Raw genomic sequence first — 112,127 nt, forward strand, 5'->3', positions numbered from 1 at the left:
ACAGGGCTGGGCGCGGGCTCACATCGCCTTATGATTTGTCCGGACTAATGGCGTCAACTCAGGCGGCGCCATTTAAGCCCCAACTCTGACCCGAGGACGCGTGCAATGAAACTGATCAAATGGCGCATGCCGGTGCTGGCCCGACACGCCGGCGAGTGGCGCGGCGTGTATTCCCATGTCGACGCCGACGGCGCGCTGATCGACGCGCATCGCTCCCACCTGATCTGCCAGTTCCCCGACGAGGGTCCGTGGGATTACCATCAGACCAATCGCTACACCTGGGATGACGGGCGCGAGGAAACCCATGTATTTCCGGCCACCTACGCCGAAGGGCGCATCTGGTGGGATACCGAGCGCATTGAGGGCTGCGCCTGGGAGATCGATGCGCGCACGGTGTGCCTGACGTGGAGCCGCAAGGACATGCCGGGCGAATATCTCTACGAGATGATTCAGCTCAGCGCCTGCTCCAACAAGCGCGGTCGCACCTGGCACTGGTTCCGCGAGGACGAGCTGTATCAGCGCACGCTGATCAAGGAAGAGCGGGTGGGCTGAACGCTCTTTCCGCTACGGCAAAAGACTGCATCCGCTTGTCGTCTCAATGGCCCGGGCCTCCACCCCTATCTGTGTCTCAGACAGGCGCGCCCCCGCGCGCCAAGACACATGGAGGCCGTCATGATTGACGTGAGACCGTTTGACAGCCTGGGCAAGGCTGACCATGGCTGGCTGAAAGCCAGCCATCACTTCTCCTTCGGGTCCCATTACGACCCGGCCCGCATGAGCTGGGGCGCATTGCGGGTCTGGAATGACGACGCCATCGCGCCGCGTTCAGGCTTCCCGCCCCACCCCCATGCGGACATGGAGATCATCACCTATGTGCGCGACGGTGCCATCAGCCATGAGGATTCGCTCGGCAATAAAGGCCGCACCGTCGCGGGCGATGTGCAGGTGATGAGCGCCGGGTCGGGCATCCGCCATTCGGAGTTCAATCTGGAAAACGAGCCCACCCGCATCTTCCAGATCTGGATCTTGCCCGACCGCACCGGCGGCGAGCCCTACTGGAATGCGCGCGAGTTTCCCAAGGACACGCGCGACGGCCAGTTCGCGATCCTCGCCTCGGGCCGCAAGGGTGATGACGCCCTGCCCATCCGCGCAGATGCGCGGGTGCTGGGTGCCACGCTGCAGCCCGGCGCACGCGCTGTCTATGAGCTGGAGCCGGGCCGTCACGCCTATCTGGCGCCGGCCAAGGGCCGGGTGCGCGTCAATGGCGTGGACGTGAACCCGCGCGATGGTGCCGCCATCAAGGATGTGGACCGCATCGAGGTGGAAGCCCTTGATGCAGCTGAAGTCGTACTGGTCGACAGCCGGTAAGTCCGCCTTCACTCTGTTGGGTTAAGCATAACGGGCGGCGCAAACATTGCGCCGCCCGTTTTCATTCAAGCTGCAAGGGCCGCCTCATGCCGCGCATCATACTCCTCGCCGCCGTGCTCGCCGCGCCCTGCCTGACATCGGGCTGTATCGCCGTCGCTGCGGCTGATCTCGCCGTAGGCGCTGCGGTGGGCACAGTGCGCGTCGCAGGCGATGTGGCCGAAGGCACGGTCAATCTGGTGACGCCGGGCGGTGATGACGAGGACGAACAAGACAACGAACGCGAGCGCGAACGCCGCCGACCCTAGCCGGTCTCGCCTGCGCGCCAGATCAGGCTGGAATCCCCGTAGGAAAAGAAGCGGTAGCCTTGGGCAATCGCATGGGCGTAAGCCGCCTGCATGACGTCCAGGCCCGCCAGCGCGCTCACCAGCATGAACAGCGTTGATTTGGGCAGGTGGAAATTGGTCATCAGGCCATCTACCAGCCTGAACCGGTAGCCGGGCGTGATAAAGATGTCGGTTTCACGCGATCCTGCGCTGATACGGCCATCCTGATCGGCCGCGCTTTCAAGCGTGCGCAGGGCGGTGGTGCCCACCGCGATAATGCGCGCGCCTTCAGCCTTCGCGGTATTGATGGCGGAGGCGGCCGCCTGGCTCACCTCAAACCATTCGCCATGCATGCGATGCTCGCGCACGTCTTCAGTCTTCACCGGCAGGAACGTGCCCGCACCCACATGCAGCGTGACCTGCGTCCGGCGCACACCGCGCGCATCCAGCGCCGCGAACAGGCGGTCGGTGAAATGCAGCCCCGCGGTAGGCGCGGCCACCGAGCCGGTCTTGTCGCGCGCCGCGTAGAGCGTCTGGTAATCGCTGCGGTCGGCTTCATCGGCGGCGCGCTTTGAGGCGATGTAAGGCGGCAGAGGCGGCGCGCCGGCGGCGTCTATGGCGGCGTCGAGCGCGGCACCCGACCGGTCAAAGCGCAGCGTCACCTCCCCGGCTTCGCCTTTCGCATTCACCTGCGCGCTTAGCCCGCTGTCAAAATCAAGCCTGTCACCAGCCTGCAAGCGCTTGGCGGGGCGCACAAAGGCGCGCCAGACATCCGGCGCGTCACGGTGATGCAGATTGATCTCGATGCTCGCCGGACCACCCCCGCCATGGGCGCGGGCCGGACGGATGCCCGTGAGAGCGGCGGGCAGCACGCGGGTGTCGTTGAACACCATCAGATCGCCCGGCTGCAGGAGCTCCGCCAGATCCAGCACGCCTCGGTCCTCCAGCGCGCCGCCTACGCGCACATGCAGCAGGCGCGCGCTGTCACGCGGCCGCGCCGGACGCAGGGCGATGAGGTCTTCAGGCAGATGAAAATCGAAATCGGAGAGTTTCATGGAGCGCCAGTTTGTGCCCTCCCCAGATTGCAAATCAGGAGAGAAATGATGTCCCGCGCCCCCTCACCTTACCTCTCCCCCATGGCCATGGGGGAGAGGAGGCTTCAGGAGTAGCGCTCTATCTTGTGAGCCTGGCTACTAGCAGTTCCGAACAGGCCTCAGCGTCAATGCCCCCTCTCCCTTCCTCGAGGGGAGAGGATAAAGGTGAGGGGTGCGGTGCCAGCATAACCGCCGAGCAAAGCCCCCTACTGTACCACCGCCTTCACGATTTTGCCCGGCGACCGCGGCGGCTCGCCCTTGGGCAGGGCGTCCACATGTTCCATGCCGGAGGTCACTTCGCCCCAGACCGTGTACTGGCGGTCGAGGAAGCGCGCATCGTCCAGGCAGATGAAGAACTGGCAATCGCCCGAGTTCGGGTCCTGTGTGCGCGCCATGGAGGCCGCGCCGCGCACATGGGGGGCGTCATTGAATTCCGCCGGGATTTTCTCGCCCGTGCCGCCGGTGCCATTGCCACGCGGGCAGCCGCCCTGGGCCATGAAGCCGTCGATTACCCGGTGAAAGGTGAGGCCGTCATAGAACCCCTCCTCCACCAGCGCGGAGATGCGTGCCACATGCTTGGGTGCCAGATCATCGCGCAGGCGGATGACCACATCCCCGCTATCGAGGGTCAGAACCAGAGTGCGTGCGTCAGCCAAGTCAGTCTCCAATGCTCATTCGAGGATGTTTTGCTGGCGGGGAGATAGCCTGCATGGACCGGGGTGTCCATGTTCACAGGTGCGAGGTGCGCCGTGTCAGCACTGTGTGCTCATGCGCACCGCGTGATCGGCCATGGGCGCAAGGCCCAGGCTCGCCCGGCGCGCGTCCACGCCCTCCGGGTCTGCCAGCGGCGAAGAGGTCCAAACACCAGCCCTGCAGCGGCCTTGGGTGCCAAATCGCTTGGGGCGGCCCTGACGCACCGCCACGCGGTCTTCGAGAAAGGCCCCCGGCGCGCCAAACTCCTCCAGCGAGCCCGCACGGGACATGGCCTCCAGAACCGCTTCCTGAAACGCCAGCGGCGCGTGCTGGACCAGCAGCCACCCGGTATCGGACTCGCGATAGATCGCGGTCAGGAACGCCTCGGAGTCCCCGCGCCACAGGTCTTCAAGCAGAGTGAGATTGTCTTCATCCTCATAGCAGGCAGCGGCCAGGCCCATGTCGCGGACAAACTGCCGGGCAAAGGGCGGCGCATTTGCAGAAGCCGCAAACCCGCGCCGCCAGAACTGGTCGCGATGGACCCTGTCCGCAATCAAGCTGCTGCGATCGGCGCTGGAAGCCGAAACCGGCTCGCCGAGCTCCGCCTGCGCGTCGGCGTAGTGGCGCACCCACACCGTATGCGCCTGAGCGTATGTATCGCGATCCGGCGCCTGCCGCGCCAGCGCGGCGCCGGCATGGACGGCGCGCATGCCGCAGCTGATCGCGTCGTCAGGAATGCGCAAGCCGTCCACGCGGTATCGCTCGGGAATGGAGGATGACGCCTCGCGCTCGAGCGCGGTGAGCGCCTCCCAGCCGTCGGCTTCATTGGCCGCGTCAAAGCGCACAGCGCCATAGTCGCGCAGCAACAGGGCGTCGCGCGGCGCAACATTTCGCGCCGCCACAGGGTCCACAAGCATGGCGAGGATCAGCACGAGCCAGATCATACGCCTATCTTAAATTGATCAGGTGCCCGGTCAATTCCCGCGAAAAGGCCGGCAAAGATACAGCGCCGAACGCCTACTCGATCACCCGCACCGGCACATTAATCTCGCAGATGTCCGGCAGGCGGCTATTGCCGTTCGAAGCGGCCAGCGCTTCGAGATAGCGAGCAAAATCAGGTGTGTCGGTGTCGAACACCTGCACTGTGGGGCGTTCGTCCTCGGGCAAATCGCTGGCGATATGGAAGCCCATGATGAAGTCGGGCGAGAAGCCCGGCGTCTCGCCCACAGTCCCGACGCGGATGGCGCGCACCGCGTCCATGCCGGCGCGCACCGTGCCCCAGACCGTATAGGTGGCGTTCAGATGCTCGGCCTGGCCGCGGACGATATAGAACTGGGCGTTGGCCGAATTGGGATCGGCCGTGCGGGCCATGGCGGCGGCACCGTCACAGTGCAAAAGCCAGCTATCTACTTGACCGTCCTCACGAATAAAGGCCTGGGCGGCGGGCAGGGTGCCGGCGGGGAAGCCGCTCCAGAAACCGGCCTGGGCGCGCGAACGGTCCTCGCGCGGATTGATGATGCGCTCCTGCAGCTCGGAGATGTTCAGTTCATCCGGCGCGCGCTGGATGGTGAATTCGGCCTGCAGCGGAGGCAGCGGAGAGGTGATGCCCGGATTGTCCGGCGCGCCGCCGCCCTGGGCCATGAAGCCGTCAATGACGCGGTGGAACACCTTGAAATCAAAGTAGCTTGAGCGCGCGAGCTCGCGAATGCGCGCCACATGGGCGGGCGCAAATTCCGGCGCCAGCTCGACCCAGACCATGCCGGTGCGGGTGCGGATACGCAGGAGGTTTTCCGGGTCCACCGTACGCCAGGCGGCGTCCGGCGCGGCGTCGATGACCGCCTGCGGCGAGCCGGCTTCGGCCACCGACGGACCGTCGGCGTCCGGCTGGACGTCCGTCCCGCCGGTGACATCCGAGCTCTCGCTGGAGCCATCAGCGCCCTGCGTGGTGACGTCAGAGCCTTCCGAGGAGACGTCAGCGCCGTTGTCCGCGCTCTCGGCGCAGGCAGTGGTGGCGAACAGAACGGCGCAGAGCGCCGCGGACGCAAACAAACGGGTCATCGGGCGAATTTCTCCATCAGGCGCTGTTTGACCAGCTCGGGCACGAACGGGTCGATATTACCCCCCAGCCGGGCGATTTCCTTGACCAGGCGCGAGGCGATGGCCTGGTGGCGCGGGTCGGCCATCAGGAACACCGTTTCGATGTCCGCATTGAGGCGCTGGTTCATGCCGACCATCTGGAACTCATACTCGAAATCAGACACCGCGCGCAGCCCGCGAATGATGGCGCTGGCGCCGACTTCCTCGGCGAAATGCATCAGGAGGCCCTGAAACGGGCGCACCTCGATCACCGTGTCGCCGGCCACCGACAGGGCCAGCTCGCGCGCCATCTCGACGCGTTCATCAAGGCCGAAGAGCGGGTTCTTGTCCGAATTGCGCGCCACGCCGATGACCAGCTTGTCATAGAGCTTCACAGCCCGCCCGATAATGTCGAGATGGCCGTTGGTCAGCGGATCAAACGTGCCGGGATAGAGCGCGGTGCGCGATTTCATCAGCTTACCTCACTCAGCGCGGCGCAGGGCCAGCCAGCCCGCCGCAAACAGCATGAGCACGCCAGAGCCGCGCCGGGCAAGCGTCTGGATGTCAAAGCGCGACAGTGCGGTCTTCATCCATCCCGCCAGCAGGGCGTACAGGCTGTCCAGCGTCAGCGCGATCACGAGGTAGATGGCGCCCAGCACAATCAGCTGCGGTCCGGCCGGCTGGCCCGGCTCAACAAAGAGAGGCAGAAACGCCGCGTGGAAGATCAGGGTCTTGGGATTGGCGAGCGCGGTGGCCGCACCGGTGGCGAACAGGCGCCCCGATGAGATCGGCTTGACCTCTCCTGTGTGGGGCGCCGACAGAAGCGCTGACAGACCCAGCCACGCCAGATACGCCACCCCGGCCCATTTTATCAGAAGGAGCGTCCAGCCGAACGCCGCCAGCAAGGCCGCCAGACCGGCCGTCACCAGAGCGATCTGCGCCGCTTGCGCCAGCGTGGACCCGGCAACGACGGTCAAGGCGGCGCCGCGCCCGTGCGCCACGCCCGTCGCCGTAATCACAGCCACATTCGGTCCCGGCATGGCGATCAGCGCCGCGGATGCGATTGCGAACGCCAGCAAGGTCCCTGGTTCGACCAGCATGGTCCGTCCTCAGCCTCCCCCGGGCGCCGGGACGTCTGGCGCATCGCCATCGGCCTCGCCGTCACCCTCGCCCGTCTCGGCGACGCGGACGATGGACACCAGCTTCTCGCCCTCGCCCAGACGGATCAGGCGCACGCCCTTGGTGGCCCGCGCAGCGATGCGCACCGAATCCACCGGGAAGCGGATCAGCTGGCCGCCATCGGTGACGGCCATGACCGTATCGCCCTCGGTGACCGGGAAGCAGCCGGCCAGCGGTTCGGGGAAGCGCTTGTCCTTGGTCCAGACGCCCTGCCCGCCGCGCCCTTGCGTGAAGTATTCGTACGCGATGACGCGCTTGCCCATGCCCGAGGCCGCCACGGTCAGCAGCATCTCCTCATTGGCGTAGAGCTCCATATAGCGCACGTCCGACAGGGTGATGTCCTCGCCCGCATCGTCCACGCCCTCTTCGGCGGCGTCATCCACGATCTCTTCGACGTCCAGAACTTCGTCGCCCTCGGCGCGCATCTCGGCACGGCGGCGCTTGATATAGGCGCGGGTCTCGGCGCGGCTGATCTCGATGCCGTTGAGGATCGCCATGGAGATGAGGCTGTCGCCCTTGCCCATGCGGATGCCGCGCACGCCGGTGGAATTGCGGCTGGCGAACACGCGCACATCGCCCACAGGGAAGCGGATCGCCTTGCCGGACGCGGTAACCAGCAGCACGTCCTGGCCCTCGCGGCACAGCCGCACGTCCAGAATGCGCGAGCCCTCTTCCTCCAGCTTCATGGCGATCTTGCCATTGCGGTTGACTTGCACGAAGTCCGACAGCTTGTTGCGCCGCACCGTGCCTTCAGTGGTGGCGAACATCACGTCGTACTGATCCCAGCTCTCCTCGTCCTCGGGCAGCGCCATCACCGAGGTGATCCACGCGCCCTCATTGAGCGAGGGCAGGAGATTGGTCAGGTATTTGCCCCGGCTGTTGGGCGCGCCCAGCGGCAGGCGCCAGGTCTTGGTCTTGTAGACCATGCCGTCGGAGCTGAAGAACAGCAGCGGCGCATGGGTGGACGCCACGAACAGCGTGGCCACGAAATCCTCGTCCTTCATGGCCATGCCGGCCCGGCCGCGCCCGCCCCGGTTCTGGGCGCGATAGGTGGACAGCGCGGTGCGCTTCACATAGCCGCCATGGGTCAGCGTCACGACCATCTCGTCGCGCGGGATCAGGTCTTCGTCCTCGATCTCCAGATCGCCCTCGGCAAAGACGGTCCGGCGCGGCACGCCAAACGCCTCACGCACCTCGATCAGCTCATCGCGGATGATCTCGCGGATGCGCACCGGGCTTTTGAGGATTTCCAGAAGGTCGGCGATCTGCACGGCCAGCTTTTCAGCCTCCTCGCTGATCTCGTCGCGGCCCAGCGCCGTCAGGCGGTTCAGGCGCAGATCCAGGATCGCCTTGGCCTGCTCTTCGGTCAGACGGATCGTCTCGTCTGCCAGAATGATCGAGCGCGGATCGGCCACCAGCGCCACCAGCGAGGCGACATCAGCCGCCGGCCAGGCGCGGTCGCGCAATTGCTCGCGGGCCGTGGCCGGGTCCGGCGCGGACCGGATCAGGCGGATGATCTCGTCGATATTGGCCACCGCCACGGCGAGACCAATCAGGATGTGGGCCCGGTCGCGGGCCTTGCGCAGCTCGAACTTGGCGCGCCGCGCGGCGACCTCCTTGCGGAACGCAATGAAGGTTTCCAGGAAGGTGCGAAGCCCCGCCTGCTGCGGGCGCCCGCCGATCAGCGCCAGCATGTTCACCCCGAAGCTCGACTGAAGCGGGCTCCAGCGGAACATCTGGTTCAGGATCACGTCGGCATTGGCGTCTTTCTTCAGCTCGACGACCACGCGCATGCCCAGCCGGTCGGACTCGTCACGCAGATCGGAGATGCCCTCAATGCGCTTCTCGCGCACCAGCTCGGCGATCTTCTCGATCATGGTGGCCTTGTTCACCTGATAGGGAATCTCGTGAATGATGATCGCCTCGCGATCCTTGCGCACGGTCTCTATCGAGGTCTTGCCGCGCACCAGAACCGAACCGCGTCCCTCCATCAGGGCCTTGCGTGACCCCGACCGGCCCAGAATCTCGCCGCCCGTGGGGAAATCCGGTCCCGGCACGATGTCGAGCAATTCGGTGTCACTCAGCTGCGCATTCTCGAGCAAAGCCAGCGTGGCGTTGACGATTTCGGTGAGATTGTGCGGCGGGATATTGGTGGCCATCCCCACCGCGATGCCGCCTGCGCCATTGACCAGAAGATTGGGATAGCGCGCCGGAAGGACAATGGGCTCTTTCTCGCTGCCGTCATAGTTCGGGCGGTAATCGACCGTGTCCTTGTCGATATCGGCCAGCAGCGCCTCGGCCGGCTTGTCCATGCGGATTTCGGTATAGCGCATCGCCGCGGGCGGATCGCCGTCCACCGAGCCGAAATTGCCCTGACCATCCAGCAGCACCAGCCCCATGGAAAAATCCTGGGCCATGCGTGCCAGCGCGTCATACACCGCCGAGTCGCCGTGGGGGTGGTATTTACCGATCACGTCACCGACCACGCGGGCCGATTTGCGATAGGCCTTGTCGTTCGTATAGCCCTGCTCGTGCATGGACCACAAAATGCGCCGGTGCACCGGCTTCAGCCCGTCGCGCGCATCGGGAATGGCGCGGCTGACGATGACGCTCATGGCGTAATCGAGATAGCTGCGCTTCATCTCGGCTTCGATAGCGATGGTCAGGCCGGCGGGGCCGGACCCTTCGTGCATCGGATCGTCGGACGGGGTATCGCTCAAGGTGACACTATCCTGGCTGGCGGCGGCGGGCGCGGCCGCGGCTGTCGCGGCTGCTTGGCCTGTCCATAGACGGGCGGCGCCGGCGCGGAATCACGCCGGGCACCTGGATGTCATCTGTGTAGCAAGCCCTGCGCGGCGCAGCAAACCTGTGCGGCGGTTGGGGCGGTCACCCCACGCTGTTTATTGATCCCCCCGCGCGCCGCCGCTAGCCTCGCTCCGTCCCCCGGTCACAAGGAGCCTGCCCCATGATCCGCACCGCCCTCACCGCCCTGGCCAGCACGGCCCTGCTTGCTGCCGGCGCCGCAGCGGACCGTCAGCCGCGCGAAGTCAGCGAAACCGAAGCGCGGGCCTTGCATGAACGCGTGCTGACGCTGGACACCCATATCGACATCCCGCGCGGCTACGCCACCCACGAGATTGATCCGGGCGGCTTTACCCGGTTGCAGAATGACCTGCCCAAGATGCGCGCCGGCGGGCTCGATGCGGCGATCCTCATCGTTTATGCCGGCCAGGGGCCGCTGGACGAAGAGGACTACGCGACCGCGCGTGAGACGGCCGAGGGTACGTATCAGGCAATCATGCGCATGCTGCGCGCCTATCCCGGCCAGATCGCGCTGGCGCGCACCGCCGATGAGGTCGAAGCCATCCACGCCGAGGGGCGCCTGGTGGCCCTGATCGGGATCGAGAACGGCTATCCTCTGGGCCCCTCTCTGGATGATGTGCCGATGTGGGCCGAGCGCGGCGTGCGCTATGTGGGCCTCACCCATTTTGGCCACAACCAGTTTGCCGGCAGCTCCAATCCGCTGGAGCGCCTGGGCGATGCGCAAGAGGATCCCGGCCTCACCGATCTGGGCCGCGCGCTGATCGCGGCGCTGAATGATCACGCCATCCTGGTGGACGTGTCCCATGTGGGCAAAAACTCGATGATGGAGGCGGTCGCGCTGTCGCGCGCCCCGGTGATCGCATCGCATTCGGGCGCCTATGGCGTTTACGCCAATGCGCGCAATCTCGATGACGAACAGCTCGACGCCATCCGCGACAATGGCGGCGTGGCGCAGATGGTGGCGTTCCGCGGCTATGTGGCCGATGTCGATCCGCGCATCGTGGAGGGCATGGCAGAGCTGCGCGCCCGCCACCTGGCCGACGGCTGGGCCGGCGCATCGCGCGAGGACGTGATCGCCTATCAGGACGGTGTGGCAGCGCTGCGCGCCCGCTATGACGATGTCACGCTGGCGCAGTTCGTGGACCATATCGACCATGCCGTCGCACGCATCGGGATCGCCCATGTAGGCATTTCAGCCGACTTTGACGGCGGCGGCGGGGTGCAGGGGTGGGACAATTCATCCGAGACGCTGAACGTCACCCGGGAGCTGATGCGCCGGGGCTATAGCGAGGATGAGATCCGCGCCCTGTGGGGCGGCAATGTCCTGCGCATCCTGCGCGCGGCGGAGGCTGCGGCGGCGGGGTAAGGGGGCGTTCTCGCCTGAAGGAGAGGACCAGCTAACCCCGTGTTTTCCCGGAAGCCGCAAAGCGGCTATCAGGGACCCAGCCACCAATATTGTCCGCGGCCCAGGTGGCTCAGATGGATCGTGATGGGTCCCGGATCGCCCCGGCCCAAGGCCGGGACGTCCGGGAAGGCAAGTTCGACGGGAGCGGTCGCTGTAAGGCGGCCTCCCGCCCCGCCTACAGCCGCACCTCGCGCCGTATCCGTTCACCGCGGCGATCAATCTCCACCGGCCAGCGGGCCGAACCGTCATTCTGGCGCAGGATGCGGGCGAGGGTGGGCAGATCGTCCACCGGCTCGCCCATCAGGGCGATGATGCGGTCACCGGGCTGGAAACCGATGAAGCCGGCATTGGTGCGCGGCGTCACGGCAAACACCAGCACACCGCGGGCGAAGGGATCGATGCCGTTCTCCTCGTTGAAGGCGGGCGAAAGCTGGACCAGCTCGGCGCCGGCGAGCGGGTTGGTCCCCTCAATGGCCAGACGCTGGCCTTCCAGCACACCGGGAGCGGCCTCGGCCGGCACGGTCAGGGTCAGCTCCTCGCCATCGCGCAGCACCGTCAGGCGGGCGTCCTGGCCGATGGTGCGGGTGGCGAAGCGGAAGCGGGCGCCATTCTCGTCATTGACCGGCTGACCATCCACGGCCAGCACCACATCGCCGCGCTGCAGACCGCCGCGCTCGGCCGCGCCGCCGGGCCACAGCTCGGCCACCACCGCGCCCTGCGGACGGTCGAGGCCGAAAGACTGGGCCAGATCACTGGTCACCGCCTGCAGACGCGCGCCCAGCCAGGGGCGCACCACCCGCCCGCCCTCGCGGGCGGCGGCGACCACCGTGCGCACCATCTCCGCAGGGATGGCAAAACCAATGCCCTGGGATCCGCCGCTGCGCGAGAAAATGGCTGTATTCACGCCGATCAGCTCGCCGGACATGTTCACCAGGGCCCCGCCGGAATTGCCAGGGTTCACCGCTGCATCGGTCTGGATGAAGAAGGCGTAGTCGGTGATGCCCACATCGGTGCGCGCCAGCGCCGAGACAATGCCCGAGGTGACCGTCTGGCCGACTCCGAACGGATTGCCGATGGCCAGCACCAGATCACCGACCTCGGCCGTGCCGCTGGCATCCAGGGTCATGACGGGCAGCGGCGCGTCCGCATCGATCTTCAGCACGGCCAGATCCGTGCGCTCGTCGGCCAGCAGCAGCTCGGCGGCGAACTCGCGCCGGTCCGACAACACCACGCGCAAATCCTGCGCGCCGGCCACGACATGGTTATTGGTGACGATGACGCCGGACGCGTCCACGATCACGCCCGAACCCAGCGAATTGACCTCGCGCTGGCGCGTCTGGGGTCCGCCGAAAAAGCGCTCGAAGAACGGATCGCCCGCAAAGGGCGAGCGCTGGGCGATCACCCGGCGCGAATACACATTGACCACAGCCGGCGCAGCTTCGCGCACCACCGGGGCGAACGACAGCTGGATCTGCTCGCGGCTGCCCGGCGCCGCGCGCCGCGGCGCGGCGCTGCGCTCGGGCGCGAAAACGGGCGCGGGCCGCGTGGACGGGTCAGGCTCCTGACCGGTCTCCAGACCGGGCTGTTCAGCCGGCTCCTGAACAGACTGCGGTGCCGGATCCTCAGCGCGCTCCGTGCGGTCTTCGGCACACGCCCCGCCCAGTCCGGTGCCCAGCACCATGATCGCAGATATCAGCAGTCGCAGCATAAGCTCATCCCTCGTCTATCCAATCCCTCGCGCCGCATGCGGCACCGCCCCGATGTAGGCAATAGAAGTGCGCCTGAACAGGGTGTGAAAGATGACAGATCCGGTCAGGGGTCGCGCGCGCCCTGCCCGCTGCGGATGGCGCGAAACGAAAAGGCCGCCCGGGCTGCCCGGACGGCCTTTTCTAACACGGTATCAGAGGCGTCCTAGTTGTCGGACAGGGCCTCTTCGAGGCGGGCGCGGTCAATGGCGCCTTTCGCCTCGGGATCACGGTCGACCAGCTCGATCACGGCCAGCGGGGCGTTGTCCCCGTGGCGGAAGCCAGCTTTCAGCACGCGGGTGTATCCGCCCTGGCGCTCCTGGTAGCGCGGCCCCAGGGTCGCGAACAGCTTGGCCACCTGATCCTTGTTGCGGATCTTGGCAATCGCCTGACGGCGCGCGTGCAGATCGCCGCGCTTGGCCAGGGTGATGAGCTTGTCCATGATGGGCTTCAGCTCTTTGGCCTTGGGCAGCGTGGTGACGATCTGCTCATGCTCGATGAGCGAAGACGCCATATTGGCGAACATGGCGCGGCGGTGGCTCGCGGTCCGGTTCAGTTTGCGATGGGCGACGCCGTGGCGCATGATATTTCTCCTTAAGTCCAGTCAAGGGACGCCTCGCGGCGCTTCTGACTAGATCTGATCCTCGTATTTTTTGGCGAGATCGTCGATGTTTTCCGGCGGCCAGTTGGGCGCTTCCATGCCGAGGTGAAGTCCCATCTGGGCCAGGACTTCCTTGATCTCGTTGAGCGACTTGCGGCCGAAGTTCGGGGTGCGGAGCATTTCCGCCTCGGACTTCTGGATCAGATCGCCGATATAGACGATGTTGTCGTTCTTCAGGCAGTTGGCCGAACGCACCGACAATTCCAGTTCGTCGACCTTCTTGAGCAGGGCCGGGTTGAAATCGAGGTCCGGCTTGTCGCTCCCTTCGGTGCGGCCCTGATTGGGCTCTTCGAAGTTCACGAATGCCTGCAGCTGGTCCTGAAGGATGCGCGCGGCATACGCGACGGCATCTTCGGGACGCAGGGAGCCATTGGTTTCGACTTCCAGGATCAGCTTGTCATAGTCCAGCACCTGGCCTTCGCGCGTGTTCTCAACGCGGTAGGCGACGCGCTTGACCGGGCTGTAGAGCGCATCCACGCCGATCAGGCCGATGGGGGCGTCTTCGGCACGGTGGTTCTCGGCCGGCACATACCCCTTGCCGGTATTGACCGTCAGCACCATGCGCACATCGGCGTCATCATCGAGGGTGCAGATCACCAGGTCCTTGTTGATCACGACGATATCGCCGGTCTCTTCAATATCGCCGGCCTTGACCTCGCCTGGACCCTTCTTTTTCAGGGTCAGGCGCTTGGGCCCCTCACCCTGCATGCGCAGAGCGACTTGTTTCAGGTTCAGCACGATGTCGGTGACATCCTCGCGCACGCCCTTGATGGAGGAGAACTCGTGCAGGACATTGTCGATCTGCACCGCCGTCACCGCCGCGCCCTGCAGCGAGGACAGCAGCACCCGGCGCAGCGCATTACCCAGAGTCGTGCCGAAGCCGCGCTCGAGCGGTTCAGCCACCAGCTTGGCGTGACGCGACGGGTCGAAGCCGGACTGAATTTCCGGCTTCATCGGGCGGATCAGTTCCTGCCAGTTTTTCTCAATCACGGACAACACCCCTTTAAGGTGGAGGGCGCGCCAGCTTCGAAAGGAAGCCGCGCGCCCGAAAACAGCGGTCTGGCCGGCGCGCGGGGATCGCGCGCCAACCCCGGCATTAGACCCGGCGGCGCTTGGGCGGACGGCAGCCATTGTGCGGGATCGGGGTCACGTCGTGGATCGTCGTGATCACCAGGCCCACAGACTGCAGCGCGCGCAGTGCGGATTCACGGCCCGAACCGGGACCGGAGACCTTCACTTCCAGCGTCTTCACGCCGTGCTCCTGCGCCTTGCGGCCCGCATCTTCAGCGGCAACCTGCGCGGCGTAGGGGGTCGATTTGCGCGAACCCTTGAAGCCCATGGTCCCGGCCGATGACCAGGAGATCGTATTTCCCTGGGCGTCGGTGATCGTGATCATGGTGTTGTTAAAGCTGGCGTTCACATGCGCCACGCCAGCGGTAATATTCTTGCGCTCGCGGCGGCGTACGCGGGACGGTTCCTTGGCCATGGCCCTCGTTCCTTATTTCTTCTTGCCAGCGATCGGCTTGGCGGGACCTTTACGCGTGCGCGCATTGGTATGGGTGCGCTGACCGCGAACAGGCAGGCCGCGCCGGTGGCGCAGGCCGCGATAGCAGCCGAGATCCATCAGGCGCTTGACGTTGACTGCCACCTCACGGCGCAGATCGCCTTCCACCATGTGATCCGCGTCGATCGTTTCGCGAATCTGGAGCACTTCAGCGTCGGTGAGCTGATTGACCCGCTTCTCGGGGGCGATGCCCACCTTGTCGCAGATCTCGGCAGCTTTCGTTGCGCCGATACCATGGATATAGCGCAGCGCGATGGTCACGCGCTTGTTGGTCGGAATGTTGACGCCGGCGATCCGTGCCACGACGCTCTCCTTGTCTCATCAGCCCACGCCCGCGAAGGAGACCGGACCGCGCAGCCAACAAAGGCGGCGGCGGATACGGCGTCTGCCCCTGCGAGCGAAGGGCGGTTCTTATAGGCACCGCACCGGTTTCGTCAACCGGGATAAGCGGCACCGCCTCAGTTTCCACCACGCCGGGGCGGTTCCCCGGCGCAGCCCTTATTCCTGGTCCAGCACGCTTGCGATGCGCGCCGAGACGGCGTCCATCGTGCCTGCGCCGTCCACATCGACCAGCTTGCCCTGAGCCTGATAGTACGGGATCAGAGCAGCCGTCTGGTCGTTATAATTCATCAGCCGGACGCGGAACGCCTCGACTGTATCGTCAGCGCGGCCCTCTTCTTCGGCGCGCTTCTGCATGCGGGCCACCAGCTCGTCCTGGTCGACGACGAGGCGCACGACCTTTTCGATCGGCGCATTGCGCCCTGCCAGCAAACCGTCCAGCGCTTCGGCCTGGGCCACGGTGCGCGGGAAGCCGTCAAAGATGGCCCCGCCAGCCGCTGCCGCCTCGTCGAGGCGCTCCTCGATCAGGGCAATCACGATCTCGTCCGAGACCAGATCACCGCGATCCATGATGCCGGCCACGCGCTTGCCCAGTTCGGTACCGGCCGCGCGTGCGGCGCGCAGCATGTCGCCGGTGGCCAGCTGAACCCAGCCGCGTTCGGCGACCAGGCGCTTGGACTGCGTGCCTTTGCCAGCGCCCGGCGGACCGAACAGGACAATGTTCATCGCTTGCGCCCCCGCAGCTTCGTCTTCTTGATCAGCCCTTCATACTGATGGGCCAGAAGGTGGGACTGGATCTGCCCGACCGTATCCAGTGTCACCGACACCACGATCAGCAGGGCCGTGCCACCGATATAAAACGGAATGGACGGGTTCTGCATGCGCAGGATTTCCGGCAGCAGACAGACAGCCGCGAGATAGGCCGCGCCGATCACCGTCAGGCGGGTCAGCACGTAGTCCAGATATTCCGCGGTGCGCTTGCCCGGCCGGATACCCGGCAGGAAGCCGCCATACTTCTTCAGGTTATCGGCCACATCGTCCGGATTGAAGGTGATGGACGTGTAGAAGAAGGTGAAGAACACGATCATCGCACCATAGAAGGCGATGAAGGCAGGTTGGCCAGGGCCGAGCAGTGCCACGATATCGCGCAGCCATGCCGGACCGGCTTGGTCGGAGAAGCCCGCAGCCGTCGCCGGCAGCAACAGAAGCGATGAGGCGAAGATCGCCGGGATCACGCCCGCCGTGTTCAGCTTGAGCGGCAGGAAGGAGGATTCGCCCCCCATCATCCGGTTACCGACCTGGCGCTTGGGATACTGGGTCAGCAGGCGGCGCTGGGAGCGCTCGATGAACACCACGAAGGCCAGAACGGCGATCAGCATGGCAATCAGAGCGACCACAAGGCCGGCATTCAACTCGCCGGTACGCCCTTGCTCCAGCGTCTGGAACAGCGCGCGCGGCATTTCCGCGATAATGCCGGCGAAAATGATCAGCGACACGCCATTGCCCACACCGCGCGCGGTGATCTGCTCACCCAGCCACAGCAGCAGCATGGTGCCACCCACCAGTGTGCTGACGGTGACCACCAGGAAGAATATCCCGGGGTTCTGCGCGATCGTGTTGCCGGTCGTCACGTCGGGCTGCTGCATCGCGATCGCGATGGCGAAACCCTGCGCGGCGGCAAGCACCACGGTGAGATAGCGCGAATACTGATTGATCTGCTTGCGGCCCTGTTCGCCGCCTTCCTTCTTCATGCGCTCGAGCGCCGGCACGGTTGCCGCCATCAGCTGCATGATGATCGAAGCGGAGATGTAAGGCATCACGTTCAGCGCGAAGATCGCCATACGCTCCACGGCACCGCCGGAGAACATGTTGAACATGCCCAGCACGCCCTGGCTTTGCTGTTCGAACAGCATCGTGAACTGAGCCATGTCCACGCCAGGCAGCGGCACATAGGTGCCAATGCGGTAAATGATCAGAACGCCGAGCGTGAACAGGAGCCGCTTTTGCAGCTCCTTGGCCCGGGCGAATGCCCCGAAATTCATGTTCGCGGCGAGTTGTTCGGCGGCTGACGCCATGGTGATCGATCACTCCCTCGCGCGAGACGCGCCGGCCCGGACGGTATCCGGGCCGGCGCCAGTCCGGCTTTACTCGGTTTCGGCTTCAGCTTTGGCGGCTTTGACCACGGTCACGGTCACAGACCCGCCCGCTTTCTCGACCGCCGCGATGGCCGGGGCAGAGCCACCAGCCACAGTCAGGGTGATCTTGGTCGTCAGATCACCGCCGCCGATCAGACGCACGCCGTCCTTGGCGCGGCGGATCACGCCGGCAGCCTTGAGCGCGGCCGCGTCGACAGGCTGGCTCGCATCGAGCCGGCCCGCGTCGATGGCGGTCTGGATGCGGCGCAGGGTGACCTCTGCATAGCGTGCCCGGTTCGGCTTGGTGAAGCCGCGCTTGGGAAGACGCTGGTGCAGCGGCATCTGGCCGCCTTCGAAACCCTTGATCGCCACGCCCGAACGGGATTTCTGGCCCTTGACGCCGCGCCCGCCGGTCTTGCCGGTGCCAGAGCCAATGCCGCGCCCGACGCGCGTGCGCTCTTTGGTAGCGCCGGGATTGTCGCGCAATTCATTCAAGCGCATAGCAATTCTCCTTCAGAAGCAGCCGGTCGGCTACTCCACGATCTCAATCAGATGGGCGACCTTGCGGATCATGCCGCGCACAGACGGCGTGTCTTCAAGCTCGCGCTCGCGCCCGATCCGGCCCAGGCCAAGGCCCTTGAGGGTCGCGGCCTGCTCAGGCGGACGCCGGGTCGAGGACCCGGTCTGGCGCACGCGAACGGTTTTGGTAGCAGCCATAACGCCCTCCTCTTAGGACTCGATCGCTTCGGGCGAACTCGCCCCGTCCTGGCGGCGCTCCACCAGATCAGCAACCTTCAGACCGCGCTTGGCGGCGATTGAACGCGGGCTGTTCTGGGCCTTCAGGGCCTGGAACGTGGCGCGCACCATGTTGTAGGGGTTCGACGAACCGGTGGATTTGGCCACCACGTCCTGAACGCCGAGCGATTCCAGCACAGCGCGCATCGGACCGCCAGCAATCACGCCGGTACCCGGAGGGGCCGAGCGCAGGATCACCTTGCCCGCTCCCCAACGCCCGTGGGCGTCATGGTGCAGGGTACGGCCTTCACGCAGCGGCACGCGGACCATCATCTTCTTGGCTTCTTCCGTCGCCTTGCGGATGGCTTCGGGAACCTCGCGGGCCTTGCCCTGGCCGAAGCCGACGCGGCCCTTCTGGTCGCCCACGATGGCGAGCGCGGCGAACTGGAAGTTCCGGCCACCCTTCACCGTCTTGGCGACGCGGTTGATCTGGACGAGCTTGTCGACCAGTTCCGGTTCCGCGTTGTCCTCGTCCCTGCGGCGGCGGTCGCGGCCGCCGCGATTGTCTTCACGAGCCATGGCGTTCGCTCCCTTAGAAGTTCAGGCCGCCCTCGCGGGCAGCGTCAGCGAGCGCTTTGACGCGCCCGTGGTACATGTAGCCGCCGCGGTCGAACACCACGTCGGTCAAGCCTTTTTCCTTCGCACGCTCGGCGACGAGCTTGCCGACGGTTTCGGCTGCGCTGACCGTGGCGCCGTTGGCTTCCTTGCCCTGTTCGAGCGAGGACGCCGCGGCGACCGTAAGGCCATTCGCATCGTCGATGATCTGCGCGTAGATATGCTTGGACGACCGGAACACGGACAAGCGCGGCCGGCCATTGGCCAGTTTGCGGATCCGGGCGCGGGTGCGCTGCGTGCGGCGGCGCATTTTCTCGGCTGAGGTTTTCATCACCAGGACCCTATTTCTTCTTGCCTTCTTTGCGGCGCACTTGCTCGGTCGCGTACTTCACGCCCTTGCCCTTGTAAGGCTCAGGCGAACGGAACCGGCGAATTTCCGCCGCAGTCTGACCAACCGCCTGAGCGTCCGGCCCTTCAATCTTGATCTCGGTCGGCTTGGGGACCGTGATCGTGATCCCCTTGCGCGGGGTGTAGATCACGTCGTGGGAAAAGCCCAAAGCCAGCTTCAGATCCGTGCCCTGCATTTGGGCACGATACCCGACGCCCACAAGCTCCAGGCTCTTCTCGAACCCGTTCGTGACGCCCAGGACCATGTTCTTCAGGCGCGCGCGGGCGGTGCCGTACATCGCCTTGGCGGTCTTGGAGTTCTCGACCGGCGCGACCTTCAGGGCACCGTCTTCATGACGGATGCTCACACTGGACGGCGCCGAAAAGCTCAGCTCGCCCTTGGGGCCCTTCACCATCACCACGCCCGAATTCACCGAGGCGGTGACGCCAGAGGGAATTTCAACAGGCAGCTTGCCTAATCTCGACATGTTAGCCTCCTGTTCCTAGCTGACGTGGCAAAGGATCTCGCCGCCGACATTCTTCGCGCGCGCAGACGTATCGCTCATCACACCCTGGGGGGTCGAGATGATGGCGATGCCCAGCCCGTTCTGAACCAGCGGCAGGTCGCGAACCTTGCGGTACTCGCGCCGACCCGGCTTCGACACGCGCTGGATCTGGGAGATCACAGGCGCGCCTTCGTAATACTTCAGCTCAATGTCGAACTGCTTGAAGCCGCGCGCGTCCACACTTTCGGTGTAGCCGCGGATATAGCCTTCATCGAGCAGAACGTCGAGCACGCGGCCGCGCAGTGCGGACGCCGGCGTGGAAACGCTGGTGCGCTTGCGCATCAGAGCGTTGCGGATGCGGGTCAGCATATCGCCGAGCGGATCGTTCACAGACATGTCCTGACCTCCTACCAGCTCGACTTGACCATGCCCGGGATCATCCCGTGGCTGGCCAGTTGACGCAGCGCGATACGCGACATCTTCAGCTTGCGGTAATACGCGCGCGGACGGCCGCTGATCTGGCAGCGGTTGCGAATGCGCGACGGCGCGGAATTACGCGGCAGGTCGGCCAGCTTCAGCTGGGCGGCGAACCGTTCTTCCACCGGTTTGGACTGGTCCCGGGCGACTGCCTTCAACGCGGCGCGGCGGGCAGCGAAACGCTCCGCCAGACGCTGACGCTTCTGGTTACGCTCGATAGCGCTCTTCTTGGCCATTCAAATCTCTCCTGCGTGCGGCGCCACCATGGTGCCGCGCTCCTGCTGCGTCAGTTCGTGAACGGGAAATCGAACTCGGCCAGCAGGGCCTTCGCTTCCTCATTGGTATTCGCGGTGGTGCACACGATGATGTCCATGCCGCGGATCTTGTCGACTTTGTCGTAGTTGATCTCCGGGAACACGATGTGCTCCTTGAGACCCATGGCGTAGTTGCCGCGCCCGTCAAAGCTCTTGCCGTTCAGGCCGCGGAAGTCACGCACCCGCGGCAAAGCCACAGTCACGAGACGGTCGAGAAACTCGTACATCCGGTCCTTGCGCAGCGTCACCTTGGCGCCGATCAGCTGGTCTTCACGCAGCTTGAAACCGGCGATCGAGGTTTTGGCCGCCGTGGCGACCGGCTTCTGACCGGAAATCATCTGCAGATCGGCCAGCGCGCCCTGGATCTTCTTGGAATCCTGGGCCGCCTCGCCAACGCCCATGTTGATCACGACCTTGTCCAGGCGCGGGATCTGCATGTCGTTGGTATAACCGAATTTTTCCTTCAGACGCGCGCGGATTTCCTCGCGGTAGCGCGTCTTCAGGCGCGGTTCGTACGTTGCGATGTCAGACATCGATCACCTCGCCGGACTTCTTGGCTACGCGCACTTTCTTGCCGTCCTTGTCCATCTTGAAGCCGACACGCGTCGCTTCACCGGTCTTCGGATCGGCCAGAGCCACGTTGGACACGTGGATGGCGGCGTCTTTCTCTTCAATTCCGCCAGCGCTTGTCTGCGTCGCGCGCTGGTGGCGCTTCACCGTGTTCACGCCCGAAACCACAACGCGGTTTTCGCTCGGAAGCACTTTGGTCACCTGACCGGTCTTGCCCTTGTCGCGACCGGCCAGGACGACGACCTTGTCGCCCTTTTTGATTTTAGCGGCCATGACTACAGCACCTCCGGCGCCAGGGAGACGATCTTCATGTGCTGCTTGGCGCGCAGCTCACGCGGCACCGGCCCGAAGATCCGGGTGCCGATCGGCTCGTTATTGTTGTTGATCAGAACAGCCGCGTTCGTGTCGAAGCGGATCACCGATCCGTCACGGCGCTTGATGTCCTTGGCGGTGCGCACGACCACGGCCTTGCGCACATCACCTTTTTTAACTCGGCCCTTGGGAGTGGCTTCCTTGATCGAGACGACGATGATGTCGCCTACGCCCGCATAGCGCCGCTTCGCGCCGCCGAGCACCTTGATGCACTGCACGCGGCGGGCGCCGGAATTATCGGCCACCTCCAGATTGGTTTGCATCTGGATCATTGGAAGGTCTCCGTTATCGGACGACCGCCCCTCAGATCAGGCTTCAGGCCTGATCGGGGACGATCTCCCACCGCTTGAGTTTCGATTTGGGCGCGCATTCCTGGATCTGGACGCGCTCGCCCACCTTGCCCACGCCATTTTCATCATGAGCGTGGTATTTCTTTGTCCGGCGCACGGTCTTGCGCAGCAGCGGATGGAGGAAGGTACGCTCAACGCGCACGATCACCGTCTTTTCCTGCTTGTCGCTGACCACGACGCCTTGAAGGATGCGCTTCGGCATAACCTCAGCTCCCCTGGGTCTGAAGCGCGCGCCGGCGCTGATCCGTCTTGATCCGGGCGATATCCCGGCGGATCTGCATAAAGCGCGCGGTGTTCTCAAGCTGGCCGGTGGCCCGCTGGAACCGCAAATTGAACTGTTCTTTCTTGAGCTTGAGGAGCGAGTCCTGAAGCTGGTCGTCGCTGAGTGCGCGCACGTCTTCGCCTGTCATCAGGGCCTCTCCCTTACTCGCCCGGACGGGTTACGACCCGGGTCTTGATCGGCAATTTGGCTGCGCCGAGGCGAAGCGCCTCGCGCGCCACATCGTCAGGCACGCCGTCAATTTCAAACATGATCCGGCCCGGCTTGACGCGGGCGGCCCAGAACTCGGGCGAGCCCTTGCCTTTACCCATCCGCACTTCGGTCGGCTTTTTCGACACCGGCACGTCGGGGAACACACGGATCCAGACCCGGCCGGCACGCTTCATGTGGCGCGTGATGGCCCGGCGGGTGGCTTCGATCTGGCGCGCGGTCACGCGCTCAGGCTCCATGGCCTTCAGCCCGTAGGAGCCGAAGTTCAACGTGAACCCGCCCTTCGCCACGCCGCTGATGCGGCCTTTGTGCGCTTTGCGGAATTTGGTGCGCTTCGGTTGAAGCATGATGGCGTCTCCCTTGTTCCGCTATTACGCCGCTTGCCGGCCCGACCGGTTGCGCTGCTCACCGGAGTCGAGCATGCGCTTTTCCTGGGCCATCGGATCGTGCTCGAGGATCTCGCCTTTGTAGATCCACACCTTGATCCCGATAATGCCCATCGCGGTCTTGGCTTCGGCGAAGCCATAATCGATATCGGCGCGCAGCGTGTGCAGCGGCACCGAGCCTTCGGAATACTTCTCGACGCGCGCGATTTCCGCGCCGCCCAGACGGCCGCCAACCATGATCTTGCAGCCCAGAGCGCCCATGCGCATCGTGGTCTGAAGCGAGCGCTTCATCGCGCGGCGGAACGCGATACGGCGCTCCAGCTGCTGGGCGATGCTCTCGGCAACCAGGGTGGCGTCCACTTCCGGCTTGCGCACCTCAACCAGGTTGAGGAACACTTCGCCGTCGACCATCTTCGAGATTTCCTTGCGGAGCTTCTCGATATCGCCGCCTTTTTTGCCGATCACCACACCCGGACGCGCCGTGTGGATAGTGATGCGGCACTTCTTGTGCGGGCGCTCGATGATGATGCGCGAGATCGACGCGGTCTTGAGCTTGTCTTTCAGGAACGCGCGGATCTTGATGTCTTCGTGCAGAAGGTCGGCGTATTCCTCGCCCTTGGCGTACCAGCGCGAATCCCAGGTCCGGTTGATACCAAGACGCAGGCCGATCGGATTGACTTTCTGACCCATCAGACGGTCTCCTCAACTTCGCGCACGACGATCGTCAGCTCGGAGAACGGCTTCAGGATTTTGGCGCCGCGGCCGCGTGCGCGGGCCCGGAAGCGCTTCATCACCAGGTTCTTGCCGACATAGGCCTCGGACACGACCAGCGAGTCGATGTCCAGACCGTGATTGTTTTCCGCATTCGCGACCGCAGACTGGAGCAGCTTCTTCACGTCCGCCGAGGCCCGCTTGCGCGAGAACTCGAGATCGTTGAGCGCACGCTCCACCTTCTTGCCGCGGATCATCGTGGCAATGAGGTTGAGCTTTTGCGGGCTGATACGCAGCATGCGCAGCTTGGCGCGCGCTTCGTTATCGGCGACCCGCCGGGGGTTCTTCGCCTGACCCATGGCTACTTCCTCTTCGCCTTCTTGTCCGCCGCGTGGCCGTAATAGGTGCGCGTCGGAGCGAACTCGCCCAGCTTGTGGCCCACCATCTCTTCCGAGACGACCACCGGGATGAACTTGTTGCCGTTATGAACCTGGAACGTCAGGCCCACGAATTGCGGCATCACCGTCGAGCGGCGCGACCACGTCTTGATCGCCTGCTTGCGCCCGGCAGAGTGCGCAGCGTCGGCTTTCTTCAGGAGGTGCCCGTCAACAAACGGGCCTTTCCAGACAGAGCGAGGCATGTGAGCCGTCCCCTAGCGTTTCTTGCGCTCGTGGCGCGAGCGGATGATGAATTTACTGGTCGATTTGTTCGACCGCGTGCGCGGACCCTTGGTCGGCTTGCCCCACGGGGTCACCGGGTGGCGGCCGCCCGAGGTGCGGCCTTCGCCGCCGCCGTGCGGGTGGTCGACCGGGTTCATGGCCACGCCGCGCACTGACGGGCGCTTGCCCATGTGACGCTTGCGGCCGGCTTTACCCAGATTGATGTTCAGATGGTCCGCGTTCGACACAGCGCCGATCGTGGCCATGCAGTCCTGGTGCACCGCGCGCAGTTCGCCACTCATCAGGCGCAGCTGGGCGTAGCCCGCATCGCGGCCAACCAGCTGGGCATAAGCGCCGGCAGACCGCGCGATCTGACCGCCCTTCAGGGGCTTCAGCTCGACATTGTGCACGATCGTACCGACCGGCATCGCCTTGAGGGGCATGGCATTGCCCGGCTTCACGTCCACACGCTCGCCGGCCAGAACCGCATCACCCACCGCCAGGCGCTGAGGCGCCAGGATGTAGGCGAGCTCGCCGTCTTCATAGCGGATCAGCGCGATGAAGGCGGTGCGGTTGGGGTCATACTCCAGACGCTCGACCGTGGCGGGCACGTCGAATTTGCGGCGTTTGAAGTCGATCACGCGATACAGGCGCTTGGCACCGCCGCCGATGCGGCGGGCGGTGATGCGCCCGGTATTGTTGCGGCCGCCCTTCTTGCGAAGGCCCTCGACGAGGGTCTTCTCCGGCTTGCCGGCATGCAGCTCGCTACGGTCCACCAGCACAAGCGCGCGGCGGCCGGGCGAGGTCGGCTTGAAGAATTTCAGAGCCATGGTCTCTCTCCTTCGTGCGCGCGTCTAGAGGCCCGTGGTGACGTCAATGGAGTGACCGTCTTCGAGGGTCACAACCGCTTTCTTGACGTCATCACGCCGGCCTTTAATGCCGCGGAAACGTTTGGTTTTGCCTTTTTGGATGAGGGTGTTCACGGCCTTAACCTTGACCTTGAACAATTCCTCGACCGCCTCGGCGATATCTTTCTTGGTCGCGTCCAGGGGCACGCGGAACACCACCTTGTTGTCTTCCGACAGAAGGGTGGATTTTTCCGTGATCACCGGCGCGATCAGAGTGTCGTAATGACGCGGAGCGGGCATCACGCAGCCTCCTGCGGCGCGAGCCGCTCGTTGATCTTGTCCAGAGCCGCACGCGTCAGCACCAGGGTGTCCCGGCGCAGCACGTCATAAACGTTCAGCCCTTGAGCGGGCAGCACGTCAATGAGCGGCACGTTGCGCGCGGCGCGCGCAAAGTTCTCGTCCAGCGTCTCGCCGTCGATGATCAGCGCATTGCTGAGCCCGAGCTTGGCGAACAGAGCGACCAGATCGCGGGTCTTGGGCGCATCAAGGCGCGCCTCGTCCAGCACGATCAGCTGATTGCCACCCGCCTTGGCCGACAGCGCATGGCGCAGGGCCAGCGCGCGGACCTTCTTGGGCAGGTCGGTAGCGTGCGAACGCACGCGCGGCCCGTGGGCCACACCGCCACCGACAAAGTTCGGGGCCGAACGCGCACCGTGACGCGCGCCGCCAGTGCCCTTCTGCTTGTACATTTTCTTGGTCGTGCGGGCGATCTCGCTGCGCTGCTTGACCTTGTGATTACCGGTCTGGCGCTGCGACAGCTGCCATTTGACGCAACGGTGCAGGAGGTCGGCGCGGATCTCGGCGATGCCGAAAATATCCGCGTTCAGCTCAACCGACCCGGCCTTGCCGGCGTCCAGCTTGACGACGTCGATCTTCATTGGTTGGACCCTTCATTCCCGGCGTCAGCCTCGGCGGCGTGGATCTGGTCTTCGGTCGGCGCGCCTTCAGAGACCATGTCAGCTTCTGCGCTGCCCGGGGGCGGCGTGTCGAGTTCTTCAGTCGGTACGGTGCGCAGACCGGCCGGATACGGCAGATCGTGTGCGCCCGCGCCTTTGACGGCGTCGCGCACTTCAACCCACGAACCGGCAGAGCCCGGAACCGCGCCCTTGATCAGGATCAGGCCACGCTCGGCGTCAACGCGCACCACTTCAAGACCTTGCGTGGTCACACGCTCGGAACCGAGATGGCCGGCCATTTTCTTGCCCTTGAACACCCGGCCCGGATCCTGGTTCTGACCGGTGGAGCCGTGGGCGCGGTGCGAGACGGACACGCCGTGCGAGGCGCGCATGCCGCCAAAATTCCAGCGCTTCATGGCGCCGGCGAAACCCTTACCGATGGTGATGCCGGCGACATCGACTTTCTGGCCCGGGACAAAGTGTTCCGCGGACAGCTCGGCACCGGCGTCAACCAGGGCGTCTTCGCTCACACGAAACTCGACCAGCTTGCGCTTGGGTTCAACCGAAGCCTTGGCGAAATGACCGCGCATGGCCTTGGTGGTGCGGCGCACTTTCGCCTTGCCCACGCCCAGCTGCAGGGCGGTATACCCGTCGCGCTCGGTGGTGCGCTGGGCGACGACCTGAATGCCGCCGTCCAGATGCAGCACGGTGACCGGTACGTGATTGCCTTCCGGCGTGAACACGCGGGTCATGCCGAGCTTCTTGGCCACAAGGCCGGTGCGCAATTTAACTGCCTGGCTCATCGCCCTACGCTCCCAGCTTGATCTCGACGTCGACGCCAGCCGACAGGTCGAGCTTCATCAGCGCGTCGACGGTCTGGGGGGTCGGGTCGACGATATCGAGCACGCGCTTGTGCGTGCGGATTTCGAACTGCTCGCGCGACTTCTTGTCGATGTGCGGGCCGCGCAGCACGGTGAACTTCTCAATGCGCGTAGGCAGCGGGATCGGCCCGCGCACGTTCGCGCCGGTGCGCTTCGCCGTCGACACGATCTCGCTGGCCGACGAATCGAGCACGCGGTGATCAAACGCCTTCAGGCGAATTCGGATATTCTGCTGCGCCATTGGTCCGGTCCCAACATGCGCAAGGGCCGCGCCAAGGGCCGGATCGCCCCCCGCAGCACTCGCGCGCCAAATTGTTTTCGCTTCAGGAGTTGCGTTTGCCCTCAAAGGGCACAGCCAACTCGTCAGAGGGAGGGTGGATACTCCCACCTGCCCCGCCCGTCAACACCTACCATCCAGATTGCTGCGTCCCGGCGGGGGCTTGTGCAGCACCTTCAGCAGATGCGTTCCACTCAGAACGCAGCGCGGCCCGGCTTTGGGGGCCGGGCCGCGTCGCATAGCGTCAGGGACGGTGCCGATTACTCGACGATCTTGGCCACCACGCCGGCACCCACGGTGCGCCCGCCTTCACGGATGGCGAAGCGCAGCTTCTCTTCCATCGCGATCGGGGTGATCAGCTCGACATTGATCTCGACATTGTCGCCCGGCATCACCATCTCGGTGCCGTCCAGAAGGCTCACCACACCCGTCACGTCCGTCGTGCGGAAGTAGAATTGCGGACGGTAATTGGTGAAGAACGGCGTGTGACGGCCACCCTCTTCCTTGGTCAGGATATAGGCCTCGGCCACGAACTTCTTGTGCGGCTTGATCGTGCCCGGCTTGCACAATACCTGGCCGCGCTCCACGCCCTCGCGGTCAACGCCGCGCAGCAGAACGCCCACATTGTCGCCCGCCTGGCCCTGGTCGAGCAGCTTGCGGAACATCTCGACACCCGTGCAGATCGTCTTCTTGGTGTCGCGCAGGCCCACAATCTCGATCTCGTCGCCCACTTTCACGATGCCGCGCTCGACACGCCCCGTCACCACCGTGCCACGGCCCGAAATGGAGAACACGTCCTCGATCGGCATCAGGAAGGGCTGGTCAATGGCACGCTCCGGGGTCGGGATGTACTCGTCCACAGCCGCCATCAGCGCACGGATCTGATTCTCGCCGATCTCGGGCTGCGTACCGTTCATGGCGTGCAGCGCCGAGCCCGCAATGATCGGAATGTCGTCGCCCGGGAAGTCGTAGGACGACAGAAGCTCGCGAACCTCCATCTCCACCAGCTCCAGAAGCTCGGCGTCGTCGACCTGGTCAACCTTGTTCAGGAACACAACCAGAGCCGGCACACCCACCTGACGGGCCAGCAGAATGTGCTCGCGCGTCTGCGGCATCGGGCCGTCCGCCGCGTTCACAACCAGGATCGCGCCGTCCATCTGCGCCGCGCCCGTGATCATGTTCTTCACATAGTCCGCGTGGCCCGGGCAGTCGACGTGCGCATAGTGACGGCCCGGCGTCTCGTACTCGACGTGCGCCGTCGAGATCGTGATCCCGCGCGCCTTCTCTTCCGGCGCACCGTCAATCTGGTCATACGCACGGAACTCGCCGAAATACTTCGTAATCGCAGCCGTCAGCGTCGTCTTGCCATGGTCAACGTGACCAATCGTGCCAATGTTGACGTGCGGCTTGTTACGCTCAAACTTACCCTTGGCCATTGTCTTGTCCTGTTCTTCTCTGGTTGCTCTCGACGGCGCGAAGCCGTCAGGCGATCTTGGAGATCACATCCTCGGCCACGGCCTGCGGCACGGGCTCGTAGTGATCAAATTGCATGGTGAACTGGGCGCGGCCCTGAGTGGCCGAACGCAGGTTGTTCACGTACCCGAACATGTTCGCCAGCGGCACCATGGCGTTCACCACCGTGGCATTGCCGCGCATCTCCTGGCCCTGGATCTGGCCGCGCCGGGAGTTCAGGTCGCCGATCACCGACCCGGTATAGTCGTCCGGGGTGACCACTTCGACCTTCATGATCGGCTCGAGGAGCTTCATGCGCAGGTTCGACTTGGCTTCGCGCAGGGCAGCACGGGCCGCGATCTCGAACGCCAGCACGCTGGAGTCCACATCGTGATAGGCACCGTCGAGCAGGGTCGCGGTGAAATCGATCACCGGGAAGCCGGCCAGCAGGCCGTTCTCGCGCACCGAATTGATGCCCTTTTCCACGCCCGGCACGTATTCCTTCGGCACCGAGCCGCCGACCACCTTGGACTCGAAGGCATAGCCCGAGCCCGGCTCGCCCGGCGCGAAGCGCACCTTGATGCGGGCGAACTGGCCGGTACCGCCGGTCTGCTTCTTGTGGGTGTAGTCGATCTCGTAAGCCTGACCCAGCGTCTCGCGATAGGCCACTTTGGGCTGGCCGACATTGGCCTCGACCTTGAACTCGCGGCGCATGCGGTCAACCAGGATGTCCAGGTGCAGCTCGCCCATGCCGGCAATGATGGTCTGGCCGGATTCCTCGTCGGTCTTGACGCGGAAGGACGGGTCCTCCGCCGCCAGACGCGCCAGCGCCATGCCGAGCTTTTCCTGGTCGCCCTTGGATTTCGGCTCGATGGCGATCTCGATCACCGGCTCGGGGAACTCCATGCGCTCCAGAATGACCGGAGAGGCCGGGTCGCACAGCGTGTCACCCGTGGTGGTGTCTTTCAGGCCCGCAATGGCGACGATGTCACCAGCGAAGGCCTCCTTGATGTCTTCACGCGAATTGGCGTGCATGAGCAGCATGCGGCCGACGCGTTCCTTCTTGTCCTTCACCGTGTTCAGCACCGAGGTGCCGGTGGTGATCTGGCCCGAATAGATGCGGCAGAAGGTCAGCGAGCCCACGAACGGGTCGTTCATGATCTTGAAGGCCAGCATGGACAGCGGCGACGCGTCCGAGGACTGGCGCTCGATCTCGGCCTCGGTGCGCGGGTCGATGCCACGAATGTTCAGCACGTCCACCGGCGAGGGCAGATAATCCACCACCGCGTCCAGCAGCGGCTGCACGCCCTTGTTCTTGAACGCCGTGCCACACAGCACCGGGTTGAAGGCCAGCTGCAGCGTGCCCAGACGGATCAGGCGCTTCAGGGTCGCGATGTCGGGCTCGGTGCCTTCAAGATAGGCCTCCATGACCGTCTCATCGAGCTCCACCAGAGTCTCGACGAGGTACTCGCGGTACTCGGCGGCCTTGTCGGCCATGTCGGCGGGGACGTCTTCCTCACGCCAGGTGGCACCCAGGTTTTCCGATTCCCAGATCAGCGCCTTCATGGTGAGAAGGTCAATGCAGCCAGCGAAGTCGCTTTCCGACCCGATCGGCAGCTGGAGGCAGAGCGGCTTGGCGGCCAGGCGCTCCTTGATCATGTCGACGCAGCGGTAGAAATCGGCGCCCAGCTTGTCCATCTTGTTGACGAACACCATGCGCGGGACCTTGTACTTGTCCCCCTGGCGCCAGACCGTTTCGGTCTGGGGCTCCACACCGGCATTGGCGTCCAGCAGCGCCACGGCGCCGTCCAGAACGCGCAGGCTGCGCTCGACTTCAATCGTGAAGTCCACGTGGCCGGGCGTGTCGATGATGTTCAGGCGCTTGTCTTTCCAGAAGCACGTCGTGGCCGCAGACGTGATCGTGATGCCGCGCTCCTGCTCCTGCTCCATCCAGTCCATGGTCGCGGCGCCGTCGTGGACTTCGCCGATCTTGTGGGACTTGCCGGTGTAGAAGAGGATCCGTTCGGTCGTCGTGGTCTTGCCCGCATCGATGTGGGCCATGATGCCGAAATTGCGGTAGTCCTCGATCTTGTAGTCGCGGGCCATGGGGAGTGTCCTTCAGGAACAAAGAATAAGGCGCGCCGGCTTACCAGCGATAGTGGGCGAAGGCGCGGTTGGCTTCGGCCATGCGGTGCGTGTCTTCACGCTTTTTCACCGCAGAACCGCGATTGGAGGCCGCGTCCATGAGCTCGGCGGCGAGCCGCTCGCGCATGGTGTTCTCGTTACGGCCGCGCGCCGCGGAGGCCAGCCAGCGGATGGCCAGCGCCTTGCGGCGGTCGGGGCGCACATCGACGGGCACCTGATAGGTGGCACCGCCAACCCGGCGCGAGCGCACTTCAACTTCCGGCGCGACATTGTCGAGCGCGTCATGGAAGGTGCGCACCGGCTCGCGCTTGGTTTTCTCTTCGACGATCTCGAGAGCGCCATAAATGATCGCTTCGGCAGCCGATTTCTTACCGTCGACCATGATGTAATTCATGAACTTGGTCAGATCGCGATCACCGAATTTCGGGTCAGGCTGAATTTCGCGCTTTTCGGCGCGGTGACGGCGGGACATGGCCGTATCTCCTTATTTAGGACGCTTCGCGCCGTATTTCGAACGGCGCTGGCGGCGGTCCTTGACGCCCTGGGTGTCCAGGACGCCGCGCAGAATGTGGTAACGCACGCCGGGAAGGTCCTTCACGCGCCCGCCACGGATCAGCACAACCGAGTGCTCCTGCAGGTTATGGCCTTCGCCTGGAATGTAGCTCACCACCTCATAGCCGTTGGTCAACCGGACCTTGGCGACTTTGCGCAAGGCCGAGTTCGGCTTTTTCGGGGTGGTGGTGTAAACGCGCGTGCAAACACCACGGCGCTGCGGGCAAGCCTGAAGGGCCGGCACTTTGTTGCGCTTGGGCTTGTCTTTCCGCGGCTTGCGGATGAGCTGATTGATCGTCGGCATAAGGCCCTTGTCCGTTCCTGTTCGCGGCTTCGCGAAAGCCCTGGCGGCATGACGCGAAAAACCCGTCCGGTCGCGACGGCCTGGGCCGTACGTCCGCGGACGGTCGTGAAAGCGTTGTGTCCAGTATTCCCGGCGACGTTTAGACGGTCACAACAGACCGGCTACGGCTCACCCCCGGAAAACGAGCGCGGAACCTACTTAGGAGACTCGGTTCCGTCAAGCGGGCTGTCAGGCGCCGGGAACGAAAACAGGCATGCGCTGGTTCGCCGCTCAAGAATACGTCTTGAGGATGCATGACCGGCGCCATAGTCTTCCTGTGGGGATGCAATCGGGGCGGGCATGGACATAAGGCAGTGGTTTGGATACGGCGCTGCGCGCCGGGCCGAGGGCGGCGTGGGCGCGGCCCAAGCCAGTGGGGTGCACTCCGATTGGCGGGCAAGCCAGTATCCCGAACGCGACTTCATGATCAAGGAAACGCACGCGCGGACGGGCTATCCGCTCCCGCGCTACGCCCGAGTCTCGCACATGACTCGCGTGTTCCCCAGCCGGGAGGACGAGTTTCGCGAAGCGCTGATCAAGAAACTGCGCCCGCATGACGCCGCGCTGCTGAAGGAACAGATCGCCAGCCCCGACGTGCGCACCCGGCGCAAGGCCGCCCAAACATGGTTCGACTCCATCGGCGAGGCGATCCGGGTCCTGGGTCTTGAGCACGCCGGAACGCTCGACAATCAGGACCGGACGGTGGCGCTCCTGTCCGAAGCGCTCGCCAATATGCGCGAGCATGCGGCGCCGGCTGCGCGCGACAGGTTGCGCGCAGCGGCGATGCAGGAGGCGGCGAAACTGGATTTGCTCTTTGAAGCAGGGCAGCCCTTGCATGCCAGTGACGAGGCGATCGAGGCCTTCAGAGACGTCCATCCGACTGCCGCCCGCGAGCATTTCCGCCCCTACCGCCCGACCGGCCAGACCCGATACCGCTGGTACAATTTCTGGCGTCTGGACGGCGCGCCCTCACCGGAACGCCGCTTGCGGATGAACTGGGAGATGTTTGGCGCCAGCCAGAACTTCACCGTCTTTGAGGACTTCCGGGCCAGCGCCGGGGGCTATGACGGCAGTCTGGCGCAGACGATTGCGTCGCATCAAGACGGCCGTCAGCGAAGCTTTCTGGCGCCGCGGGCCGGCCCTGGCGCGGCTGCGGATCCCAATCTTGAATGGACCGCGCTCGACACGCTGGAGAGCGAGATGGCTTTGATCTCGAAGGATGGCGCCTGGCCGGGCTTCAGCTGGACCGGCGAACTCCTGGTCGCAGCCCATTACTGGATCATGCCTTTCGAGCATGTGCTGGCCGATCTCGAACCCACAACCGCCGAGCAAATTCGCGTCGGGCTCCTCTTTGACCAGGAGCATGAGCGTCTTCAACTTGACCTGTCTCTGGTCACCAAACTCGCTGACGCTCTGGAAGGGCTTGCAATGCGGGTGTTCCGCTATCCTGACAAGACCGCCTATGGCGCGGACCGCAAGGACTTTGTGATCAGCCGGATATCGAATGGTCAGGCGATTCTGATCTCTGACCTGCGACCAACCGACCGCCGCACGGCGCACGGAGAGATGGCCTCACAAGCCATCATTCTGGACATTGGCCTGACCTCCGAGGAGCGCGGACGGATAGTCAGGCGGTGCACTGATATCGCCTCGGCGCGCACCCTCGCCTTTCGCGAGTTTCCTTATGTTGACGCCCTCACAACGGCGATCAACAGCATCGGGCGCAAACTCAATCAGTGCAATTCGGAAATTCTCGATGTCGCCCACCGCGACTCGGCGGCGCTCTGGACTGACCCGGACCCCGAAGCCCCGGCCCAGGAGCCGCCACAGGCAGAAGGCCGCGCACGATACGCCCTGGAGCGTACCTTGAGGCGGCTGCGCCAGCTCTCCATCAATCTCAGCACGCTCAATGCGTTCATCACCCAAGGGGTGACAGGCGCACAAGTGGCCAGCCAGGATTATCGCCGCATGGTTGAGGAGCGAGCCAAAAGCTTGCGTGAGACTCCGCTAGGCGGCTTTCAGACACTGGATGCATTCTTGAGCCGGTTCTTCAGCACGTCCGATGGGATCGACCGCATGGCGGTGCGCTACGACACGCTGCGCCGACGGGTCGCGGAGTACTCCCAGCTTGTGCGCGCTGAAATCGAGCTGCTGGAGCTCAAACAGCTGCAAAACCAGGCCGGGCAGCAGGTAGACTTGTTGCGCCGGGCGGATGTGCTTGGTGCGATTGGCATCTATCTGGCCTTGCTAGCCATATTTCAGGAGCTCACGCCGGACCAGGCCAATTGGCCGAGCATCGTCGATCTGGTCATGATCGGTATTGGCGCTGTAGGCAGCCTGACACTCGCTCATGCGATCTGGAAAGTCGTCAGGGGCAAGTCGGGTGGATCCAGCAGAGCAAGACTGTTCGCCGGTCTTGGCGGGTTCTTTGTATTCGCTGTCTGGATGCTGACCCGTTCTTGAAAAAACGCCCGCCGGATCACTCCGGCGGGCGCTTCCAGTCTCAAGCCAGTTTCAGCCTGACAATCAGGCGTCACTGTCCGCTTCGGCGTCGGCGGCTGCGGCGATTTCGGCCGGCAGGGCTTCGGCTTCGGCTTCCGCCTCGGCGGCGGCTTCCTGTTCGGCGATGCGGGCGCGGTCGCGCTTGTCGGCGTCGACCTGGTACTGGCGCATGGTCCCGCCGGTGCCTGCCGGGATAAGGCGGCCCACGATGACGTTCTCTTTCAGGCCTTCCAGCATGTCGACCTTGCCCTGGATGGCGGCTTCGGTCAGCACGCGGGTGGTCTCCTGGAAGGACGCCGCCGAGATGAAGGAGCGGGTCTGCAGGCTCGCCTTGGTGATGCCCAGCAGCACCGATTCGCCGGTGGCCTGCTTCTTCTTCTCTTTTTGCAGGCGCTCATTGGTCTCGATGAACTCGATCTTGTCCACGTGCTCGCCGGCCAGATAGCCGGTATCGCCCGCCTCGAGGACTTCGACCTTCTGCAGCATCTGACGCACGATCACTTCAATATGCTTGTCGTTGATCGGCACGCCCTGCAGGCGGTAGACTTCCTGGATCTCGTTGACGAGATAGCTCGCCAGCGCCTCGACACCCATGATCCGCAGAATGTCATGCGGTGCCGGGTTGCCATCGATCAGGTACTCGCCGCGCTGGATGACATCGCCTTCCTGCACGGACAGGTGCTTGCCCTTGGGCACCAGGTATTCCACCGGCTCACCGCCCTCGCCTTCGGGCGTGATGGAGATGCGGCGCTTGTTCTTGTAGTCGCGTCCGAACTCCACGCGGCCGGTCATTTCGGCGATGATCGCGTGATCCTTGGGGCGGCGGGCCTCGAACAGCTCGGCCACCCGCGGCAGACCGCCGGTGATGTCGCGCGTCTTGGCGCCTTCGGTCGGGATCCGCGCCAGCACGTCGCCGGGGCGCACCTCGTCTCCGTCGACGATTGACAGGATCGCGCCCACGGAGAGCATGTAGTTGGCCGTCTGCCCGTTGGGCAGCTTGACCGGTTCGCCCTTTTCATCGGTCACCACGATGGCCGGCTGGATGTCCTTGGACTTTGCGCCCGTACCGCGCCAGTCGATCACCACTTTCGAGGCAATGCCGGTGGCTTCGTCGGTGTCGTCCTTGACCGACAGACCATCGATAGCGTCAATGAACTTCACCTTGCCGGCCACCTCGGTGACGATCGGCATGGTGTAGGGGTCCCACTCGGCCAGACGGTCGCCGCGCTTGACGCCCTTGCCCGCGTCCACACGCAGACGCGCGCCGTAGGGCAGCTTGTAGCTTTCCATCTCCAGGCCATCCGGACCGGTCACCGCGATCTGCATGTTGCGCGTCATCACGATGAAGTCGCCGTCGGCGGTTTTCACGGTGGACCGCTCGGTGAAGGTCATCTTGCCGTCGTGGCTGGCTTCGATGAAGGACTGCTCGGAGACCTGCGCTGTGCCGCCGATGTGGAAGGTGCGCATGGTCAGCTGGGTGCCCGGCTCGCCGATGGACTGGGCGGCGATCACACCGATTGCCTCGCCCATATTCACCTTCGTGCCGCGCGCCAGGTCACGGCCGTAACAGGCCGCGCAGACGCCCACGCGGGTCTCGCAGGTCAGCGGCGAACGCGCCTTCACCGAGGTGACATTGGCCGCTTCGATGGCCGCGCACAGATCCTCGTCCAGATAGGTGTCGGCGGGGGCAATGACCTCCCCGGTGGACGGGTTCTTGATGTCTTCCGCCGTGGTGCGGCCCAGCAGGCGTGCGCCCAGGGAGACCGCAACTTCGCCGCCATCGATCACCGCGCCCAGCTTGATGCCTTGCGAGGTGCCGCAATCGGCTTCGGTGATGATGCAGTCCTGCGCCACGTCCACCAGACGGCGGGTGAGATAGCCGGAGTTGGCGGTTTTCAGCGCCGTGTCTGCCAGGCCCTTGCGCGCGCCGTGGGTGGAGTTGAAGTATTCCAGAACCGTCAGCCCCTCCTTGAAGTTGGAGATGATCGGCGTCTCGATGATCGATCCGTCCGGACGCGCCATCAGGCCCCGCATGCCGGCCAGCTGTTTCATCTGGTTCTTCGAGCCACGCGCGCCGGAGTGCGCCATCATGTAGACCGAGTTGACCTCGCCGGGCACGCCTTTGGACGGATCGGAAATCTCGTCCATCATGGCGTCGGCGACCTTGTCGGTGCATTTGGCCCAGGCGTCGACGACCTTGTTGTACTTCTCACCCTTGGTGATCAGGCCGTCCACGTATTGCTGCTCGTACTCGCCGACCAGTTTGCGGGTTTCGCCCACCAGCACGGCCTTGGCCGCCGGGATCAGCATGTCGTCCTTGCCGAACGAAATGCCCGCGCGGGCCGCTTCGCGGAAGCCAAGCTGCATGATGCGGTCGCAGAAGATCACCGTCGCCTTCTGACCGGTGTGACGATAGACCTCGTCAATCATCGTGCCGATGGCCTTTTTGGTCAGCAGCTCGTCAAGCAGTTTCGGCCCGAGCAGCTGGTGACGAGGCATGTGCTCCAGGATTTTCATCCGGCCCGGGGTGGTCTCGATCACCTTGGTGACCTGATTGCCTTCGGCGTCGATATAGGCGTAGCGCGCCTTGATCTTCGAGTGCAGCGTAACCACGCCGGCGTCCAGCGCCGCTTCGATCTCGCCCATGGTGGCGAACACCATGCCCTGGCCCGGCTCACCGTCCTTGACGATGGACAGATAGTACAGGCCCAGCACGATATCCTGCGACGGCACGATGATCGGCTTGCCGTTGGCCGGCGACAGGATGTTGTTGGTCGACATCATCAGGACGCGCGCTTCCAGCTGGGCCTCAAGGCTCAGCGGCACGTGCACGGCCATCTGGTCACCGTCAAAGTCGGCGTTGAACGCGGCGCAGACCAGCGGGTGAAGCTGGATGGCCTTGCCTTCGATCAGCTTGGGTTCGAAAGCCTGGATGCCCAGACGGTGCAGCGTCGGCGCCCGGTTCAGCATGACCGGGTGCTCGCGGATCACCTCGTCGAGCACGTCCCAGACTTCGGGGCGCTCTTTCTCGACCAGCTTCTTGGACTGCTTGACCGTGCCGGACAGACCCTTGGCGTCGAGACGCGCATAGATGAAGGGCTTGAACAGCTCCAGCGCCATCTTCTTGGGCAGGCCGCACTCGTGCAGCTTCAGCTCCGGGCCCACCACGATCACCGAACGGCCCGAATAATCCACGCGCTTGCCCAGCAGGTTCTGACGGAACCGGCCCTGCTTGCCCTTGAGCATGTCGGCGAGTGATTTGAGCGGACGCTTGTTGGCACCCGTGATCACCCGGCCGCGGCGGCCATTGTCGAACAACGCATCGACCGCTTCTTGAAGCATGCGCTTCTCGTTGCGGATGATGATGTCCGGCGCGCGCAGCTCGATCAGGCGCTTCAGGCGGTTATTCCGGTTGATCACCCGGCGGTACAGGTCGTTCAGGTCCGAGGTCGCAAAGCGGCCACCGTCCAGCGGCACCAGCGGGCGCAGCTCGGGCGGGATGACCGGGACAACCGTCATGATCATCCATTCCGGCTTGTTCTTCGACATCATGAAGGATTCCAAGAGCTTGATGCGCTTGGAAAGCTTCTTCAGCTTCAGCTCAGACCCGGTCTCGAGCATGTCTTCACGCATGCGCTCGACTTCTTTGGCCAGGTCCATGCCGATCATGATCTCGCGGATCGCCTCGGCGCCGATGCCGGCGGTGAAGGCGTCCTCGCCATACTCGTCGACGGCCTCGTAATACTCTTCCTCGGTCAGAAGCTGGTGCTTCTGCAGCGGGGTCAGGCCCGGCTCCATGACGATATAGGCCTCAAAGTAGAGCACGCGCTCCACATCCTTGAGCGCCATGTCCATCATCATGGAAATGCGCGAGGGCAATGATTTCAGGAACCAGATATGGGCCACCGGCGCAGCGAGCTCGATATGGCCCATGCGCTCGCGGCGTACGCGCGCCAGCGTGACTTCCACGCCGCACTTCTCGCAGATAATGCCCTTGTACTTGATCCGCTTGTACTTGCCGCACAGGCACTCATAGTCCTTGATCGGACCAAAGATGCGCGCGCAGAACAGGCCGTCGCGCTCGGGCTTGAACGTGCGGTAATTGATCGTTTCGGGCTTCTTCACCTCGCCGAAGGACCAGGAGAGAATTTTCTCCGGGCTGGCCAGCGAGATCCGGATCCGGTCGAAGGCAGGGCCTTCCACGGACGGATTGAAGATGTTCATGACCTCTTGGTTCATCGGTCCGTCTCCTTGACGGTGGCGGCGGCGGGGGCCGGAGGGGCCGGCTTCCCGCCGCCATGACTTAGGGGCGCTGTGACTGGGCTCGTACGCGGTTACTGGTTGACCAGCTCCACGTTCAGACCCAGCGAACGCATTTCCTTGATCAGCACGTTGAAGCTTTCCGGAATCCCGGCCTCGAAGGCGTTGTCGCCGCGCACAATGGCCTCATAGACCTTGGTGCGCCCGGCCACGTCATCGGACTTCACGGTGAGCATTTCCTGCAGCGTGTAGGCCGCGCCATAGGCCTGCAGGGCCCACACTTCCATCTCGCCGAAGCGCTGCCCGCCGAACTGCGCCTTGCCGCCCAGCGGCTGCTGGGTGACCAGCGAGTACGGGCCGATGGAGCGGGCGTGGATCTTGTCGTCCACCAGGTGGTGCAGCTTCAGGATATGCTTGACGCCGACGGTGACCTTGCGCCGGAACGGTTCGCCGGTCAGGCCGTCATAGACGGTTGACTGGCCGCTCTCGTCCAGGCCGGCTTTTTTCAGATACTCCACCACGTCCGGCTCACGCGCGCCGTCGAACACCGGGGTCGCGATGGCGATCCCGTTGGTCAGATTGCGGGCGAGCTCGGCCAGGTCCTCTTCGGACTCGGGCAGTTCCTGATCGTCGCCATAGGCGTAGCGGATCGACTTGGCCAGATTTTCGGCCTTGCCGTCACGCTGGTAGGCCTCGTAGGCCTCGCCGATCATCTTGCCCAGACCCTTGCAGGCGAAGCCCAGATGGGTCTCGAGGATCTGACCCACATTCATGCGCGAGGGCACGCCCAGCGGGTTCAGCACGATATCCACGTGGGTCCCGTCTTCCATGAACGGCATGTCCTCGATCGGGATGATCTTGGAGATAACGCCCTTGTTGCCGTGACGTCCGGCCATCTTGTCGCCGGGCTGGATCTTGCGCTTGATGGCGACGAAGACCTTGACGATCTTCATCACGCCCGGCGGCATCTCGTCGCCGCGCTGGACCTTCTCCACCTTGTCTTCAAAGCGCCGGTCAAGCCGGGCCTTGGACTCGTCATACTGACGCTTCAGGCCCTCGACTTCGGCCATGGCCTTCTCGTCATCGAGGCCGATCTTCCACCACTGCGACCGCGGGGTCTCGTCCAGGGCGGCCTCGGTGACCGCGCCTTTCTTGAAGCCCTTGGGTCCGGCCACGGCGGTCTTGCCCAGAAGGATTTCCTGCAGGCGCGAGAAGATGTCGCGCTCCAGAATGGCCAGCTCGTCTTCGCGGTCTTCGCCCAGGCGCGCGATCTCGTCGCGTTCGATGGAGATGGCGCGTTCGTCCTTCTCCACGCCGTGACGGTTGAACACGCGCACGTCCACAACAGTCCCCGTGGCGCCCGGCGGCAGGCGCAGCGAGGTGTCGCGCACGTCCGACGCCTTTTCACCGAAGATGGCGCGAAGGAGTTTCTCCTCCGGCGTCATCGGGCTTTCGCCCTTCGGGGTCACCTTGCCGACCAGGATGTCGGCCGCTTCCACTTCGGCGCCGATGGCCACGATCCCGGCTTCGTCGAGATTGCGCAGGGCCTCCTCGCCGACATTCGGGATGTCGCGGGTGATCTCTTCGGGCCCCAGCTTGGTGTCGCGGGCCATTACCTCGAACTCCTCGATATGGATCGAGGTGAACACGTCATCGCGCACGATGCGCTCGGACACCAGGATGGAATCTTCGAAGTTGTAGCCATTCCACGGCATGAAGGCGACGAGGATATTGCGCCCCAGCGCCAGCTCGCCCAGATCGGTCGACGGACCGTCGGCAATGATGTCGCCGGTCTGGACCCGGTCGCCCACCTTCACAATCGGACGCTGGTTGATCGAGGTCGACTGGTTGGAGCGCTGGAATTTGGACAGGCGGTAGATGTCGACGCCGGATTCGGCTGCGCCGATATCACCGGTCGCCCGGATCACGATGCGCTGGGCATCGACCTGCTCGACCACGCCGTCGCGGCGGGCGGCCACGGCCGCGCCGGAGTCGCGTGCCACGACGTCTTCCATGCCGGTGCCCACCAGCGGCGCTTCATTGCGCAGAAGCGGCACGGCCTGACGCTGCATGTTCGAGCCCATCAGGGCGCGGTTGGCGTCGTCATTTTCCAGGAAGGGGATCAGCGCTGCGGCCACAGAGACTACCTGCTTGGGCGACACGTCAATGTAATCCACGTCTTCGCGCGGCACCAGCGTCGCCTCGCGGTTCTGACCGACGCGGCAGTTAACGAAGTCATTGGCCAGCAAGCCGTCATCATCCACCGTGGCATTGGCCTGGGCGATAGCGAAGCGGGCCTCCTGCATGGCCGACAGATAGTCCACCTGTTCGGTGAGCTTGCCCTTCTCCACCTTGCGGTACGGGCTTTCGATGAAGCCGTACTTGTTGACGCGTGCAAAGGTCGAGAGCGAGTTGATCAGGCCGATATTCGGGCCTTCCGGCGTCTCGATCGGGCAGATGCGGCCATAGTGGGTCGGGTGCACGTCGCGCACTTCGAAGCCCGCGCGCTCGCGCGTCAGGCCGCCCGGCCCCAGCGCCGACAGGCGGCGCTTGTGGGTCACTTCGGACAAGGGATTGGTCTGGTCCATGAACTGGGACAGCTGAGACGACCCGAAGAACTCACGCACCGCAGCGGCCGCCGGTTTGGCGTTGACCAGGTCGTGAGGCATCACGGTCTCGATATCCACCGAGCTCATGCGCTCCTTGATGGCGCGCTCCATGCGCAGGAGACCGATGCGGTACTGGTTCTCCATCAGCTCGCCGACAGACCGCACCCGGCGATTGCCGAGATTGTCGATGTCATCGATCTCGCCCTTGCCGTCGCGCAGGTTCAGGAGCACGCGCAGCACCTCGATGATGTCCTCGCGGCGCAGCACGCGCACATCGTCCGGGCATTCGAGATCCAGGCGCATATTCATCTTCACCCGGCCGACCGGCGACAGGTCATAGCGCTCGGGATCGAAGAACAGGCCGTTGAACAGCGCATCGGCCGTTTCAGGCGTGGGCGGTTCGCCCGGGCGCATGACACGGTAGATGTCCACCAACGCCTGCTCGCGCGTGTCGTTCTTGTCGGCTGCCAGCGTGGTGCGCATGTAGCCGCCCACCGCGACACCGTCGATGTCGAGCACGTCCAGGGACCCGACGCCCGCTTCGGCCAGCGCCTCGAGCACTTCCTCGGTCAGCTCATCGCCAGCCTCGGCAAAAATCTCGCCGGTTTCGACATTGACCAGATCCTCGGCGGCGTAGCGCCCGACCAGATCGTCGGCGGACACCAGCAGCTGCGTCAAACCGTCTTCAGCCAGCTTGTTGGCGGCACGCGCGGCGATCTTCTTGCCGGCAGGGGCCACAACTTCACCAGAGCGCGCATCTACAAGATCGCGCACCGGCTTCACGCCGCGCCAGCGTTCCTTGAGATAGGGCAGCGTCCAGCCTTCCTTGACGCGCTCATAGGTGATCCGGTCGTAGAACGTGCCCAGGATCTCTTCCTTGTCCATGCCCAGCGCATAGAGCAGCGTCGTGGCCGGCAGCTTGCGCCGGCGGTCGATGCGCACGTGCAGGATGTCCTTGGCGTCAAATTCGAGATCCAGCCAGGAGCCGCGATAGGGAATGATGCGCGCGGCAAAAAGGAACTTGCCCGACGCGTGGGTCTTGCCGCGGTCATGGTCGAAGAACACGCCCGGGCTGCGGTGCATCTGGGAGACGATGACCCGCTCGGTACCGTTCACGATGAACGTGCCCTTGTCGGTCATGAGCGGGATATCGCCCATGTAGACATCCTGCTCCTTGATGTCCTTGACCGAACGCGCGCCGGTTTCCTCGTCCACATCAAACACGATGAGACGCATCTTCACCTTCAGCGGCGCGGCATAGGTCAGATCGCGCTGAATGCATTCCTCAACGTCGAACTTGGGCGCTTCGTACTCATAGGAGACGAATTCCAGCACCGCGCGCTCGGAGAAATCCCGTACCGGGAACACCGATTTGAACACCGCCTGCAGCCCTTCATCAGGGCGCCCGGCCGAGCCGATTTCCTTCAACAGGAACTGCTCGTAGGAGTGCTTTTGAACCTCGATCAGGTTCGGCATCACCACAGCTTCGGGGATGCGGCCAAATGATTTGCGGATGCGCTTCTTGCCCGTGAACGACAGACCCATTTTCGCTCCCTATCGCCGGTCTTGCCCGGCGCCTTGCGCTCCCGGGGACCAGGCCCCCGGCATCCGTTCCGGTCGTCGCCGCCGCCCCGTGCGGGCGTGCAGCGTGCGCCCGCCACCTGGCTCCGGAACGGACACCCAGGCGGCGATTCAGGCAGTGCGGACGCCGCTACGGACGCACGGGGAAGCCCCATGCGCCCGCAAGGCGTTCGCCAGATATTCCGGCCACAGCGCTGTGAGGCGCCGCTGGCCGCAACATCCTTACTTCAGCTCGACTTTGGCGCCGGCGTCTTCGAGCTGCTTTTTCAGAGCCTCGGCTTCGGTCTTGGAGGCGCCTTCCTTGACGGTTTTGCCGCCGGCTTCGACCAGATCCTTGGCTTCTTTCAGGCCCAGGCCAGTGATGGCGCGGACTTCTTTGATGACGTTGATTTTCTTGTCGCCAGCATCCACCAGCACAACATCAAATTCGGTTTTCTCTTCCGCAGCAGCGCCGGCGTCGCCGGCCGGAGCAGCATAGGCCACGGCGGCAGCCGCCGCCTTGATGCCTTTGGACTCGAGAATGTCGTTCAGTTCCTTGGCTTCCAGAATCGTCAGGCCCAGGAGTTCGTCAGCAAGTTTGGCCACATCAGCCATGATAATATTCCTTCGCGTTGGTCAGGGTTGTTCGGGTTCGAGTGTGCGGAGACGACGTCAGCTGCTTGCCTGCTCGCGGATCGCCTCAATCTGGCCGGCCAGGGTGGACCCCGGCGCGTTAAGCCGCGAGATGACCTCGCTGGCCTGGCCGATGAGACGGGCTGCGATGGCGCCGATGAGTTCTTCGCGCGACGGCATCTTGGAGAGCGCTTCGACGCTTTTGGCGTCGGAGAAAATATTCTCTTCCATGAAGCCGCCGACGATTTCGAACTTGGGGTTCGATTTGGCGAACTCGACGACAACCTTCGGCGCTGCGGTGAAGTCCTCAGAATAAGCAATGGCGATCGGGCCTTCGAACATGTTCGAGGCCTCTTCACCCTTCTGGCCCTTCAGGGCGATCTTGGCGAGCCGGTTGCGCACGACTTTCAGCCGTCCGCCCTTGGCGCGCAATTCGCCGCGCAGCTTGGTCATTTCCGCAACGGTAAGGCCCGAATAGCGGGCCAGGACGACAGATCCGGAAGCGGAGAAAATCTCCGTGAGCTCCCCGACCGCCGTCACTTTGGTCGTACGATCCATTGCGGTCTCCCTTCGTTCGGACCACCCACCGCGGGCGGCCCGTCAAGCCGCCGCGCCAGACGCCCGCCCGTGATACGGGGCAAGACGCGCGAGCGCGGACTTGCCTGCCCCAGGGCTCGAACCAGCATCCCCGGCTCGCGCCGGACAAACTCGGTCTCGCTCTGTCTCACCCGGGGCCGTGTGAATTAAGAGCGGCGCGTGTAACGCCCCTCCCCCGGGATCTCGGACAGGTCGGACCGGATGAGACGGACTCTGCCGCCGCGCCCGGTCCTGACCCCGCCACCCGGCCAGGAGCCGGAGGGCGGAAAACTCTTGTCTAAGCGCGCCTGATCAGGCCGCTTCGGTCGGGGCGCCCGTAGACGCCTCGGTGACATCGACTTTCACGCCCGGCCCCATGGTGGAGCTGAGCGAGATACGCCGGACATACTGCCCTTTGGCACCGGCGGGCTTGGATTTCACCAGCCCAGCCAGAAGCGCCCGGATGTTTTCCACCAGCGCGTCCTGCGAGAAGCTGGCCTTGCCCACGCCCGCATGCACGATGCCGGCTTTCTCCACACGGAACTCGACCGCGCCGCCCTTGGAGTTGGCCACAGCCTTGGCCACATCCATGGTCACAGTGCCGACCTTCGGGTTCGGCATCATGCCGCGCGGGCCCAGCACTTTGCCGAGGCGTCCCACCAGCGGCATCATGTCCGGGGTGGCGATCACCTTGTCAAAGTCGATCTGACCGGCGGCCACCGTCTCGTACAGGTCTTCGGCGCCCACCACGTCCGCGCCGGCTTTCAGGGCTTCTTCAGCCTTGGCACCCTTGGCGAACACGGCCACGCGCACCGAGCGCCCGGTGCCGTTGGGAAGCGACACCACGCCGCGCACCATCTGGTCAGCGTGACGCGGGTCGACCCCCAGATTGACAGCCACTTCGATGGTCTCGTCGAACTTCGCCGTAGCGCGCTCCTTGACCAGAGCCACTGCCGCTTCAAGGCTGTGGTCCTTTTCGCGGTCAATGCCGGTGCGCGCCGCAGCAATCCGTTTTGCAATTTTTGCCATGACGCCTACTCCACCACTTCGATGCCCATGGAGCGAGCCGAACCCTCGATAATGCGGGTGGCGGCGTCCAGGTCGTTCGCGTTCAGGTCAGCCATTTTGGTTTCGGCGATTTCACGGCACTGGGCGCGTGTCACCTTGGCCGTCGGCGCGGTCTTGCCGGCCGTGGCGGAGCCCTTCTGGATCTTGGCGGCTTTCTTCAGGAAGAAGCTCGCCGGCGGGGTCTTGGTCACGAACGTGAAGGATTTGTCCGAATACACCGTGATCACCACGGGAATCGGCGTGCTCTTCTCGATCTCTTGCGTCTTGGCGTTAAACGCCTTGCAGAATTCCATAATGTTCACGCCGCGCTGACCCAGCGCCGGCCCGATGGGCGGCGACGGGTTGGCTGCGCCGGCGGGAACTTGCAGGTTGATGTAACCTGTAATCTTTTTCGCCATAGCCCTTCCTCCAATGACGCGGACCGATGCCGCGCCTGTACGTCACGAGGGACCTTGAGGCCCCCCAAGGGTGGCGCGGTACGGCCCCGGCATGGTCTTCGCCGAAGCCTCCCGCACCGTCGCTTCGCTCAGTTCGCTTTTTCGACCTGAGTGAATTCCAGCTCGACCGGGGTGGCCCGGCCGAAAATATTGATGGCGACCTTCAAGGTCTCCTTGCCGTCATCGACATCATCGACCGTGCCGACAAAGCCCATGAACGAACCGTCCGTCACGCGCACGCTCTCGCCAATATCAAAGGAGATGGTGGAGCGCGGCCGCTCGGCGTCGTCCTCCATCTGGCCCATGATCCGCTTGATCTCGGATTCGGGCACCGGCAGCGGGCGCTTGCCCGAGCCCAGGAACCCGCTGACACGCGGCGTGTTCTTGACGAGGTGGTAGGCCTCGTCGGTCATATCCATTTTCACCAGCACATAGCCGGGGAAGTATTTGCGCTCTGCGTTCACCTTGCGGCCGCGGCGCACCTCGACGACGTCTTCGGTCGGTACGATGATTTCCTCGAACCGGTCTTCAAGCCCTTTGAGGACCGCTTCGGACCGGATCGCCTCGGCCACCTTCTTTTCGAAGTTGGAATAGGCGTTGACGATGTACCATTTGGCGGACATGCGGCGTCAGGCTCCAAGACCGAGCAGATTTCGAACAATAAAGCCGAGCGCACTGTCGACCGCGAAGAAGAACAAGGCGGCGATGACCGTCATGATCAGCACCATGATGGTGGAGATCAGGGTCTCGCGCCGGCCCGTCCATGTGACCTTGCGGCCTTCCTGACGCACTTCGGCAAAGAAGCGCAGCGGGTTGAACGGCTTCTTGGGCGCCGGCGCAGCCGCCGTGCCGCCCGAAGTCCCGCTTCGGCCGCTGGCGGCCGGTTTCGCCGGCGGGCGGTTTTTCGTGTCTCGCGCCATGGCGTCAGACCATCTTTCTCAATCGCTGTCACCAGACGCACGACTGGCGCGCCTGGCAGGGGCGGAGGGGCTCGAACCCCCGGCCTGCGGTTTTGGAGACCGCCGCTCTACCAGCTGAGCTACACCCCTGTGTCGCACGCAGGCTTAACGCGGCGCATTGACGCCCGCCTTCGCCAGAGCCGGTGCTTTTACATCGCCTGCAGCCAGATGCAAACAGGGTGCTGCAAAATTTCTGCACCCGTCTGGCCTGGCTCAGGCCTTAAAAAAAGAAAACGGCGGCGGGCAATGCCCGCCGCCGCAGTCTTCATAGGCGTCCTGAAGACGCGCCGCAATCAATAACGCAGGTTGATGCGGGCGAACAGGTAACGGCCGACCTGATCGTAGCCGGTCAGCGAGTTGGCATTGTTCGCGAGCGAACCACCCACGAGCGGCGGCTCTTCGTCGAGGATGTTGTTCACGCCGAGAGTCAGGCGCGTATTCTCCAGGACGTCGAACTGGGCCGACACGTCAAAATAGCTGATCGCGTCGAGCACGTTGCCATTGTTGACCAGACCACGGTCGGTGGTGCCCGGCGTGCCGTTCTGCAGCGTGTAGTCCATCTCGCTGAAGTAACGCCAGCGCACGGACGCCGACCACCAGCTGCCCATGTCATAGCTCAGGCGGGCGGTGTGACGCCAGTCGGAGGTGGCGCAAGCCGGGTTGATGACGCCGACGCAGTCATAGGCGGCGGCATCGTTGATGCCCGGCAGCGGATCGATGGTCTGCTCGAGCGCGATCGAGCCGTTGAACAGGGCGCTCAGATTGCCCCCGATCAGCGGCGCTTCACCGGCCCACGCGACGTTGAAGTCCACGCCACGCCAGATCAGATTGCCGAAGTTGGCGGTCTGGTTGCGGACAACACCATTGCCCGGCTCACCCGCCGTGCCCGACCACAGGTCACCCGAAACCGGGTTACGCTGGATCAGGCCGCACAGCCCGGCATCGCCCGTCAGGCCGCAACCGCGCAGGATGTTGGAGGCACCAACCGTACCGATGCGGTCCGCGATCTGGATGTCGTAATAGTCGACCGTCACGCTGAGGCTGTCGAACGGCTGGAACACCACACCGAACGTCCACGTATCAGCCGATTCCGGGCTCAGGCTCGTATTGCCACCCGTGATCTGGTTGTACTGGTCGGCCGGGCTCTTGTTGATATTGCCGTACTGGGCCGCAGACACGCCGGTCAGGGCGCATTGGGCGGCCGTGAACTGTGGTGTCGCCGTGGCGCAGGGATCCTCACCCGCCCACAGACCGCCCGAGGTCGGCGAGAACAGTTCGCCAACATTGGGGGCGCGGATGGCGCGGTTGAAACCGCCGCGGACACGCAGCTCGGAAACGGGAGCCCACGAACCCAGGATCTTGTAGGTCGTGGCACCGCCGGAGGTGTTATAGTTGGAATAGCGGTAGCCCAGCTCCAGATACACTTCCTCTGCGAAAGCAGCACCCTGGACGAGCGGCACGATCGCTTCACCGAAGGCTTCGTACACGTCGTACTCACCGCCGATATTCGGCGTCTGACCACCACGGCCGGTATACCCACCAGCCTGGATTTCACTGTCAGACAGGGTCTGATAGCTTTCGCGACGATATTCGGCACCCGCCACAACAGCAATCGGGTCCGACGCCGCCGGCAGGGTGAACGGCAGGTTGCCGGTCACAAAGGTGTTGGCGGTGATCAGCTCGGTGCGGCCGGTCAGAACGCCGGTGCCGCCGAGGGCTTGCGCCGCCGCCGGGGTGACGCCATTCGGCACAAAAGGATTGTAAGGGATGCAACCGGCGAACGAGCCCGTCGGGCAGCCCAGCAGGGCAGCACGGGTGCGCGAGCGCAGGAAGTCGTTCTGGGTGATCTCGCTGGACGAGGTCGAGGCATAGGTGAAGGAGGCGTCATACGACCAGCCGCCACCCAGATCGCCCTCGGTACCCGCGGTCCAGCGCCAGGCCGACGAATCGATCGTCGAGGTGCGCGGGCCGCCCTCATTGTTACGCTTGCCAACCAAAAGAGTGATATCGGCACCGGTTGGGTTCGGCGTGATGTTGAGATCGGTGCACAGCGAATTGATCAGCGGATCGGTGCATTCAAAGCCAATTTGGTCGGTAAAGAACGTTCCGGACTCAGCAATCTGCACGGTCGTGTTCGTGTTCGCGAACGCCACATCCAGATAGGGCCGGAACATGGCGTTGATTTCATAGTTGAAGAACGCGCCAAACGTCCAGCGCTCGTCCGGGCGCTGATAGAAGTTGACCGGAGCGTAGTTGTAGAGCTCGCCAATGCCACGCCGCCATGTTCCGGCCTGATCAAAGTTGATGAAAGAGAAGTTCAGGTTGCCGTCCGGGCTGCTGCCAATAGCCAGGAAGTTCGGAACAATCGACGTCGACGAACCGCCACATGCCGTAGCGCTGGCGAGCAGCGCGCACGACGAATAGTCGCGGTCGCCCTGCATCAGCTCTTCGTTCTTGCGGTAGGTCACATAACCGCTGGCATGGCCACGGCCGTCGGCAAACGAGCCGCCGATGGCGAAATCGATGTCATAGGCCCGGCCGTCAATGCCGCTGGAGCCCGTCGGGAAATCAAACCCGGCGGTCGTCTGCAGGCCCTGCATGTATTCGTTGTCGTTGTTGTGCTGATAGCCGGAGACGCCGGCATTGATCGACACGCCTTCGAAATTGCGGTCGATGATGAAGTTCACAACACCGGCCACGGCGTCCGCGCCGTACACCGCCGAGGCGCCGCCGGTCAGGACTTCCACGCGCTGGATCAGCGCGGCGGGGATCTGGTTGAGGTCAGGAGCCTGGGTGCGGATGCCGCCCGGCTGCAGACGGCGTCCGTTGACCAGGACCAGGGTCCGGTTGGTGCCGAGGCCGCGCAGGTTGACCGAGGCGGTGCCGGTGGACGGGTTTACGGAGAACGCGTCGAGCGACGGGGTCACCTGCGGCAGGGTGCGCAGCAGGTCTTCCACGCGCGTGGTGCCCGAGAGGCGGAACTCTTCGGCGTCAACCTGGGTGACCGGGCTGACCGACACGAGGTTGGGGTTCGCAATACGCGTACCGGTGACGCGGATGACGTCGCTGGTCTGCGGCTGCGCGGCTTCCTCTTCCTGCGCGAGCGCAGGCGCGGTGGCGGTGAGGCCCCCGATGAGCGTGCTTGCCAGCAGGCAAGACTTCAACATGCTTCGCTTCACTTTTATTCTCCCCGAATGAGTAGCGGTTTCCTGACAACGGCGGCCCGGAAAGCTGATCCGGAGCGCGCGCGGCCTTTCGAGACGGGAGATCCCGTCACCGGCGCAACGCTAGTTGTCGCCCGACTGTCACGTCAACCTTGCCAGAGTGTCATACTTCGAGAATGCCCGTCATTTTTCAAAGCTGTGGCGCAGGTGCACCACTTCCTTTCAGCCGCCGCCCCAGCCGCGCCCGCCGGCACCGGCACCGCTGCAGATCAAGCATCACAGCAAATGCCGTGTCATTGCTGCGTTTTAAGCCGTCAGCACGCACCGGGATTTGCCATACGAGCCAAAGAAAGCGGCGGTCCGCAATAAAGTTGGTATACTCTTTAGCGGCTGCTCGGGCTCAATTCGCCGTGCAGCCACCAGCCCACGGGCCGTCCTGCGCTGTCGTGCACCGATTCAGGGCCACCTGTGGATAATCCGGCGGCCCGCGCGGCCTCTGCCAGCGCGCGCGCCGCGGTTTCATCCAGAGAGGCGTCCGTCATCAATGTCAGCCGCGCGCTATGCGCCGAGACCTCGTCCAGTACGGTCTGCGCATTCTCAATGAGGTAAGGCGGCGGGAAGCGGTCTTTCTTGTTGAGTATTTCCGCCAGGAAGCTCATCGCCCAGTGCGTTGTCTCGTCGAGCGTACGGGCGGCCTCCTCGGCGAACAGGCGGCGCACACGCTCCAGCACCGGCGACTCATCCTGCCCGCGCGCACGGGCCTCGCCCAGTGCGCGCACCTGGGCCGCCAGCCCGTCTGGCGCGATCAGACTGGCCGCGCGGGCGATTCGCGTGCGGGCCGCCGCCACCGCTTCGCCATCGCGCGCATGGGCCAGCACGCCCAGCTGCCCGCCGGGCGCCAGCACGCGCGCCGCTTCACGCAGCGCCGCCCGGGTGTCGGCATATTCCAGTCCAAACTGGGAAATGGCGGCATCGAAGACGTCCGACTCGAACGGCAGAGCCTCCAGGGCGGCACCGGCCACCAGGCGTGCGCCCGCGACCGGCGCCAGCGCCTGGGCGTAATCCGCGCCGGTCACCGTAAAGCCATGGGAATGCGCAACAGCCAGCCGGGTCAGCGCGCCCGCCCCGCAGGCCAGATCCAGCACCCGCGCACCTGGCGCCAGCGCGTCGAAAAAGCCTTTCCAGACAAAGCCCGTGTCGAAGGGCTGGCCGCCGGCGAAACAGCTATGGGTCTGGCCCGACGCCCAGTACCGGCTCCAGGTCTCGCGTCCGTCCATGAAGAGGCTCTCCGATTGGTACCGGCGTGAGCCTAGCGCCCCGGCCTGCCCGCGTCAGCGTCAACATGCCCCCCAACGCAGCGCGGCCCGGCTTTGTGGGCCGGGCCGCGTCGCATAGCGTCAGGGACGGTGCCGATTACTCGACGATCTTGGCCACCACGCCGGCACCCACGGTGCGCCCGCCTTCACGGATGGCGAAGCGCAGCTTCTCTTCCATCGCGATCGGGGTGATCAGCTCGACATTGATCTCGACATTGTCGCCCGGCATCACCATCTCGGTGCCGTCCAGAAGGCTCACCACACCCGTCACGTCCGTCGTGCGGAAGTAGAATTGCGGACGGTAATTGGTGAAGAACGGCGTGTGACGGCCACCCTCTTCCTTGGTCAGGATATAGGCCTCGGCCACGAACTTCTTGTGCGGCTTGATCGTGCCCGGCTTGCACAATACCTGGCCGCGCTCCACGCCCTCGCGGTCAACGCCGCGCAGCAGAACGCCCACATTGTCGCCCGCCTGGCCCTGGTCGAGCAGCTTGCGGAACATCTCGACACCCGTGCAGATCGTCTTCTTGGTGTCGCGCAGGCCCACAATCTCGATCTCGTCGCCCACTTTCACGATGCCGCGCTCGACACGCCCCGTCACCACCGTGCCACGGCCCGAAATGGAGAACACGTCCTCGATCGGCATCAGGAAGGGCTGGTCAATGGCACGCTCCGGGGTCGGGATGTACTCGTCCACAGCCGCCATCAGCGCACGGATCTGATTCTCGCCGATCTCGGGCTGCGTACCGTTCATGGCGTGCAGCGCCGAGCCCGCAATGATCGGAATGTCGTCGCCCGGGAAGTCGTAGGACGACAGAAGCTCGCGAACCTCCATCTCCACCAGCTCCAGAAGCTCGGCGTCGTCGACCTGGTCAACCTTGTTCAGGAACACAACCAGAGCCGGCACACCCACCTGACGGGCCAGCAGAATGTGCTCGCGCGTCTGCGGCATCGGGCCGTCCGCCGCGTTCACAACCAGGATCGCGCCGTCCATCTGCGCCGCGCCCGTGATCATGTTCTTCACATAGTCCGCGTGGCCCGGGCAGTCGACGTGCGCATAGTGACGGCCCGGCGTCTCGTACTCGACGTGCGCCGTCGAGATCGTGATCCCGCGCGCCTTCTCTTCCGGCGCACCGTCAATCTGGTCATACGCACGGAACTCGCCGAAATACTTCGTAATCGCAGCCGTCAGCGTCGTCTTGCCATGGTCAACGTGACCAATCGTGCCAATGTTGACGTGCGGCTTGTTACGCTCAAACTTACCCTTGGCCATTGTCTTTAGACCCTCACGCTGGAGCTGTGCATGGACGTCCTGCTTGCCGGGCGCCCTTGAAAACTGAGGGCGGGGCATAGCGCCCGCGCGGCGCGCTTGCAAGTGTCAAACGCGGCCCCGCCCTGCGGGCTCAGGCCGGCACGATATCCATGGCCATGGTCAGGCGCGCCTGCTCGCCGCCAAACGGAACGGTGCCGTGCCACATATAGGACGGGAACAGGACCAGCATGCCCGGTTCGGGCTTCACCCAGTGCTGGGCACTCTGGGCCGGCGTGACAGGAATGCCCGCCTCGCCAAAGCGGATCCAGCCCTCGCGCCCGCCCGCCGAAACCGCATCCGGCAGCTCCACATAGAAGGCCGAGGATATCCAGCCGTCCGGGTGGACGTGATCGGTATGAAATCCGCCCGGCGTCAGCCAGACCGACCAGACGCCGTGAATGCGCCAGCGCCCCGCGCGGCGCCGCCGCAAGGGATCACCCCCCTCCCCCAGCCCCTCGATATAGGCGTCCACCAGCGGGTCCAGCGCCTGGCGGAACGCCTGGATGGCGGGGGTTTGCACCGACAAGATATCCGGACGCTGACTGCCATGTCGCACCGATTGGCCAAACGGGTGGGTGCGATAGGGATGGGCCGCTTTCAGCTCGGCGGCGAGGTCGGCCAGATACGCCGCCTGGCTGGTCCAGCCCGGCGGCGGGGCGATGGTCTGCGGGCGCACCAGCGCGTGATAGTCATAGAGCCCGTCAAAGCGCCGGTCGCCGCTCATGCGCCAGGCCATGGCCTGCAGATTGACCGCGTTCTGATTGTCCGGTGCCAGCGCCACAAGGCGCTGCGCGGACGCTTGCGCGGCTTCGCCATCTCCGGTGGCCAGGCAGACATGGGTCCAGGCCTCCAGCGCGGTGAGGCCTTCGGGCGCAATCTGCAGCGCCTGGCGCGCCCGCGCACGTGCGCTGTCCAGCTGCCCGGCGCGGGTGAGCAGATAGACTGCTGCACATTGCAGCACGAGCTGGCGCGGCTCGCGCACCGCCAGCGCCTCCATCTGCGCGCACGCGCCCTCAAGATCGCCCATGTAATCGAGCGCGCGCGCCCGCACATATTCCAGCGGCCCGAAACCCGGGCGGGCCGCGATGTCACGCTCCAGCCCGTCCAGCGCCTGTGCCTGATCGCCGGTGCGCATCCAGATCAGCTGGCAGCGCTCCAGCTGGGCGTCCACCATCGCCGCATTGATAGCGCACGCCGCGTCATAGGCCTCCGCCGCGGCATCAAGCGCGCCCAGCTGCATCAGCGCGCGCGCCAGCACAACCCGCGTCTCGCCCGCCTTCAGCCCCAGCGCGATGGCCCGGCGTGCATTGGCGGCGCTGGCCTCGTGACGCCCGCAATCGCCCTGGCTGGCGGCCAGGTTGTGCAGCGCCACCGGATTGTCCGGATACGCGGCTGCCGCCAGTTCATGCACCGCCAGCGCCTCTTCCAGACGCTTTTGCGCCTTGAGCGCATCGGCGCGCGCGCACAGGGCCTGCAAGGATTCGGGCATGCGGCATCCTCCCACAACCACGCCAGCGAGCCGCGCGCGGAAGGCGGCGTCAAGGGCCGGGGCGCAGAGTTCGCGCCCGTCAAATCATCAAGTGGGGAGAAAACCTGGAGCGGGTGGACGGGATCGAACCGACATATTCAGCTTGGAAGGCTGACGTTCTACCATTGAACTACACCCGCGCGGGACCGGTTTGATACAAGCTGATGGCGCGCGCGTCGAGACCTTCGGCGCCAAGCATGCTCAGGCGCGCGCCGTGATCGGCTGGGGTCCGGTCCAGGCCGCCAGCGTCTCGCGGTAGAGCGGATCGGGCGTGATCGACAGGGCCGCGCGCGCGCCGTCCAGCGGCAGGGCGAACAGGTCTGACAAATCCTGCACCGGCATCGGCCTGGCCGCACGCGCCATGGCGGCGGCGTTGCGCATCATGCGCCCCACAGGCCAGCTCATGATTTCCGAGCGGATGCGCAGACCCGCCATGGCCCCCAGCAAACGGGAGCCGCGCGAGCCGGTCTGCACGCCTGTGAACACCAGCAGCAGCGCCTCGCCCAGCGGATTGCGGCCATAGCCGGTGAGCACGTGGTACAAATCATGGGTCAGGCTCATCGACCACATATAGGCGCTGAACTGCGGGTAATCGCGGTCCAGCATCTCGTAATGGCCGGGGTTTACCGCCACCGCGGCCTCGTGCACGCCCAGCGGATCGAGGCCTTCGCTATCGAGATATTGCAGATAGGCCGCCGCGAACGTGCCCGGCCCGTGGGCCTCCAGTTGCGCACGGCCGGTGAGCGCATCGGCGAGGCTCTGGCGGTTGGCGATTACGCCGCGGCCATACTCGCTGTCGCAAAAGCGCCGGAAGCTGTCTTCGCCCGTGCGCCCCTGGGCCGCCGAAAAGAAGCGGAAGACGTGACGGGTGTCTTCAGGATCATTGATCAGATCGCGAAACGCGCCGAGCGCCGCCAGCGGCCGCAAGGGCTGGAACGGAAAGGCGCAGTCGCCGGTTGAAGACGCGGCCATGTCGGCCTCCTTCGATGATCAGGCACGAAGCATGAGCATAACCCGGCCGGAGACAAAAGTGAACGCCGTTCACATTGGCTGTGCCGCCACGCCGCGACCGAGCGGTTCACTGGCCGCCTCAGCCTTGCCCGCGCCACCGGCTGCAAACGCGTCTCAGTTGAGGCGCGCGAATGCCTCTCAGTGACTTGTCAAATATCTTTCAATCACTTGGCCGACACAGAATCGATGCTACATTAGCCGACAATCTGTTTTCTGAACCGGAGCCGAATCAATGAAGGGCGATCCCAAGGTCATCGAGCACCTGAACAAGGCGCTGAAGCTGGAGCTGACCACGGTCAACCAGTACTTCCTGCATGCGCGCATGCTGAAAGATTGGGGCTTTTCGCGCCTGGCCAAGGTGGAATACGAAGAATCCATCGATGAGATGAAGCACGCCGATGCGCTGATCGAGCGCATCCTGTTCCTGGAAGGCCTGCCCAATGTGCAGGATCTGGGCAAGGTGCTGATCGGCGAGACGGTCAAGGAAATCCTGGAATGCGATCTGGAGGCCGAGCGCCGCGCGCATCCGATCTACAAGGACGCCGTCGCCTATTGCGAAAGCGCCGGGGACTATGTCTCGCGCCAGCTGTTTGATTCCATCCTGAAGTCCGAGGAAGAGCATATCGACTTCCTTGAGACCCAGCTGGGCCTGATCGAGAAAATCGGCGAAGACCGCTACATGCAGTCCCAGATGGGCGGCCACGACGACTGACGGGCCGCCTTCAGGCCCGCCATTCCGGCATCCCTTCAGGCGCGGCGGATCATTCCGCCGCGCTCAATGTCGGATCCGTCCACTTTTCGCGCATCGTCACCAGCTCTTCGGCGACCGTGGGATGCACCGCGCAGGCCGCGTCGAACTGGGCCTTGGTGAGCTTGGCTTTCACCGCAATGCCCACTGCCTGGATGATCTCCGGCGCGTCATCGCCCACGATGTGCACGCCCACCACCACCTGATCCTCGGCGCGGACCACCAGCTTCATCAGCATCCAGTCCGGCTTGGCGGTCAGCATCCCCTTCATCGGGCGAAACTTGCTCTTGTAGATATCGATCTTGCCATGCGCGCGCCGCGCATCTGCCTCGCTCAGGCCCACACTGCCCACGGGCGGCTGGGTGAAGACGGCTGACGCAATATCGCTGTGGTCAAAGGCAGTAGGCCGGTCGTGAAAGACCGTCTGGACAAAGGCCATCGCCTCGCGAATTGCGACAGGCGTGAGGTTCACCCGGTTGGTCACATCGCCCACGGCGTAGATGTGGTCAACGCTGGTGCGCGAGTATTCATCGACCTTGATCGCGCCGCTTTCCAGCACCTCGACCCCGGCCGCCTCCAGGCCCAGCCCGGCGGTATAGGGATCGCGCCCGGTCGCCAGCACCACCGCGTCGGATTCCAGCGTGTCGCCAGTGTCCAGATGGACGGTGTGGAAGCCTTCGCGTTCAGACGGCTCGATGGACGTGAACACCGCATGGGTGATCACACGCACGCCGCAATCTTGCAGCTGTTCATGGACGAAGGCACGCACGTCATCGTCAAACCCGCGCAGCACCGTGTCGCCGCGATAGACCAGGCAGGTTTTCACCCCCAGCCCTGCGAACACCTGGGCAAATTCGCACGCGATATACCCGCCCCCGGCGATCACCAGATGTTCGGGCAGTTTGTCGAGATGAAACAATTCATTGGACGTGATTGCATGCTCTGCGCCGGCCACGCCCTCGGGCCGGTTGGGCACCCCGCCCGTGGCGATCAGAATGGTGCGCGCCGTGACGGTGCGCCCTGATTTGACCAGGCGGATCTCGTGGGGACCGGCCAGCTCGGCGCGGTCCTCGATCAGCTCCACCCCGGCATTGGCGAGATTCTTCGCGTAGATGCCCGACAGGCGATCCACCTCGCCCAGCATGGCATCGCGAAACACCGGCCAGTCAAACTGCGACTCGCCGATGCGCCAGCCATAGCCTTCAGCCTGCCGGAAGGTTTTGGCGAAGCCCGAGGCGTAGACCATGAATTTCTTGGGAACGCAGCCGCGGATGACGCAGGTCCCGCCCGGCCGGTATTCCTCGGCCACCGCCGTCCTGGCGCCGGACAGGCTGGCGAGGCGCGATGCGCGCACCCCGCCAGACCCGGCGCCGATGGTGAAAAGGTCGTAATCGAAATCGGCCATGGGGCATCCAGTGCTGCGTCAGTGTCCTGTGGGGACTAACTGACGGCCCGGAGCCCGCTGGTCAATTCACGCGTCTGCGACCGATTGCCGTTTACGAGGCGTGCGCGCGCGGCTTGCTGCGGTTCTGACCGCCGCCCTGGCCGCCCTGGCCGCCCCGGCTTCCGCCCTGACCGCCACGATTGCCGCCACCCTGACCGCCACGGCTTCCGCCCTGGCCGCCCCGATTGCCGCCGCCCTGGCCGCCGCGGTTTCCACCGCCCTGACCGCTGCGCTCGCCGCCCTGGGCACCCTGAGCGCCGCGTTCACCGCGTTCACCGCCGCCGGAGCCGGCAGCGCGCGGACGTCCGCCGCCGCCACCACCACCGCCGCCACGCTTCTGCTGCGGACGTGCCGGACGTGCAGCAGACCCGCGGGCCATCGGCGGCGCTTCATTGAGCCCGGCAATGGGTTTGCCGGTCAGCTTTTCGATGTCCTTCAGGAGGCCCCGCTCATCGGGTGCCACGAGCGACACGGCCCGGCCCGTCGCGCCGGCGCGCGCGGTGCGGCCGATGCGATGGACATAGCTCTCGGCCACATTGGGCAGCTCGTAATTGACCACCAGCTCGATGCCGTCGACATCGATGCCGCGCGCGGCGATGTCCGTGGCCACCAGAACCGGGGCCGCGCCGGAGCGGAATGCCGCCAGAGCGCGCTCGCGCTGGCCTTGGGTCTTGTTGCCGTGGATGGCCGCGGCCTTGTGGCCGTACTCCACCAGGCGCTTGGTGACCTTGTCGGCACCGCGCTTGGTGCGCGTGAAGATGATCGCCCGGCGGCCCGCTTCCGGGGCCAGCAGATCGATCAGCGCGTCCGGCTTGGCGCCGCCGTCCACGTAGAACACGTTCTGGGTGATGGCCTCGATCGGACGCGAGGGTGCCGAGACCGAAATCGTGGCCGGATCGTCCAGGAAATCGTCCGCCAGCTGGCGGATGGCCTGGGGCATGGTGGCCGAGAACATCACCGTGGTGCGCGGACGCGCCGCAGCCTGCAGGATGCGGCGGATCGCCGGCATGAAGCCGAGATCGAGCATCTGGTCGGCTTCGTCCAGAACCACCGTGCGCGTCAGGTCCAGGCGCAGCTTGCCCGCCTGCATGTGATCGAGCAGACGGCCGGGCGTGGCCACCAGCACGTCAACGCCGCGCGCCAGGGCGCGGATTTGCGGGCCGGCCTTGGCGCCGCCATAGACGACGGTGTGGGTGAGGCCGGTGAACTTGCCATAGGCGGCGACCGACACGCCGATCTGGGCGGCCAGTTCGCGCGTCGGCGCCAGGATCAGCGCACGGCACGACAGGCCCGGCGCTTTCTTGTTGTCCGCCAGAAGACGGGTCAGCAGCGGCAGCACGAAGGCCGCCGTCTTGCCGGTGCCGGTCTGGGCCAGGCCGACCATGTCGCGCCCGGTCAGAAACAACGGGATGGCGCGCGCCTGGATCGGGGTCGGGGTGTCATACCCTTCAGCAGTAACGGCACGCAAAACGGGCTCGGCCAGACCGAGCTGGGAGAAAGTGGTCAAAACAGATATTCCTTCTGGCCCGGGAGCGCGCATGCGCCAGCCGGCCATTCAAACAGTTATGGGAAAGCGTCCGCGCAGATCAGCCGCCGTCGACGGGCCTTATGGCCCTCGCCCGGACTGAATCATGGCGGCCCATGGCCGCCTTGCCGATCCGATCGAAGCACGTGGGCGGTTTCAGCCGCCTCTACGCCCGCGCTTCATGCGATGAGCGCTCTATGACCGGGTTTGAAGGCGAAAGCAAGGCGATAGATGGAATGGGGATGCGCGCGTCTCTGTCTTCCCCGCTTGCAGGGAGGGCGATCGCATTTGGACCAGGCGGGTTGGCTCATCCGGCCTCGCGGTGAATGGCTCAGGCCGCCGCCTTGTTTTACTCTTCCGCTTGTGGGGAGAAGACAGTCCATTTTCCAGCGCAATGCGACCCCGTCTCCCCGTCATTCCTTGCTGAGCCGTTTTCGCCAGCGTCGCAGTCTGTCTAAGGACGACCGAGCCTGCGCCCGGTCACCGCACGGCGGCGGCCCGGAGGGCCGTTCTTGACAGACTGCGATCGCCTTGCGTGATCCTCCAGCATGGAGCGATGGGGAGGCCTGACGTCCGGGGAGCGCCTCAAGCTGGAGCCGGCAACGGCCCTTGCCTCAAGTCAGAGGCCCACCCTGCCATTGCAGTGAAGGGGATCGGCCGCCCTAGAACGTCAGCACCGCCGCGTTGGGATCCAGCAAGCGCGCCGCCATGGCGTCGGGCGAGGCGGGCGTGACGCCGTCCAGCAGGACCGACGCGTCGGCGCCCAGGCCCGGCAGATAGATGGCGCACACCTCCACCGTCACACCATGCTCGCTCATCAGGGTCTGCATCAGGCCCTGCGGGCTGGCGCCGCGCGGCGCCTGGCCGTCCGTGGCGCTGGCGGGCGCGTCGCGCAGGGCGATATCGCCGGCCGGTCCGCACAGCATGACATGCGCCTGCGCGCCCTGGCGCACGGAGGCGGCGGTCAGCACCATGGCCATCAGCTGGGTCTGCGGATCGGCAGCGGTGACAATGGTCACCAGCTGGCGCGGGGCCTCAGCGGACCCCGCTGCGTCCTGTGTGTCAGCGCTGGCGCAGGCGGCGGCAGGGATCGCGGCGAGCGCGATTGCGAAAACGAGATGTTTCATGAAATCCTCCGGGAGGTGGGCGAACACGCTACATGTACTAGTAGGCAGCGCCACGATCTGCGCCAATCGACCGCATGACCGGGCGCAATTAATGTGGTATTTGCATTACCTCTTTTAGTCAATATGCCTGTCCCGCACGGCCAGGCGTGGAGGTCATCGCCATGGACTCAGCTGACGCACTGATGCTTTCGCGGATCCAGTTCGCGGCCAATATCAGCTTCCACATCCTGTTTCCCACGGTCACCATTGCGTTGGGCTGGGTGCTGGTCTTCTTCAAGATGCGCTATGCGGCAACGCGCAATGAATGGTGGATGCAGGCCTATTTCTTCTGGGTGAAAGTGTTCGCCTTGTCATTTGCGCTCGGCGTAGTGTCGGGCATCACAATGTCCTTTCAGTTCGGCACCAACTGGCCCGGCTTCATGGAACGGGTGGGCAATATCGCGGGACCGCTCCTGGCCTATGAAGTGCTGACGGCCTTCTTCCTGGAAGCGGTGTTCTTGGGGATCATGCTGTTTGCCTTCCGCCGGGTTCCAGGGTGGCTGCACACTTCCGCCACGGTCGCGGTTGCCGTCGGCACGACGCTGTCGGCCTTCTGGATAATCGTATTGAACAGCTGGATGCATACGCCCCAGGGTTTTGAGATGCGCGACGGCGTGGCGCACGTGCTCAGCTGGATCGAGATCATCTTCAACCCGTCCATGCCATACCGGCTGAGCCACATGCTGCTGGCCTCGGGCTTGACCGTCGCCTTTCTGATCGCGGGCCTGTCGGCCCTGCGCTGGCTCTTGGGCGACCGCAAGGAGGAGGTTGGCAAGTCACTCAAGATCGGTCTGTGGCTGGGCGCAATCCTGATCCCTGCCCAGATAGTTTTGGGCGATCTTCACGGCCTCAACACGCTGGAACACCAGCCCGCGAAAGTCGCGGCCATGGAAGCCAATTGGGAGACGCGCGGGAACGTGCCGCTGATCCTGTTCGCCTTGCCGGACGAAGAGGCCCGTGAAAACCGGTTCGAACTGGGCGTGCCCAGCGGCGCCAGCCTGATCCTCAAACATCATGCCGATGGCGTCGTGCCCGGCCTCAATGATTTCATCACCGAGGATGGCGACATTCTGCATCCGCCGGTGGCTCCGGTATTCTGGGCGTTCCGCATCATGGTGGGGATCGGGTTCTTGATGCTGATTTTCGCTTATGCCGGGCTATGGTTCAGCCGGGGGCGCCGTCACATCGAGGGCATGCCGCGCATCCTGCTCTGGGGGCTGGTCGGGATGAGCATTTCGGGATGGGTGGCGACGCTCGCAGGATGGTACACAACCGAGATCGGACGCCAGCCTTGGCTGGTGCACGGCGTGCTGACCACGCACGATGCAGTCGGCCCGGTCGGCCCCTCCATGGTGCTGTCCTCCCTGCTGGCTTACCTGGCCGTCTATGCCGTCCTTCTGACCGCCTATGGGGGGGTGCTGATCTATCTGGTGCGCAGCGCCGCAGCCGGCGCCGATTCCGAACCCCGGTCGCAAGCCGGATCGCGCCCCTTCCAGACAACAGCAGCGGAGTGATCCCATGAGCTGGTTTGCCGATCCTGAAATCTGGCTGCCGGTCGCGTTCGCCGCGCTGATGGGCCTGGCCATCATGATCTATGTGGTGCTGGACGGTTACGATCTGGGGATCGGACTGCTGATGCCGCTGGTCAGCGATGCGGAGAAGGATCGCATGATCGCCTCCATCGGACCATTCTGGGACGCCAACGAGACATGGCTGGTGCTGGCTGTCGGCCTGCTGCTGGTTGCATTTCCCCTCGCCCACGGCGTCATCCTCACAGCTCTTTACTTGCCGGTGGCGGTCATGCTGATCGGCCTGATCATCCGCGGCGTATCATTCGAGTTTCGCGTCAAGGCGCCAGCTGGCCACAAGCGATCATGGAATACGGCCTTCTTCGCAGGCTCGCTGATGACCGCCAGCTCACAGGGCTACATGCTTGGCCTGTATGTCATGGGTCTGGAACATACCTGGCTCAACACGGGCTTCGCCCTGCTGTGCGCCGCGCTGTTGATGATCGGTTACAGCCTGATCGGCGCCACCTGGCTTATCTACAAGACGGATGCGGACCTGCAACGCAAAGCTGTCGCGTGGGCCCGGCGCGGGGTCTGGGGCGTGGCTGTGGCCATCGCCACAATTTCTGCCGTAACGCCGCTGGCGAGTCCGCGCATCTGGGACAAATGGTTCACCCTTCCGCAACTGATCTTTCTGGCCCCGCTGCCGATTTTATCGGCCGTGCTGTTGATCGCGCTGGCCATGGTGTTACGGCGCATGCCGATGGCGGATGACCGGCTGGCTTGGTCCCCATTCGCTCTGGTGAGCGGACTGGTCGTGCTGGCATTCATTGGCCTAGCCTATAGCTTCTACCCGTATGTTGTGCCTGAAAGGATGACACTTTACGAAGCTGCGGCGGCGCCGGGGAGCCTGGCCATCATGCTGGTCGGCGCCGTGGTCGTGGTCCCTGTCATTATCGGGTATTCGGTGCTGTCCTACTGGGTGTTTCGTGGCAAGGCCACCGATCTGCGCTATGATTAGAGACAGCCTCATTGAAACAGGGCGGGCGCCGGGCGCCCGCCCTGTTCAGAAATGACCTCTCACGTCAGAGCGTGAGCGCGGTCGTCACAGCTCGCGGGTGGAGAAGTACCAGTCGGTGGTGTCATAGCCTTCCGAGGCCCGCGCTTCGGCCGCAGCCGAAGTTGCCGGCGGCGGCACGATCACCCGGTCGCCCGGCTTCCAGCCTTCAGGCGTAGCCACTTTCTCGCGATCTGACGTCTGCAGCGCCTGCACAAGGCGGACAAACTCCTCAATCGAGCGGCCATTGGACATGGGATAATACACCATGGCCCGCAAAACCCCCTCGGGGTCGATCAGGAATGTGGCGCGCACCGCCGCCGTGTCCGAGGCGCCCGGCTGCACCATGCCATAGGCATGGGCGACATTCATGGACAGGTCGGCGATGATCGGAAAACCGATCTCCACGCCGAATTTCTCCTTGATGTTGCGCACCCAGGCGATGTGGGCGTAATGGCTGTCGATGGACAGGCCCAGAAGCTCCACATTCAGCGCCGAGAACCGGTCCTGGGCCTTGGCGAAGGCGATGAATTCGGTGGTGCACACCGGGGTGAAGTCCGCCGGGTGCGAGAACAGAATCAGCCATTTGCCCTTGTAGTCGGCGAGGGTTTTGCGGCCGTGGGTGGTCGGCGCGTCAAAGGCCGGGGCCGGCTCGTTCAGACGGGGCAATTGCACGGGGGCGAAGTCAGTCATGTCTTCATCCTTTACAGACATCGCGCCGAACCAGTGCGGCGCGTTGACAGGACCATCGCATAAAAAGTCGTATTTAAAATACTAATTAAAGGGATGGAGGATATAGATCGTCCCTATAGGCCTGTCACGGCCTGGGCTGAACCGGCGGCGCACCGGCCGGTTCGGGCACGCCATCCCGGGCTGCCAGACGGTCGAGCAATACCGACCGGTTGCTGGCGATATCGGCAATAGTCACCTGGTCCAGCTCGGCGAGAAAGGCTTGCATCGCCCGCTTCATTGCCGCCGAGAGCCGGCAAACACCGATCAGGGGGCAGGTGTTGGTATCGCTGTTGAAGCACTCCACCAGCTCAATGGGACCTTCAGTGTGGCGCACCACGTCCCCGACGGTGATGGTGTCAGCCCCGCGCGACAGCTTCACACCGCCGCCCCGGCCACGCACGACCTCCAGATAGCCCTCGCGCGCCAGGGTATTGGCCGCTTTGAGCAGGTGGTGGCGCGAAATCCCGTGGGCACGCGCAACCTGCTCCATTTGAACATGATCTGGCGCACGCAACGCTGCGAACTGGAGGATTCTAAGGGCGTAGTTGGAAAATTGAGTGAGCTTCATTGCACTTCCCCGCGCGTCAGTTTGTCATACCCTAGAGCGCTTTCATCCCGGTTGGGACCATGATTGCCTGTCGCGCCGCCTGGGTACCGCCACCCGCAGGAAAGTCCGCCCATGCCCCCGTTGATCCGCTTCATCCTGCGCCATGGCCTGATCGGCTTTTGTATCGGGATTGCGTTCACCACGCTGATCCTGGTGCTGGATGTGGGCGCGATCCGCACGCTCACCCGCGCCAGCACCGAAGGGACGGTCTTGCGCCTGATGCTCGCCTTCCTGATCTCGTCCACCTTCATCAGCGTCCAGATCGGAATCGCCGTCATGTTCCCGCCCAGCCGCAAGGCCGATCCGATGGCCCCGCCCGAGCCGGGCGATCAGGACGACAACCGGTGACGATCGCCGCCAGCGCCCCTGCCCCCGATTGCCCTCTGGAACTCCACCTCCTGCCCGGCCATATTCACCGCTAACGGCGCTTTCGCCGCAGCGGGAGCGGACGATGGCGGCGGCGACAGAACCCACAACAACCCCGGACATCAATTTCACCTTCAATGACGAGCAGCTTGCCCGCCTGATGGCCTGGGGCGAGGTGCGCCGCCATGAGGAGGGTGGGGTGCTGTCCGCCTTTGGCGAGCGCTGCGTGGACATGCTCGTCACCTTGAGCGGGGAGACCCACATCTTCATTGATTCCCCCACCGGCCCGGTACGGCGCGGGTGGATGGAGCGGGGCCAGTTCGCAGGTGATATCGCGGTGCTGACCGGCGCGGCGGTGATGGCGCGCACGGTCATGGGCAAGGGCGGCGAGGTGTTGCATATCCCCTTTGCGCGCTTCCAGCGCCTGCTGGTGGAAGACAGCGAGCTGTCCGACATTTTCGTGCGCGCCCTCACCGCGCGGCGCGCGTTTGCGGTCTCCACGCGGTTTGGCGCGCTGATCGTCATCGGCGCGCGCTATGACCGCCAGCTCTTCGCCTTGCGCGATTTCCTGACCCGCCAGGGCGCGCCCCATACCTGGCTGGACCCCGACACGGACCCGCTGGCCGAGCCGGTGATGGACGCGATGGCGCTGACGTCCGCCGATCTGCCCGCCGTGGTGCTGGGTGCCGCGCAGGTCATGCGCCAGCTCGATGTGGAGGCGCTGGCCGCCGCGCTGGGCTATGGCGTCCTGCCCGAGGAGGGCGAGGTGGATGTTGTCGTGGTCGGTGCCGGGCCGGCGGGCCTCGCCGCCTCGGTCTATGCCGGGTCCGAAGGCCTGTCAGTGGTGGTGCTGGATGCCGAGGCGCCGGGCGGACAGGCCGGGTCCTCCTCCAAGATTGAAAACTATCTTGGCTTTCCCACCGGCGTATCAGGCCGCGAGCTCGCCGAGCGCGCCGCCGTCCAAGCCCAGAAATTCGGTGTGAGCCTGGCCGCGCCGGTGCGTGCCGCCGCGCTCGAGACACGCTCCGATGGCCGCTACGGCCTGCGCATGCGTGACGGGCGCAGCCTCATTGCCCGCGCCGTGGTCATCGCCACCGGCGCACAATACCGCCGTCTGCCCCTGGAAGGCCTCGAGGCGCTGGAAGGCGCCGGCATCTATTACGGTGCCTCGGCGCTGGAGGGCCAGCTATGCGCCGGCGCGGAAGTGTGCGTGGTGGGCGCGGGCAATTCAGCCGGTCAGGGCGCGGTCTTCCTGGCGCGCACCGCAAAGCGCGTGCACGTCATCTACCGCCGCCCCGACCTGCGCGAGACCATGTCGGAGTACCTGGTGCGTCGCCTGGAAGAGACGCCCAACATCACCCTCCACCCGGAGGCCGAAATCTCCGCCCTGCATTCCAATGACGCCGCCCGCCCTGAAGATTTGCGCCTGACCGCCATCACCCTCGACACCCCTGCCGGCCCGGCGCGCCTCGAAACCCCCTTCGCCTTCCTGTTTATCGGCGCGGCGCCCTTCACCGGCTGGCTGCCTGAACCTGTGGCGCGCGACACGCGCGGTTTCGTCAAAACCGGTGCCGCGCTGGCGCAGAACGAGCTCGCCGCCGCCGGCTGGCACCGCCAGCGCCCGCCCAGCCCTTACGAGACCAGCCTGGAACGCGTCTACGCCGTGGGCGATGTGCGCGCCGGCTCGGTCAAACGCGTCGCCAGCGCCGTGGGCGAAGGCTCGGTCACAGTCAGCGATATCCACGCCGCACTGGCGGAGATGGCGGCGGGCGGGTGATGGGCTGCGTGTGACGGGCGTTTGAGCCCCACGCGCTTACCCCCGCGCCCTACTCCTCCATCAGCGCGTCGACGAACCCGTCCAGCCAGGGATGGCGCGTGCGGCGCAGGCGTTCGGCGTGGAGGATCTGGTTGAGCTTTTCCAGCGCACGGGCGAAATCGTCATTGACCACCACATAGTCGTACTCGCTCCAGTGGGCGATTTCCGACTTGGCGCGCTCCATGCGGCCATTGATGATCGCGTCTGAGTCCTGGGCGCGCTTCTTGAGGCGCTCGCGCAGCAGCGTCAGCGAGGGCGGCAGGATGAAGATGCGCACCACGTCATCGGGCGCCTGCTCGGTCAGCTTGCGCGCGCCCTGCCAGTCAATGTCGAACACCACGTCGCGGCCATCATCCAGCGCATCCTCCACCGGCCCGCGCGGCGTGCCGTAGTAATGGTCGAACACCTTGGCCCATTCATAGAACGCACCCGCGAACGCCTGCTTGAGGAATGTGTCTTCATCGGTGAAGTGATAATCGACGCCGTCGCGCTCGCCCGGCCGGGGGCTGCGCGTGGTGGTGGACACCGACAGGACCAGATCCGGGTTCTGGGCGATCAGGCGCTGGGACAGCGTCGTCTTGCCGGCGCCGGACGGGCTGGACAGCACCAGCATCAGCCCGCGCCGCTGGCCGCGATAAGCCGGTCCCGTCAGGTGATCGCCGGTCATGCCCCTTTACTCCACATTCTGGACCTGCTCGCGCAGGCGGTCCACGGCGGCCTTGAGCGCGAGCCCGATCCGCGTCAGCGCCGGATCGCCTGATTTCGAGCACAGCGTATTGGCTTCCCGGTTGAACTCCTGGGACAGGAAATCGAGCTTGCGGCCCGACGGGCTGCCGCCCTTGATCAGGGCGCGCGCGCTGTCGATATGGGCGGCGAGCCGGTCCAGCTCCTCGCGGATGTCGGCCTTCACCGCCAGCATGGCCGCTTCCTGGGCAAGGCGCTCGGGATCGAGCCCGCCCGGCAGGAGCTCGGCGAATTTCGCCTCGATACGCGCCTTGATGGCGGCGGGGCGGGCCGCATCCAGCGCGGCGGCCTCGCGCGTCAGCGTCTCGATCTCATCGAGATGCCCTGTCAGCACCGCGCCCATGGCCACGCCTTCTGCCTCGCGTGCGTCCTGCAGCATGGCCAGCGCGGCGTCGGCGCAAGTCAGCGCATCGGCGATCAGCGCTTCGTCCGGACCGGCCTGGGCCTCGGCGTCGTCGGCCAGGATCACACCCTTGAGCGCCATCAGCTCGCCTGCGCTCGCCGGCTCGGCCAGTCCCTGATCGCTCAGCGCCTTCGCAGCGCGGGCATAGGCGTCCAGGCGCGCTTCATCCACCCGTACGCCTGCGTCCCCGGCGGTGCGCGTCAGTGTCACGGTCAGCGTCACCGAACCGCGCTGGAAGCGGGCGCGCGTCCTGTCGCGCAGCGGGATTTCCAGTGCATCCAGGCCCGCGGGCACCCGCAGGCGGAAATCGAGCCCCTTGCCATTGACCGAGCGCGCCTCGACGCTCAGCACGCCATAGGGCCCTTGCGCCTCGGCCCGGCCAAAGCCGGTCATGCCCGACAGGGGCGCGCTCATCGACGGCCGCCCGCGCGCTCGCGCTCAATGCGCCGCCAGGCCGCCACATTGCGGTTATGCTCGGCATAGGTCGCCGAGAAAGCATGCCCGCCCGTGCCGTCCGCCACAAAGAACAGATAATCGCTCTGCGGCGGATTGATCACCGCCAGGATCGCGTCCCGGCCCGGATTGGCGATGGGCGTCGGGGTCAACCCGTTGATATGATAGGTATTGTAGGGATTGTTCGTATTGTCCAGCTCCGACCGGCGGATGCCCCGGCCCAGCGGCTCGCCCTGGGTGATGCCGTAAATGATGGTCGGATCGCTCTGAAGACGCATGCCCCGGCGCAGACGGTTGACGAACACCGACGCCACCAGCGGACGCTCGGACGGCACGCTGGTTTCCTTCTCCACGATGGAGGCGATGATGATCGCCTCTTCCGGCGTGGCGTAGGGCAAATTGTCGGCGCGGTTCGGCCACGCCTGCGCCATCAGATCATCCTGCGCCGCTTCCATCCGGTCGATCACGGCCTGCCGCGGCGTACCGCGGTCCACCATATAGGTTTCCGGCAGCAGCGCGCCTTCAGCCGGGATGCGGGTGATCTCGCCGGTCAAAACGTCAGAAGCTTCCACGATCCGCACGATCATGGCGGTGGTCAGGCCTTCGGCCGCAGTGACCGGATGCATCAGCGTGCGCCCCTCGCGCAGCAGCGCGTAGACCTCGCGCATGGAGGCAGCTTGCGGAATACGGTACTCGCCCGCCCGCAAATCCCGCTCGCCCTGGTCGATCTGCACCATCAGGCGGAACAGGCGGCCATCCTCAACCACGCCCTCGCGCTCGAGCTGGCTCGCAATGGCGATGAGCCCGGCACCGCGCGGCAACATCAGCGTGGTCTCGGTGGCAGACGGCCCGGGCGCTTCAAATTGCTGATTGACCCAGACCCAGCCGGCATAACCTGCACCCGCCGCAATCAGCACCATCGCGAGCAGCGTAGCCGCCAGCCAGACCAGCACGCGTGCGAACCCGCCCGGTTTGCGTTTGGAAGTCGGCGTGGAACTCTTGCCCATCGGATGGCCCCCCGGCCTATCCGGCCCGCTTGAACACGACCGACGCATTGGTGCCGCCAAACCCGAAGGAGTTGGACAGCACGGCGTCGAGATGCTTCTTCACCGCCGTGTGGGGTGCCAGATTGATCGGGCTGTCCACCGACGGATTATCAAGATTGAGGGTAGGCGGGCAGATGCCGTCGCGCATGGCCAGAATGGAGAACACCGCCTCCACCGCCCCGGCCGCGCCCAGCAAGTGTCCGATCGCCGATTTGGTCGAGCTCATCACCAGATCGCCCGCGGCATCGCCGAACAGGCGCTCGACGGCGCCCAGCTCGATCTCGTCACCCTTGGGAGTGGAGGTGCCGTGGGCGTTGACGTAGCCGATGGCCGACGGTTCAAGCCCGGCACGGGCCAGCGCCGCCTTCATGGCGCGATAGCCGCCATCGCCATCCTCGGCGGGTGCCGTGATGTGATGGGCGTCGCCTGACAGGCCGTAGCCAGCCACTTCGGCATAAAGGGTCGCGCCGCGGGCCTTGGCCGCTTCATATTCTTCCAGGATGACCACGCCGGCACCCTCGCCCATGACAAAACCGTCGCGGTCCTTGTCCCACGGGCGCGAGGCCTTTTGAGGCGTGTCGTTGAAGCCCGAGGACAGCGCGCGCGCCGCCCCGAACCCGGCAAAGCCCAGGCGCGTGATGGCGCTTTCGGCACCGCCAGCCACCATCATGTCCGCATCGCCATAGGCAATCAGACGGGCCGCATCGCCGATGGCGTGGGCCCCGGTGGAACAGGCTGTGACCACGGCGTGATTGGGGCCTTTGAGGCCATGGCGGATCGACACATGGCCAGAGACCAGATTGATCAGCATGGCCGGAATCACAAACGGCGACAGCTTGCGCGGGCCGCGTTCGTGCAAGGTGATGGAGGCGTCGTAAATCGTCTGCAGCCCGCCAATGCCCGACCCGATCAGCACGCCGGCGCGCTCGCGCGCCGCGTCATCGGCCGGTTCCCAGCCAGATGACTTCAACGCCTCATCCGCCGCGGCGATGCCGTAGAGGATGAAATCGTCGATACGTTTCTGTTCGCGCGGATGCAGGACGGCATCAGGATCAAACACGCCGGGCATGTCCGGCGATCCGCCTGCGCGCCCATCGGCGCGGGGGATGATGCCCGCCACATGGCTGGACAGATCCTCAACCTCGAAATGCCCGATGCGGGACAGACCCGAATGGCCGGCGATCAGCCGGGACCACACATGGTCCACCCCGCATCCCAGCGGCGTGACGAGACCGAGACCTGTGACGACAACGCGGCGTCTGGACATGCTCAAGGGCTCGTCCGGGACTATTTGCCGAGTTTTTCGGAGATGAATTTCACCGCGTCGCCGACCGTCTGGATGGTCTCGGCGGCGTCATCGGGGATCTCGACGTCAAATTCTTCTTCGAACGCCATCACGAGCTCGACATTGTCGAGGGAGTCGGCACCCAGATCGTCGATGAACGAGGCCTTTTCGACGACCTTGTCTTCTTCGACATCGAGATGCTCGACAACAATTTTCTTAACGCGATCAAAAACGTCGGACATATCGGACCCTTTTCATATGCATGCGGGCGACCCGGCGGGGCCCGCGGAACTGAACCGTCGCCAAGGCGGGGTCCAGAGAGCGGACCTCGTCGGCGGAAGCGTGCGGGCAGATAGCACGCCTGATCTGACCTACGCCAGAGCGGGGCGCGATGGCAAGCCGCGTGTATGTTGCGCGCAGGCGCCTAGATCATCGCCATCCCGCCGTTCACGTGCAGGGTCTGGCCTGTGACATAGGCCGCTTCCTCACTCGCGAGGTAGACGCAAGCGGCTGCAATATCAGCGCCCTTGCCCAGCTGCCCGGCGGGAATGGTATTGAGAATCGCGGACTTCTGATCCTCGGTCAGGGCGTCGGTCATGGGCGATTCGATAAAGCCCGGAGCCACGCAATTCGCCGTCACGTTGCGTGATGCAACCTCCATGGCGAGTGATTTGGTGAAACCGATCATGCCCGCCTTGGACGCGGCGTAATTGGTCTGGCCGGCATTGCCGGTCACGCCCACCACCGATGTGATGCCGATAATCCGGCCCCAGCGCTGCTTCATCATCCCGCGCAGGCACGCCTTGGACAGGCGGTAGTGAGCCTCCAGATTGACCCGGATCACCAGGTCCCAGTCCTCGTCCTTCATGCGCATCAAGAGCTGGTCGCGCGTGATCCCGGCGTTGGAGATCAGGATATCCAGCCCACCCAGCGCTTCGGCAGCCTGCTTGGGCAGGGCGTCCACCGCCTGGGCCTCAGCCAGATTGCACGGCGTGATCGCCGTGCGCTCGCCCAGCTCGTCAGCCAGCTCGCGCAGCTTCTCTTCCCTTGTGCCTGACAGCGCCACATGGGCACCCGCGCCGTGCAGGGCGCGGGCGATTTCGGAGCCGAGCCCGCCAGTGGCTCCCGTGACCAGGGCTTTCTTTCCAGTCAGATCGAACATGTCGCTTATCCTTTCAGGGAGGCGGCGAACGCCTCGAGCTCTTCGGGGCCCGCAAGGGCGACGCCCTCAGCCTCGGGGATGTGACGGCGCAGCATGGTGACCAGCACCTTGGCGCCGGCTTCTGCAAACCGGGTAACGCCCTGACCATGCATGACATCAATGCTTTCGCGCCAGCGCACCCGGCCCGTGACCTGCTCGACCAGATGGGCGCGGATGGTTTCGGGATCGGTCACGGGCGCTGCCGTGACATTGGCAATGAGCGGCACGGACGGCGCGGCGATCGACACGTGTTTGAGCGCGATCTTCATGGCGTCGGCGGCCGGCGACATCATCGGACAATGGAAGGGCGCGGACACGGGCAGCATCATGGTGCGGCGCACGCCGTGCTCCTTGGCCGCCTCCAGCGCAGCCTCCACCGCCGCCGCGGCGCCGGAGATGACGATCTGGCCGGGCGCATTGTCATTGGCGATCGCCACGACGCCGTGGGCCTGACCGGCGGCGACGGCAGCTTCCGCCTGATCCATCCCGGCGCCCAGCATGGCGGCCATGGCACCCTCACCCACCGGCACGGCCTGCTGCATGGCCCGGCCGCGCAGGCGCAACAGCCGCGCCGCATCGGGCAGCGAGATCGCGCCCGCCGCACACAGGGCGGTGTACTCGCCCAGGCTATGGCCCGCCACGAAGCGCGCGGTGCTGACATCCACGCCGAACTCGGCTTTCAGCGCCCGCATGGCCGCAATGGACACCGCCATGATCGCCGGCTGGGCGTTTTCAGTCAGCGTCAGAGTGTCCATCGGGCCATCGGCCATCAGGCCCGACAGGCTTTCGCCCAGCGCCTCGTCCACCGCCTCGAAGACCTCGCGTGCGGCCGGATAGGCGTCCTTGAGCGCCTGGCCCATGCCGATGGCCTGGCTGCCCTGGCCGGGAAATATGAATGCAAGCGCCATTCGCGGCGTCCTCCCTTGCAGTATTGTTCTGTGGGAGCGGCATAAACCGGGCGGCGGGACGCTGGCAAGGCGGGTGGGGCGTGGCGATCTTGTCGAAATCGGCTAATTTGGATCAAACACGTCAGAAGTCCGCCATGCGCACCTTCACCGCCGCCGACGCCAAGAACCGGTTCGGGGAATTGCTCGACGCGGCCCGGCGCGAACCGGTGAGTATCGAACGCCACGGACGGCCCGTCGCGGTGATGATCTCGCGCGAGGAATATGCCGCCTACGCTGACGCTTATGATGCGCTTCTGCGCGACCGGATCAAACAGGCCGAGGACGACATCCGGCAAGGTGATGTGGTCGGCGGGGATGAGCTTCTCTCATTGCTGCGCGCCAAAATTGACCGCGGTATGGCTGATTTTGAGGCCGGGCGAACCTTCAGCCATCAAGCGGTGTTCGCCGAGATTGGTGAGACAATTAGCAAACGCTGAGAACGCTCGGACCACCCCGTCCGGCTGACCCCTGACCACCGCCTCCCGCGCTTGCCTCGCTGCGCCCTTTCCCGTATACGCGCCGCTTCACCGGCTGCGGTCCCATGGCCATAGCCCGGCTTGCGCATGGCGCAAGGCGGGGTCATCGGGAGCCGACGCGGGACGGTCCGGCCCTTCGGACCGCGCTCGCGCCGCAGCCCATCAGAAGGGACGAAAGTCTTATGCAGAAATACGAACACGTGTTCATCGCGCGCCCGGACGTGTCTCCGGCGCAGATGGAAACCGCGATCGAGGAAATCAAAACCCTCGTCGAGGAAAAGGGCGGCAAGGTCAACAAGACCGAATACTGGGGCCTGCGCACGCTGGCCTACCGCCTGAACAAGAGCCGCAAGGGCCATTACGGCTATATCGACATGGAAGCGGGCAATGATGTGCTCGACGCGCTGGAATACCGCCAGCGCTATGCCGAAGACATCATGCGCTACATGACCGTGAAGGTCGACGAGCTGAACGCCGAGCCCACCGCAGTGATGCGCAAGGGCGATGACCGCAAGCGCCGCGAAGGCGGACGCGAGGGTGGCCGTGACGGTGGACGCGATGGCGGCCGTGATGGCGGCTTCCGCGGTGACCGCGATGGCGGCTTCCGGGGTGGTGATGGCGGCCGCGATGGCGGCTTCCGCGGCGACCGGCGCTAGGAGAACACACACATGACCGATATGACCGTTTCCAACGTGCCTGCGCGCCGCGCCTTCCAGCGCCGCCGCAAGGTATGTCCGTTCTCTGGCGAGGCTTCGCCGAAGATCGACTACAAGGACGTGAAGCTGCTTCAGCGCTACATGTCCGAGCGCGGCAAGATCGTGCCCGCGCGCATCACGGCGGTATCCGCCAAGAAGCAGCGTGAACTCGCCCGCGCCATCAAGCGCGCCCGCGTTCTCGCCCTTCTGCCCTACGCAGTCGATTAAGGGAGAACGGGATCATGCAAGTCGTTCTTCTCGAGCGTGTCGAAAAGCTGGGTGTCATCGGCGACGTTGTCGCCGTCAAGCCGGGCTTCGCACGCAATTTCCTCCTGCCCCAGGGCAAAGCCCTGCGGGCGACCGCAGCCAATCTGGAACGCTTCGAGCGCGAGCGCGAAGTTCTGGTCAAGCTCAATGAAGAGCGCGCCTCCAAGGCCCGCGATTCCGGTTCGCATCTGGACGGTGCCAGCTTCGTGCTGATCCGTCAGGCGTCCGAGAGCGGCCAGCTCTACGGTTCGGTGTCCACACGTGACATCGCCGATGCGGCAACCTCCGACGCCCTGACCGTCACGCGCGGCATGGTGGACCTGAAAGCCCCGATCAAGGCGCTGGGCCTGCACGACGTCCGCGTCATGCTGCACCCGGAAGTCTCGGTGACCATCACGATCAACGTGGCGCGCACCGCCGACGAAGCCGAGCGTCAGGCCAAGGGCGAAGACGTCATCGCCTCTGCGGCCGAAGAAGACCGCGCTCTGGCGGACGCCCAGGCCGCCGTCCTGATGGAATCGGGCGTTGAAGGTCAGGATGATGACCGCGACGACGAGCCGTCGGACGAAGCCGGGGACGAGGACCAGGCCTGAGGCCTGCCCGCGTCCAGTCGAACAGGCGGGCGGCTCCCACAAGGGCCGCCCGTTTTTCGTTCAGGCCCGATGATCCGTCTGTCTTGACCCGGACCTGCGTCCCGTGTTTTTGCAGTGCAGCAAAATGACTGCCGTCCCGAGAGTGAGCCACATAGATGACCCGCGTGCGTGTTGACTTGTCCGGCCAGTGCGCCGTTATCACCGGCTCGACCTCCGGTATCGGCGCCGCGCTGGCCGAAGGTCTTGCAGCCAATGGCTGCGATATCGTGCTGAACGGTCTGGGCGACCCTCAGGAGATCGAAGCGCTGCGTGCGCGTCTGGCCGATACATACAAGGTCCGCGCGCTCTACCACCCCGCCAACATGCTGCACGCGCATGAGATCGCAGACCTGATCGGGTTTGCTCACAAAGCGTTCGGCCGCCTCGATATCCTGGTCAATAATGCCGGCATCCAGCATGTGGCCAGGATCGAGGAGTTCCCGGCGGACAAGTGGGACGCGATCCTGGCCATCAATCTGTCAAGCGTGTTCCACGCCTGCCGGCATGCCATTCCCTTGATGACCGGGCAGGGGCGCGGGCGGATCGTCAATATCGCCTCGGCCCACGCCCTGGCCGCCTCGCCATTCAAATCGGCCTATGTGGCGGCCAAGCACGGTGTGATGGGTCTGACCAAGACGATCGCCCTGGAAGTCGCCGAGCGCGCCATCACCTGCAACGCCATCAATCCGGGCTATGTGCGCACGCCGCTGGTGGACAGCCAGATCGCCGACACCGCCCGCGAGCGTGGCATCAGTGAAGAGGCGGTGGTGCGCGACGTGATGCTGCACGCCCAGCCGACACGCCAGTTCGTGCAATACAACGAGCTCCTCGGCGCGCTGCTCTACCTGGTGTCTGATGATGGCGCCAGCGCCAACGGGACGTCGATCAATGTCGAAGGTGGCTGGCTGGCGAAGTAAAGCCTACACCCTGCCCCGCATTGCCGCATCCAGACGCCCCGCCAGCGCGCCCCGGCCTGCCAGCGCCAGCCCTGCCGCCGGCGGCCCAGACCGCCGCCACAGCGCGCGCAGGCGGTCCACCTGGCCGGGTTGCGCGGGCGTATCTGCGGCCAGGTAGGCCAACTCCCAAAGCCCCAACCTGAGAACTCCGTGCGCCATGACCGGTACCGCGCTGGGCGCGCCCTCGCCCGCCGGCATCGTCAGCGTTTCGGTCCATGCCATGACCGGCGCTGCGTCCGGTGCATCAGCAAGATGCGGTGCGCCGGTTTCAGGGTCAGGTGCGTCGGGCAGGACCGGCGCATCGGCGGGACCGTCAGGGATCCAGACCCAGATCAGGCCCTGGCGCTCCTCCACCGGATAGCGGCGCACCCGGATACGGGCGATATCGCTTTGCTGACCCTCGACCATGGAGGGAATGGCCGCGCAGCGCCCGTCCGCGCCAAAGCGCCAGCCATGATAGGGGCATTCCAGCTCGCGCCCGCCCTCTACCAGACGCCCCGCCGAGAACGGCACGCCGCGATGGGGGCACAGATCACGCACGGCACAGGCGCGTCCCGCCTCGTCACGCCAGAGCACGACCGGCTGATCGGCGATGATGCGGCCGTCCATAACCCCGGCTTTGAGCGCCCGTGATGGCAGCACCGCCAGCCAGCGCTGCGGCAGGGATGACTCTTGCGCGCTCATCAAAACCATCCCCCGGCGGGCAGGCCCTGTGCGGCCCGGTAGCGCACCGCGTAACACCGCGGGCGCGCCGTGTCAGCCCGGCGGTTCACGTGTCAGGCTTCTGGGTTGAGCGCGTAGCCGGCCGAACGCACCGTACGGATTGGATCGGTTCCGCCCACCTTGTTGAGCGCCTTGCGCAGCCGGCCGATATGCACGTCCACGGTGCGGGTCTCCACATACACGTCCGAACCCCAGACAGCGTCCAGCAATTGCTCGCGCGAGAACACGCGGCCGGGATGCTGCATGAAGTAATCCAGCAGCCGGAACTCGGTGGGGCCCAGATGGATTTCCTGTCCGCTGCGCACCACCTTGTGGGCCACCCGGTCCATGGTGATATCGCCAGCCTGGACCGTGTCTTCGGCCAGGCCCGGCCGGATACGCCGCAGCACCGCACGCACCCGCGCAAACAGCTCCTTCATCAGGAACGGCTTGACGATGTAGTCGTCCGCGCCCGTGTCGAGGCCCCGGATCCGGTCGGTCTCCTCACCGCGCGCGGTGAGCATGATGATCGGCAGATTGCGGCTTTCCTGGCGGCTGCGCAGGCGCCGGCACACCTCGATGCCGGAGATTTTCGGCAGCATCCAGTCGAGCACCACCACATCGGGCTGACGCTCTTCCACCAGCATCAACGCCTCCTCGCCATCGGCGGCGACGGAGACCCGGAAGCCCTCTTTCTTCAGATTATACTGCAAGAGTTCGGACAGAGCGTCCTCATCCTCGACGACCAGGACATGCGGCTGCATTACGGCCCCCTTCAGTGAGACATTTCAGGACGTGGTCCGCGCGGGCGCTCTGACGCCAGTTCGCGGCCCGTCACCAGATAGTGGATCACCTCGGCAATATTCGTGGCGTGGTCGCCGATGCGCTCAAGGTTCTTGGCGATGAACAGAAGATGTGCGCCCGGCCCGATCATGGACGGCTCGTTGCTCATGGCGCGCACCAGCTCGCGGAACAGTGCATTGTAATGCTCGTCCACATCATCATCGCGCTCCCACACGGCCACAGCGCGCGCGGTTTCGCCGGTGGCGTAGGCGTCGAGCACTTCATGCATATGGCTCAGCACCAGCTTGCCCATCCGGTCTACAGACGCGCCAAACGCGGTAGGCTCGCTGTCATTGAGCGTGGGCACGCGCCGGGCGATCGACTTGGCCAGATCACCGACGCGCTCCAGATCGGACACGATCTTCAGCGCCGCAATGCACACCCGCAAATCCTGGGCGATGGGGTGGCGCAGGGCCAGAAGCCGGATGATCTTCTTCTCGATGTCGCGCTGCATGGCGTCGACCTGAACATCACGCGCGACGACATCGGCTGCCAGATCGCCGTCGCGGGTGGCGGCCGCTTCGAGCGCGTCCGACACCAGACTCTCGGCAAGCCCGCCCATGGCGGCGACATCGGCCGAGAGCTGTTCAAGCTCCTCGGAGAAGGCTTTGACGATATGCGGCGCCTTGACCTGGTTGGTCATGAGCGAAGCCTTTCAATGGCCAGTTCCAAAGTCGGTTGCGAAACGCTGCGTACGGCCTAGCCGAAGCGCCCCGTGATATAGTCCTGCGTGCGCTGGTCACGCGGGTTGGTGAAAATCTCCTCGGTCGGCCCGTACTCCACGAGCGCGCCGAGGTGGAAGAAGGCGGTCATCTGCGACACCCGCGCGGCCTGGGCCATGGAGTGGGTGACGATGATCAGGGCATAGTTCTGGCGCAGTTCGTCGATGAGCTCTTCGATGCGCGCCGTGGCGATAGGGTCCAGCGCCGAGCACGGCTCGTCCATCAGGATCACTTCCGGGTTCACCGCGATGGCGCGCGCAATCACCAGGCGCTGCTGCTGGCCGCCTGACAGCGAGGTGCCCGGCTGGTGCAGACGGTCAGCGACTTCCTTCCACAGGCCCGCCTTGGTCAGGCTGGTCTCCACGATGGCTGCCAGCTCGTCCTTGTTGGCGGCCAGGCCATGGATGCGCGGGCCATAGGCAACATTCTCGAAAATCGTCTTCGGGAACGGGTTGGGCTTCTGGAACACCATGCCGACGCGCGCGCGCAGCAACACCGGGTCGATCGAGCGGTCATTGATCTCCTCGCCATCGATCCGGATCGAGCCGCTCACCCGGGCGGTATCGATCGTATCGTTCATCCGGTTGATGCAGCGCAGGAAGGTGGACTTGCCGCAGCCCGACGGACCGATGCACGCCGTCACGGAGCGGTCAGGCATGTCGATGTTCACCCGGTCCAGGGCCAGGGCACCGCTATAGCGCACAGACAGGTCACGCGCGGCGACCTTGATGTCCATGCCCGGCGGGGCAGGATGATACACCGTGGACGGTGCGGGACGGGTGTCGTGGGCCATGGCTACCACCTGCGTTCGAACCGGCGGCGCAGATAGATCGCAACCGCATTGAGACTGACCATCAGGACCAGAAGGACAAGGATCGCGGCAGCGGTGCGCGCTTCAAATGCGCGCTCTGCGGCCGACGACCAGAGAAAGATTTGCACCGGCATGACGGTGGATGGCTCGGTAAAGCCGGACAGGCCCAGCGTCGGCGCGTCGGCGATAAAGGCCACCATGCCGATCATCAGAAGCGGCGCGGTCTCGCCCAGCGCCTGGGCCAGGCCGATGATCGAGCCGGTCAGAATGCCCGGCGCGGCCAGCGGCAGCACATGGTGGAACACCGCTTGCGTCTTCGACGCGCCCACGCCCAGCGCCGCCTCGCGGATGGACGGCGGCACGGCTTTCAGCGCCGCGCGCGAGGAGATAATCACCGTGGGCAACGTCATCAGCGCCAGCACCACGCCGCCCACCAGAGGGGCCGACCGGGGCATGCCGAACGTGTTGATGAACACCGCCAGGCCCAGAAGGCCGAAGACGATGGACGGCACCGCAGCCAGATTGTTGATGTTCACCTCGATGAAATCGGAAATGCGGTTCTTCGGCGCAAACTCTTCCAGATAGATCGCCGCGCCGACCCCGATGGGGACCGCCAGCAGCATGGTGACGAACATCGTCAGCACCGAGCCGATCAGCGCGCCCAGCACACCGGCAATCTCCGGCTCGCGGCTGTCGGCATAGGTGAACAGCTCGGTATTGAAGCCGCTGGCCGCCAGGCCGCGCTCGCGCAAGGCATCAGCCATGGCGATCTGGCGGTCGCTGATCAGCCGCCCGGCCTGGGGCGTCTCCAGGGTCCACAGCGTCCACTCGGTCACGCGTTCAGCCGGCGACGGGGCGCTGATCACAGTCTCGCCTGTGGCTCCGGTCCGGTCGGCGCTGATCTGGGTCACGCGGATCACCTCGCCGCCCGCCTTGATGAGCAGGCTGGGGATTTGCGGGTCCAGCACCACCGCCGCGTCATCGTCCAGCCGTTCTAGAAGCAGCCCGGCCTGGACGCGGGCGCGCCGCGCCTCGGATTCGTAAATGGCGCGGATATCGCGATCGATAGCGTCGGCCATGGCGGCTTCGGCACGGCCCGCGCGCTGTTCCAGCTCACGAGCGCGCGCACGCGCGACCTCACGCACATCGTCCACGAAAGCGTCAAACACCGGCCCGTCCGCCGACAGGGTCACGGCGCGGCCCTCTCCCCGCACGATGCGCAGCGGCGACGGGCCCGGCGCGGTGGATTCACGGACGGTCGTCCCCTGGAGATAGAGGTCCGCACTGTCATCGATCGGGAAGGTGAACCGCACCGTCTGGCCGACCAGAGACGGGTCCTGAACCACCTGATTGAGCAGCCGCGCCGCGTTGATCGAGCTGTACAGCCCGAACAGATCACGCAGTTGCTCGCGCGATTGCATGTCCGGGAACTCGCCGCGCAGGGCGGTCTGGATCGCGGCATTATACCCGCCGCGGCGCAGCGAGGCCTCGCTCATATCGCCGCGCGGATCGATCAGCGCGCGGTCCAGCTCCACGTCCACCGTCACGCGCCAGGTGGTCATGGCCGGAACCGACTGGATGATGATCGAACCGACCAGCAAGAACAGGAAGGCCACAGCCAGCGTGATCGCTGCCATGCCGTAAAAGCGGAAGCGCTGCTCGGACCGGTGACGGCGGGCCAGGCGGGCTTCGACAGCGGTGCGGATCGGGGCGGGGCTATTCATAGCGTTCACGGAAGCGTTGCACCACGCGCAGCGCGATGATGTTGAGCAACAGGGTCATTGTGAACAGCACCAGGCCCAGCGCGAACGCAGCCAGCGTCTTGGAGCTGTCAAACTCCTGGTCGCCGGTCAGCAGGGTGACGATCTGGACGGTGATGGTGGTCACCGATTCCAGCGGGTTGGCGGTCAGATTGGCACCCTGGCCTGCGGCCATCACGACGATCATCGTCTCGCCAATGGCGCGCGACACGCCCAGCAGCACCGCGCCCACCACGCCCGGCAAGGCCGCAGGCAGAACGACATGGCGGATCGCTTCGGACTTGGTGGCGCCCATGGCGTAGGCCCCGTCGCGCAAGGTTTGCGGCACGGCGTTGATCACATCATCTGACAGCGACGAAATGAACGGGATGATCATCACCCCCATGACCAGACCGGCCGACAGGGCGCTCTGGGTGACAGCGTCTTCATAGCCGAGGAACAGCGCAAAATCGCGCAGGAACGGACCGACCGTCAGAAGCGCGAAAAAGCCGTAGACCACGGTGGGCACGCCCGCGAGCACCTCAAGGACCGGCTTGGCCACGGCGCGCACACGCGGCGTGGCGTATTCGGACATGTAAATCGCTGAAAACAGCCCCACCGGTACGGCCACCAGCATCGCGATGGCCGTGATCAGCGCGGTCCCGGCGAACAGCGGCACGGCCCCGAACGCCCCCGACTGGCCGATCTGGTCGGCGCGGATGGCGATTTGCGGGCTCCATTGCAGGCCGAACAGAAAATCATGCAGGCGCCAGTCAATGGCCGCGAAAAAGCGAAGTGATTCAAATAGAAGCGAGAATACGATGCCCAAGGTGGTCAGGATCGCGATCAGCGAGGCGATCATCAGCAGCGCACTGATCACCGACTCCACGCGGTTGCGCGCCCGGAAGGACGCTGTCACCCGCGAGCGGGCCCAGGCGAGCCCGCCGACCGCCAGCGCCATGACAAGCCCGGCGGCGGCAAGGCGGAACATGTCTTCCACCGGGCGCATCGCCAGCGCCGCGGCGCGCAGTTCAGGCGTATTGCGGCTGGCCAGCCCTGCTCCGAACGCGATGGCCCGTGCATCGGCCAGGAAGAGCTGGCGGCGTTCGCGCGGACTGATCCAGTATTCGAACCCGGCGCGCGCACGGATGCCCGCCTCGCTGGACGGCGCGCGCGAGGCGACCGCACGCACGATCTCGCTGCGGCGTTGATCCAGCTGCGCACCGACCTCCGTGAGGCGGGTGGTCTGGCGCGCCAGCGCGCTTTGAAAGTCTTGCGGGTCCAGGCCGCTATCGCGTGCCCGGGCGATCGCGTCGCGCGCCTCCAGCGCATCGGACTCGGCATCGGCAGCCTCGGCCAGCAGATCCAGGTAGGCCGCGTCGCTGTCCAGTTGCCGGTCAAACTCGGCGATCAACGGTGCTGCTTCGCGCTCCAGCTGGGTCATGGCCAGCGTATTCACCAGCCCGGCACCAAACACGCCATAGGCCGCCAGCACCAGCAGCGCCGGACCGCCCGTCCACAAGGCGATGTAATACCCGTAGTAATTGGGAAGCGAGTGCAGCCGGTCGCGGGCACCGGAACGCGCGGCGAGCGCCCGGCGCCGGCCGATCAGAAAGCCGAATGCCGTGAGCACCAGGAGCGTCAGCGCCAGGAGGACCGAAATCTGCATCTCTGTTCCGGGCCCGCCTGCGATAAAACCGTCATGGTCATCGCAGCGGGCGGTCCTTCGCCACAATGAGCGGCGGACCATGCGCGGACTCAGTCACCTGATTATGACACTTGCCCTACACTTTTGTGACAGTGTCAGCGGTGTTGTCCACCAGCCCGGACTCCGGCGCTGGCGGCTGGCTGGTGGCCGCGATCTCGGCATTGGCCCTGGCCGGTGCCAGCGCCAGAAACACAGAGAAGATCGACCCTGCGCCCGGCGCACTTTCCACAGTGAAACCGCCGCGGTGCCGGCTGACGATATGCTTGACGATCGCCAGGCCCAGGCCGGTCCCGGCCGTGGGTCCGCTCTTCTGGCCGTCCACGCGGAAGAAGCGCTCGGACAGACGTGGCAGGTATCGCCGCTCGATGCCGGGTCCGGCGTCGCGGACCCGCACGACCGCAAAACGCGCATCGGGGTCCAGTGGCGGCGCACTGAGCGTCAGGCGCCCGGATTGCGGATCCATGCGTTCAGGCAGGTGCTCGGCACCATCACGGGTGCGCGATGCCTCCACCCACACCCTCACCACAGCGCCGTCAGGCGAGTATTTGATGGCATTCTCCACGAGGTTCTCGACGACTTCGTAAATCTGGTCATGATCCCCGCGCACAGGCGTCGCGGCCTCCGCCAGAGTCACCTCCAGCGTGATGGCGCGCTTTTCCGCGACCAGTCCCAGCACTTCGGCCACATCGCGCACCAGAGCATTCAACTCCACCACGCCGGTCGGCACGACGTGCTCGTTCATCTCCACCCGGCTCAGCGACAAAAGATCATCGATCAGGCGGCGCATGCGCTCGGTCTGCTCCATCATGATCGCCAGGAAGCGCTCGCGCGCCTCGGGATCATCGCGCGCCGGACCCTGAAGGGTTTCGAGAAAGCCTGACAGCGAGGCCAGCGGCGTGCGCAGCTCATGGCTGGCATTGGCGAGGAAGTCGGCCCGCATGCGTTCGGCGCGTTTCGACGATGTATCATCGGCCAGCACCAGCATGGCGCGAAACGGCATGGGACCAGGTGTATTGAGGCGGATCGGCTCGACGAACGCGCGCACATGGCTCTCCAGCGGTGCCAGGGTCGCATACTCCACCGCGGCACCGCGCTCCCCGCGCAAAGCCGCGCTGACGGCTTCGAGCACGCGCGGCTGGCGCAGGGCGGTGGACAGAAGGCCGCGCTCGGCGCCTAGGCCCAGAAACGCCCGGGCGGACGGATTGGCGCGTTCGATCCGCCCACCCGGTCCGATCAGCAGCACAGGAATTGGCAGGCGCTCCAGCATCGCCTCACAGGCATCCGCCTCCACCGGGCGGAGGTCGGCAGCGGAGGCCGGGCTGGGGTTGGGCTCGGCAGCGGTCAGCGCTGTCAGATAATACACAGCCGCCAGGCCTGCCAATGCGAGCGACCCGGCCAGAAACACGCCCGGCTGGAGTTCACCCGCGACGGTCAGTACCGCCATCACCAGCACTGCCAGCGACGCGGTCAGTGCGATATCGCGCCGGCGCGGGCGGTCCATGGTTTTGCGGGGGGTGCGATTCGTGCGCTCTTCAGCCATGGCAATTGGTATCATGAGAATGTGACGGGTGCGAAACAGGTGCCGGCGCGCCGCGCACTTCGCATCCGTCCCTGACTTCATGACCGCCGCCTGACCCCGGCATGAATTTTTCGTAATTCGAGCAATTTTTGTCGTTTTTCGATAAGTTTTGATTGACTTTCATGAGTACGCGGGTAGGAAAGCCGTGTTGATCCTGTTCCGGTTTGTCAGAGAGTTTTGAGCCTTGATCATTCGCTCCACCCCCCTTCTCGCCGCCGTGATGGTCTCCGCCTGTGCCGGGACGCCCATGGGGGGCGCCAGCCTGCCCGGCGGTGCCCCCTCCAGCTTTGCGGCCTTGCCGCAAGACGCCGCCGCCGCGCCCCAGGACTGGATTGTCTCGCTTGAAGACCCGGTGCTGACCGCTCTTGTGGGCGAAGCCATGGACTCCAATCCTTCCCTGCGCGCCGCGCGTGCCGGTCTGGATGCCGCGCGCGCCGCATCACGCGCCGCCAGCGGCACCCGCCTGCCCTCGGCCGATGCCCGTCTGGGCGTCACGGAAGCCGACAGCCCGCTTCAGTCAGGAACCAGCTATTCAGCCGCACTTGAAGCGAGCTGGACCGCCGATGTCTGGGGCCGTCTCGGCGACCAGGCCCGTGCCAGCGCCCTGTCCGCCGAAGCCGCCAGCGCCGACTGGCGCGGCGCACGCCTGTCCGTTGCGGCCAATGTCGCCCAGGCCTGGTACGGCCTGATTGATGCGCGCCAGCAATACCTGCTGGCCCAAAGAGATGTGGAGACACGCACCCGTCAGCTGGAAAGCGTGGAACGCCGTTTCCAGCGCGGCGTTGTACGCTCGTCCGACCTGCGCACCGCCCGCTCGGCACTGGCGTCAAGCGAAGCGGCACTGGCCTCGCGTGAACGCGCCCGTGACGCTGCAGCGCGCGCCCTGGAAACCCTGCTGGGCCGCTATCCCGCCAACGCCCTGGCGATGGACGGCACCTTGCCCGATCTGGGGCCGGTGACCGATCCGGGCTCGCCACAAAGCCTGTTGCAGCGCCGCCCGGATGTCGTCGCCGCCGAGGCGCGCATGCAGGCAGCCGGTTTCTCTGCCGAGGCCGCGCGCAAGGCGCTTTATCCCGGCCTCACCTTGCGCGCCGAACTGCGTGATGCGGGTGCCAATCCCGGCGATATCCTCGACGCCCGGAATCTGGCCAGCACCGTCTCGGCCTCCATCCTCGCGCCCCTGTTCCGCGGCGGCCAGCTGCGCGCCGAACGCGACCGTCAGGTGGCGCTGGCCGAACAGGCCTCGGCCCGTCTGGTGGAAACCGTGCTGACGGCCCTGCGCGAGGTGGAAAACGCGCTCGACGCCGATGCGCGTCTGGCGCGGCGCGTGGACGCACTGGCCTCGGCCAGCGCCGAGGCCCAGGCCGCGCTGGAGCTGGTTGAACAGCAATATACCTCGGGCATCGCCACGATCTTTGAACTGATCGACGCCCAGACCCGCGTCATCCAGGCGCAATCCCAACTGATCACGGCCCGGCGCGAACGCGTCGACAATCGCATTGCCCTTCATCTGGCCATCGCCGGCGGCTTTGAAGCCGGCACCCGCGGCGCGGGTTAGACGACACACGTATTTTTCGGCCCGCAAGAGGCCTGCCGGACGCGTGACGTCCGCACGACAAGACGAGGTTGGTCATGAATAAATTTGTTGGACGCACACTGCTCTTCATCGGGCCGATAGGGCTGCTGCTCGTCGTCGCCGTCATAGCGTTCGGCGCGCTCATCGCCAACGCGCCCCAGGCTGAACGCGCTGAACAGGATGTCCGCGCCGCTGCGGTCTTCGTCACCGAGGCCGAGGCGCAACCGGTGCGCCTCACCGTGCGCACACAAGGCTCGGTCACCGCGCTCACGGAAATTGATCTCACTGCCCAGGTGGCAGGCCGGGTCGCCTTCGTGAACCCGAACTTTGTTCAGGGCGGCTTCTTCGAGGCCGGTGAAGTGCTGGTGCAGCTGGAAGACGCCGATTACCGTCTTGCCGTCACCCGCGCGGAAGCCCAGGTCAGCCAGCGCCGCCAGGCCCTGATCCGCGAACAGGCCGAATCCGAGCTGGCCCGTCAGGAATGGGAAGCCGTCGGCCGGGGCGAAGCCACGCCGCTGGCCCTGCGCGAGCCGCAACTGGCCGACGCCCGGGCCCAGCTCGCCGCAGCTGAAGCCAGCCTGGCCGAAGCGCGCCTGAACCTGTCACGCACCCGCATTTCCGCACCGTTTGCCGGCCGCGTGCGCGACAAGATGGTCGACCAGGGCCAGTTCGTCGGACCGGGCGCGCGCCTGGGCCGCGTGTTCGCCACCGATATCGCCGAGGTCCGCCTGCCGCTGAGCGATCGCGAAATCGCCCTGCTCAACATGCCTACGGCCTTCCGCGCGAGCGAGGACACGCCCGGCCCGCGCGTGACTCTGACCGCGGTGAGTGCCGGTGTGGTGCGGGAGTGGCAGGGCGAGGTCGTGCGCACCGATGCTGCCATCGATCCCCAGACCCGCACGCTGAGCGTTTTCGTCCAGGTGCGTGACCCCTATGGTGTCGCTGCAGAAGCCGCCGGTGCCCCGCTGGCCATGGGCCTGTTCGTGGAAGCGCGCATCGAAGGCCGGGAGATTCCCAGCGCCTTCGTGCTGCCGCGCAGCTCCCTGCGCGGAACGGATCAGATTTTCGTGGCCGAGCGGGACGGGACCCTGTCCATCCGCCAGGTGACGGTCATTGATTCCAGCGCCGAACGCGTCGTGGTGGCCAGCGGCATTCAGCCGGGTGACCGGGTGATCACCTCCACGGTGCGCGCACCGGCGTCGGGCATGGCCTTGACGGCCATGGGCCCGGATGGCCAACCGCTGGATCAAGACACGCCCGCTGCTGCGCAGCCGGAGGCACCGTCCACGGACGGGCCCGGCGTCGCCGCGATTGACGGCTAAACGGAAAGCTGGAGGACACGATCATGGTTCAACGTCCCGAAGAACGTGAACACCGCGGCATTCTCGCCTGGTGGGCGCGCAATTCCGTCGCCGCCAATCTGTTGATGATCATCGCCTTTGTCGGCGGCATTATCGGCTTCATCCAGCTCCAGCGCGAGGTCTTCCCGTCGGGCTCCTTCAACGGCGCCACGGTGTCGGTGGCCTGGCCGGGCGCCGCGCCGCAGGAGGTAGAGGAGCAGATCATCCTGCGCATTGAGGAGGCGGTGGCCAATCTGTCGGGCGTCCACCGCATCACCTCCAGCGCACGCGAAGGGCGCGGCTTCGTCAATATCGAGGGCCAGCGCAATCTCAACGGCGATGAATTCGTCAATGAAATCAAGCTGCGCGTGGACTCGATCAATAATCTGCCCGCTGACGCCTTCCGCCCGGTGGTCAGCCGCTGGGAAAACCAGCAGCAGATGTACATGATCGCCCTGCACGGCGATGTGGAGCGGCGCGAGTTGCAGCGCCTGGCGCGTGAGATCCGCGACGAAATCGGCTCACAGGTCGGCGAGGCCTCGATCGTCAACACCATGGCCTATCTCGGCGAAGAGGTGGCCATCGAAGTGTCCGAAGAGGCACTGCGCCGCTATGGCCTGACCTTCAACGAGGTCGCCCAGGCCGTGCGCGCGACATCGCTCAATGCCTCCGCCGGGGCCGTACGTACCGCCCAGGGCCGCATCCAGCTGACCTCGCGCCAGCTGGCCGACACCGCCGAGGAGTTTGGCGACATCATCGTGCGCCAGACGCCGGACGGCTCCACCATCCGCGTGCGGGACGTGGCGCAGGTCACCGACGGGCTGGTGGATGTCGATTTTTCCGGCACGTTCAACGGCCAGACCATGGTGCTCATTGATGTGCGCACCACCGGCGATGTCGACGTGGTGCGCCTATCTGAGCAGATGCAGGCCTATGTCGAACGCAAGCGCGACGATCTTCCCACAACCGTGACCCTGTCGAACTGGTTCGACATGTCCGATGTCTACCACTCGCGCATGGACACGATTTCCAACTCCGCGATGATCGGCCTGCTGCTTGTGCTGATTGTGCTGGTCCTGTTCCTGCGCCCGATCGTGGCCTTCTGGGTCACGGTGGGCATCGCCACGGCGTTCGCCGGCGGCCTGCTCTTGCTGCCCATGCTGGGCGTCACACTCAACATGCTCTCGCTGTTCGCCTTCCTGATCGTGATCGGGGTGGTGGTCGATGACGCGATCATTGTGGGTGAAAACATCCATAACCGGGTCGAACGCGGCGAGCGCGGCCTGACCGCGGCGGTGGTCGGCGTGCAGATGGTGGCCAAGCCCGTCGTCTTCGCGGTCATCACCACCATGATGGCGTTCGCGCCCTGGATGCTGCTGACCGGGCCGGAAGTGCAATTCACCCGGCAGATCTCGCTGGTGGTGATCGCCGCCCTCGCCTTCTCGCTGATCGAATCTCTCGTGATCCTGCCCGCGCACCTGTCGCACATGGGTCCCCAGCGCATGACCGGCTTCTTCGGCCCGTTCCTGCGTGTGCAGGAATCCATCGCCAACGGGCTCGTCACGTTTGCGCGCAATGTCTACGCGCCGATCCTGGCTCTGGCCATCAAGGCGCGGTACTTCACGGTGCTCGCCTTCATCATGATGTTCACCCTGGCCATCGTGCTGATGAATACCGGCTATGTACCCTTCCGCTTCATGCCCGAAGTCGAGGACGAGCTGGTCCAGGCACAGATCGAGCTGCCCGAGGGTGCGCCCTGGAGCCGGCTTGAAGAGGTGCGCAACCAGCTCGAAGACGCCACCGTGGCGCTGAGAGCCCATTATGCCGAGCGCTATCCCGGCTTTGACATGGTCGTGGGCAGCGCTGTGATCGCCAACGGCTCCAGCGTCCAGGCCTGGATCCAGATGGCCAGCCCGGAAGACCGGCCCGAACCCATCCCGATGTCTGAAATCACCCAGACCCTGCGCGACGCCATGGGCCCGGTGCCGGACGCGGAGTCCATCGAGTTCAACTTCACCATTTCCGAGAACGTCTCGGGCATCCAGTTCGCCATCAACCACCCCGATCTGGACGTGCTGCGCCTGGCCGCTGCGGACCTGAAGGCGCAGCTGCGCACCTATTCGGCGACCTATGACATCGTGGACAATCTGCAGACCTCCGCCGAGGAAATGCGCTTCAGCCTGCGTCCCGATGCGCGCGCTCTGGGCCTGACGCTGAACGATGTCACGAGCCAGGTGCGCCAGGCCTTCTACGGGATAGAAGTCCAGCGCCTGCCGCGCGGCGGCGAGGATGTGCGCGTGATGGTGCGCTACCCGCGCGAGCTGCGCGACAGCCTCGATGCGGTGCGCGATCTGCGCATCCGCACCCCCGACGGGCGCGAGATTCCGCTGGCCGCCGTGGCCGACGTGGAGTTCGCCCCCGGCATCAACCGCATCAACCGGCGCGAACGCCAGCGCACCGTGACCGTCAGCGCCGATCTCAGCGATGAGGACGCAGCCGGCGAGATTCGCCGCGACCTGCGCGAAAACTTCTTCCCCGCCTGGCGCGAGCGCTATCCCGGCGTCTCTGAAGGCGCGCTGGGCGACGCCGAAGGCCAAGCGCAGTTCATGCAGGAGATCGTGATCCTGCAGGTGCTGATGCTGGGCTCCATGTATGTGCTGCTGGCCATCGCCTTCCGCTCCTACGCCCAGCCCTTGCTGATCATGACCGCGATCCCGTTCGCCTTCGCCGGGGCCGTATTCGGGCATCTCTTCTTCGGCATGCCCATCGCCATGTTCTCTTTCTTCGGGATAGGCGCTGCGGCCGGGGTCGTGATCAACGACAACCTGGTGCTCGTGGACTTCGTCAACCGGTTGCGAGAACGCGGCGTGGGTGCCTTCCAGGCCCTTGTCGACGCAGGCGTGCAGCGTTTCCGTCCGATCCTGCTGACCACCGTGACGACCTTCCTGGGCATTCTGCCGATGATGGCCGAACGCTCCACCCAGGCCCAGTTCCTCAAGCCCATGGTGGTCGCGATCGGGTTTGGCGTGGTGTTCGCCCTGTTCCTGACCCTGTTCTTCGTGCCCGCGCTCTACGCCATGGGTGTCGACATCAAGCGCGGGGTGACGGGCCTGTGGCGCGGCGAACGCATACCGGGCATCGGTGCCGGCTGGGAAGGCCGGATCAGCGGCGCTGAAGGCGTGGACGTCGCCGACACCCCGGAGGAATCGCGCGAGCGGACCCGTCCGGGTCACGATCAGGACCCCGCCGGCGTCCCCCGCCCGGCCGAGTAACGCAGCCGTGACCGCTACAGCCAGTTCCCCTTGCCGGGCCTGCGCTGTAGCGTTCCGCGTGCTGGAATGACAGTGCCCCTTGAAGGGCGCGATAACAGCCTTCGGGAGATATGATATGATGAAATGGCTCATGGCCGGTGCGGCCAGCCTGGCGCTCTGCGCGGGCAGTGCCGCGTTCGCTCAGGACGCGCCGCGCTTCGGTGATTACGGGTTTGACGAGGCGGGCATGAACCGCTCGGTCCACCCGGGCGATGACTTCTTCGCCTACGCCAATGGCGTCTGGGCGGACACCACGGACATCCCGTCCGACCGCGCGCGCTACGGCATGTTCGATCTGCTGTCGCTGGAGGTGGAGCAGCAGGTGCGCGCCATCATCCTGGACGCCGCCGAGCGCGGCGGGCCGGCCGGCTCCAACGAGCAGATGATCGCGGACCTGTTCGCCAGCTGGATGAACGCTGACGCCATCGAGGACGCCGGCCTGGATCCGGCGATGCCCTATCTGGAGGCCATCGCCGCGATCGCCAGTCATGAGGACGCCGCCGCCCTGATGGCCCAGCGTGCCTACTCGGCACCCTATTCGGTGGGCATCAGCGCCGACCCGGAAAACCCTGAAGCCTATATCATGCGGTCGGGCCAGTCGGGCCTGGGCCTGCCCACGCGCGACTACTACCTGCTCGATACCGGCCGCTTCCCCGAATACCGCGAGGCGTATCTGGCCTATATCGCCCGCATTTTCGAGCTGGCCGGCCTGCCCGGCGGCGAGGCGCGCGCGCAGCAGATCCTGGCGCTGGAAACCGCTTTGGCCGAGGTGCACTGGACCCGCGAGGATTCGCGCGACGTCACCAAGACCAATAACCGCATGACCACGGCCGAGTTTGCCGCGCTCGCCCCCTCGCTGCGTCTCGACCAGGCGCTGGCCGCACGCGATCTGCCTGCAGACGCGCAGATCATCGTCTCCCAGCCCAGCGCCATCACCGGCGCGGGCGAGGTGTTCGCCAATACGGATGTGGACGTGATCCAGTCCTGGCTCGGCTTCCACTTCCTGTCGAGCCGCGCCAGCTGGCTGCCGGCGGCGTTTGATGAAGCCAATTTCGACTTCTTCTCGCGCACCCTGTCGGGCACGCAGGAACAGCGCACCCGCGAGCTGCGCGGCGTTCAGCTGGTCAATGGCGCGCTCGGCCACCTGGTGGGCCAGGTCTATATCGAGCGCCACTATCCGCCCGAAGCCAGCCGCCAGATGGACCAGCTGATCGTCAATCTGATCGACGGTTTCCGTGGCCGCCTGGAGCGTCTGGAGTGGATGGACGAGGAGACCCGCGCCGAGGCGCTGGTCAAGCTGGAAGGCTTCGAGCCGCGCATCGGCTATCCTGAGGTCTGGAACGAGTTCGACGGCCTCGAGCTCAGCGCCGGCGACTATTTCGGCAACCGCATGCGCATGAGCGATTTTGCCTGGGCCGAGCAGCTGCGCCGCTTCCCCGATCCGGTGGACCGCCGCCTGTGGGGATGGCCGCCGCAAATCGTCAACGCCAGCTATAGCCCGCTGCAGAACCAGATCACCTTCCCGGCGGGCATTCTGCAGGCGCCCTTCTTCGACATGAACGCCGATGCGGCCATGAATTACGGTGCCATCGGCGCGGTGATCGGCCACGAGATCGGCCACGGCTTTGACGATAACGGCCGCCGCTTCGACGCCGAAGGCCGCATCCGCGACTGGTGGACCGAAGAAACCAACGCCAATTTCGTCGAGCGGTCCGACCGTCTGGTGGAACAGTACAACCAGTTCTGCCCGTTCGAGGCCGAATGCGTGAACGGCCGGGTGTCGCTGGGCGAGAATATCGGCGATCTGGGCGGCATGCAGATGGCCTATGAGGCCTACCGCAATTACGTCGCCGCCACCTACCCCGATGGCGAAGCGCCGGTGATCAACGGCATGACCGGCGATCAGCGCTTCTTCCTGGCCTGGGCCCAGGTCTGGCGCACCCTGTTCCGCGATGACGCCCTGCGCGCCCAGCTCGCCCGCGGGCCCCACTCGCCGGGCATGTACCGGGTCAACGGCGTGGTGCGCAATCTCGACGCCTGGTACGACGCCTTCGGCATCACCGAAGAGCACGCCCTCTACCTGCCGCCCGAACAGCGCGTGCGCATCTGGTAGGCAGTTTGCCTGACCTCACCTGAAAAGGCCCGGCCCTCGCGCCGGGCCTTTTTTGCGTTTGGGGGCGGGGGACAGGTCATCCCACCTTGTTTTCCCGGGCGACCCCGGACTTGATCCGGGGGAGGCCCGGGACCCATCCACCAATCCTGTCCAGCGCTTGAGCGGCTCAGATGGAGCGGGATGGCTCCCGGATAGAAGCTGCGCGGCTTCCGGGAAAACAGGGGGTGGGGTTAGAGGGAGGCGGTGTGGAACAGGCCAAAATGAAATCGTTACCGGCCCGCGCCCGTTTCTGCCATAGTCCCCATCAACCCCAAGGAGCCCCCCATGACCCATCTCGCCCGCATCACCACCGCCGCCCTCGTCGCCGCCAGCACGCTGGCGCTCACCGCCTGCAACACCATCCAGGGCCTCGGCCGCGACGTCACGCGCACCGGCGAAGCGCTGGAAGACATCACCACCGATGCGTCTGATGTGATTGACACTGCGCCGGAGGTTCAGGCGGCGCCTTAATCGCCACACACCTTGTTTTCCCGGGCGCCCCGGCCTTGATCCGGGGGAGGCCCGGGACCCATCCACCAGTCCCCTCCACCGCCGAGGCGGTTGAGATTTATCGGGATGGGTCCCGGATATTTGCTGACGCAAATTCCGGGAAAACAGGGAGGGAATTAATTCAAACCAAACTGTCTTCGCCGGCCGCCCCCTTTGCGTTTTCCCGGCGAAAGCCGGGACCCAGATACGCCGTTACAACTGGGCCCCGGCTTTCGCCGGGGAAACGCGGGTAGAGAGCTGTGGCGCTCAAATGATCAACCGCCCTCACCCTACCCTCTCCCCCATGAAATGGGGGGTGAGGCCGCCAAGTCTGGTCCGGGGGACCAGACGACCGGACGAACGATAAAGGTGAGGGGGTGGCGGTGCAGCCAGACGCGGCGAGCGCCAGACAAGCCCAAAACCCACAAACCCCTTTCCCCTCAAACGCGAGATTGGCACACTCGCCGTCATGGCCCAGCCCAAGCCCATCGCCCATGCGCGCCGGCTAAGACGCGATCAGACCCGCTTCGAGCGGCGCCTCTGGTCGCTCCTGCGCCAGCGGCCCGAGGGGCTGAAATTCCGCCGCCAGCATCCCGCCTGCGGCTTCATCGCTGATTTCGCCTGCGTGGAGGCGCGCCTGATCATCGAGCTCGATGGCAGCCAGCACGCCGATCAGGCCGAAGCCGACGCCCGGCGCACCGCCATCCTGGAGGCGGCTGGCTGGCAGGTGATGCGCTTCTGGAATCTGGCGCTGGACGAAGCCCCGCTCATGGCCGCCGACCACATCATTGAAACGGCGCGGATGCGCATTCGGGCGTTTCACTGGGAGCGGCAGAGCCCGGACTGACCCGAGCCCCCTCACCTTACCTCTCCCCCATGAATGGGGGAGAGGAGGCCCCACGCCTCGTTCAATCCGTTGAAGCCAGGCGCTTGCATGTCCAGCTAAAGCTCACGCGTCAAAGACCCCTCTCCCCTCCCCGAGGGGGGGGTATAGATAAGTCTTACGATAATTGCGTCCGCGGTGGTTTTGAGGAACAATTCGGCCTTTTGCTTCCGTGATCCGTTTAAGGGGGGTGCAGATGGATGAAAAAGAAGCTCTGGAGGCGAAAAAACAATCAGAGGATGAGTATGCAGCGCAAATCTGGCAATGCATCAAACGCTTTCGCCATGACAGCGAGGACTCGGAATTTAGTCAGCATGGTCACTTATTAGACGTCGTGCAAAATGCTGCAAAAAAATATGCGTTAAAAACGAATCCAGAGCTCGATGATTTAATTAATGATGTCGAAAAATTAGCGCTTGCTGTCAATATTATTTCTGGTTCTTGCAACAGCACTGATCCACTATTCTATGAACCGAACAAAACAGGTATTTTCTGGCGTCACAGACCAGATATACTATTAGATTCTATGAAATCAGCACCTCCGAATTTTTCCAAAACAGATATTGAGTATGCGGCAGAATTGTATGTGTCTCAGGATATAATTATACCAGATTTAGAACTATTACTGATTGATATTCTCGTGGCCATGGAACTTTCGGCATTTGCGGCGCAGATGGCTCAGCCTGAAAAGTATTCTGTTGATGGCTCTAGGGAGAGCGCGCTAAAAGCCAATCATCCCGCATTGATTTTCATTATTGGGAGGACAGCCACATTGCTATTTGTTCTTATTGTTTCGGCTGTATCGATATTTTTTGGAACGATAATAAGTGAATGGATACCAATAATATTTATTGGATTGTCTATTATTTATTTTTTAGCGGATTTATTTATTTCAATATTATCGTTGCCAGGTGCTATTTCAATGTACTACATGAGGCGAAAATCAACCTTAAAATTATTAAATTCAATGAATGCGGTCTATTTAAATATACCTTCCCATGGCCCGGTGAGTGCGGCAAACCTGCGCAGGCTTCTAGAGCGGTCCAGTGATTTGGGAGCGTGCTGGTCGAGTATGATATTTGTAATTTTAGACAAGATGCAAAACCTTAGTTCCGTAAGGGCGACCTGAGACCCTCGGCCTCTCGTTTATTGTGAGAGTCTGTCGTTGACCTCTACCTTTTGATTGCCAGAACTCTGTCTAAAATCCATTTATTATCCCGGATTTTCACCAACCTCTAACAAGTATGCTTCATATGGCTCGATACATATACCAATTTCACCGAAGTGAGACTGCAGCCTAACAATCAGTTCTGCGCCAAGGCGCGCGCCGTGAAATATATTGGGTTTGATTGTATCCTCATATAAATCATCATCTTTTGGCCAAACCTGAAGGACCACTCCGCAATTGCCGTGTGAAATATTACTTAAGTACCAGTACACAGTACGATAAAAATGCTCGGCATCGATTGAGCAAAACTGCTTGTAAATGTTAAAGTCTTTAATCGCGCCTTCCATTTCTGCTCTGTATATAATAGATTTCCGATCATTCCTGAAATTCTCAATCGTCTCATTTTCGGCATGTATAGTTAAAATCGAATTTTTATCACCTATTTTATTAAGATGTTTTATATCATGTTCCGCATCATAACGCTGAATTGACCAATAATTATCTTTAATAACAATATTTATTATTTTTACATAATATTCAAAACACGAACGAGATATAATTTCAACGCCCCACCTTGATTTTGCGTCAAAAGCGGCGATCATTGATTTCAGCAATTCAAAAAAGATGATTGATAGTCCGGCGGCGGCACGATCTTTTTCATGCCTTATATGCTGAGGCTGAAAATATGAAGAATCAGCCACAATTTTTTTAATCAAATCAATTTCTCTTTCCATATTCTGCTATCCGTTTCTTTGGGCGCGGGAGCCATTTTTATTTCATATTAGATTTTTTGAATGCGGAATCTGAAGTGCTCGATATAATCCCTAGTGCGCCGCCGTATCTCTGCGCGGATTACATCGTGCTCCGGACCGCTTCCTAACAGTATGAGTTTGGTCATGCTGCTTCTCCGCTTTCCAGCTGAATTTGTACAGTGGCCGTCGGATCAAGCCGCTCCCCAAACTCCCCAACCCCGTTCGCCTCCTTACCGATCAGGATGACGTGGTCGGCCTGGACATGCCGCCTCACCGTCTCACCAGCATCCCAGCGATCCCCGTTTTCAAACTTGCTCTCAGGGCTCAGGTGATAGGTCGCTAGGGCGTCTGCATAGGTCTTGAGCGCTTCCACGGACACCGGCTCACCCGTCTCCCGGTCAAAAGCCTGCCGCGCAGCTAGCCCAGGATCGCTCTCGAATGGGGCAACCGGTTTCGGTGCCGCTTCCTTTCGGGGTCTGCCACGCTTGTTCGGGTCGGCATTCGTATCATCGGGCATGGGCCGCTGGGTGGCCGCAAGGGCGGTGAAGCTCACCAGGAACCCGAAAGGCTTGATCTGATCGGGGTAGCTCTTGTGCGCGTTGTGCGGGTCCATCCACTTCAGGAGATGCGGACTGGTTGCGCCATAGCGCTGCGCGGCGGGTTTCGTGAGGGCGGGGTGGTAGTCCAGGCGCACCCGCTCTGGACGACCTCCCAGGGCCGCTGAGAGGATGAAGTACCAGTGATCATACTGCCAGCGAGTGACGCCGAGTTTTGACCAGGACGCGACCGGATCGGGCACGCCAGGGGCGGGGTCGGCCTCTCCGTACGGCGCTCTCAAATGCCCCAGCCCATGAGCCGACGCTTTGCGGATGACCGGGCGGCCCTCACTATCGATATTGAAAAGAGCATAGCGCTTTGCGGAAATCGCGAAGGCATATAGCGGCTGAAATTCGCCATTACCGTTCGCAGCGTAGTTCACGTCCTCCATTTGCAGGATCGAGCCCGGCTTGCGGTACGGGTTCAAAGGCTCAAACCAGGCCACAACGCGCTTTACACGGGTTTCGAATTCATCGCGGCCCATGCCTTCAGGCCGGGCGATGGCCAGGCTATCGGTATCGCAGAATGCCCATTGCAGCCCTTGGGCAAGGGTTTCACGTTCGGCCAGGGCCAGCATCAAGCGAGCGGCTCCGGTAATGAGCGTGCCCAATAGCGGGTGAAAAAACCGGCCAGGGTCTTCTAATGCGGTGCTTTGCAATAGGCCTTCAAAGCCATTGGGGCCGTAAATCTCCAAAGGTTCCGGCTTTGGCGCATTGTCGCGCTGAACCTCGATATAAATGCCATAAGAGGTCGAATTAGCGAGTATCTTGATCGCCAATTCATTGGGGTCTTTTGCCGCCTTGGCCTCATCGCGCAGGTCTATCAGGCGGGTAAAGGCGTCGCTTTCCAGCGGATCAATTGCGTATTCGGGATTTCCAAAAAGCCGAATTGCCTTCAATTCGCTTTGCGGCTTTCCGGGGTAAAAGCTGATGGCCTCGACAATGCGCGGCGTTTTACCCGTCAAAACCTTTGCCGCGATTACATCGGCCAGCGTGTACCAAATCGCCCCGCGATAGCTGAGGTAATTGAGCCCAATGGTGTAATTTGCATGCGGGCTGGCGTCGTATTTCGCGCGGACCGGTACGAGGCCGCCATCGGGCTGGATTTGCACCAGCGTGGTGAGCGCCTGCCATGTCTCGCGGGCCTGAAAATCCTCTCGCGTGACGCTTTCCAGAAAGGCTCGCGTTTCCTGTGTGGTGTCAGCGGACGTGAAGCCCTCAGCTATCACGAACGGCCAAAGCCCCATGAGCGCGTTGACGGTCGGATACATGGATTTGAAGTCGGTATACCGCACTTCGACCGGCACGCGCCGGATGCGCACTTCGGCGCGCCCACCATAAAAGGTGCTCATGATCAGCCCGAACATGTCGCCGGGCACGTCCTGGCAGGCCTGGAGCGGGGCAATGCTCATTTCATCAAGATAGGCCTTTCCGATACTCGCCTCACTGATGATCTTGTGAGCCGGAACGGCCAGGGCGTGCTTTTCGTACAGGGCCGTGAGGGCCGCGTAGCACTCCCAAGTGGCCTGGACGTCATCGCGGGCATAATCGAGATAATCAGGCGTGAGCGGCCCGCCATGGGCCTCACTGGCTATCTTGCGCGTAGGCACGTCCAAGGCCGCGCACAGGCTCTCAAGTGAGTGGCTGCGCGAAGTGAGCGCCGCGCTAAGCGTTTTCACGTCCACAAAGCATCCTTTGTGGTGATCGACCTTCAAGCCGCGCTTGCGCATGCCACGCGGGGTCGGCTGATCCCAAAAGGATGAAAACTGGATAAGGCTTGCCCGCCGGGACAGGTGCTTCACCTGGACGCGCGGACGGTTACGGCTGGCGACAAGCTGGAACGAGAACCCGCCTCGCATGCTGCCGCGTGCCGGTCCATGGTGAATGGCCACGCGCGAGATATCGAACGGCAAATTGAAGCCGGCAATGACCCCGCCGAGGTCATACCCATATTTCAAAAGCACATGCTCGCTGAAGTCGGCCAGGGTGCGCACCCGGAAACCGCGCGGCTCACAATACGTGCGAAGGTCTGTCAGCTCGTCATCGGGCAAGTAGGGCGGGTAGAACGCCCCTTCTTCGATCAGCACGCCGGATTTGCGGACTTGATAGAAGCCAACGCGAAGCGCCTGGGATGGATCGATGTTCGTCTCGGTGTCGAATACCAGGACATAAGGCGAAGGCTCATCCAGGGCCGCCCCTCGCTTTCGCTTTGCGAGGGGCTGCGAGCCGGGCTTTCGGGTGTAAGCGCGCAGCCCAATGGTATCGGGGCCGCTAGTCATTGTGCGCCCTCCGGATAGTAAGGCAGGACGTGTTCGGCTTGCTCAAGAAGCCATCGGCCAAATTCGGCCAGAGTTCCACCAATTCGGGTGAGCCATTCGGACAGAGCCAAAAGGTAACGCCCGATGATTTCCATCGGCGGGTTCTTCGTGACCGGTGCGTAGGAAAAATCCTTTTCGGTGTCGCTTTGTTCGCGATGGCAATTGGAGCAAAGCACACCGCCGTCATCGTGAAACTTGCGCGGAGCGATGTGCGCAAATTCCATGGCCGCCGGATGATCTGCATACCCGCATGCCAGGCAGATGGGGTTTCGGGTTCTCAGGCGGCGAAAATCCTTTTCGCGGCGTTCTTCTTCAGAGGTCGGTGTCGTCATGGGTCAAGTTCCTTTAGCTGACGATTTGATAGATTTCGTGGAACGGCACTTCGTTCACGGCCGCGATGCGGTGAAGTGCGTTCGGGTCTGTTTCGAAGGGATAGAAGCGGCCGTGAATATCGGTGACGCCCTCGCCGCGAAGGTCGGCGATGAGGTCTATGTCGTTCGTGCGGGTGAACCGGCCCTGGCGATCCCAGGCGCGCCCAGCTTTCGAAGCCGGATCGAAGCCGCGAACGAAAATCTTGTGGACCTGGCCCTCGGACTGGACGCCGATACGCCGCTCGCGCGGATCGTAAATGCGCCACACCCGGCCTTTGCGGCTGACCATGTTGTGAAGTTTGAGAAAGCGCCGCAGCGCGCGCTCTGACGTGCCAGCGTCTCTGGCCGCACCGCGGAGGCTTGCTCCATCGCGCATGAAGCGGATGGCGGCTTCGATCTCACGGCTGGACTGGGGCAGGCGTCCGGCATTCGACGCCAGCGGCTCGCCTTTGCGCGGATGGCCGCGCGCCTGTGAGGGTGTCAGCCCACGGGCTAGGCCCCGCTCAACGCGGCGGCGGTACTCGGCTGCATAGTCACGAACGCGGGGCATGGAACACTCTCAAGATCACCGGCGATTGTCGCGGGTGTGCTAAGAGGGTCGGGTTGCCACACTGAAAGGTCAATAAGCCCTTGAATCTATTATTCTATAATTAGAATAGCAGCTATTTCGAATGAACCTTTTTGAATTCCAAAAGATATTTCTGAAATGTTTTATCGCCAAAACCTCGAACGGAATTTGTATCGATCCCAAATTCGACGTTTATCGATTTGCGCATTCGCTGAATTCGGATGTGATCGGACTTTTGCCAAAAGTCGGGCTCAGATTCAGTATGAAGGGCGATGGCCCAGTTTATCGTTTCTGCATGAGAAATCGGACCTGGCCGTTTTGGCGATAAATCAAATTGCGGGTAGCGCTCGGGATTGACGATGCGAATTCGGTTGAAGGCGATGTTGTCGAGCCTCGCCTTACCTTCATGCCATTCGACGACCGGATTCTCCCAGAATGCTGGGTCAATTCGCCTCGGCATTCGAGCGGGCGATGGCGTTACAGGGTAGCCGTACCCGTAAAGCTCCTCGTTGAAGAGTTCGTCGAGAATTCGTTCTTCAAATCGGTTACGTAGCTCTTTTCTGAGGTTTAGATTACGTTGCACCTCAAGTGCTCCGTTGGCTATGGCGCTAAGGCCGTCCAAGAATGACTTGGGCCCCTTACCAGCAATCTCGGGTTTCCAGGCATCCAAGGTGGCGCGTTCTGCGACTTCCTCGGCCAGAGCGAGAGTTTCCCACGCGTTTTGTAACGAAACTCCTCGCTCCCAAAGGTCTTTTGGTTTTAGAATCTCGTTCACGCGGCAATGTTCCGGGGGCTAGATGAATATCCAGACACGCACGTTAGCTGAGTCTGACGCGGATGCGGAGCTATGGGCCGAACGCTGCCAGTATTGGCAGGCCGCGCACGAAGCCTCAATCTCGATCCGCAAGCGCCGCGAGCGCCAGAGCGCGCCGCTCATGCTGACTGGCCACGGGTTATCGATCCGTGTTGATCGCGGCGCGCTCATGATCAAGGACGGGCTCACCCACTTCCCCCAGGACAAGCGCGAGCACCGCTTCTTTAAAGGCGGCCTCGATATCCCGCCGCGCATTGTCATTGTCGATGGTAATGGCGAAATCACGCTCGACGCGCTCGATTGGCTGGACTCACAAGACACCCCGCTCATTCGTCTGAGATGGGATGGCCGCATTCAATCGATCATGGGCAAGCCGCGCTACGCCAGCGATCCTGAAAAAATCGCATGGCAGAGACAGACACGCTCGATTGAAGCGGCGCGCGCCGCATTCGGGGCGGACCTGATCGCGCAGAAAATCAAAGGCACGCTCGATAATCTCGAAACCTGCTTTCCCGCCTCAGACATTCGCGGGCGCGCCATGGCGTGCGCAGAAGAAGCGCTGACGATTCTTGAGCGCAGCCCGCCGCAAACCGTGTCTGAATTGCTTGGCTTAGAGGGCAAAGTCTCGCGGGCATACTTCCGGACATGGCGCACAACGCCGATCCGCTGGAAAGCACGCGATCAGAACGCGATCCCGCAAGATTGGATGACCTACCAATCACGCTCATCGCTCCGGGCGAAAAAAGTCCCCAGCAACCGGCGGGCAACGCATCCGGTCAACGCGATGCTGAATTACGCCTATGGCATGCTCGAAATCCGCACCCGCATCGCGATCATCGCAGACGGCTTTGATCCCACAATCGGGATTGTTCATGGTGACACGCGCGCAGATCGCGATACATTCGTGTTCGACCGTATGGAGCCGGGCAGGCCGGAAGCTGAGCGGCGGGTGCTGGCCTTACTCAACGAGCATGAATTCAGCACCAAGGATTTTGGCGTGAGTGAGAACGGGACGTGCAGGATCAACCCGCAAGCGTGTCAGCTTCTAGGATTAGATGCACAGGTGCTGCGGTAATGATCCGTTCTGAATTTCACGCTCATCACGGAGCCCCTGCATGATCCGCCAATCTCTCATAGCCCCCGGGTTGCTGGCGTCCGCATGCGGTGGTGCACCCGAAAGCGCGTGGCCAGCACGTGAAGATGGAGCGCTTCGCATCGCTGCCTGGAATATCGAGCATCTCACCGCTAAGCTTGGGGCGAGCAAAATTTCTCTATCCTGTAGTGAATTTAATGTATGTTATATTGGTTTAAATTTCAGATCCCCTGATCTGGGTTATTAAAATGAAAGATAAGGAAAGTCGAATTGAGGTTCTTCATTGGATAGCTACTTTTGTAGCAATATTTGCTGTCGGTTTGACGGCCTTCCAAGTGAGCCAGACCTTCCGTGTTTTGCGCGAAGGTCAAGTTATTGCCTCAATTGCGGCCTCGTGTTCAGAGCATATCGCAATAACTTCGCGCATAAACCGTCGCTTAACAAGCGCAGCTTCCAGGTTTCATTCAGCGCGCGCTTCAGAAAATTTACAAGTTGCTCTAGAATTGAGCGCCAGAGACGGAGAGCAGCTTTTTCAAATATTTAATGAGGTGGCGCACCCAACATATAGTCAATTAGTTATATTTTCAAAAGACTCTGATCGCGCCGAATTGGGTCAATGGTGGAATTCATACAGAGAGAGTTTTTATAATTTACAGAGAATTAATGGAATATTTATTATTCAAGTGGAGGCGATGGGTATAAGATCGACAGTGGCCACATCTGATCTTTTGGGTGTGGGTTCATATGATGATGAAATTGATGAATCTGCAACAATTATGCATCAATATACAGGGTTTATATATGACTACTGTAGGCGATCTGTGGCGATATAGAGCCTTTTTGTTGTGCGCGCTAACGATTTTCCAATTAGATTGCGATTTATTTTAAGCGCCCAAAATTATTTCCGGATTTATCTATACCCCCTCCCCTCCCCGAGGGGAGAGGTAAGGTGAGGGGTGTGCGGCGGCCCAGCCAGACGCGGCTGCGCCAGATGTAGCGGAGAGCCCCCCTTATCCGCCCCCGCCCCGCGCAGGTATAGGCTGCGCGTCATGACTCATGGAGCTCCCACCCCGTTGGCGCCGGGCGCAACACGGCCTCTGCAAGGCCTGGCGCACCAGCGGGAGGGTGGTGATAACAGTAATAAGAACCGCGCCCGCCCCCGACTCTCACCAAACTCTCACTCACTCTCACCCCCGCCCCCGTCTTCAAGCTCCACAGGGTCCAACAGGTCCGGCGCGTTCTCCCGCACCGCATTGACCCGTCGGCTGACCGGGCGGGCGTGCAGGGATGCGTCGGCCAGGGGCTCGAAAAAGGGTTGCGGGGCCGTGTCCGGGTCCAGCCAGGCGCTGAACGCGCTGCGCTCCAGAATCACCGGCACGCGGTCATGCAGCCAGGCGGTGTCCGGCCCCGCCGCGCGCGTCAGGATCGCAAAGCTGTCGATGCGGTCGGCCCCCTCGCCCCAGCGCTCCCAAAGCCCGGCGAACACCATCGGCGCGCCGCTTGTGCGGGTGATGTACCAGGGCTGCTTGCCGTCGGGCCCGGCCTGCCATTCAAAAAACCCGTCGGCCGGCACCAGCGCCCGGCGGCGCTTCAGGGCGGTGCGGAAGGTGGGCTTTTCGGCCGCGGTTTCACTGCGGGCATTGATCAGCGGCTTGGTGCCCGCCGGCCCGGTCTTTGACCAGTGCGGCACCAGCCCCCAGCGGATCGCCGACAGGCGCGCCGCCCCGTCTGCGCCCCGGCGCACGACGGGGAGCGCCTGTGTCGGTGCGGCGTTCCAGTTGGGCGCCAGATTGGGCCGGTCTTCTGTTTCGAACAGCGCACCCATCTGGTCGAGGGTCAGACTTATCACATATCGTCCACACATGACCGGTTCGTCCTTTTCCCGCCCACTCAAGGAGGCCCGACCATGAGCGTCAAGGCGCGCCCTGTGGTCAGCGTCGGTGCCGTGGTGTGGCGCGGCGATGACGTGCTGCTGATCCGGCGTGCGCGGGCACCGTTCCAGGGCCAGTGGTCCATCCCCGGCGGCAAGGTGGAGTATGGCGAAACCCTCGAAGACGCACTCCTGCGCGAAGTGCGCGAGGAGACCGGGGTGGAGATCACCCTGACCGGCCTCATCGGCGTCTACCAGTCCATCGAGCCGGAGACGCATTTCGTCATGATCGACTGGTGCGCCGACTGGATCAGCGGCGAGCCCTGCGCCGATGACGACGCGCTGGAGGCCTGCTTCGTCCCGTTTGACGCGGCGCTGGAGCGCATCGCCTGGGACACGACCCGCACCGCGCTGCACGATGCGGCAAGGCTGCGGGGCCGGGCGGCCGGCCCCGCCTGATCACCTTCAGGCCGCAGCCTGATCAGGCGCACTGTCCACTTGCTGCGCCACGGCTTCGCGATCCGCCGGCGTGCGGAACATCCAGCGCGACGCGTCGACGACGCGCACATCACCGATCCCCAGAAAGCCGAGCACGTGGCGCAGATAGGGCGTGACGAAATCACTGTCGCTCCCGAGCGGCACGCCGGCCGTGGCCACCACCAGCCACGCGGTCTTGCCCGTCAGCAATCCCTCGGGTCCCGCTTCGCTATAGCGGAAGGTTTCCCGCGCGCGCGCCACCTGGTCGATCCAGGCTTTCAGCGGGGCAGGAATGGCGAAATTATACATCGGCGCGCCGATGACGATCTGATCGGCAGCTTTGAGCTCCGCCACCAGCGCATCCGATCGGGCCAGCACAGACCTGTGCTCATCCGTGCGGGCTTCCGGCGCAGTGAAATTGGCCGCAACCCAGGGCGCATCCACGACACCGGCCGGATCGCGCGCCAGATCGCGCTCAACGATCACACCGTCCGGACCCGCGAGCCGCCTCGCGAGGTTGGCACCCAGTTCCCGGCTGACCGACGCCTCGGTGAGGGCGCTCGACGCCACATGAAGTACCTTGACCATCTCTGTTTTCTCCCTTGTCCAGCCTTGTCAGGCCCAGACACGGGACATGGCGGCACCGCGTGCGCGGTTTAAGGCAGAGATCGCGCAGGACCGGATTTCCGGCTTGGAAACTATTGAGACGCCTCGCCATCCGCCGCGTCGGCCTCCGGATCGGGACGGGCGCGGAAGTCGGCGTCGCTGTCGGCGACCAGCCAGGTGAACATCGTCCAGGCCGCGACATTCTGGGCCATTTCTTCCGGCACGATCTTGTCGAACGTGTCGTTGGGCGTGTGGTGGAACTCGAAATAGTCCGTCCCGTCCTGATCCAGCCGTGCCATCGGCACGCCCATGGCCGCCAGCGGGATCATGTCCGGCCCGCCGCCCGAGCTGTTGCCGCCGCGCTCAATGCCCAGAAACGCCAGCTCGCCCTGCATGGCGTCGAAAAAGCTCACGGCATGCTCCCCCACGCCTGATGACAGACGCCAGACCGGGCGCGCGCCGAAATCGGACTCCGATCCGATGATGTGCTGGCCCACCGTACCGTCTTCCATGCGGGCACTGGCATAGGCGCGGGCGCCCACCAGGCCGACTTCCTCGGCCCCGAACAGCACCACGCGGATGGTCCGCCGCGGGCGCTGGCCTGATTCCATGATCAGGCGCGCCGCCGCCGTGACGATGCCCACGCCTGCCCCATCGTCCAGCGCACCGGTGCCGGTGTCCCAGCTGTCGAGGTGTGCGCCGATGATCACGATTTCCTCGGGCGCTTCAGATCCCACGATCTCGCCGATGACATTGCCGCTCGTCACCTGGCCACGCCATCCCGAATGGGTGCGCAGCGCCACCCGGATGGTCTCGCCCGAGGCGTGGATGCGTTCGATCTGGTCGGCGTCCGGCGCCGAAACCGCCAGCGCCGGGATTTCCGGCAGGCGCTGGGCGGGGAAGCTCATCATGCCGGTATGGGCGAAGCGGTTGGACGATGTGCCCACCGACCGGATCAGCAGGCCCGCTGCGCCCCGGTTCTCCGCCTGGATCCAGCCTTGCGTGCGCTTGCGGTTGGCCCACCCATAGCCTTCGCCGCTGCGCCCGGCGGTCATGCGGTCATTGACGAAGACCAGCTTGCCTTCCAGCGCATCCTCCGCCCCGTCAAATTCCAGCAACTCATCGAAGCTGGAAAAGAACACGATCTCGGCCTCCACGCCGCCTTCCGGTGTCGCGGCCGCACCGCCCAGCGAGGTGGCGTAAAGCTCCTGCGGATAAGGGTGGGTGATGGCTACTTCCTCGAAGATGGAGTGGCCGCGCGTCCACAAATCCATCGGGAAATCCTCGACCCGGACGTTTTCAAAGCCCAGCTCCGTCAGCATCTCCACGGCCCAGTCGCGCGCGCGTGCTTCCTGCGGCGTGCCGGCCAGGCGCGGCCCGATTTCGGTGGTCAGCGACTCAGTGATCTCATAGGCGAGGTTGCTCTCCAGCGCCGCCTCCGCCAGGGCGCGGGCCTGGGCGCGCGCCTCGTCGGGCAGTTCGGCTGCCTGGGCAGGAATGGACAGGAATACGGCCGCAGCCGCCGCAATCGCCAGGCGCATGACTGGATCTCCCAACAGTTTCATGACGCCATCGTAATGACATCGCCCCCGGCTGCAAACCGTGCGTGGTAGGCGCGACGCAGGACCCGCGCTATAACGCTGCCATGAACGACGCACCTGACGCACCTGACGTCCCGGCCGAGACCGGCAGTGCAGCCCGCCGTAACGCCCCGGCGCGCCCGCGCGCCCGCTCCATGACGGCATCCAAGCCCGATCCCGACTATGGCCGCTTCACCCCCGCCTGGTTCGGTCAGGCAGCGCGGGGGCTGGCCTCCCGCCTGCCCGCCAACCGGACCGGACTGCGCCTGGCCAGTGCCCTGCGCCCGGCGGCGCTGGCGGGGCTGAAAGGCGATGCGGCCGACGTGCATGCCTTCGGGCTGTCGCTGCGCCTCTACCCGCGCGACAATCTCAGCGAAAAACGCGCCTTCCTCACGCCGCAATGCTTTGACCCGCACGAACTCGCCGCCGTGCGGACCGCCATGGGTCCGGGCAAGGTGTTCATCGATATCGGTGCCAATGCAGGTCTGTATGCGCTGGTCGCGGCCCATGCCGGCGGTCCGGCCAGCCGGGTCATCGCCGTTGAGCCGCAGGGCCAGATGCGCCGGCGCATCGCCTTCAATGCCCGCCAGAACGGTTTGGCGAATATCGAGATTTCGGGCATGGCGCTGGCCGATTACGAGGGCGAGGACGTGCTGCGCTATGTGCCGGGCAATCTCGGCGGTGCGGCTTTGGCCGGCCTGCCCGCGCCCGGAGGCGAAGCGGTGCGCGTGACCACGCTGCCGCGCCTCATGGATGACATGCGTATCGACAAGGTCCACGCCGTCAAGATCGACGTGGAGGGCGGCGAGGCGGCCATCCTGCGCGCCTTTTTCGCGGGCGCAGACCGCGCGCGCTGGCCCGATATCATGATCCTGGAGCGGGCTGATCTGGCCGGCCGCACGGGTCCCGATGCCGCACAGCTGGCGCTGGGGCGGGGCTACCAGATCGTCGAGACCACCCGCATGAACCAGATTTTGCGCCTGACCCCGGACGGGGCCCACTAGACACACCAGAACCATAAGGGGCGGCGCACCATGAAGGGGCGGCGCACCATGGCCGAGCTTGATTTCATCCTGACAGGGCGGCGCAAGGATCTGGGCGGATTTTCCGTCTCCCGCGTCCTGCCGTCGGCCAAGCGCCGCCGGGTGGGGCCGTTCGTTTTCCTCGATGAAATGGGCCCCGCCACCTTCGCGCCCGACGAAGGCGTGGACGTGCGCCCGCACCCGCATATTGGCCTGGCCACCCTCACCTATCTGTTCCAGGGCGAGATGGACCATGCCGACTCGCTCGGCGTGCACCAGACCCTGACGCCCGGTGCCGTGAATGTCATGGTCGCCGGACGCGGCATCTCCCACAGCGAGCGCACAGGCCCGAAGGCGCGCGCCGCCGGACACGCCCTGCACGGCATCCAGGCCTGGATCGCCCTGCCGGACGAGGCCGAGGAGGTCGCCCCCGCCTTCCACCATCACGACCCGGAAGAGCTACCCCGGTTCGAGCGCGGCGGCGCGCAGATGCGGCTCATCCTGGGGACGGCTTGGGAGCATCGCTCGCCGGTCAAGACCTTCTCGCCCCTCATCTATATCCACGCCGATGCGCCCGCCGGTTCGGCCATCGACCTGCCCAAAGGCCATGGCGAACTGGCCGCCTATGTCGTGTCAGGCCTGATCGAAACCGGGGGCGAACCGGTGAGCGCAGGCCATCTGGCGGTGTTCGCGCCCGGCGAGGCGCCGGTGATCCGCGTGCGCGCCGACAGCCGGCTCATGATCCTGGGCGGCGCCAATATCGGCGAGCGCCATATCGACTGGAATTTCGTCTCGTCGAGCAAGGCCCGCATCGAACAGGCCAAGACCGACTGGCGCGCCAGCATTGCCAGCGGCTTCAAGGCTGCCCCCTTCGCCCTCCCGCCGGGCGAACACGACTGGATCGCCCTGCCCGGCGACCCGCAGCCGGGGTTGCCGCCCGCGCAGACGGAAGATTGTCCGACGAGTTGAGGGGGGGCGCTTGAACACATGAACAGCCCATGGTTTGCACCTTTGCTTTGATCTTCGTCGCCGCCGCCGCGAGCGGCGCAGCCAAAGCGACGCCGACTGGGCCTGAGAGCCCTGACACCGACCCGGCAATCGCAGCCATCCTTCAGGCGGTCGACGCCACACAGCCCGCCTACCTGCTCCTCAATGAGAACCATGACGTGGACTGGCACCGCCATGTCTCGGCCTGCGTTCTGGCAGCCTTGGCGCCCACACGCGAAATGCTGTTCGCGGCGGAAGCGTTTCCAAGGCACCCGCCGCTGGCCGAGGCCGATCCTGCATCTAGCGGCGGCTACACACGCTCGCACTATTTTCAGGACATCTGGCGGGTGCTGGATCATCACCAGATCGCGGCGTTCGGCTATGACGCGCGACGGGCCGATCATCTGACAGATGATGGCCTGGCGCAGCGCGGCCTGTCCGCACGACTGCCCAACCGGCGCGACCGGGTCGCGGCGGAGCGGCTGGAAGACCTGCGCCGCCAGCGCCAGCCTGAGCTGATCATGGTCCATGCCGGCCACGCGCACGTGTCTGAACGCTGGGGGGAGACCCAAGACGGCGCCCATGGCTGGCTCACGGCGCACCTGGCCAAATTGTCAGGCCGCGATCCCGTCACCGTCTATCAGATGCCGCCTCAAACCGCCCGCTGGTATCACGAGCGCAGCATCTTCATCCTTGACCATGCGGCGTGCGCCGCCCTGCCCGAAGCGGCGGTCCTTTTGCGCACCGGGGAGGGTATGATCGGATGCGCGGAGCGTGCGCGGCTGCAACCAACCCAGGATGTGGATTTTATCATTCTTGATGATGTGAACCGGGGCGAGACAGCGCGGGACCGGCCCGCGCTGTGCGATATCCCGCAGCGGCGCTAAAGACCGCCCCTAATACGCCGCCTCTTCAAAAATCGCATCCAGCTTGCCGCCCCAGGGGCCGTGATAGCGCTCCAACAGGCGTTCGGCGGGGCTGAGGCCGGAGCGGGCGATGTCGTCAAGATCATCGAGGAACAGCGCTTCGTGCTCGCCGTGGGCGTTAAGGCGGGCGCGTGCTTTGAGCCCTGAGCGGGCGATGGCCAGCACGTCCTTGGCGACGTCCTGCAAAGTGCGGGTGCGGAACGGGGTTTTCAGCGCAAAGCGCGCCGCGCCGATGCGCAGGCAGGCGCGTTCCTCGCGCGTCCAGTCCTTCACATACTCCCACGCCGCGTCCAGCGCCGCATCGTCATAGAGCAGGCCCACCCAGAAAGCCGGCAGGGCGCACAGATTGCTCCACGGACCGCCATCGGCGCCGCGCTGCTCCAGGAAGGTTTTCAGGCGCACTTCAGGAAACAGGGTGGACAGGTGATCCTCCCAGTCGCTCAGGACCGGGATCACGCCCGGCAGTGCGGGCAGCTTGCCCTGCAGAAAGTCGCGGAAGGACTGGCCCGAGGCGTCGATATACCGGCCCTCGCGCTTGACGAAATACATCGGCGCATCCAGCGCCCAGTCCACGTATTGCTCGTAGCCGAACCCCTCTTCGAAGGCGAAGGGCAGCATGCCGGTGCGGTTGGGGTCCACATCGGTCCAGACATGGGCGCGGTAGGACAGATAGCCGTTCGGGCGCCCGTCGGCGAAGGGGGAGTTGGCGAACAGGGCGGTGGCCACCGGCTGCAGCGCCAGCGAGACGCGCATTTTCTTGACCATGTCGGCTTCGCTGGAGAAATCGAGATTGGTCTGCACGGTGCACGAGCGGAACATCATCTGATGGCCGAGCCCGCCCACTTTCGGCATGTAGTCGCGCATGATCTGGTAGCGCGCCTTCGGCATCATCGGAATGTCGGCCAGCGCCGACACCGGCGTGAAGCCGAGGCCCAGGAAGCCCGCGCCGATCTCGTCGGCCACCTCGCGCACCTCGCGCAAATGCCCGTTCACCTCGCGGCAGGTTTCGTGCAGCGTCTCCAGCGGGGCGCCCGACAGCTCAAACTGCCCGCCCGGCTCCAGCGTGATGGAGCCGTCCTGGCGTTTGAGCGCGACCGTCTTGCCGTCCTCTACGATAGGCTGCCAGCCAAAGCGGGTCAGGCCGTCGAGCATTTTGCGCACGCTGGCGCCGTCGCCCTCATAGGCCAGAGGCTGGCGGGTCTCGCGGGTGAAGCCGAATTTCTCGTGCTCGGTGCCGATGCGCCAGCGCTCACGCGGCTTCTCTCCCGAGGCCGAGTGCGCAATCAGCTGCGCCTTGCTCTCGATGGGATCGCCCTCGCCGCCGGGATTATAGGTTCCGCTCATGGTCTGCGCCTCCGGCCCGCCTCGCATCTGGGCCGCACAGTTAGGCGGGCAAAGCCCATGCGGCAAGGGCGGATATCGCCTCGCGGCTCACAGGATCGCGAGCGCTCAGCCCCAATCACCCAGGATAGCCTGCCACAGGGCAAGGGCTGCAGCGGCCGCTGTGTCGGCGCGCAGAATGCGCGGCCCCAGGCTCACCGGCACGACGCCAGGCAACGCCCGCAACCGCTCACGCTCCTCCGGCGCAAACCCGCCCTCCGGACCGATCAGGATGGACCAGTGTTGAGCCGTTCCTGTCTTGCGCCTCTCGCTGTGGTTTGAAGCTGGCGGATCATCCGGACCACTGCGCCCCCCACCCCGGCCCTCCCCCGGTGGGGGAGGGAGAGCTGTTGACACCGATTCAGCTGTCTTTTGACCCAAAGTGCTGCCCANAMYYCCYYNCCCTTGAGGGGAGGGTTGGGGTGGGGTGGTGCAGCGCTTCAGCAATCACCTCCGCGACTCCCATGGCGTTTTCGAACAGCTCGGCATTCCAGACGCGCAGGACGCGGTAACCTTGGGCCTCCATCCAGGCGTCGCGCTCCCGGTCGCGGCGTCCGCCATGGCCACCGCCATCAAGCTCGACCACCAGATTGCGCGACAGACAAGCGAAATCCGCCACATACGGCCCAATCGGCACCTGGCGGCGGAAATGGGCACCCGGAACTCTCATGTCTTTCAAAAGCGCCCAGAGCTTGGCCTCCGCGGGCGTCGGTTTAGCGCGCAGCCGCCGCGCCATTGCCAGCGTCCGGGCATGGGGCTCGGGCCGGCGGGCACCCACGCTAAAGCCGGCTGGGTCCGGCACCGCCTCGATGAACTGGCCATCCGCGCTGACCCGGAACCGCTGCTCGTTGCGGACAGCCAGCAGCGCCTCCAGCATCGGGGTGCCGCCGGTCTCGTCGCAGAAGATCAGGCGCTGATCCTGCGGCCAGGCGTCCATGAGCGCGTCGAGGCGCACCGGTTCACCGATATGCGGCACATCCAGGCGCTCGGTCTGTTCGGCGGCTTCGCGGGCGAGCGCGGATAGACGGTCTGTGCGCACGCGCTCGGCATTGGTGCGCCGGGTCAGCACCGGGATGATGGCGCGCGCGCCCAACTCGGTGGCTTTTTCCACGATGAAGTCGGTGCGCGCCTTCTTCACCGGGGCGAAATACAGGGTCAGGGGCGGCGGGACGGCCTGTTCGCGCAGGCGCTCGGCGATCTCAAGGCGCGCCTCGCGCTTGCCCGCAGAGACCAGCGCAGCGCGCCATTCGCCGTCGCGACCGTTGAACACCCGCACGCCATCGCCCGGCTGGCGGCGCATGACCGACACCAGATAATGCGCCTGATCGCGCTCGAGGGTCAGGGGGGCACCCTGGCTCAGGGGCGCGTCAACGAACAGGCGGGGATCGGTGCTCAAGGGTTTGCGTCGCCGCAGTCGGCCGCGGCCAGGTTTCCGTCCATAATCGCCGGCTCGAGCAGCCCTGCGGTCTGGAGACGCAGCTGCGTCTGGGTATAGGACGCGCCCATTGGCTCGCCCCCGAGCATCCATTCTATCCTGACCTGGCGTGGCTGGCCGAAGACAATAATCCGCTTGTTCAGCAGAATGTCGACCGGATCACCGCCCAGCTGTTCGGTAAGGTCCGCACGCACGCTAGGCATGAGCTCTACATTGAGCGAGCGCGGATCGCGGTAGTCAGGCATCGAGTTGAGATAGCCCAGACCCCCACTTTCCCCCGAGCCGCACACATTCATCTCGATGGCCATAGGATCGAGGGGCGCATCCGGTTGGGCGATCGAGCGCGCTACGGCGTCTTCGGCGGCGACGGGCCACCGCTCCCGCTGAGCTTCAGCTGCCGTGCAGACAATGAGCGGCCACGCTGCGGTGGCCATGATGGCTCTTGCGACCATATGTGCTGCTCCCGCATGACGACACGCTACCGGTGTAGGGTATCGTTATGTCATCTCTCTGAACACGCCGCGCAGCATCTGGCCACTCATCATGACCCTCAATCCTGATCGTCCCGTCCTTGATTCCCTGCCCAGGACCTGGGTGGACCGCGCGCCGGCCTTCGCCCGGCCCTATCTGCGTCTGGCGCGCTATGACCGGCCCGTGGGCTTCTGGCTGCTGGCCCTCCCGTGCTGGATGGGTCTGGCGGCGGCGCGGCTGGAGGCCGGAATCGGCTGGGACGATTTGCGCCTGGCCCTCCTGTTCGGCATCGGCGCGGTGGCCATGCGCGGCGCAGGCTGCACCTGGAATGACATGATCGACCGCGATCTGGACGCGCGCGTGGCGCGCACGGCCGACCGGCCGCTGGCGGCAGGGACAGTGACGCTGCGCCAGGCGCAGATATTCCTGGGCGCGCAGCTTTTCGTCGGCCTGATCGTTCTGGTCATGCTGCCCGTGCCGGCCATCCTGACGGCGCTGGCAGCGATGGTGCTGGTGGCGGCCTATCCGTTCATGAAGCGCATCACCTGGTGGCCCCAGGCCTGGCTGGGTCTCACCTTCAACTGGGGCGTGCTGGTCGCCGGCGCGGCAGCGGGGGTGCTGTTCACCCCGGCCATCCTGTTCCTCTATGCCGCGCTGGTGGTGTGGACGCTGGGCTATGACACCATTTACGCCTGTCAGGACAAGGAAGATGACGCTCTGGCCGGGGTGAAGTCCTCGGCCCTGAGGCTTGAAGGCGCAGTGAAGCCCTTCGTGCTGGCATGCTATATCGCCTCGGCGGGGCTGGCTCTGGCCGCCGCGCTGGCGGGCGGCGCAGGCCTTGCCTTTGCGCTGGGCTTTGCGCTGTACGCTGCGCACCTGTTCCACATCGCCCAGACTTTTGACCCCGATGACAACGAGGCCTGTCTGATCAGGTTCAAGGCGAGCGTGTCGACCGGCCTGCTTCTGACCGGAGCGTTCCTGCTGGGCGGGTTGTGAGCGCCGCGCCACGATGGTGGCGCAGCGCTCCGCATCCCTAGGCGGCTTTGATACCCGAGACGAAGCGGGTCATCTCTGTCCTGAGCTGATCGGCGCGGCCGTTCAGCGTTTCGCACGCCTCAAGCAGCTGGCTCGACGCTTCGCCATTGCCATCGGAAATCTGCTTGAGCGCCTCGACCGTCGAGGCGATCTGACCGGCTGCCGCTGCCGCTTCCTGAATGGAATGGGCGATATCGCTGGTGGCAGCACCCTGTTGCTCGGCAGAGGTGGCCACGCCCCCGGTCAGAGCATCCAGATCGCTGATGCGCTTCACGATATCGGCGATACGATCGACCGTGTGGCCCGTCGCCGCCTGGATGGCGGTCATCTGGGCCTCGATATCGCCCGTCGCCTTGGCGGTCT

The 112,127-nt window shown here is 64.4% G+C and carries 111 protein-coding genes, 2 tRNA genes and 2 pseudogenes (1 of these 115 running past the window's edge); 29 read left to right on the forward strand and 86 right to left on the reverse strand.

All coding sequences use genetic code 11. The features are described from left to right. The first annotated feature begins 105 nt into the window (after positions 1 to 105). From L2D00_05415 to L2D00_05425, 3 genes are all read left to right on the forward strand, one after another. Complete coding sequence (locus tag L2D00_05415; GenBank protein WBQ14124.1) at positions 106 to 552, forward strand: DUF3598 domain-containing protein; 447 nt, start codon at positions 106 to 108, stop codon at positions 550 to 552. 120 nt (positions 553 to 672) lie between these two features. Next, complete coding sequence (locus L2D00_05420) at positions 673 to 1,368, forward strand: pirin family protein (GenBank protein WBQ14125.1); 696 nt, start codon at positions 673 to 675, stop codon at positions 1,366 to 1,368. Between the two features lie 86 nt (positions 1,369 to 1,454). Continuing rightward, the gene (locus tag L2D00_05425; protein WBQ14126.1) at positions 1,455 to 1,673 is read left to right on the forward strand and encodes a hypothetical protein; all 219 of its coding nucleotides are present in this window, start codon (positions 1,455 to 1,457) and stop codon (positions 1,671 to 1,673) included. Here L2D00_05425 and queA read toward each other — a convergent pair. The 7 genes from queA to gyrA form a co-directional block, all read right to left on the reverse strand. Beyond that, on the reverse strand, positions 1,670 to 2,746 hold the full coding sequence (gene queA / locus L2D00_05430) for a tRNA preQ1(34) S-adenosylmethionine ribosyltransferase-isomerase QueA (protein ID WBQ14127.1): 1,077 nt from the start codon (positions 2,744 to 2,746) through the stop codon (positions 1,670 to 1,672). The genes L2D00_05425 and queA overlap by 4 nt on opposite strands. A 245-nt stretch (positions 2,747 to 2,991) precedes the next feature. Further along, positions 2,992 to 3,441 carry a peptidylprolyl isomerase gene (locus L2D00_05435; GenBank protein WBQ14128.1) on the reverse strand — a complete coding sequence of 150 codons (450 nt, stop codon included), beginning with the start codon at positions 3,439 to 3,441 and terminating at the stop codon, positions 2,992 to 2,994. Positions 3,442 to 3,537: 96 nt separating this feature from the next. Continuing rightward, positions 3,538 to 4,422: a hypothetical protein gene (locus tag L2D00_05440; GenBank protein ID WBQ14129.1), complete on the reverse strand. Its 885-nt coding sequence runs from the start codon at positions 4,420 to 4,422 to the stop codon at positions 3,538 to 3,540. Between the two features lie 73 nt (positions 4,423 to 4,495). Continuing rightward, a complete protein-coding gene (locus L2D00_05445; GenBank protein WBQ14130.1) occupies positions 4,496 to 5,536 on the reverse strand; it encodes a peptidylprolyl isomerase in 1,041 nt (346 codons plus the stop codon). Continuing rightward, a complete protein-coding gene (coaD, locus tag L2D00_05450) occupies positions 5,533 to 6,027 on the reverse strand; it encodes a pantetheine-phosphate adenylyltransferase (protein WBQ14131.1) in 495 nt (164 codons plus the stop codon). Before coaD ends, L2D00_05445 begins: the two co-directional genes overlap by 4 nt. A gap of 9 nt (positions 6,028 to 6,036) precedes the next feature. Then, on the reverse strand, positions 6,037 to 6,654 hold the full coding sequence (locus L2D00_05455) for a LysE family translocator (protein WBQ14132.1): 618 nt from the start codon (positions 6,652 to 6,654) through the stop codon (positions 6,037 to 6,039). Positions 6,655 to 6,663: 9 nt separating this feature from the next. Further along, on the reverse strand, positions 6,664 to 9,453 hold the full coding sequence (gene gyrA / locus L2D00_05460; protein ID WBQ14133.1) for a DNA gyrase subunit A: 2,790 nt from the start codon (positions 9,451 to 9,453) through the stop codon (positions 6,664 to 6,666). 245 nt (positions 9,454 to 9,698) lie between these two features. Between gyrA and L2D00_05465 the strand changes: the two genes are divergently transcribed. Next, complete coding sequence (locus L2D00_05465; protein WBQ14134.1) at positions 9,699 to 10,922, forward strand: dipeptidase; 1,224 nt, start codon at positions 9,699 to 9,701, stop codon at positions 10,920 to 10,922. A gap of 214 nt (positions 10,923 to 11,136) precedes the next feature. Here the strand turns inward: L2D00_05465 and L2D00_05470 are convergent, their stop codons facing one another. The 32 genes and pseudogenes from L2D00_05470 to rpsL all read right to left on the reverse strand — a co-directional run bounded on the left by L2D00_05470 (position 11,137) and on the right by rpsL (position 31,392). Beyond that, positions 11,137 to 12,669, reverse strand: a complete 1,533-nt coding sequence (locus L2D00_05470) for a DegQ family serine endoprotease (protein ID WBQ14135.1) — start codon at positions 12,667 to 12,669, stop codon at positions 11,137 to 11,139. A 203-nt stretch (positions 12,670 to 12,872) separates the two neighbouring features. After that, on the reverse strand, positions 12,873 to 13,289 hold the full coding sequence (gene rplQ / locus L2D00_05475; protein ID WBQ14136.1) for a 50S ribosomal protein L17: 417 nt from the start codon (positions 13,287 to 13,289) through the stop codon (positions 12,873 to 12,875). Positions 13,290 to 13,337: 48 nt separating this feature from the next. Continuing rightward, positions 13,338 to 14,321, reverse strand: coding sequence for a DNA-directed RNA polymerase subunit alpha (locus L2D00_05480; GenBank protein ID WBQ14490.1), 984 nt, complete (start codon positions 14,319 to 14,321; stop codon positions 13,338 to 13,340). Positions 14,322 to 14,463: 142 nt separating this feature from the next. Then, positions 14,464 to 14,853, reverse strand: coding sequence for a 30S ribosomal protein S11 (gene rpsK, locus L2D00_05485; protein ID WBQ14137.1), 390 nt, complete (start codon positions 14,851 to 14,853; stop codon positions 14,464 to 14,466). 12 nt (positions 14,854 to 14,865) lie between these two features. After that, the gene (gene rpsM, locus L2D00_05490; protein ID WBQ14138.1) at positions 14,866 to 15,234 is read right to left on the reverse strand and encodes a 30S ribosomal protein S13; all 369 of its coding nucleotides are present in this window, start codon (positions 15,232 to 15,234) and stop codon (positions 14,866 to 14,868) included. A 195-nt stretch (positions 15,235 to 15,429) separates the two neighbouring features. Further along, positions 15,430 to 15,996: an adenylate kinase gene (locus tag L2D00_05495; GenBank protein WBQ14139.1), complete on the reverse strand. Its 567-nt coding sequence runs from the start codon at positions 15,994 to 15,996 to the stop codon at positions 15,430 to 15,432. Next, the gene (gene secY / locus L2D00_05500; GenBank protein ID WBQ14491.1) at positions 15,993 to 17,312 is read right to left on the reverse strand and encodes a preprotein translocase subunit SecY; all 1,320 of its coding nucleotides are present in this window, start codon (positions 17,310 to 17,312) and stop codon (positions 15,993 to 15,995) included. Before secY ends, L2D00_05495 begins: the two co-directional genes overlap by 4 nt. Positions 17,313 to 17,414: 102 nt before the next feature. Next, the gene (rplO, locus tag L2D00_05505) at positions 17,415 to 17,906 is read right to left on the reverse strand and encodes a 50S ribosomal protein L15 (protein ID WBQ14140.1); all 492 of its coding nucleotides are present in this window, start codon (positions 17,904 to 17,906) and stop codon (positions 17,415 to 17,417) included. Positions 17,907 to 17,936: 30 nt separating this feature from the next. Further along, a complete protein-coding gene (rpmD, locus tag L2D00_05510; protein WBQ14141.1) occupies positions 17,937 to 18,122 on the reverse strand; it encodes a 50S ribosomal protein L30 in 186 nt (61 codons plus the stop codon). Between the two features lie 12 nt (positions 18,123 to 18,134). Continuing rightward, complete coding sequence (gene rpsE, locus L2D00_05515) at positions 18,135 to 18,719, reverse strand: 30S ribosomal protein S5 (protein WBQ14142.1); 585 nt, start codon at positions 18,717 to 18,719, stop codon at positions 18,135 to 18,137. A gap of 13 nt (positions 18,720 to 18,732) precedes the next feature. Continuing rightward, positions 18,733 to 19,086 (reverse strand): 50S ribosomal protein L18, encoded by a 354-nt coding sequence (rplR, locus tag L2D00_05520; GenBank protein WBQ14143.1) that lies wholly within the window; start codon positions 19,084 to 19,086, stop codon positions 18,733 to 18,735. A gap of 10 nt (positions 19,087 to 19,096) precedes the next feature. Then, positions 19,097 to 19,630, reverse strand: coding sequence for a 50S ribosomal protein L6 (gene rplF / locus L2D00_05525; protein WBQ14144.1), 534 nt, complete (start codon positions 19,628 to 19,630; stop codon positions 19,097 to 19,099). A gap of 15 nt (positions 19,631 to 19,645) precedes the next feature. Next, positions 19,646 to 20,044, reverse strand: a complete 399-nt coding sequence (rpsH, locus tag L2D00_05530; GenBank protein ID WBQ14145.1) for a 30S ribosomal protein S8 — start codon at positions 20,042 to 20,044, stop codon at positions 19,646 to 19,648. Between the two features lie 11 nt (positions 20,045 to 20,055). Beyond that, positions 20,056 to 20,361 carry a 30S ribosomal protein S14 gene (rpsN, locus tag L2D00_05535; GenBank protein WBQ14146.1) on the reverse strand — a complete coding sequence of 102 codons (306 nt, stop codon included), beginning with the start codon at positions 20,359 to 20,361 and terminating at the stop codon, positions 20,056 to 20,058. A 50-nt stretch (positions 20,362 to 20,411) separates the two neighbouring features. Further along, on the reverse strand, positions 20,412 to 20,972 hold the full coding sequence (gene rplE / locus L2D00_05540; GenBank protein ID WBQ14147.1) for a 50S ribosomal protein L5: 561 nt from the start codon (positions 20,970 to 20,972) through the stop codon (positions 20,412 to 20,414). Next, entirely contained in the window at positions 20,965 to 21,282 is a 318-nt protein-coding gene (gene rplX, locus L2D00_05545) for a 50S ribosomal protein L24 (protein WBQ14148.1), read from the reverse strand. The genes rplE and rplX overlap by 8 nt, the downstream gene beginning before the upstream one ends. 2 nt (positions 21,283 to 21,284) lie before the next feature. Beyond that, positions 21,285 to 21,653, reverse strand: coding sequence for a 50S ribosomal protein L14 (rplN, locus tag L2D00_05550; GenBank protein ID WBQ14149.1), 369 nt, complete (start codon positions 21,651 to 21,653; stop codon positions 21,285 to 21,287). Positions 21,654 to 21,696: 43 nt separating this feature from the next. Beyond that, the gene (rpsQ, locus tag L2D00_05555) at positions 21,697 to 21,933 is read right to left on the reverse strand and encodes a 30S ribosomal protein S17 (protein ID WBQ14150.1); all 237 of its coding nucleotides are present in this window, start codon (positions 21,931 to 21,933) and stop codon (positions 21,697 to 21,699) included. A gap of 4 nt (positions 21,934 to 21,937) precedes the next feature. Beyond that, the gene (rpmC, locus tag L2D00_05560) at positions 21,938 to 22,141 is read right to left on the reverse strand and encodes a 50S ribosomal protein L29 (GenBank protein ID WBQ14151.1); all 204 of its coding nucleotides are present in this window, start codon (positions 22,139 to 22,141) and stop codon (positions 21,938 to 21,940) included. A gap of 13 nt (positions 22,142 to 22,154) precedes the next feature. Then, on the reverse strand, positions 22,155 to 22,568 hold the full coding sequence (gene rplP, locus L2D00_05565) for a 50S ribosomal protein L16 (protein WBQ14152.1): 414 nt from the start codon (positions 22,566 to 22,568) through the stop codon (positions 22,155 to 22,157). 24 nt (positions 22,569 to 22,592) lie between these two features. Then, entirely contained in the window at positions 22,593 to 23,297 is a 705-nt protein-coding gene (gene rpsC, locus L2D00_05570) for a 30S ribosomal protein S3 (protein WBQ14153.1), read from the reverse strand. Further along, positions 23,297 to 23,677 (reverse strand): 50S ribosomal protein L22, encoded by a 381-nt coding sequence (rplV, locus tag L2D00_05575; GenBank protein ID WBQ14154.1) that lies wholly within the window; start codon positions 23,675 to 23,677, stop codon positions 23,297 to 23,299. Before rplV ends, rpsC begins: the two co-directional genes overlap by 1 nt. Positions 23,678 to 23,679: 2 nt before the next feature. Next, on the reverse strand, positions 23,680 to 23,958 hold the full coding sequence (rpsS, locus tag L2D00_05580; protein WBQ14155.1) for a 30S ribosomal protein S19: 279 nt from the start codon (positions 23,956 to 23,958) through the stop codon (positions 23,680 to 23,682). A gap of 12 nt (positions 23,959 to 23,970) precedes the next feature. Further along, positions 23,971 to 24,807 (reverse strand): 50S ribosomal protein L2, encoded by an 837-nt coding sequence (gene rplB, locus L2D00_05585; GenBank protein ID WBQ14156.1) that lies wholly within the window; start codon positions 24,805 to 24,807, stop codon positions 23,971 to 23,973. A gap of 24 nt (positions 24,808 to 24,831) precedes the next feature. Continuing rightward, positions 24,832 to 25,125: a 50S ribosomal protein L23 gene (locus tag L2D00_05590; GenBank protein WBQ14157.1), complete on the reverse strand. Its 294-nt coding sequence runs from the start codon at positions 25,123 to 25,125 to the stop codon at positions 24,832 to 24,834. Beyond that, positions 25,125 to 25,763: a 50S ribosomal protein L4 gene (gene rplD / locus L2D00_05595; protein WBQ14158.1), complete on the reverse strand. Its 639-nt coding sequence runs from the start codon at positions 25,761 to 25,763 to the stop codon at positions 25,125 to 25,127. Before rplD ends, L2D00_05590 begins: the two co-directional genes overlap by 1 nt. A 173-nt stretch (positions 25,764 to 25,936) precedes the next feature. Next, positions 25,937 to 26,584 (reverse strand): annotated as a pseudogene (rplC, locus tag L2D00_05600) (50S ribosomal protein L3). 4 nt (positions 26,585 to 26,588) lie between these two features. After that, the gene (gene rpsJ, locus L2D00_05605) at positions 26,589 to 26,903 is read right to left on the reverse strand and encodes a 30S ribosomal protein S10 (GenBank protein ID WBQ14159.1); all 315 of its coding nucleotides are present in this window, start codon (positions 26,901 to 26,903) and stop codon (positions 26,589 to 26,591) included. Between the two features lie 296 nt (positions 26,904 to 27,199). Beyond that, positions 27,200 to 28,375 carry an elongation factor Tu gene (tuf, locus tag L2D00_05610; protein ID WBQ14160.1) on the reverse strand — a complete coding sequence of 392 codons (1,176 nt, stop codon included), beginning with the start codon at positions 28,373 to 28,375 and terminating at the stop codon, positions 27,200 to 27,202. A 46-nt stretch (positions 28,376 to 28,421) separates the two neighbouring features. After that, entirely contained in the window at positions 28,422 to 30,497 is a 2,076-nt protein-coding gene (gene fusA, locus L2D00_05615) for an elongation factor G (GenBank protein ID WBQ14161.1), read from the reverse strand. A 40-nt stretch (positions 30,498 to 30,537) separates the two neighbouring features. Continuing rightward, the gene (gene rpsG / locus L2D00_05620; GenBank protein WBQ14162.1) at positions 30,538 to 31,008 is read right to left on the reverse strand and encodes a 30S ribosomal protein S7; all 471 of its coding nucleotides are present in this window, start codon (positions 31,006 to 31,008) and stop codon (positions 30,538 to 30,540) included. Positions 31,009 to 31,020: 12 nt separating this feature from the next. Further along, the gene (gene rpsL / locus L2D00_05625; GenBank protein ID WBQ14163.1) at positions 31,021 to 31,392 is read right to left on the reverse strand and encodes a 30S ribosomal protein S12; all 372 of its coding nucleotides are present in this window, start codon (positions 31,390 to 31,392) and stop codon (positions 31,021 to 31,023) included. Between the two features lie 339 nt (positions 31,393 to 31,731). Between rpsL and L2D00_05630 the strand changes: the two genes are divergently transcribed. After that, the gene (locus tag L2D00_05630; protein WBQ14164.1) at positions 31,732 to 33,894 is read left to right on the forward strand and encodes a DUF3422 family protein; all 2,163 of its coding nucleotides are present in this window, start codon (positions 31,732 to 31,734) and stop codon (positions 33,892 to 33,894) included. A 63-nt stretch (positions 33,895 to 33,957) separates the two neighbouring features. On the opposite strand, the gene rpoC is transcribed toward L2D00_05630, so the two are convergent. The 15 genes from rpoC to L2D00_05705 all read right to left on the reverse strand — a co-directional run bounded on the left by rpoC (position 33,958) and on the right by L2D00_05705 (position 54,327). Next, positions 33,958 to 38,172, reverse strand: coding sequence for a DNA-directed RNA polymerase subunit beta' (gene rpoC / locus L2D00_05635; GenBank protein WBQ14165.1), 4,215 nt, complete (start codon positions 38,170 to 38,172; stop codon positions 33,958 to 33,960). Positions 38,173 to 38,267: 95 nt separating this feature from the next. Beyond that, the gene (gene rpoB / locus L2D00_05640) at positions 38,268 to 42,347 is read right to left on the reverse strand and encodes a DNA-directed RNA polymerase subunit beta (GenBank protein ID WBQ14166.1); all 4,080 of its coding nucleotides are present in this window, start codon (positions 42,345 to 42,347) and stop codon (positions 38,268 to 38,270) included. 258 nt (positions 42,348 to 42,605) lie between these two features. Next, positions 42,606 to 42,977 carry a 50S ribosomal protein L7/L12 gene (rplL, locus tag L2D00_05645; protein WBQ14167.1) on the reverse strand — a complete coding sequence of 124 codons (372 nt, stop codon included), beginning with the start codon at positions 42,975 to 42,977 and terminating at the stop codon, positions 42,606 to 42,608. Positions 42,978 to 43,034: 57 nt separating this feature from the next. Beyond that, the gene (gene rplJ / locus L2D00_05650) at positions 43,035 to 43,553 is read right to left on the reverse strand and encodes a 50S ribosomal protein L10 (GenBank protein WBQ14168.1); all 519 of its coding nucleotides are present in this window, start codon (positions 43,551 to 43,553) and stop codon (positions 43,035 to 43,037) included. A gap of 330 nt (positions 43,554 to 43,883) precedes the next feature. Continuing rightward, positions 43,884 to 44,600: a 50S ribosomal protein L1 gene (gene rplA, locus L2D00_05655; protein WBQ14169.1), complete on the reverse strand. Its 717-nt coding sequence runs from the start codon at positions 44,598 to 44,600 to the stop codon at positions 43,884 to 43,886. Between the two features lie 5 nt (positions 44,601 to 44,605). Further along, entirely contained in the window at positions 44,606 to 45,037 is a 432-nt protein-coding gene (rplK, locus tag L2D00_05660; GenBank protein ID WBQ14170.1) for a 50S ribosomal protein L11, read from the reverse strand. Between the two features lie 128 nt (positions 45,038 to 45,165). Continuing rightward, entirely contained in the window at positions 45,166 to 45,699 is a 534-nt protein-coding gene (gene nusG / locus L2D00_05665; protein ID WBQ14171.1) for a transcription termination/antitermination protein NusG, read from the reverse strand. A 6-nt stretch (positions 45,700 to 45,705) separates the two neighbouring features. Continuing rightward, complete coding sequence (gene secE / locus L2D00_05670) at positions 45,706 to 45,996, reverse strand: preprotein translocase subunit SecE (GenBank protein ID WBQ14172.1); 291 nt, start codon at positions 45,994 to 45,996, stop codon at positions 45,706 to 45,708. 53 nt (positions 45,997 to 46,049) lie between these two features. Beyond that, a tRNA-Trp gene (locus L2D00_05675) sits at positions 46,050 to 46,125 on the reverse strand. Between the two features lie 203 nt (positions 46,126 to 46,328). Continuing rightward, the gene (locus tag L2D00_05680; protein WBQ14173.1) at positions 46,329 to 49,202 is read right to left on the reverse strand and encodes a TonB-dependent receptor; all 2,874 of its coding nucleotides are present in this window, start codon (positions 49,200 to 49,202) and stop codon (positions 46,329 to 46,331) included. 380 nt (positions 49,203 to 49,582) lie between these two features. Continuing rightward, on the reverse strand, positions 49,583 to 50,476 hold the full coding sequence (locus L2D00_05685) for a methyltransferase domain-containing protein (GenBank protein WBQ14174.1): 894 nt from the start codon (positions 50,474 to 50,476) through the stop codon (positions 49,583 to 49,585). A gap of 136 nt (positions 50,477 to 50,612) precedes the next feature. Next, the gene (gene tuf, locus L2D00_05690; GenBank protein WBQ14175.1) at positions 50,613 to 51,788 is read right to left on the reverse strand and encodes an elongation factor Tu; all 1,176 of its coding nucleotides are present in this window, start codon (positions 51,786 to 51,788) and stop codon (positions 50,613 to 50,615) included. A gap of 130 nt (positions 51,789 to 51,918) precedes the next feature. Then, complete coding sequence (locus tag L2D00_05695; protein ID WBQ14176.1) at positions 51,919 to 53,316, reverse strand: putative 2OG-Fe(II) oxygenase; 1,398 nt, start codon at positions 53,314 to 53,316, stop codon at positions 51,919 to 51,921. 105 nt (positions 53,317 to 53,421) lie between these two features. Then, positions 53,422 to 53,495, reverse strand: a tRNA-Gly gene (locus tag L2D00_05700). Between the two features lie 61 nt (positions 53,496 to 53,556). Further along, complete coding sequence (locus L2D00_05705) at positions 53,557 to 54,327, reverse strand: ubiquinone biosynthesis protein COQ4 (protein ID WBQ14177.1); 771 nt, start codon at positions 54,325 to 54,327, stop codon at positions 53,557 to 53,559. Positions 54,328 to 54,598: 271 nt separating this feature from the next. Between L2D00_05705 and bfr the strand changes: the two genes are divergently transcribed. Continuing rightward, positions 54,599 to 55,078: a bacterioferritin gene (gene bfr / locus L2D00_05710; protein ID WBQ14178.1), complete on the forward strand. Its 480-nt coding sequence runs from the start codon at positions 54,599 to 54,601 to the stop codon at positions 55,076 to 55,078. A gap of 49 nt (positions 55,079 to 55,127) precedes the next feature. Here the strand turns inward: bfr and gor are convergent, their stop codons facing one another. The 3 genes from gor to L2D00_05725 form a co-directional block, all read right to left on the reverse strand. Next, positions 55,128 to 56,519: a glutathione-disulfide reductase gene (gene gor / locus L2D00_05715; GenBank protein WBQ14179.1), complete on the reverse strand. Its 1,392-nt coding sequence runs from the start codon at positions 56,517 to 56,519 to the stop codon at positions 55,128 to 55,130. A gap of 91 nt (positions 56,520 to 56,610) precedes the next feature. Beyond that, positions 56,611 to 58,065, reverse strand: a complete 1,455-nt coding sequence (locus L2D00_05720; GenBank protein ID WBQ14180.1) for a DEAD/DEAH box helicase — start codon at positions 58,063 to 58,065, stop codon at positions 56,611 to 56,613. Positions 58,066 to 58,745: 680 nt separating this feature from the next. Continuing rightward, the gene (locus tag L2D00_05725; protein ID WBQ14181.1) at positions 58,746 to 59,210 is read right to left on the reverse strand and encodes a hypothetical protein; all 465 of its coding nucleotides are present in this window, start codon (positions 59,208 to 59,210) and stop codon (positions 58,746 to 58,748) included. A 161-nt stretch (positions 59,211 to 59,371) separates the two neighbouring features. On the opposite strand from L2D00_05725, the gene L2D00_05730 reads away from it, so the two are divergent. Next, complete coding sequence (locus L2D00_05730) at positions 59,372 to 60,763, forward strand: cytochrome ubiquinol oxidase subunit I (protein ID WBQ14182.1); 1,392 nt, start codon at positions 59,372 to 59,374, stop codon at positions 60,761 to 60,763. A 4-nt stretch (positions 60,764 to 60,767) separates the two neighbouring features. Next, on the forward strand, positions 60,768 to 61,778 hold the full coding sequence (locus L2D00_05735) for a cytochrome d ubiquinol oxidase subunit II (protein ID WBQ14183.1): 1,011 nt from the start codon (positions 60,768 to 60,770) through the stop codon (positions 61,776 to 61,778). 84 nt (positions 61,779 to 61,862) lie between these two features. Here L2D00_05735 and L2D00_05740 read toward each other — a convergent pair whose 3' ends face one another. Next, positions 61,863 to 62,507, reverse strand: a complete 645-nt coding sequence (locus tag L2D00_05740) for a peroxiredoxin (GenBank protein ID WBQ14184.1) — start codon at positions 62,505 to 62,507, stop codon at positions 61,863 to 61,865. Between the two features lie 124 nt (positions 62,508 to 62,631). Beyond that, entirely contained in the window at positions 62,632 to 63,114 is a 483-nt protein-coding gene (locus L2D00_05745) for an Rrf2 family transcriptional regulator (GenBank protein WBQ14185.1), read from the reverse strand. Between the two features lie 111 nt (positions 63,115 to 63,225). Here L2D00_05745 and L2D00_05750 point away from each other — a divergent pair, with 111 nt between their 5' ends. Both L2D00_05750 and L2D00_05755 read left to right on the forward strand, forming a co-directional pair. Then, positions 63,226 to 63,501 (forward strand): hypothetical protein, encoded by a 276-nt coding sequence (locus L2D00_05750; protein ID WBQ14186.1) that lies wholly within the window; start codon positions 63,226 to 63,228, stop codon positions 63,499 to 63,501. Between the two features lie 103 nt (positions 63,502 to 63,604). Further along, a complete protein-coding gene (locus tag L2D00_05755) occupies positions 63,605 to 65,296 on the forward strand; it encodes an FAD-dependent oxidoreductase (protein WBQ14187.1) in 1,692 nt (563 codons plus the stop codon). A gap of 49 nt (positions 65,297 to 65,345) precedes the next feature. Here L2D00_05755 and gmk read toward each other — a convergent pair whose 3' ends face one another. From gmk to fabD, 7 genes are all read right to left on the reverse strand, one after another. Beyond that, the gene (gene gmk, locus L2D00_05760) at positions 65,346 to 66,002 is read right to left on the reverse strand and encodes a guanylate kinase (protein ID WBQ14188.1); all 657 of its coding nucleotides are present in this window, start codon (positions 66,000 to 66,002) and stop codon (positions 65,346 to 65,348) included. 6 nt (positions 66,003 to 66,008) lie between these two features. After that, positions 66,009 to 66,896 (reverse strand): YicC family protein, encoded by an 888-nt coding sequence (locus tag L2D00_05765; protein WBQ14189.1) that lies wholly within the window; start codon positions 66,894 to 66,896, stop codon positions 66,009 to 66,011. Further along, on the reverse strand, positions 66,893 to 67,942 hold the full coding sequence (gene mltG, locus L2D00_05770) for an endolytic transglycosylase MltG (protein WBQ14190.1): 1,050 nt from the start codon (positions 67,940 to 67,942) through the stop codon (positions 66,893 to 66,895). Before mltG ends, L2D00_05765 begins: the two co-directional genes overlap by 4 nt. A gap of 16 nt (positions 67,943 to 67,958) precedes the next feature. Beyond that, positions 67,959 to 69,248, reverse strand: a complete 1,290-nt coding sequence (gene fabF, locus L2D00_05775; protein ID WBQ14191.1) for a beta-ketoacyl-ACP synthase II — start codon at positions 69,246 to 69,248, stop codon at positions 67,959 to 67,961. Between the two features lie 20 nt (positions 69,249 to 69,268). After that, entirely contained in the window at positions 69,269 to 69,508 is a 240-nt protein-coding gene (locus L2D00_05780; GenBank protein ID WBQ14192.1) for an acyl carrier protein, read from the reverse strand. Positions 69,509 to 69,690: 182 nt separating this feature from the next. After that, on the reverse strand, positions 69,691 to 70,428 hold the full coding sequence (fabG, locus tag L2D00_05785) for a 3-oxoacyl-[acyl-carrier-protein] reductase (GenBank protein WBQ14193.1): 738 nt from the start codon (positions 70,426 to 70,428) through the stop codon (positions 69,691 to 69,693). A gap of 5 nt (positions 70,429 to 70,433) precedes the next feature. Beyond that, on the reverse strand, positions 70,434 to 71,375 hold the full coding sequence (fabD, locus tag L2D00_05790; GenBank protein WBQ14194.1) for an ACP S-malonyltransferase: 942 nt from the start codon (positions 71,373 to 71,375) through the stop codon (positions 70,434 to 70,436). An 80-nt stretch (positions 71,376 to 71,455) separates the two neighbouring features. Between fabD and L2D00_05795 the strand changes: the two genes are divergently transcribed. From L2D00_05795 to L2D00_05815, 5 genes are all read left to right on the forward strand, one after another. After that, positions 71,456 to 71,851, forward strand: coding sequence for a type II toxin-antitoxin system prevent-host-death family antitoxin (locus L2D00_05795; protein ID WBQ14195.1), 396 nt, complete (start codon positions 71,456 to 71,458; stop codon positions 71,849 to 71,851). Between the two features lie 221 nt (positions 71,852 to 72,072). Beyond that, positions 72,073 to 72,546, forward strand: coding sequence for a 30S ribosomal protein S6 (rpsF, locus tag L2D00_05800; protein ID WBQ14196.1), 474 nt, complete (start codon positions 72,073 to 72,075; stop codon positions 72,544 to 72,546). Positions 72,547 to 72,558: 12 nt separating this feature from the next. Beyond that, positions 72,559 to 72,813 (forward strand): 30S ribosomal protein S18, encoded by a 255-nt coding sequence (rpsR, locus tag L2D00_05805; GenBank protein ID WBQ14197.1) that lies wholly within the window; start codon positions 72,559 to 72,561, stop codon positions 72,811 to 72,813. 14 nt (positions 72,814 to 72,827) lie between these two features. Next, on the forward strand, positions 72,828 to 73,445 hold the full coding sequence (rplI, locus tag L2D00_05810) for a 50S ribosomal protein L9 (GenBank protein WBQ14198.1): 618 nt from the start codon (positions 72,828 to 72,830) through the stop codon (positions 73,443 to 73,445). Between the two features lie 155 nt (positions 73,446 to 73,600). Then, positions 73,601 to 74,401, forward strand: a complete 801-nt coding sequence (locus L2D00_05815) for a 3-hydroxybutyrate dehydrogenase (GenBank protein WBQ14199.1) — start codon at positions 73,601 to 73,603, stop codon at positions 74,399 to 74,401. A gap of 3 nt (positions 74,402 to 74,404) precedes the next feature. On the opposite strand, the gene L2D00_05820 is transcribed toward L2D00_05815, so the two are convergent. From L2D00_05820 to L2D00_05850, 7 genes are all read right to left on the reverse strand, one after another. After that, positions 74,405 to 75,124, reverse strand: coding sequence for a Rieske (2Fe-2S) protein (locus L2D00_05820; protein WBQ14200.1), 720 nt, complete (start codon positions 75,122 to 75,124; stop codon positions 74,405 to 74,407). Between the two features lie 92 nt (positions 75,125 to 75,216). Next, on the reverse strand, positions 75,217 to 75,906 hold the full coding sequence (gene phoB, locus L2D00_05825) for a phosphate regulon transcriptional regulator PhoB (protein WBQ14201.1): 690 nt from the start codon (positions 75,904 to 75,906) through the stop codon (positions 75,217 to 75,219). An 11-nt stretch (positions 75,907 to 75,917) separates the two neighbouring features. Continuing rightward, positions 75,918 to 76,628 (reverse strand): phosphate signaling complex protein PhoU, encoded by a 711-nt coding sequence (gene phoU / locus L2D00_05830; GenBank protein ID WBQ14202.1) that lies wholly within the window; start codon positions 76,626 to 76,628, stop codon positions 75,918 to 75,920. A gap of 56 nt (positions 76,629 to 76,684) precedes the next feature. Then, complete coding sequence (pstB, locus tag L2D00_05835) at positions 76,685 to 77,443, reverse strand: phosphate ABC transporter ATP-binding protein PstB (protein WBQ14492.1); 759 nt, start codon at positions 77,441 to 77,443, stop codon at positions 76,685 to 76,687. A gap of 59 nt (positions 77,444 to 77,502) precedes the next feature. Next, positions 77,503 to 79,242, reverse strand: coding sequence for a phosphate ABC transporter permease PstA (gene pstA, locus L2D00_05840; protein WBQ14493.1), 1,740 nt, complete (start codon positions 79,240 to 79,242; stop codon positions 77,503 to 77,505). Then, the gene (gene pstC, locus L2D00_05845) at positions 79,235 to 80,926 is read right to left on the reverse strand and encodes a phosphate ABC transporter permease subunit PstC (protein WBQ14203.1); all 1,692 of its coding nucleotides are present in this window, start codon (positions 80,924 to 80,926) and stop codon (positions 79,235 to 79,237) included. Before pstC ends, pstA begins: the two co-directional genes overlap by 8 nt. A gap of 115 nt (positions 80,927 to 81,041) precedes the next feature. Beyond that, complete coding sequence (locus L2D00_05850; protein ID WBQ14204.1) at positions 81,042 to 82,505, reverse strand: ATP-binding protein; 1,464 nt, start codon at positions 82,503 to 82,505, stop codon at positions 81,042 to 81,044. Between the two features lie 223 nt (positions 82,506 to 82,728). On the opposite strand from L2D00_05850, the gene L2D00_05855 reads away from it, so the two are divergent. The 7 genes from L2D00_05855 to L2D00_05885 all read left to right on the forward strand — a co-directional run bounded on the left by L2D00_05855 (position 82,729) and on the right by L2D00_05885 (position 93,424). Then, a complete protein-coding gene (locus L2D00_05855; GenBank protein WBQ14205.1) occupies positions 82,729 to 84,102 on the forward strand; it encodes an efflux transporter outer membrane subunit in 1,374 nt (457 codons plus the stop codon). A 74-nt stretch (positions 84,103 to 84,176) separates the two neighbouring features. Beyond that, a complete protein-coding gene (locus L2D00_05860) occupies positions 84,177 to 85,442 on the forward strand; it encodes an efflux RND transporter periplasmic adaptor subunit (protein ID WBQ14206.1) in 1,266 nt (421 codons plus the stop codon). 23 nt (positions 85,443 to 85,465) lie between these two features. Then, positions 85,466 to 88,732: an efflux RND transporter permease subunit gene (locus L2D00_05865; protein ID WBQ14207.1), complete on the forward strand. Its 3,267-nt coding sequence runs from the start codon at positions 85,466 to 85,468 to the stop codon at positions 88,730 to 88,732. 115 nt (positions 88,733 to 88,847) lie between these two features. Next, positions 88,848 to 90,884, forward strand: a complete 2,037-nt coding sequence (locus tag L2D00_05870) for a M13 family metallopeptidase (protein WBQ14208.1) — start codon at positions 88,848 to 88,850, stop codon at positions 90,882 to 90,884. Positions 90,885 to 91,208: 324 nt separating this feature from the next. After that, on the forward strand, positions 91,209 to 91,394 hold the full coding sequence (locus tag L2D00_05875; protein WBQ14209.1) for a hypothetical protein: 186 nt from the start codon (positions 91,209 to 91,211) through the stop codon (positions 91,392 to 91,394). Between the two features lie 487 nt (positions 91,395 to 91,881). After that, positions 91,882 to 92,259, forward strand: coding sequence for a DUF559 domain-containing protein (locus L2D00_05880; GenBank protein WBQ14210.1), 378 nt, complete (start codon positions 91,882 to 91,884; stop codon positions 92,257 to 92,259). A gap of 232 nt (positions 92,260 to 92,491) precedes the next feature. Beyond that, positions 92,492 to 93,424, forward strand: coding sequence for a hypothetical protein (locus tag L2D00_05885; GenBank protein ID WBQ14211.1), 933 nt, complete (start codon positions 92,492 to 92,494; stop codon positions 93,422 to 93,424). Positions 93,425 to 93,507: 83 nt separating this feature from the next. Here the strand turns inward: L2D00_05885 and L2D00_05890 are convergent, their stop codons facing one another. From L2D00_05890 to L2D00_05910, 5 genes are all read right to left on the reverse strand, one after another. Beyond that, positions 93,508 to 94,197, reverse strand: coding sequence for a DUF5677 domain-containing protein (locus L2D00_05890; protein WBQ14212.1), 690 nt, complete (start codon positions 94,195 to 94,197; stop codon positions 93,508 to 93,510). Between the two features lie 160 nt (positions 94,198 to 94,357). Next, complete coding sequence (locus tag L2D00_05895; GenBank protein ID WBQ14213.1) at positions 94,358 to 97,090, reverse strand: hypothetical protein; 2,733 nt, start codon at positions 97,088 to 97,090, stop codon at positions 94,358 to 94,360. Continuing rightward, entirely contained in the window at positions 97,087 to 97,461 is a 375-nt protein-coding gene (locus tag L2D00_05900; GenBank protein WBQ14214.1) for a hypothetical protein, read from the reverse strand. Before L2D00_05900 ends, L2D00_05895 begins: the two co-directional genes overlap by 4 nt. A 13-nt stretch (positions 97,462 to 97,474) precedes the next feature. Further along, positions 97,475 to 98,050, reverse strand: coding sequence for a hypothetical protein (locus tag L2D00_05905; protein ID WBQ14215.1), 576 nt, complete (start codon positions 98,048 to 98,050; stop codon positions 97,475 to 97,477). 112 nt (positions 98,051 to 98,162) lie between these two features. Continuing rightward, the gene (locus tag L2D00_05910; GenBank protein ID WBQ14216.1) at positions 98,163 to 98,843 is read right to left on the reverse strand and encodes a hypothetical protein; all 681 of its coding nucleotides are present in this window, start codon (positions 98,841 to 98,843) and stop codon (positions 98,163 to 98,165) included. 22 nt (positions 98,844 to 98,865) lie between these two features. Here L2D00_05910 and cas1 point away from each other — a divergent pair, with 22 nt between their 5' ends. Both cas1 and L2D00_05920 read left to right on the forward strand, forming a co-directional pair. Continuing rightward, positions 98,866 to 99,957 carry a CRISPR-associated endonuclease Cas1 gene (cas1, locus tag L2D00_05915; protein ID WBQ14217.1) on the forward strand — a complete coding sequence of 364 codons (1,092 nt, stop codon included), beginning with the start codon at positions 98,866 to 98,868 and terminating at the stop codon, positions 99,955 to 99,957. A gap of 266 nt (positions 99,958 to 100,223) precedes the next feature. Further along, on the forward strand, positions 100,224 to 100,808 hold the full coding sequence (locus L2D00_05920) for a hypothetical protein (GenBank protein WBQ14218.1): 585 nt from the start codon (positions 100,224 to 100,226) through the stop codon (positions 100,806 to 100,808). A gap of 344 nt (positions 100,809 to 101,152) precedes the next feature. On the opposite strand, the gene L2D00_05925 is transcribed toward L2D00_05920, so the two are convergent. Continuing rightward, positions 101,153 to 101,839: an SOS response-associated peptidase gene (locus L2D00_05925; GenBank protein ID WBQ14219.1), complete on the reverse strand. Its 687-nt coding sequence runs from the start codon at positions 101,837 to 101,839 to the stop codon at positions 101,153 to 101,155. A 42-nt stretch (positions 101,840 to 101,881) separates the two neighbouring features. Between L2D00_05925 and L2D00_05930 the strand changes: the two genes are divergently transcribed. After that, on the forward strand, positions 101,882 to 102,304 hold the full coding sequence (locus tag L2D00_05930; GenBank protein ID WBQ14220.1) for an NUDIX hydrolase: 423 nt from the start codon (positions 101,882 to 101,884) through the stop codon (positions 102,302 to 102,304). Between the two features lie 6 nt (positions 102,305 to 102,310). Here the strand turns inward: L2D00_05930 and L2D00_05935 are convergent, their stop codons facing one another. Together L2D00_05935 and L2D00_05940 are read right to left on the reverse strand one after the other, a co-directional pair. Beyond that, positions 102,311 to 102,910 (reverse strand): NAD(P)H-dependent oxidoreductase, encoded by a 600-nt coding sequence (locus tag L2D00_05935; GenBank protein ID WBQ14221.1) that lies wholly within the window; start codon positions 102,908 to 102,910, stop codon positions 102,311 to 102,313. Between the two features lie 110 nt (positions 102,911 to 103,020). Next, positions 103,021 to 104,493, reverse strand: a complete 1,473-nt coding sequence (locus tag L2D00_05940) for a M20/M25/M40 family metallo-hydrolase (GenBank protein WBQ14222.1) — start codon at positions 104,491 to 104,493, stop codon at positions 103,021 to 103,023. 80 nt (positions 104,494 to 104,573) lie between these two features. Here L2D00_05940 and L2D00_05945 point away from each other — a divergent pair, with 80 nt between their 5' ends. Genes L2D00_05945 through L2D00_05955 form a run of 3 tightly spaced genes read left to right on the forward strand, consistent with a single transcriptional unit; the run spans position 104,574 to position 107,404 of the window. After that, positions 104,574 to 105,512, forward strand: a complete 939-nt coding sequence (locus L2D00_05945; protein WBQ14223.1) for an FkbM family methyltransferase — start codon at positions 104,574 to 104,576, stop codon at positions 105,510 to 105,512. Between the two features lie 48 nt (positions 105,513 to 105,560). Next, positions 105,561 to 106,499, forward strand: a complete 939-nt coding sequence (locus tag L2D00_05950; GenBank protein ID WBQ14224.1) for a pirin family protein — start codon at positions 105,561 to 105,563, stop codon at positions 106,497 to 106,499. A gap of 29 nt (positions 106,500 to 106,528) precedes the next feature. Beyond that, positions 106,529 to 107,404: a hypothetical protein gene (locus L2D00_05955; protein ID WBQ14225.1), complete on the forward strand. Its 876-nt coding sequence runs from the start codon at positions 106,529 to 106,531 to the stop codon at positions 107,402 to 107,404. A 9-nt stretch (positions 107,405 to 107,413) separates the two neighbouring features. Here the strand turns inward: L2D00_05955 and L2D00_05960 are convergent, their stop codons facing one another. From L2D00_05960 to L2D00_05975, 4 genes and pseudogenes are all read right to left on the reverse strand, one after another. Further along, a complete protein-coding gene (locus L2D00_05960) occupies positions 107,414 to 108,787 on the reverse strand; it encodes a glutamate--cysteine ligase (protein WBQ14226.1) in 1,374 nt (457 codons plus the stop codon). A gap of 105 nt (positions 108,788 to 108,892) precedes the next feature. Further along, entirely contained in the window at positions 108,893 to 109,180 is a 288-nt protein-coding gene (locus L2D00_05965) for an RsmE family RNA methyltransferase (protein WBQ14227.1), read from the reverse strand. A 4-nt stretch (positions 109,181 to 109,184) separates the two neighbouring features. After that, positions 109,185 to 110,219 (reverse strand): annotated as a pseudogene (locus L2D00_05970) (RsmE family RNA methyltransferase). Then, on the reverse strand, positions 110,216 to 110,710 hold the full coding sequence (locus L2D00_05975) for a hypothetical protein (protein ID WBQ14228.1): 495 nt from the start codon (positions 110,708 to 110,710) through the stop codon (positions 110,216 to 110,218). The pseudogene L2D00_05970 and the gene L2D00_05975 overlap by 4 nt, the downstream one beginning before the upstream one ends. 91 nt (positions 110,711 to 110,801) lie before the next feature. Between L2D00_05975 and ubiA the strand changes: the two genes are divergently transcribed. Then, positions 110,802 to 111,725 (forward strand): 4-hydroxybenzoate octaprenyltransferase, encoded by a 924-nt coding sequence (gene ubiA, locus L2D00_05980; GenBank protein WBQ14229.1) that lies wholly within the window; start codon positions 110,802 to 110,804, stop codon positions 111,723 to 111,725. A gap of 37 nt (positions 111,726 to 111,762) precedes the next feature. Here the strand turns inward: ubiA and L2D00_05985 are convergent, their stop codons facing one another. Further along, on the reverse strand, positions 111,763 to 112,127 hold the 3' end of the coding sequence (locus L2D00_05985) for a methyl-accepting chemotaxis protein (protein WBQ14230.1). The gene runs 1,315 nt beyond the window's last position; the window shows 365 of its 1,680 coding nt (coding positions 1,316-1,680); its start codon lies beyond the right edge, outside the window; the stop codon is at positions 111,763 to 111,765.

The sequence above is a fragment of the Hyphomonadaceae bacterium BL14 genome (genome assembly GCA_027627705.1).
Taxonomy (GTDB): domain Bacteria; phylum Pseudomonadota; class Alphaproteobacteria; order Caulobacterales; family Maricaulaceae; genus Oceanicaulis.

What these genes read in the sequence shown, in the direction of transcription:
- L2D00_05415 (WBQ14124.1), top strand. Translation starts at nt 106, where the DNA reads ATGAAACTGATCAAATGGCGCATGCCGGTGCTGGCCCGACACGCCGGC.
- L2D00_05420 (WBQ14125.1), top strand. Translation starts at nt 673, where the DNA reads ATGATTGACGTGAGACCGTTTGACAGCCTGGGCAAGGCTGACCATGGC.
- L2D00_05425 (WBQ14126.1), top strand. Translation starts at nt 1,455, where the DNA reads ATGCCGCGCATCATACTCCTCGCCGCCGTGCTCGCCGCGCCCTGCCTG.
- queA (WBQ14127.1), bottom strand. Translation starts at nt 2,746, where the DNA reads ATGAAACTCTCCGATTTCGATTTTCATCTGCCTGAAGACCTCATCGCC.
- L2D00_05440 (WBQ14129.1), bottom strand. Translation starts at nt 4,422, where the DNA reads ATGATCTGGCTCGTGCTGATCCTCGCCATGCTTGTGGACCCTGTGGCG.
- L2D00_05445 (WBQ14130.1), bottom strand. Translation starts at nt 5,536, where the DNA reads ATGACCCGTTTGTTTGCGTCCGCGGCGCTCTGCGCCGTTCTGTTCGCC.
- coaD (WBQ14131.1), bottom strand. Translation starts at nt 6,027, where the DNA reads ATGAAATCGCGCACCGCGCTCTATCCCGGCACGTTTGATCCGCTGACC.
- L2D00_05455 (WBQ14132.1), bottom strand. Translation starts at nt 6,654, where the DNA reads ATGCTGGTCGAACCAGGGACCTTGCTGGCGTTCGCAATCGCATCCGCG.
- L2D00_05465 (WBQ14134.1), top strand. Translation starts at nt 9,699, where the DNA reads ATGATCCGCACCGCCCTCACCGCCCTGGCCAGCACGGCCCTGCTTGCT.
- L2D00_05470 (WBQ14135.1), bottom strand. Translation starts at nt 12,669, where the DNA reads ATGCTGCGACTGCTGATATCTGCGATCATGGTGCTGGGCACCGGACTG.
- rplQ (WBQ14136.1), bottom strand. Translation starts at nt 13,289, where the DNA reads ATGCGCCACGGCGTCGCCCATCGCAAACTGAACCGGACCGCGAGCCAC.
- L2D00_05480 (WBQ14490.1), bottom strand. Translation starts at nt 14,321, where the DNA reads ATGAAGCCGGAAATTCAGTCCGGCTTCGACCCGTCGCGTCACGCCAAG.
- rpsK (WBQ14137.1), bottom strand. Translation starts at nt 14,853, where the DNA reads ATGGCCAAGGAACCGTCCCGCGTACGCCGCCGCGAGCGCAAGAATATT.
- L2D00_05495 (WBQ14139.1), bottom strand. Translation starts at nt 15,996, where the DNA reads ATGAACATTGTCCTGTTCGGTCCGCCGGGCGCTGGCAAAGGCACGCAG.
- secY (WBQ14491.1), bottom strand. Translation starts at nt 17,312, where the DNA reads ATGAATTTCGGGGCATTCGCCCGGGCCAAGGAGCTGCAAAAGCGGCTC.
- rplO (WBQ14140.1), bottom strand. Translation starts at nt 17,906, where the DNA reads ATGCGCTTGAATGAATTGCGCGACAATCCCGGCGCTACCAAAGAGCGC.
- rpmD (WBQ14141.1), bottom strand. Translation starts at nt 18,122, where the DNA reads ATGGCTGCTACCAAAACCGTTCGCGTGCGCCAGACCGGGTCCTCGACC.
- rpsE (WBQ14142.1), bottom strand. Translation starts at nt 18,719, where the DNA reads ATGGCTCGTGAAGACAATCGCGGCGGCCGCGACCGCCGCCGCAGGGAC.
- rplR (WBQ14143.1), bottom strand. Translation starts at nt 19,086, where the DNA reads ATGAAAACCTCAGCCGAGAAAATGCGCCGCCGCACGCAGCGCACCCGC.
- rplF (WBQ14144.1), bottom strand. Translation starts at nt 19,630, where the DNA reads ATGTCGAGATTAGGCAAGCTGCCTGTTGAAATTCCCTCTGGCGTCACC.
- rpsH (WBQ14145.1), bottom strand. Translation starts at nt 20,044, where the DNA reads ATGTCTGTGAACGATCCGCTCGGCGATATGCTGACCCGCATCCGCAAC.
- rpsN (WBQ14146.1), bottom strand. Translation starts at nt 20,361, where the DNA reads ATGGCCAAGAAGAGCGCTATCGAGCGTAACCAGAAGCGTCAGCGTCTG.
- rplE (WBQ14147.1), bottom strand. Translation starts at nt 20,972, where the DNA reads ATGTCTGACATCGCAACGTACGAACCGCGCCTGAAGACGCGCTACCGC.
- rplX (WBQ14148.1), bottom strand. Translation starts at nt 21,282, where the DNA reads ATGGCCGCTAAAATCAAAAAGGGCGACAAGGTCGTCGTCCTGGCCGGT.
- rplN (WBQ14149.1), bottom strand. Translation starts at nt 21,653, where the DNA reads ATGATCCAGATGCAAACCAATCTGGAGGTGGCCGATAATTCCGGCGCC.
- rpsQ (WBQ14150.1), bottom strand. Translation starts at nt 21,933, where the DNA reads ATGCCGAAGCGCATCCTTCAAGGCGTCGTGGTCAGCGACAAGCAGGAA.
- rpmC (WBQ14151.1), bottom strand. Translation starts at nt 22,141, where the DNA reads ATGACAGGCGAAGACGTGCGCGCACTCAGCGACGACCAGCTTCAGGAC.
- rplP (WBQ14152.1), bottom strand. Translation starts at nt 22,568, where the DNA reads ATGCTTCAACCGAAGCGCACCAAATTCCGCAAAGCGCACAAAGGCCGC.
- rpsC (WBQ14153.1), bottom strand. Translation starts at nt 23,297, where the DNA reads ATGGGTCAGAAAGTCAATCCGATCGGCCTGCGTCTTGGTATCAACCGG.
- rplV (WBQ14154.1), bottom strand. Translation starts at nt 23,677, where the DNA reads ATGGGTCAGGCGAAGAACCCCCGGCGGGTCGCCGATAACGAAGCGCGC.
- rpsS (WBQ14155.1), bottom strand. Translation starts at nt 23,958, where the DNA reads ATGCCTCGCTCTGTCTGGAAAGGCCCGTTTGTTGACGGGCACCTCCTG.
- rplB (WBQ14156.1), bottom strand. Translation starts at nt 24,807, where the DNA reads ATGGCTCTGAAATTCTTCAAGCCGACCTCGCCCGGCCGCCGCGCGCTT.
- L2D00_05590 (WBQ14157.1), bottom strand. Translation starts at nt 25,125, where the DNA reads ATGCCCGCTCCGCGTCATTACGACACTCTGATCGCGCCGGTGATCACG.
- rplD (WBQ14158.1), bottom strand. Translation starts at nt 25,763, where the DNA reads ATGAAGATCGACGTCGTCAAGCTGGACGCCGGCAAGGCCGGGTCGGTT.
- rpsJ (WBQ14159.1), bottom strand. Translation starts at nt 26,903, where the DNA reads ATGGCGCAGCAGAATATCCGAATTCGCCTGAAGGCGTTTGATCACCGC.
- tuf (WBQ14160.1), bottom strand. Translation starts at nt 28,375, where the DNA reads ATGGCCAAGGGTAAGTTTGAGCGTAACAAGCCGCACGTCAACATTGGC.
- fusA (WBQ14161.1), bottom strand. Translation starts at nt 30,497, where the DNA reads ATGGCCCGCGACTACAAGATCGAGGACTACCGCAATTTCGGCATCATG.
- rpsG (WBQ14162.1), bottom strand. Translation starts at nt 31,008, where the DNA reads ATGTCCCGCCGTCACCGCGCCGAAAAGCGCGAAATTCAGCCTGACCCG.
- rpsL (WBQ14163.1), bottom strand. Translation starts at nt 31,392, where the DNA reads ATGCCGACGATCAATCAGCTCATCCGCAAGCCGCGGAAAGACAAGCCC.
- L2D00_05630 (WBQ14164.1), top strand. Translation starts at nt 31,732, where the DNA reads ATGGACATAAGGCAGTGGTTTGGATACGGCGCTGCGCGCCGGGCCGAG.
- rpoC (WBQ14165.1), bottom strand. Translation starts at nt 38,172, where the DNA reads ATGAACCAAGAGGTCATGAACATCTTCAATCCGTCCGTGGAAGGCCCT.
- rpoB (WBQ14166.1), bottom strand. Translation starts at nt 42,347, where the DNA reads ATGGGTCTGTCGTTCACGGGCAAGAAGCGCATCCGCAAATCATTTGGC.
- rplL (WBQ14167.1), bottom strand. Translation starts at nt 42,977, where the DNA reads ATGGCTGATGTGGCCAAACTTGCTGACGAACTCCTGGGCCTGACGATT.
- rplJ (WBQ14168.1), bottom strand. Translation starts at nt 43,553, where the DNA reads ATGGATCGTACGACCAAAGTGACGGCGGTCGGGGAGCTCACGGAGATT.
- rplA (WBQ14169.1), bottom strand. Translation starts at nt 44,600, where the DNA reads ATGGCAAAAATTGCAAAACGGATTGCTGCGGCGCGCACCGGCATTGAC.
- rplK (WBQ14170.1), bottom strand. Translation starts at nt 45,037, where the DNA reads ATGGCGAAAAAGATTACAGGTTACATCAACCTGCAAGTTCCCGCCGGC.
- nusG (WBQ14171.1), bottom strand. Translation starts at nt 45,699, where the DNA reads ATGTCCGCCAAATGGTACATCGTCAACGCCTATTCCAACTTCGAAAAG.
- secE (WBQ14172.1), bottom strand. Translation starts at nt 45,996, where the DNA reads ATGGCGCGAGACACGAAAAACCGCCCGCCGGCGAAACCGGCCGCCAGC.
- L2D00_05680 (WBQ14173.1), bottom strand. Translation starts at nt 49,202, where the DNA reads ATGTTGAAGTCTTGCCTGCTGGCAAGCACGCTCATCGGGGGCCTCACC.
- L2D00_05685 (WBQ14174.1), bottom strand. Translation starts at nt 50,476, where the DNA reads ATGGACGGACGCGAGACCTGGAGCCGGTACTGGGCGTCGGGCCAGACC.
- tuf (WBQ14175.1), bottom strand. Translation starts at nt 51,788, where the DNA reads ATGGCCAAGGGTAAGTTTGAGCGTAACAAGCCGCACGTCAACATTGGC.
- L2D00_05695 (WBQ14176.1), bottom strand. Translation starts at nt 53,316, where the DNA reads ATGCCCGAATCCTTGCAGGCCCTGTGCGCGCGCGCCGATGCGCTCAAG.
- L2D00_05705 (WBQ14177.1), bottom strand. Translation starts at nt 54,327, where the DNA reads ATGGCCGCGTCTTCAACCGGCGACTGCGCCTTTCCGTTCCAGCCCTTG.
- bfr (WBQ14178.1), top strand. Translation starts at nt 54,599, where the DNA reads ATGAAGGGCGATCCCAAGGTCATCGAGCACCTGAACAAGGCGCTGAAG.
- gor (WBQ14179.1), bottom strand. Translation starts at nt 56,519, where the DNA reads ATGGCCGATTTCGATTACGACCTTTTCACCATCGGCGCCGGGTCTGGC.
- L2D00_05725 (WBQ14181.1), bottom strand. Translation starts at nt 59,210, where the DNA reads ATGAAACATCTCGTTTTCGCAATCGCGCTCGCCGCGATCCCTGCCGCC.
- L2D00_05730 (WBQ14182.1), top strand. Translation starts at nt 59,372, where the DNA reads ATGGACTCAGCTGACGCACTGATGCTTTCGCGGATCCAGTTCGCGGCC.
- L2D00_05735 (WBQ14183.1), top strand. Translation starts at nt 60,768, where the DNA reads ATGAGCTGGTTTGCCGATCCTGAAATCTGGCTGCCGGTCGCGTTCGCC.
- L2D00_05740 (WBQ14184.1), bottom strand. Translation starts at nt 62,507, where the DNA reads ATGACTGACTTCGCCCCCGTGCAATTGCCCCGTCTGAACGAGCCGGCC.
- L2D00_05745 (WBQ14185.1), bottom strand. Translation starts at nt 63,114, where the DNA reads ATGAAGCTCACTCAATTTTCCAACTACGCCCTTAGAATCCTCCAGTTC.
- L2D00_05750 (WBQ14186.1), top strand. Translation starts at nt 63,226, where the DNA reads ATGCCCCCGTTGATCCGCTTCATCCTGCGCCATGGCCTGATCGGCTTT.
- L2D00_05755 (WBQ14187.1), top strand. Translation starts at nt 63,605, where the DNA reads ATGGCGGCGGCGACAGAACCCACAACAACCCCGGACATCAATTTCACC.
- gmk (WBQ14188.1), bottom strand. Translation starts at nt 66,002, where the DNA reads ATGACCGGCGATCACCTGACGGGACCGGCTTATCGCGGCCAGCGGCGC.
- L2D00_05765 (WBQ14189.1), bottom strand. Translation starts at nt 66,896, where the DNA reads ATGAGCGCGCCCCTGTCGGGCATGACCGGCTTTGGCCGGGCCGAGGCG.
- mltG (WBQ14190.1), bottom strand. Translation starts at nt 67,942, where the DNA reads ATGGGCAAGAGTTCCACGCCGACTTCCAAACGCAAACCGGGCGGGTTC.
- fabF (WBQ14191.1), bottom strand. Translation starts at nt 69,248, where the DNA reads ATGTCCAGACGCCGCGTTGTCGTCACAGGTCTCGGTCTCGTCACGCCG.
- L2D00_05780 (WBQ14192.1), bottom strand. Translation starts at nt 69,508, where the DNA reads ATGTCCGACGTTTTTGATCGCGTTAAGAAAATTGTTGTCGAGCATCTC.
- fabG (WBQ14193.1), bottom strand. Translation starts at nt 70,428, where the DNA reads ATGTTCGATCTGACTGGAAAGAAAGCCCTGGTCACGGGAGCCACTGGC.
- fabD (WBQ14194.1), bottom strand. Translation starts at nt 71,375, where the DNA reads ATGGCGCTTGCATTCATATTTCCCGGCCAGGGCAGCCAGGCCATCGGC.
- rpsF (WBQ14196.1), top strand. Translation starts at nt 72,073, where the DNA reads ATGCAGAAATACGAACACGTGTTCATCGCGCGCCCGGACGTGTCTCCG.
- rpsR (WBQ14197.1), top strand. Translation starts at nt 72,559, where the DNA reads ATGACCGATATGACCGTTTCCAACGTGCCTGCGCGCCGCGCCTTCCAG.
- rplI (WBQ14198.1), top strand. Translation starts at nt 72,828, where the DNA reads ATGCAAGTCGTTCTTCTCGAGCGTGTCGAAAAGCTGGGTGTCATCGGC.
- L2D00_05815 (WBQ14199.1), top strand. Translation starts at nt 73,601, where the DNA reads ATGACCCGCGTGCGTGTTGACTTGTCCGGCCAGTGCGCCGTTATCACC.
- L2D00_05820 (WBQ14200.1), bottom strand. Translation starts at nt 75,124, where the DNA reads ATGAGCGCGCAAGAGTCATCCCTGCCGCAGCGCTGGCTGGCGGTGCTG.
- phoB (WBQ14201.1), bottom strand. Translation starts at nt 75,906, where the DNA reads ATGCAGCCGCATGTCCTGGTCGTCGAGGATGAGGACGCTCTGTCCGAA.
- phoU (WBQ14202.1), bottom strand. Translation starts at nt 76,628, where the DNA reads ATGACCAACCAGGTCAAGGCGCCGCATATCGTCAAAGCCTTCTCCGAG.
- pstB (WBQ14492.1), bottom strand. Translation starts at nt 77,443, where the DNA reads ATGGACATCAAGGTCGCCGCGCGTGACCTGTCTGTGCGCTATAGCGGT.
- pstA (WBQ14493.1), bottom strand. Translation starts at nt 79,242, where the DNA reads ATGAATAGCCCCGCCCCGATCCGCACCGCTGTCGAAGCCCGCCTGGCC.
- pstC (WBQ14203.1), bottom strand. Translation starts at nt 80,926, where the DNA reads ATGCAGATTTCGGTCCTCCTGGCGCTGACGCTCCTGGTGCTCACGGCA.
- L2D00_05850 (WBQ14204.1), bottom strand. Translation starts at nt 82,505, where the DNA reads ATGGCTGAAGAGCGCACGAATCGCACCCCCCGCAAAACCATGGACCGC.
- L2D00_05860 (WBQ14206.1), top strand. Translation starts at nt 84,177, where the DNA reads ATGAATAAATTTGTTGGACGCACACTGCTCTTCATCGGGCCGATAGGG.
- L2D00_05865 (WBQ14207.1), top strand. Translation starts at nt 85,466, where the DNA reads ATGGTTCAACGTCCCGAAGAACGTGAACACCGCGGCATTCTCGCCTGG.
- L2D00_05870 (WBQ14208.1), top strand. Translation starts at nt 88,848, where the DNA reads ATGATGAAATGGCTCATGGCCGGTGCGGCCAGCCTGGCGCTCTGCGCG.
- L2D00_05875 (WBQ14209.1), top strand. Translation starts at nt 91,209, where the DNA reads ATGACCCATCTCGCCCGCATCACCACCGCCGCCCTCGTCGCCGCCAGC.
- L2D00_05880 (WBQ14210.1), top strand. Translation starts at nt 91,882, where the DNA reads ATGGCCCAGCCCAAGCCCATCGCCCATGCGCGCCGGCTAAGACGCGAT.
- L2D00_05885 (WBQ14211.1), top strand. Translation starts at nt 92,492, where the DNA reads ATGGATGAAAAAGAAGCTCTGGAGGCGAAAAAACAATCAGAGGATGAG.
- L2D00_05890 (WBQ14212.1), bottom strand. Translation starts at nt 94,197, where the DNA reads ATGGAAAGAGAAATTGATTTGATTAAAAAAATTGTGGCTGATTCTTCA.
- L2D00_05895 (WBQ14213.1), bottom strand. Translation starts at nt 97,090, where the DNA reads ATGACTAGCGGCCCCGATACCATTGGGCTGCGCGCTTACACCCGAAAG.
- L2D00_05900 (WBQ14214.1), bottom strand. Translation starts at nt 97,461, where the DNA reads ATGACGACACCGACCTCTGAAGAAGAACGCCGCGAAAAGGATTTTCGC.
- L2D00_05905 (WBQ14215.1), bottom strand. Translation starts at nt 98,050, where the DNA reads ATGCCCCGCGTTCGTGACTATGCAGCCGAGTACCGCCGCCGCGTTGAG.
- cas1 (WBQ14217.1), top strand. Translation starts at nt 98,866, where the DNA reads ATGAATATCCAGACACGCACGTTAGCTGAGTCTGACGCGGATGCGGAG.
- L2D00_05920 (WBQ14218.1), top strand. Translation starts at nt 100,224, where the DNA reads ATGAAAGATAAGGAAAGTCGAATTGAGGTTCTTCATTGGATAGCTACT.
- L2D00_05925 (WBQ14219.1), bottom strand. Translation starts at nt 101,839, where the DNA reads ATGTGTGGACGATATGTGATAAGTCTGACCCTCGACCAGATGGGTGCG.
- L2D00_05930 (WBQ14220.1), top strand. Translation starts at nt 101,882, where the DNA reads ATGAGCGTCAAGGCGCGCCCTGTGGTCAGCGTCGGTGCCGTGGTGTGG.
- L2D00_05935 (WBQ14221.1), bottom strand. Translation starts at nt 102,910, where the DNA reads ATGGTCAAGGTACTTCATGTGGCGTCGAGCGCCCTCACCGAGGCGTCG.
- L2D00_05940 (WBQ14222.1), bottom strand. Translation starts at nt 104,493, where the DNA reads ATGAAACTGTTGGGAGATCCAGTCATGCGCCTGGCGATTGCGGCGGCT.
- L2D00_05945 (WBQ14223.1), top strand. Translation starts at nt 104,574, where the DNA reads ATGAACGACGCACCTGACGCACCTGACGTCCCGGCCGAGACCGGCAGT.
- L2D00_05950 (WBQ14224.1), top strand. Translation starts at nt 105,561, where the DNA reads ATGGCCGAGCTTGATTTCATCCTGACAGGGCGGCGCAAGGATCTGGGC.
- L2D00_05955 (WBQ14225.1), top strand. Translation starts at nt 106,529, where the DNA reads ATGGTTTGCACCTTTGCTTTGATCTTCGTCGCCGCCGCCGCGAGCGGC.
- L2D00_05960 (WBQ14226.1), bottom strand. Translation starts at nt 108,787, where the DNA reads ATGAGCGGAACCTATAATCCCGGCGGCGAGGGCGATCCCATCGAGAGC.
- L2D00_05975 (WBQ14228.1), bottom strand. Translation starts at nt 110,710, where the DNA reads ATGGTCGCAAGAGCCATCATGGCCACCGCAGCGTGGCCGCTCATTGTC.
- ubiA (WBQ14229.1), top strand. Translation starts at nt 110,802, where the DNA reads ATGACCCTCAATCCTGATCGTCCCGTCCTTGATTCCCTGCCCAGGACC.